Genomic DNA, 115,343 nt, shown 5'->3' with positions numbered 1-115,343 from the left:
CTGTCGCGCCCGCGGTGGGCGGGTGGTGGCGGTGGGGACCACCAGCGTGCGCTCCCTGGAAAGCGCCGCGCGCGATGGCGTGCTCAAGCCGTTCAGTGGCGACACCGATATCTTTATCTACCCGGGCCGGCCGTTTCATGTGGTCGATGCCCTGGTCACCAACTTTCATTTGCCTGAATCCACGCTGTTAATGCTGGTTTCGGCGTTCGCCGGTTATCCCGAAGCCATGGCCGCCTACAAGGCCGCCGTCGAGCATGGATACCGCTTTTTCAGCTACGGTGATGCGATGTTCATCACCCGTAACCCCGCGCCACGCGGACCCGAGGAAACAGTATGAGTCGCACCTGTCGCATGTCCTTCGAGTTGCTCGCCACCGATGGCAAGGCTCGTCGCGGTCGTCTGACCTTCCCCCGCGGTACCGTGGAAACCCCCGCGTTCATGCCGGTGGGCACCTACGGCACGGTCAAGGGCATGCTGCCGCGTGACATTGAGGCGATTGGCGCGGAAATCATCCTCGGTAATACCTTCCACCTGTGGCTGCGCCCGGGCATGGAAGTGATCAAGGCCCACGGCGACCTGCACGATTTCATGCAGTGGAAAGGCCCGATCCTGACCGACTCCGGCGGCTTCCAGGTGTTCAGCCTGGGCGCGATGCGCAAGATCAAGGAGGAGGGCGTGACCTTCGCTTCTCCGGTGGACGGTTCCAAGGTGTTCATGGGGCCGGAAGAGTCGATGCAGGTGCAACGCGACCTGGGCTCGGACATCGTGATGATCTTCGACGAATGCACGCCGTACCCGGCCGATGAAGACGTGGCACGGGTGTCCATGGAGTTGTCGTTGCGCTGGGCCCAGCGTTCGAAGAATGCCCATGGCGAGAACACGGCGGCGCTGTTCGGCATCGTCCAGGGCGGCATGCACCGCGACTTGCGCATGCGCTCCCTCGAAGGCCTGGACAAGATCGGCTTCGACGGCCTGGCGATTGGTGGCCTGTCGGTGGGTGAGCCGAAGCACGAGATGATCAAGGTGCTCGATTACCTGCCGGGCGAGATGCCCGCTGACAAACCTCGTTACCTTATGGGCGTTGGCAAACCGGAAGATCTGGTTGAGGGTGTGCGCCGCGGGGTGGACATGTTCGATTGCGTGATGCCAACCCGTAATGCCCGCAATGGGCATCTGTTCATCGACACCGGTGTGCTGAAGATCCGTAACGCGTTCCATCGCCATGATGATTCGCCGCTCGATCCGACGTGCGATTGCTATACCTGCCAGAACTTCTCCCGCGCTTATCTGCATCATTTGGACAAGTGCGGCGAAATGCTCGGCAGTATGCTCAATACCATCCACAATTTGCGCCATTATCAGGTGCTTATGGCTGGTTTGCGCGAGGCTATCCAACAGGGTACATTGGCCGCCTTTGTCGAGGCCTTCTATGCCAAGCGCGGGTTGCCTGTTCCGCCTTTGGACTGAGTTTTCCGATCCCTAGATTCAATACTTGCAACTGGAGTGCTAAATGAGCTTTTTTATCTCTAACGCCATGGCTGACGCGGCTGCACCGGCTGCCGGCCCTATGGGCGGTGGTTTCGAGTGGATTTTCCTGGTCGGCTTCCTGGTCATCTTCTACCTGATGATCTGGCGTCCACAGGCCAAGCGCGCCAAAGAGCAGAAGAACCTGCTCAGCAGCCTGCAAAAAGGTGATGAAGTGGTCACCACCGGCGGCATCGCTGGCAAGATCACTAAAGTGGCTGATGACTTCGTGGTACTGGAAGTGTCCGACACTGTTGAAATGAAGTTCCAGAAGGGCGCCATCGCGGCCACGCTGCCAAAAGGCACGCTGAAAGCGATCTAAGTAACCACTTCTTTTCAATCGACGGGGCGCGCAAGGCGCCCCGCGTCATAAGCGGGCGGCGTGATGCTGAACAAATACCCTCTGTGGAAATACCTACTGATCCTGGCGGTGCTGGCGGTCGGTGTGATTTATTCCGCTCCCAATCTATACCCGGATGACCCGGCCATTCAGGTCAGTGGCGCAAGCACTGCGCTGCAGGTCACCCAGGCCGATCTGGACCGTGCGAGCGCTGCGCTCAAGGCGTCCAATATCGATGTGAAGGCTGCGTCCATCGCCGAAAACGGCAAGGGCGGCCTGTTGCGCCTGGTCAAGGCTGAAGACCAACTGCCAGCCAAGGATGTGGTGCGCAAGGCGTTGGGCGACGATTATGTTGTAGCCCTGAACCTGGCCCAGACCACGCCGCCGTGGCTGCGCAAGCTTGGCGCCCACCCAATGAAGCTGGGCCTGGACTTGTCCGGTGGTGTGCACTTCCTGCTGGAAGTGGACATGGAAAAAGCCCTCGACGCACGCCTGAAAGTCTACGAAGGCGACGTCAAGAGCCTGCTGCGTAAAGAGCGCCTGCGTTATCGCAGCCTGCCGCAGTTCGAAGGTGCCATTCAGCTGGGCTTCAGCGATGAAGATGCCCGCGAACAGGCCCGTGCGCTGGTGCGCAAGAATTTCAACGATTTCGACATTGTGCCGGCCGACCTCAATGGCCAACCGGTGCTGCGTCTGGCGATGACCCCGGCCAAGCTGGCGGAAATCCGCGAGTACTCCATCAAGCAGAACTTGACCACGGTACGTAACCGCGTCAACGAGCTGGGTGTGGCCGAGCCGATCGTGCAGCGCCAGGGCGCCAACCGCATCGTGGTTGAGCTGCCGGGCGTGCAGGATACTGCCGAAGCCAAGCGTATCCTCGGCAAGACCGCCAACCTGGAATTCCGCCTAGCCGCTGAGCCGGGTGCGTCCAAGGCCACTTCCGAGAGCTTCGAGTTCCGTGAAGGCGGTCGTCCGGCGGCGCAGATCGAGCGTGGCTTGATCATCACCGGTGACCAGGTGACCGACGCCCAGGCGGGCTTCGACGAGCAGGGTCGTCCACAGGTGAACATTCGCCTGGACGGTCATGGCGGCGAACTGATGAGCCGCGCCACGCGCAGCAACGTCGGTCGCAGCATGGCGGTGATCTTCATCGAGCAGAAGCCGACCACCACCTACACCAAGCAAGTGGTCAACGGCGTCGAGAAAGACGTACCGGTCCAGACCTTCAAGGAAGAGAAGAAGATCATCAGCCTGGCGACCATCCAGTCGCCACTGGGCAGCCAGTTCCGCATCACCGGCCTGAACGGCCAGGGCGAATCCTCTGAACTGGCCCTGCTGCTGCGTGCCGGTGGCCTGGCCGCGCCGATGTACTTCGCTGAAGAACGCACCATCGGCCCGAGCCTGGGTGCCGACAACATCACCAAGGGCGTCGATGCATCCCTGTGGGGCATGCTGTTCGTGTCGCTGTTCATCATCGCCATCTACCGCTTCTTCGGCATCATCGCCACGGTTGCGCTGGCGGTGAACATGGTGCTGCTGCTGGCCCTGATGTCCTTGCTGGGCGCCACGCTGACCCTGCCGGGTATCGCCGGTATCGTGTTGACCATGGGCATGGCGGTGGACGCCAACGTGCTGATCTTCTCGCGGATACGTGAAGAGATCGCCGCGGGGATGTCGATCCAGCGGGCAATCAACGAAGGCTTCGGCCGCGCATTCACTGCGATTATCGACTCCAACCTGACCACGTTGCTGGTCGGCGGGATTCTCTTTGCCATGGGCACCGGCCCGGTCAAGGGCTTCGCAGTGACCATGTCCCTCGGGATCTTTACCTCGATGTTCACAGCCATCATGGTGACCCGTGCAATGGTCAACCTGATTTATGGTGGTCGTGACGTCAAGAAGTTGTGGATTTAAGGGGCTGCCATGTTACGTACAATCAACTTCATGGGCGTTCGCAACATTGCGTTCGGCGTCACATTGTTCCTTACGGCCCTGGCGTTGTTCAGTTGGGCCACCAAGGGCCTGAACTACGGCCTGGACTTCACCGGCGGTACGCTCATCGAGCTGACCTACGAGCGTCCGGCCGACGTCACCAAGGTGCGTGAGCAACTGGCGTCGTCGGGCTATGCCGATGCCATCGTGCAGAGCTTCGGCGCCACCACCGATTTGCTGGTGCGCATGCCGGGTGAAGACCCGCAACTGGGCCACCAGGTAGCCGAAGCCTTGCAGAAGGCCGGCGGCGACAACCCGGCCCAGGTCAAGCGCGTGGAGTTCGTCGGCCCGCAAGTGGGTGAAGAGCTGCGCGACCAGGGCGGCCTCGGCATGCTGTTGGCCCTGGGCGGCGTGATGCTCTACCTGGCGTTCCGCTTCCAGTGGAAGTTCGCGGTGGGCGCGATTGTTTCGCTGATCCACGACGTGATCGTGACCGTGGGCATCCTGTCGTTCTTCCAGATCACCTTCGACTTGACGGTGTTGGCGGCGGTGCTGGCGATCATCGGTTACTCGCTCAACGACACCATCGTGGTGTTCGACCGGGTGCGTGAGAACTTCCGTGTGCTGCGCAAGGCGTCCTTGGTCGAGAACATCAACATCTCGACCACCCAGACCCTGCTGCGGACCATGGCGACGTCGATCTCCACGTTGCTGGCGATTGTCGCGCTGCTGGTGTTTGGTGGCGACAACCTGTTCGGTTTCTCCATCGCGTTGTTCATCGGTGTGATGGCGGGTACTTACTCGTCGATCTACATCGCCAACGTGGTGTTGATCTGGCTGAACCTGAGCACTGAGGACCTGATTCCTCCAGCAGCCACTGACACCGAGGTGGACGACCGCCCGTAAGGCTCGGTTTTCCGTCTGTCACCGCTGAAAAGGCGCGAGTTGAACTCGCGCCTTTTTTTGTGCTCCAAGGCTGGGAGAAGCGCGGATTATTCCGCTTGTGATGGTCAGGAGGTTCAAGTGAACAAATCGATGCTGGTTGGTGCGGTATTGGGTGCTGTCGGTGTAACAGCCGGTGGTGCGGTCGCCACCTACAGCTTGGTAAAAAGTGGCCCTGAGTATGCGCAAGTATTGGCCGTGGAGCCGGTCAAGACCCAGATCAAGACCCCGCGTGAAGTGTGCAAGGACGTCACCGTGACTCGGCAGAAGCCCGTCCAGGACCAGCACCAGATCGCCGGCACCGTGCTCGGCGCTGTGGCCGGTGGCCTGTTGGGCAACCAGATCGGCGGCGGCAACGGCAAGAAGATCGCCACCGTGGCGGGTGCGGCCGGTGGTGGTTATGCCGGTAACAAGATCCAGGAAGGCATGCAGGAACGCGACACCTACACCACCACCCAGACTCGCTGCAACACGGTCAATGACATCAGCGACAAGGTTGTGGGCTACGACGTTCGCTACATGCTCGATGGCAAAGAAGGTAAGGTCCGCATGGACCGCGACCCGGGCAACCAGATCCCGGTGAGCAAGGAAGGCCAACTGATCCTGGGCCAGAACGAACCGGCCCAGTAATTGGAAGATGTACAAGAAGCACCCTTCGGGGTGCTTTTTTTACGCCCGCATTTTTCATGCTCACATCAATCCACTCTGGACACAAAACCTGTGCCTGCCCCAGTCCCCCTGTGGGAGCGAGCCTGCTCGCGATAGCGGTGGGTCAGCTTGCAAGGATGTTGAATGTGCCGGCCTCTTCGCGAGCAGGCTCGCTCCCACAGTGGGTCTGCGGCAGGCTTCGATTTCCCGGCTACCCAAGCCTCCTCTGTGGGAGCAAAGCTTGCTCGCGAAAGCGGTGGCTCAGCTTGCATCGATATTGAATGTGCCGGCCTCTTCGCGAGCAGGCTCGCTCCCACAGTGGGTCTGCGGCAGGCTTCGATTTCCCGGCTACCCAAACCTCCTCTGTGGGAGCAAAGCTTGCTCGCGATAGCGGTGGGTCAGCTTGCATCGATATTGAATGTGCCGGCCTCTTCGCGAGCAAGCCCGCTCCCACAGTGGGTCTGCGGCAGGCTTCGATTTCCCGGCTACCCAAACCTCCTCTGTGGGAGCAAAGCCTGCTCGCGATAGCGGTGGGTCAGCTTGCAATGATGTTGAATGTGCCGGCCTCTTCGCGAGCAGGCTCGCTCCCACACTGGATCTGCGGCAGGCTTCGATTTCCCGGCTACCCAAACCTCCTCTGTGGGAGCAAAGCTTGCTCGCGAAAGCGGTGGCTCAGCTTGCATCGATATTGAATGTGCCGGCCTCTTCGCGAGCAGGCTCGCTCCCACAGTGGGTCTGCGGCAGGCTTCGATTTCCCGGCTACCCAAGCCTCCTCTGTGGGAGCAAAGCTTGCTCGCGAAAGCGGTGGTTCAGCCTGCATCCATGTCCAAGGTGTAATCCATTGTGGCGAGGGAGCTTGCTCCCGCTGGGCTGCGCAGCAGACCCAAGATCTTGCGGTCGCTGCGCAACCGAGCGGGAGCAAGCTCCCTCGCCACAGTGGCCACACCTGACTGAGTGGTGAAGTCAGTAAGAAAAAGCCCACGCCTGTTCCTGCAGGGGTGGGCTTTTTTTTCACCTTCGTTCAGTTACTCGCGCCGCAAAACCGGCCACCGCCCCCAACGCTGGCGAAACCATCCGTAACCACTGACCAGCAAGATCCCGCCGAGCACCATCACCGCGCCAACGATAAAGTTCGGCTCCAGCGGCTCATCCAGCAACCAGACGCCAAATCCGACGCCGTACAGCGGCGTCATGAACGACAGTACCCCCAGTTGCGAAGCGACGTAACGGCGCAACAGGGAGAACCAGATCAGGAAGCTGGCGAAGGACACCAGCAACACCTGGAACGCCATGCTGGCCATCAGCTGTGGCGTGGGGTTGATCGTCGTTTGCCCCAGCGCCGCCGACATTCCGATCAACAGCACCCCGGCGCCCACTAATTGATAAAGCAGCGTCTGGCTGGCCGGCACGTCGGTCAGCCGCGAACAACGAACCGTCACCGTGGTTGCGCCCCACAGCGCACCCGCCAGCAAGCCCATGCCATCGCCAAGCAATGAGCTACCGTTCGCTGCACCCGAGCCGCCACTGAAGGCCACCACGACCCCGCCGAATGCAACGGCGATGCCCAACCATTGCGCCGGTTTGAGACGCTCGCTCGGCAGTTTCCAGTGCAAGCCGAGGGCGGCGAACATCGGTGCGGTGTAGAGGAAAATCACCATGTGCGAAGCCGTCGTATGCCGCAGGCCTTCGCCCACCAATACGAACTCCAAGGCAAACAACAACCCCACCAACAGGCCGGGGCGCCAACTGCCATCGGTCAGAGACAGACGCTCACCGCGGGCCAGCACCAACAGCCAGACCAGTACCGCGGCGATGGCCGAGCGCACGCCCAGTTGCAGCATCGGCGCCATGTCGGCGGCGCCGGCCTTGATCGCGACTTGCTGGAAACCCCAAATGGCACAGAGGCCGGTCATCAGGGCGCAGACCTGGCCATCCAGGGCGCGACGGGTGGTCATGGGAAAGGTCCTTTGGGCAGAAAATAATAAGATGAATGGATTGTCTGCCTGACACCTTTGCTGGATATAGTGATTACCCGACAAGCCATCCCGGTAATCCGCCACAGCGGTCGATATGCAGCCTCCAGCCCAACACCTGAAGATTCCTCCGTTCGACGCAGCCTTGCCCTCGCCGATCTTCTTTCGCAGCGCCTGCATGCCGGCCCATGCCACTTACCCGCGGCACCGGCATGCCTGGGGTGAGTTCGTTTACTCCTACAGTGGCGTGATGGAAATCGAGATCGCCCAGCACCATTACCTGGCGCCACCGCAGTACGGCATCTGGCTGCCACCGGACATGGAACACGTGGGGTTCAATCGGCATGAGGCCTGCCATTGTTCGTTGTACCTGGCGGCCGAACTGTGCGCTGCGCTGCCGGCCGTACCCTGCGCGCTGACGTTGAGCCCGCTGATCCGCGCGTTGCTGGAGGAGCTGCGCAGCGACCCGCCGAGCCAACCGCAGACGCCCGAACAGCAGCGCTTATTGCAGGTGCTGGTGGACAAGCTGACGCAGGCGCCCCATGTCGGCAGTTACTTGCCTTTCTCGGATGATCCACTGCTGGGCCCTGTGTTGCGGGCACTGGAAGCGAATCCCAGCGATCCGCGCTCCTTGCCGCAACTGGCCCGCGCCGCCAACACCACCGAGCGCACACTGATGCGCCGGGCCCAGCGCGATTTGGGCATGTCCTTGGTGGAATGGCGCCAGCGCCTGAAAGTCATCGAGGCCCTGGCCCTGCTCGAACGCGGCCAGAGCGTGGAAACCATCGGTCTGGACCTGGGCTACAGCAGCGCCTCGGCGTTCATCAGCATGTTTCGCAAAATGATGGGTACCACGCCGGATGAGTATCGGCGCAGGCACATGGCTGGATGATGTGGCGATGCTGGCATCGTCATCGCGAGCAAGCTCGCTCCCACAGGGAATTCCGGGTGTGCATGGGTTTTGTGTTCAGCGCAGGGCCCATTGTGGGAGCGGGCTTGCTCGCGAAGGCGGTGGGTCAGCTTGCATGGATGCTGGATGTGAAGGCCCCTTCGCGAGCAGGCTCGCTCCCACAGGGATCTTGGGTGGTCAGGGGTCTTGTGTTCAGCGCAGGTCCACTGTGGGAGCGAGCCTGCTCGCGAAAGCGGTGGGTCAGCTTGCATGGATGCTGGATGTGAAGGCCCCTTCGCGAGCAAGCCCGCTCCCACAGGGGATAGATGGTGTGCATGGGTTTTGTGTTCAACGCAGGGCCCATTGTGGGAGCGGGCTTGCTCGCGAAGGCGGTGGGTCAGCTTGCATGGATGCTGGATGTGAAGGCCCCTTCGCGAGCAGGCTCGCTCCCACAGGGATCTTGGGTGGTCAGGGGTCTTGTGTTCAGCGCAGGTCCACTGTGGGAGCGAGCCTGCTCGCGAAAGCGGTGGGTCAGCTTGCATGGATGCTGGATGTGAAGGCCCCTTCGCGAGCAAGCCCGCTCCCACAGGGGATAGATGGTGTGCATGGGTTTTGTGTTCAACGCAGGGCCCATTGTGGGAGCGGGCTTGCTCGCGAAGGCGGTGGGTCAGCTTGCATGGATGCTGGATGTGAAGGCCCCTTCGCGAGCAAGCCCGCTCCCACAGGGGATCTTGGGTGTGCTTGGGTTTTGTATTCACCGCAGGGCCCATTGTGGGAGCGGGCTTGCTCGCGAAGGCGGTGGGTCAGCTTGCATGGATGCTGGATGTGAAGGCCCCTTCGCGAGCAAGCCCGCTCCCACAGGGGATCTTGGGTGTGCTTGGGTTTTGTGTTCAGCGCAGGTCCATTGTGGGAGCGAGCTTGCTCGCGATAGCGCCAGTGGGTTTGACGTCGATTTCGGCATTGATCCCAAACCGCGATGCCATTTCCCGGCGACCACTGGCCGTCACTCCCAGCGCCCGGCTGTCCAAATCCTGGATCACCCATTTGCGCTTGATCGCCACTTGCAGCAACGCCGCCCCCAAGGCCCCGCCCAGGTGGGGGCGGCGCATGCTCCAATCCAGGCAGGGGCAGGCGAATCGGCGGCGTTGCGTGGCCAGGCGCTGGACATCGATACCCAATCCTTCAAACACCGCTTCGCCGGATTCACTCAGCCGATAACCCTCGCCCTCCACGTCCACCAACCACTCCATCTCGAGCATGCGATCGTGCAGGCGCACCGCCAAGGTGCCCGCCATGTGGTCGTAGCAGGTGCGGGCAAATTGCAGGCGATCCGGCGTGCGCGGGGTGAAGGTCGGCGCGGCGCTCTGGCCGATCACCATCAGCGCCTCCAGTGCCTGGGCCACGCGCGGGTCGGCCAAGCTGTAGTAACGGTGACGACCCTGCACATGCAGGCGCACCAGGGCCATCTGCTTGAGTTTCGCCAGATGGGCGCTGGCGGTCGAAGCGCTGACCTCGGCGATGCTCGCCAATTCGGTACTGGTGCGGGCATGGCCGTCCATCAACGCACAGAGCATCCGGGTGCGCGCCGGTTCGGCAATGGCCGCCGCCACTTGAGACACGCCCAAGTCATGCTGTTCTGCGTTCATATTTCGCTCCCTGACGAATCAAGCCATGCATCGACTGGAGATAGTAGCAACACTTTCTCCATCACGAACAAGGCCGCGCTTCATGGACCCGATCACCGCCGCGACGCATCCCGCCCCTTACCCTTTCTACGCCACCTTGCGCGCCGCTGGCGGGCTGGCCTTCGATCCCGAGCTGAACCTGTGGATCGCCAGCAGCGCCGAGGCCGTGTGTGCGGTCTTGCATCATCCCGATTGCCATGTGCGCCCGGCCCACGAGCCCGTGCCCAAGGCCATTGCCGAGGGCCCTGCCGGCCGCGTGTTCGGCCACCTGATGCGCATGAACGAAGGTGAATGCCAGCGGTGCCCGAGGGCGGCGATTGCGCCGGTGTTGCAGGACATCGACGCCCAGCAGGTCGAAGCACTGGTCAGGGCCCGCTTGCTGCAATACGGCGCCGAAGGCCTGCACCAGGCCCAGTTCATCGGGCCGGTCAGCGTGGTCGCGGCATTGCTGGGTTTCAACCCGACGGACAGTCACCTGATCAGCGAATTGACCGGAGACTTCGTCGCCTGCCTGTCGCCCCTGAGCCAGGCGCCGCAACTGGACGCGGCACACCGGGCCAGCGAGCAAATGACCAGGTTGTTCCAGGAACGGATCGAGGGGCAGGACAACCCTTTATTGGTACACATCGAGCAAGGCTTCGAAGGCACGGCGCCGGACAGCAAGATCGCCAACCTGATCGGCCTGCTCTCGCAAACCTACGAAGCCACGGCTGGCCTGATCGGCAACGCGCTGCTGGCGCTGATCGGTGATCCGGCGTTGCGCCAGGCACTGCGGGACGATCCGGCACAAACCGGCCCGTTGCTGGCCGAAGTCCAGCGTTTCGACCCGCCCGTGCAGAACACCCGCCGCTTCGTCGCCGCCCCTTGCGAAATCCTCGGCAGCGCATTGAACCCCGGCGAAACGGTCCTGGTGCTGCTGGCCTCGGCCAACCGCGACCCGCAGCTCAACCCACGACCGGACACGCTGTTGCTCGACCGAGCGAATCGCCGCAGTTTCAGCTTCGGCAGCGGGCGTCATGAATGTCCGGGCCAAACCCTGGCCATGGGCATTGCCCGCGCCACCCTGGCGGTACTTCTGGAAAGCGAACCGAGATTGGAGCAATTGACCTGGCGCTACCGCCCCTCGGTCAACGGACGTATCCCACTGTTCAGCGAGCGATCCTGACCCGCTCCACTCCCCTCAATCATCCCGGGTCAGGACTTCCAGCAACTCGATTTCGAAAATGAGGTTGGCGTTGGGCTTGATATGGGCGCCCATGGACCGCTCACCGTAGGCCAGGTGCGCCGGCACCAGCAGCTTGCGCTTGCCACCGACCTGCATGCCCATCAGGCCCAGGTCCCAGCCCTTGATGACACGACCGGTGCCGATCACGCATTGGAAGGGTTTGCCGCGACTGTAGGACGAATCGAATTCAGTGCCGTCTTCGAGGGTGCCGCGGTATTGGGTGGTGATCAGCGCACCTTTGACTACGCTTTTGCCGTCGCCCTGTTGCAGGTCGATGATTTGCAGTTCTTCATTCATGGCGTATCCCTCGTGTGATCCTGGCGCGGGGTTTTCGCAGAAATCAGGCCCCATGGCAAACGTTGTCTGCCATGGCCACGGAACCGCAACGGCCTCTTCGGTTCACATGGGTATCGACCCTGCATTTCAGATAAGGATTTTCTGATGATCGACTCTCCCCCGCTCCACGGCTTCATTCCGCCGTACATCCTCAATCGCATCATCGCCCACGGCTCCGAACAGCAACGTTCCCGCGCCCTCGGCACCTTGACCCACGTGCGCAGCCTGCGGCACAACCCTGGGCCGCCCAGCGCTCTACCGGCCACGGCGGCACTGCCCAAAACCGGCAAGGCCGGACAGCCGCAACGCAGTGTGCATGACGCCCAGAACAGCATGGAACTGCCCGGCCAGCCGGTACGCCTGGAAGGCCAGCCAGCCAGCGGCGACCCGGCTGTGGACGAAGCCTACGACGCCCTCGGCGCCACCTATGATTTTTTCTGGAAGGTCCTCGGACGCGACTCCATCGACAACAAAGGCTTCGCCCTGGTGGGCAGCGTGCATTATGGCCAGGGCTATGAAAACGCCTTCTGGAACGGCGCGCAGATGGTGTTCGGCGACGGCGATGGCGAAATCTTCCTGCGCTTCACCCGCTCCCTCGACGTGGTGGCCCACGAACTGGCCCATGGCGTCACCGAAAGCGAGGCCGGGTTGATCTACGCCAACCAGTCCGGTGCGCTGAACGAGTCCATCTCCGACGTGTTCGGTGTGCTGGTCAAGCAGTTCGTGCTCGAACAGACCGCCGACCAGGCCGACTGGCTGATCGGCGCCGACCTGCTCACCGACAAGATCAACGGCGACGGCCTGCGCAGCATGTCCAACCCCGGCACCGCCTACGACGACCCGTTGCTGGGCAAGGACCCACAACCGGCGCACATGCGCGAGTTCGTGATCACCCGTGAAGACAACGGTGGCGTGCACATCAACTCGGGCATTCCCAACCGGGCCTTTTATCTGGCGGCGACCACGCTGGGCGGATTTGCCTGGGAAAAGGCCGGCCGGATCTGGTATGAAACCTTGTGCGACCGCAGACTGGCCAATGACGCGTCCTTCAGCGCATTCGCCCGCCTCACCGTCGAGCACGCCCGCCAGCGCTTCGGCACGCGGGAAGTGCAAGCGGTGCAGAACGGCTGGGCCCAGGTCGGCGTCGACCTGACACAGGAGAGCTGATGAAAACCCTTCCAGACCTCGACGACAAGGCCGTGGTGCGGCTGTCGCGCCAGGGCGGCGTGGCCGCCATCCATGCACTGACCCGGCCACGGGAAATCGAGTTCGCCCAGTGCGACCTCGACCAGCGCACCCGCATCTGCTCGGTCCTGGAGGGCTGCCTGCCGCTGACCTCCTCCACGCCCGGGCGCGGCGACCAGCGGTTTTTCCAGATCGAGGTGCGTTATCGCGCCAACGATCAGGACGACGAGATGGTGCTGCAGGTGCCCGAGGACCGGGCACCTGGCGAGTTGGTGCATTTGTGGGACAAAGGCGAAGTGCTTTAACGGGTGGCCGGAACGATCTTGACGATGGCGCCGGACACAGTTTCGATCAGCAAGTACTTGTCGTCGATCTGCACCCATTGCTGGTCGTTTGTCGGCTGCTCGAGCTTCTTCTGTTTCCAGTCTTTCACCGCCCTGTCCGCACGTTGGTAGTCCGCCGGTACCCGGTCGTTCTCCACCAGCCTGCGGCCATTGCTCGGCGAATGCTCCAGGGCGTCACCGGTTTTCTCGACCGCTTGCGCGACAGGCCCAAAGACGGTGAGGCCGGCGATCAGGAACAGGCTGGCGATCAGGGTGGGTTGGCGCATAGAAAACTCCAAATTATTCAAAAGACTAGAATCTGGGACTGCGCGGGCGGCGAATCATTCCGTTTACTGTTGCTTCTGAAGGCCCCCTTCCCCTGTGGCGAGGGAGCTTGCTCCCGCTGGGTTGCGCAGCGACCCCAATCCAGGCAACGCGTTCATCCAGTGATACCGCATTCACCGGGTTTGCGACTGCTGCGCAGTCGAGCGGGAGCAAGCTCCCTCGCCACGGTTGTGCATGGCATAGTGGCAAGCCTGAACGACAACCCGCCGGACGGACCCACCATGAGCACCCCCACCTCTTCCCCTGCCCTCAAGGAAATCTTCAACAACGCCCGCCTGGAGCACATCGCTCACGAAATGCGCGCGGTGTATCCAGCCTTCGACGCCAAGGCGTTCTTGCACATGGCCAACGATGGGCTGGCCGATTTGTCGGTGATGCAGCGCATGGCCCGGGTCAGTGAGTGCCTGCACGCGGTGCTGCCCCTCGATTACGAGGCGTCGCTGGAGGTGCTACGCGCCCTGGCTCCGCGCCTGAACAGCATGTTCGTCAGCATGTTCCTGCCGCACTACGTGGCGTCTTATGGCCGGCAGCACTTCGACATGTCGTTGGACGCGCTCCAGTATTTCACCCGGTTCGGCTCGTCGGAGTTCGCCGTGCGCCACTTCCTGCGGGACGACCTGGAACGCACCCTCAAGGTCATGCATGACTGGGCGCTGGACGCCAACGAGCACGTGCGCCGCCTCGCCAGCGAAGGCAGCCGGCCCCGCCTGCCGTGGTCGTTTCACCTGGAGCCGATCCAGGCCAACCCCGACCTCGCCGCCGCGATCCTCGACACGCTCAAAGCCGACGACAGCCTGTATGTGCGCAAATCCGTGGCCAACCACCTCAACGATGTCACCAAGCAGCATCCCGACTGGGTGCTGGACCAGATCGAAGGCTGGCCATTGCAAGACCGCCACACGGCGTGGATCGCCCGGCATGCACTGCGTAGCCTGATTAAACAAGGCAACCCCAGGGCACTGGGCGTCATCGGCGCCGGCGGCAAGGCGCAGGTCCAGGTGCTGGATTTGCAGGTGACGCCGGCGGTGATTCGCCTGGGGGAACAGGTCACGCTGTCCTTCACCGTGCAATCAACTCTCGAACAGAGCCAACGCCTGGTGATCGACTATGCCGTCGACTACGTGAAGGCCTCTGGCGGCACTTCGGCCAAGGTGTTCAAACTCAAGACCTTCGATCTGCCCGCCCAGGGTCGCGTCAACCTCAGCCGCTCCCAATACATTCGCGAGCTGACCACCCGCAAACACTACGCGGGCCGGCATGCCGTGCACCTGCTGGTCAACGGCGAGCGACTGGGTAGCACGGCGTTCGATATCGTCCCCTGACGGCGCCTCAGGCCACCGCCACGCGTTTCGCCCGGCGAATCTCCTGCAAAAAACCCTCGGCCGGCAGTGGATGGCCCAGCAGATAACCCTGCAGTGAATCGCAGCCCAACTGGGTCAGGAAGTCTTGTTGCACATCGGTCTCCACGCCTTCGGCGACGATCCGCAGGCCCAGGGCCTGGCCGAGGGCGACGATGGCCGAGACGATCGCCGCGTCATCGCTGTCGTGCTCCAGGTCACGCACGAAGCCACGGTCGATCTTCAGCTCGTTGGCCGGCAGGCGCTTGAGGTACATCAGGCTCGAATAGCCGGTGCCGAAATCGTCGATGGACAAATCCACGCCCATGTCCGAGAGCTGTTGCAACACCGTCATGCTCGCGTCCGCATCGCTCATGGCAGTGGTTTCGGTGATTTCCAGGGTCAGGCTGTTGGCCGACAGCTTATGCGTCTCCAACGCCTTGGCCACGCTCTGCACCAGACCGGTGTGGCAGAACTGCAAAGCCGAGAGGTTCACCGCGATGCGCCAGTCGGTATAACCGAGCACGTACCATTCGCGCATCTGCCGACAGGCTTCGTTCAACACCCATTCGCCGATGGGGATGATCAAGCCGGTCTTTTCCGCCAGGTCGATGAACGTGTCGGGCATCAACAGGCCCTGGGTCGGATGGGTCCAGCGCAACAAGGCTTCGGCCCCGACCGGACGGCCGTTGGCCGCGTCGAACTTGGGCTGGTAATGCAGGCTGAACTGCCGCTGTTCGACCGCCGTGCGTAAATCTTGCAGCAGCTGCAATTGCTTGCGGGCGTTGCTGTTCATCGAAGCGTCGAAAAAACTGTAGCCGTTCTTGCCGGCGCCCTTGGCGTGGTACATCGCCGCGTCCGCGTTCATCAGCAGCTCTTCGGCGCTCTGGCCGTTGCCAGGAAAAAGGGCGATCCCGACGCTGGCGGAGATCTGCAAGTCATGCTCACTCACCCGGAACGTGCGCCCGATCAAGCCGACCTGACGTGCCGCCAGTCGCAGGGCATCGTCGGGCTCGGCCAGTTGCACCAGCAACACGAACTCATCACCGCCGATCCGCGCCAGGGTGTCCTGGCTGCGCAGGTCTTCGCGCAGGCGCAGGGCCACGTCCCGCAGCAACAGATCGCCCATGTGGTGACCAAAGGCGTCGTTGACCGGCTTGAAACCATCGAGGTCGATGAACATCAAGGCGAAGCAACCGCCCTGCGCTTGCACCCGATGCATGGCCTGGTCGATCCGATCGGCCAGCAGCACACGGTTGGGCAGTCCGGTAAGGGGGTCGTGCAGGGCCAACTGGGTCAGTTCCCGGTTGGCCCGGGTCAGGGACTGGGCCAGCTCGGCGGTGCGGGCTTCCAGGCGCGCATCGAGAATCGAGGTCAGCAGGGCAATGGCCAATACCGCCAGGGTGGTGATCAATACCAGATTGTCCAGGCCCTTGCCGCTCAAGCCGTCCAGCGAGCCGCAAAAGCTGCCCTCGCTGAAGCGCGCCCCGGCCATGCCGGTGTAGTGCATGCCAACGATGGCCATGCCCATGATCACCGCGGCGCCCGCGCGAGCCAGACGTACATGGGGGCTGTTCTGGCGCAGGCGAAAGGCAATCCACAACGCCGCCGCAGACGCGCCGACGGCAATCACCAAGGAAGCGCCGAACAGCGTCGGGTCGTAATCGATGCCCGGCTGCATCCGCAGCGCGGCCATGCCGGTGTAATGCATGGCGCTGATCCCGGCGCCCATGATCAGCGCACCGAAAGCCAGCTGCCACGCCGGCAATCGCGGCTGGCTGACCAACCACAAGGCAAACCCGCTGGAAAGAATCGCGGTGAGCAGCGACAGCGCGGTGATCGGTACGTCATAGCCAAGCTCGATCGGCAAGGTGAACGCCAGCATGCCGATGAAGTGCATGGACCAGATGCCCACCCCCATCGCCAGCGCGCCCCCGGTCATCCACAAATGCGCGGCGCGTCCCTGGGCGGTCGCGATCCGCCCGGCCAAATCCAGCGCGGTGTAGGAAGCCAGCACTGCAACAAACAACGAAATCGAAACAAGAGCGGGGGAATAACTACCAATGAGCATGGTTTTTCTCGTAAAGGAGAACCGGACGGCTTCCATGCCCGGTTGGAGGCCGGCGATTGTACTGAATCGTGGCAGGGACGTACGGACCAAATGTCAAAAAGCCATCAAACCTGGAATGTTTTCGACGAAAGACACTACCCCGAGCAGGGCGAATATTTTGTGTGAAAGTCATCAGTCATGTGCCCACCACAGATCCATTGTGGGAGCGAGCCTGCTCGCGAAGGCGGTGGATCAGCTTGCATAGATGTTGGATGGGCCGGCCTCTTCGCGAGCAAGCCCGCTCCCACAAGGTTAACCGGCTAGCTATCAGTCATGCGTCCACTGCAAATCCATTGTGGGAGCGAGCCTGCTCGCGAAGGCAGTGGGTCAGCTTGCATAGACGTGGGATGTGCCGGCCTCTTCGCGAGCAGGCTCGCTCCCACAGGTTAACCGGCTAGCTATCAGGCATGCGTTCATCGCAAATCCATTGTGGGAGCGGGCTTGCTCGCGAAGGCGGTGGATCAGATTGCATAGATGTGGAATGTGCCGGCCTCTTCGCGAGCAGGCTCGCTCCCACAGGTTAACCGGCTAGCTATCGGTCATGCGTTCATCGCAAATCCATTGTGGGAGCGGGCTTGCTCGCGAAGGCGGTGGATCAGCTTGCATAGACGTGGGATGTGCCGGCCTCTTCGCGAGCAAGCCCGCTCCCACAAGGTTAACCGGCTAGCTATCAGTCATGCGTCCACTGCAAATCCATTGTGGGAGCGAGCCTGCTCGCGAAGGCGGTGGATCAGATTGCATAGATGTGGAATGTGCCGGCCTCTTCGCGAGCAAGCCCTCTCCCACAAGGTTAACCGGCTAGCTATCAGTCATGCGTCGACCGCAAAGCCATTGTGGGAGCGAGCATCGATCTGGATGGCTCGTTGGCGGCGGCGATCCGGCGGATGCAGGAAGCGGGTGTGCAATTGATCGAGTCGAACGCGATAGACGGCCGGCCGGTTGCCTGATAGCTCATACTAGGTTCTTTTCCGGACAGTGAGCCTCCATGCCCCTCCTCGCCCGCACCCACCCGCGTCTTTCAAGCGCCACGGTCCTTGGCCTGGCGGTGGGAATCCTGGTTCCCGTGGACTCGATCATCAGCAAGGTCCTGATCGGCTGGAATACCGGGGTCTGGACCTACCTGGTGCTGATGTTCTGGCTGACCGTGCGGGCCAAGGCGCCCGATGTGAAACGCATCGCCGAAATCGAAGATGAAAATGCCGGGCTGGTGCTGCTGATGGTCTGCGTCGCGGCATTGGCCAGCCTGGCGACCATCACCTTCGAGCTGGCGGGCAGCCGCGACCTGCAAGCCGCCGGCAAGCTGTTGCATTACGGCTTCACGGCGATGACCGTGACTGGTTCATGGTTGCTGATCGGGGTGATTTTCAGCCTTCATTACGCACGGTTGTATTACACCTGGGAGGGCAAGGAGCCGGCGCTGCGATTTGCCGAAGGGCTGACCACGCCCAACTATTGGGACTTTCTGTATTTCTCTTTCACCATCGGCGTGGCGGTGCAGACCTCGGATGTGGGCGTTGCCACGCGGCAATTACGCAAGATCGTGCTCGCACAATCGTTGATCGGGTTTGTGTTCAACACGGCGATTTTGGGGTTTTCGATCAATATTGCGGCGGGGTTGTTTGGGTGAGGCGCATTTGGGGCCGCTTCGCGGCCCAGCGGGAGCAAGCTCCCTCGCCACAGGGTCAGCGTCGGGCATAGACAGCGCGGCGAACCTCAGGACGGAGTTGGCAGCCACAGCCGGAAGCGCGCCCCGCCCAGTGGCGAAGCCTCGACAGTCAACGTGCCGCCCTGGGCTTCCAGGGCCCGGCGGCTGATGGCCAGGCCGAGGCCAAAGCCGCCCGTGGCGCGGTCGCGGCTGCGGTCCAGGCGGTAGAACGGTTCGAACACGCGCTCGCGTTCGCTGTCGGGAATACCGATACCATCGTCGTCGACCCAGATCTCACAGCCTTGGTCCCCCACCAGCACACCGACCTGGATGCGCTTTTCGCAATACCGCATGGCATTGCGCAGCAGGTTCTGCAATGCCCGAGCGGTCAGGCGTGGATCCAGCACAAAACGCTCCAACGCCCCGTGCAACAACACATCGATGACCACGTCCGGCGCCGCCAGGTCCTCATCGACGCTGCCCAGGATGCTGTCGATGAATTCGTCCAGCGCCACGTCGACCCGTTCGGGCAGGCGTTGCGGATTCTGCAAGCGACTGTAGGACAGCAGTTCCAGCACCAGCTCATCCAACTCGCGGATATGCGCCACCAACCCTTGCAGGCGCTCACGGCTGGGCGCCGGCAGGTCATCGGACAGCGCCAGGGCCAGGCCGAAATCGAGCCGCGTCAGTGGCGTGCGCAGTTCGTGGGACACAGCGTTGAGCAGATCCCGCTGTTGGTTGAGCAGGTGCTCGATGTCCCCGGCCATGGTGTCGAACACATGGGCCAGGCTGCCGATGTTCGAACTGGAAGCGATGTGCGTACGCTCATCCAAATGACCTTTACCAAAACGTTCGGCGGTGCGCCTGAGGCGTTCCAGGTCGCGCCAGTGCGGCCGCAACCAGAGCAACAGGCAGGCCAACATCGTCGCGCCGATCAACACATTGATGCTCCAGTACAACCAGCTGACATCGGCCGGGTCCGGCGGCACGACCATCTTCACCGTCGTATGCTCGTCCAGCGGCGCCGCCGCCAGGGTTCGCCAGGCCCAGTCGCCGAGGCGTACCACGTTCTCGCCGCGCTTGAGACGCGCCTGCTCATCGGCGCTGAAGCCTTCGTCCTCGACAGCCGCCAGCTCGATACGCAGCGGCTCGAACTCCTTGTCCATCTGCGCCGCCAGCGCCGGCCACTGCTCGCTGGGCACGGCGCGGAACTGCTTGACCATCAAGGTTTGCAGGCCCCGGGAATAATCGAGGTTGTAGGTCAGGAAACGCTCCTGGAACAGGCGGATCACCAGCTCCGGCATCAGGTAGATCGCCGCGCTGTAGGAGACGATGGTGACCAGGTACAGACGAATCAGCAGCTTCCACATCGACTCAGTATTCCCACTCGGAACGACTGAACAGATAACCCTTGCCCCACACTGTCTTGATCTTGCGGGCTTCGTCGGCGTTGTCGTCGAACTTGCGCCGCAACTTGGAAATCGCCACGTCCACCGAACGGTCGGTGCCGTTGAATTCGATACCGCGCAGGCGTTGCAGGATCTGGTCGCGGCTCAGCACTTCGCCGGAATGCCGGGCCAGCACCACCAGCAGGTTGTATTCGCCACTGGACAACTCCACCGGCTGCCCGCGCCAGGTCACGGTGCGCTCGGACAGGTCGATGCACAGGTTGCCCATGAGGATGCGGTCGTTGGCTGTCTGCGGCTCGGTGAGGCTGCTGCGGCGCAATAAAGTACGGACTCGCGCCAGCAACACCCGGGGCTCGCAAGGTTTGGTGACGTAGTCGTCGGCACCCATTTCCAGGCCCAGGACCTGGTCGTGGCTGTCGTCCCGGGCGGTGAGCATCAGGATCGGCAAAGTCGCCGAGTCGGCCCGCAGCAGGCGGCAGACCTGCAAGCCGTCCAGCCCTGGCAACATCAGATCGAGGATCACCAGGTCCGGCGGGTCGACACGCGCCCGCTCACGCACATGATCGCCACGGCTGAGCACGCTGACCTGATAGCCGTTGCGTTCCAGGTAACTGGCGATCAGTTCGGAGAGTGCGGTGTCGTCTTCGACCAGGAGGATGTTGGGCATGGGTGTTTCCAGAAAAGTGCTGTGGCGCCTGAAATGACGCTATCGCGAGCAGGCTCGCTCCCACAGGGGCCTGAGTCGCACTAAAGACTCAATGTGGGAGCGAGCCCGCTCGCGATGAGGGCCTGCCAGGCGCAGAAAATCTCAAGCTGCCAAGGATATACGTCCGCGCTCATCCACGAGCAAAACCCTTACACAATTTCACACAGCCTCTACAAAACTTTACCGCTGGGCCCGCAGCAGATCCGCCGCACACGCAGCAATCCGCTGGCATGCATCCGCCAGTTTCAGTTGATCGACCACCAGCCCGATGCGGATATGCCCCGCCGCACTGGGCCCGAACGCCTCGCCGGCCAACACTGACACGCCGTAGTCGTCCAGCAGGCGCTCGGCAAACGCCTGGGCACCGAGGCCGGTCTGGCGCACATCGACCATCACGAACATGCCACCATCGGGCCGCACCGGCTTGAGCCCCAGGCTATCGTCGAGCATGGCGCAGACCAGGTCCCGGCGCTGGCGATACTCCTCGTGCATCTGCGCCACTTCCGGCAACTCCTGCTCCAGGGCAACCTGGGCGGCCCGTTGCACGAAGTCCGGCAGGCCGAACAACATGCACAAGGACAGGTTCGCCAGATGGTCGGCCAGGGATTCAGGGCCAACGACCCAGCCGATCCGCCAACCGGTCATGGCGTGGGATTTGGACAGGCTGTTGATCGTCGCGGTGCGTTCGGCCATGCCCGGCAGGCTGGCCGGACTGATGTGTTCGCCGTCGTAGAGCAGGTCGCTGTAGACCTCGTCACTGATCAGCCACAGGTCATGTTCGATGCACAACCGCGCCAATGCTTGCCAGGTGGACATCGGCAGGCTGGCGCCGGATGGGTTGTTCGGGCTGTTGAGCAGCATCGCCCGGGTACGCGGGCTCACAAGACGGGCAACGTCCGCCGGCTCGACCCGAAAGCCGTTCTCCGGGCTCACCGCCACCGGCAGTACTTTCGCCCCGCAGGCACCGAACACCGCTTCGTAGGTGACGTACATCGGTTCGGCGACGATGACTTCATCGCCAGGGTTGAGCAGGCATTGCGCGACCGCATACACCGCGCATTGCGCACCCGGCAGCACGACGACCTGTTCGGCCCCCACCGGCTGGCCGCAGCGCAAGCGATGCCGCCGGGCAATGCTGGTCCGCAAGGTGTGCAAGCCGCGGATGTCCGAATAATGGGTCTCACCGGCCCGCAGGCTGCCCACCGCGGCGTCGACAATGGCCCGCGGGGTGTCGAAGTCCGGATCGCCCACTGACAGCAACAACACATCCATGCCCTGTTCGCGCATGGCCAGCGCCCGATCGTGGATCTGCCAGGCGGCGGCACCTTCGCCGGTGATGCGTTGGGTCAAGACTGAGAAGCGCATGTATCTCTCCTGATTGCGCGATATCCAGCCTCAACCCTATCTCAAATCACACACCACGCCACCCTCGCAGCGCTTTTGTGGCGAGGGAGCTTGCTCCCGCTGGGGCGCGAAGCGGCCCTGAAACCATTCACTTCAATGCATCTGGTCGGCACTTCCATTTGGGGCCGCTTCGCAACCCAACGGGAGCAAGCTCCCTCGCCACAGGTTCACCCTACTCCTGGGCCAAGTGCCTATCGAGCTTACCGCGCGGCCACCCGCCAAAGCCGCGCGATGTCCCGGGCGCGCTCGCTCAGCAGGCGCGGGGCGTCGGTGCAGGCTTCTTGCAGGGTCATCGGCCCGCTGGCCAAGGCGAAGGCGGCGTCGATGCCATGTTCATACAGCGCCTGGTAGCCCTCCCCCAGCGTGCCGGCAATGACCACCACCGGTACGCCATGTTGGCGGGCGATGCGGGCCACGCCGAAAGGGGTTTTGCCGCGCAGGGTCTGGGCGTCGAAACAGCCTTCGCCGGTGATCACCAGGTCGGCGCCGCTGACCGCCTCGGCCAGCCCGGTCAACTGGGCGACGACATCCACCCCGGTACGAAACTGCGCCCCCAGAAACGCTTTGGCCGCGAAGCCCAGGCCACCGGCGGCGCCGCTGCCCGGCTCGTCGCGCACGTCCTTATGCAGTGCCTGGGCGCAGTGTTCGGCGAAATGCCCGAGGGCCTGGTCCAGTGTCTGCACTTGCTGCGCAGTGGCGCCCTTCTGCGGACCGAAGACCGCCGAAGCGCCGTGGGGCCCGCACAGGGGGTTGTCAACGTCGGCGGCAATCTCGAAATTGACGTGGGCCAGGCGTGGGTCGAGGTCGCTCAGGTCGATGCGTGCCAAGTTTGCCAAGGCCAGGCCGCCGGGTGGCAGAGGGTGGTCACGGTCGTCCAGCAGCGCTACACCCAAGGCCTGCATCGCACCGGCACCGCCGTCGTTGGTGGCGCTGCCGCCAATCGCCAGGATCACCCGGTCGGCGCCCTCATCGAGGGCCGCGCGAATCAGCTCGCCAGTGCCGTAGGTGCTGCTGGAACAGGCATCCCGCTGCCCCGGCGGCACCCATTGCAGACCACTGGCCTCGGCCATCTCGATGATCGCGGTGCGGCTTTCGGCCAACCAGCCCCAGCGCGCCTCGACGCCGACACCCAAGGGCCCGCGGACCCGGGTGTGACGCCACTGGCCGTTGCAGGCGGCCAGCACCGACGACGCCGTCCCCTCCCCGCCGTCCGCCATTGGGCACTTGATCAACTGCGCATCCGGCCAGACCTCGGCCAGCCCCTGGGCGATGGCATCGGCGACACCCTGGGCGCTGAGGCTGTCCTTGAACGAGTCGGGGGCGATGATTATTTTCATATTATTCTCCGGTTCCGATGCTCAGCATGCTGCCAGTTGACCGCAGCCGTGACGTCGGTCCGCCGCACAAAAGACATCGCGCATTATTGTTCAAATTTGCAAAGATTGGTTTTTCAGGGAAATTCAGGTTGAAGCTGGCGGCCTCATCGCGAGCAGGCTCGCTCCCACATGGGCCTGCGTAAACTCAGGATCTGCATACAACACAGCCCCCTGTGGGAGCAAGCTCGCTCCCACAATGGATTTTGGTGGGGTTGAGAAAACGGTTGGATCCACGCGGCGGTTCTGGTATTTGATTGAGCCTTTCCCCATGGATAAAAGGATCTTGTCATGAGCTACCGCACGCTAGGCCATTCCGGGTTGCAAGTCTCGACGTTGACCCTGGGCACGATGATGTTCGGCGAACAGACCAGCACCGAGGATTCGCTGCGGATCATCGACAAGGCCTGGGACCAGGGCATCAATTTCATCGACACCGCGGATGTCTACACCAACGGCCGTTCCGAAGAGATCGTCGGCGAGGCGATCGCCCGTCACCGCCAGGAATGGGTGTTGGCCACCAAGGTCGGCTTCGGCCCGGCGGATGGCGTGCCCAACCGCAGTGGCTTGAGCCGCAAGCACCTGTTCAATGGCATCGAGGCCAGCCTGACACGCCTGGGCACCGATTACCTGGACATCTATTACCTGCACCGCGAAGACCACAACACCCCGCTGCACGTGACCGTGTCGGCCATTGGCGACTTGATTCGCCAGGGCAAGATCCGCTACTGGGGCCTGTCGAACTATCGTGGCTGGCGCATCGCCGAAGTGATCAGGATCGCCGACAGCCTGGGCATCGACCGGCCGGTGATCAGCCAACCGCTGTACAACATCGTCAACCGCCAGGCGGAAACCGAGCAGATCACCGCGGCACAGAACTACGGCCTCGGCGTGGTGCCGTTCAGCCCCCTGGCCCGTGGCGTGCTCAGCGGCAAGTACGCGCCGGACGTGGCGCCGGACGCCAACAGCCGTGCCGGACGCCAGGATAAACGCATTCTGGAAACCGAATGGCGAGTCGAATCCCTGCGCATTGCCCAGCAAATCCTGCAGTACACCCAGGGCCGAGGCGTGGGCATCGTCGAGTTCGCCATCGCCTGGGTACTGAACAACAGCGCCGTGACCTCGGCCATCGTCGGGCCGCGCACCGAGGAACAGTGGGATTCGTACACCAAGGCACAGGCGGTGAAGATCAGCGCCGAAGATGAAGCCTTCATCGATTCGCTGGTGACGCCGGGGCATGCCTCGACGCCGGGGTTCAATGATGTGGGGCATTTCGTGCCGGGGCGAGTGCCTGTGGGAGCAAGGCTTGCCCGCGATGAACGATAACGCGGTTCATCTGTTGAACCGCGGCGTGGCTATCGCGGGCAAGCCTTGCTCCCACAGGCCTTGCTCCATATGTCTTGCTCCCACATGACTCGCTCCCACAATCAACACCCCCTGCCACAGGTAGGGTGTTGATTGATCGCCCTCAAGAGAATCATCGTGTCCAAAGGCATCGCTCTATCGGTCTCAGCCTCTGCGCTGTTCGCCGTCATGTACTACTACACCTCGTTGCTCGCACCGCTGACCGGCGTGGAGATCTTCGGCTGGCGCATGCTGCTGACGATGCCGTGCATGACCGTTTTCCTGCTGGTGACGCGGGACTGGCACCTGGTCACGGCGTTGATCCAGCGCCTGATCGCCACGCCACGGCTGTTGATCGCGGCGATCGCCTCTTCGGCCCTGATGGGCGCGCAACTGTGGCTGTTCATGTGGGCGCCGCTCAACGGCTACAGCCTGGACGTGTCGCTGGGGTACTTCCTGTTGCCGCTGTCGATGGTCCTCACCGGACGGCTCGTCTATGGCGAGCGCCTTTCCTACTTGCAGAAAGTCGCCGTGTTCTTCGCCACCCTTGGCGTGTTCAACGAGTTGTACCAAGTGGGTGGTTTTTCCTGGGCAACCTTGCTGGTGGTGATCGGCTACCCGATCTATTTCATCCTGCGCAAACGCATCAAGACCGACAACCTCGGCGGACTCTGGCTGGACATGACGCTGATGTTGCCCCTGGCACTGTGGTTCGTGCAAAGCGGCGAACAAGGTTTCGCCGTTTTCGATCAATACCCATGGCTATCGCTGCTGATCCCCTTGCTCGGGCTGATCAGCGTCAGCGCGCTCGTGTCCTACATCGTCGCCAGCCGGTTGCTGCCGTTCAGCCTGTTCGGCCTGTTGAGTTATGTCGAACCGGTGTTGCTGCTGGGCGTTGCGCTGCTGCTGGGCGAAAGCATCAAGGCCGGTGAATGGCTGACCTACATCCCCATCTGGATGGCGGTGGCGGTGCTGGTGTTCGAAGGGTTCAAGCACTTGGTACGGCAGCGACGCAGGACTTAAAGTCACCGCCAAACCCTGTGGGAGCGAGCCTGCTCGCGAAAGCGGCGTGTCAGGCGCCATTTATATCGACTGATACACCGCTTTCGCGAGCAAGCCCGCTCCCACATTCGGGACTGCATCGGCAACAAAAAAAGCCCGCCCGGCATCACTGCTGGGCGGGCTTTTTACTGCTTCAGGCCTTACTCGGTCGCGAGCACGCCACGACGCACCTGATCACGCTCGATAGATTCGAAGAGTGCCTTGAAGTTGCCTTCGCCAAAACCATCGTCGCCCTTGCGCTGGATGAATTCGAAGAACACCGGCCCCATCAACGTTTCGGAGAAGATCTGCAGCAGCAGGCGCTTGTCATCCGGGTTGGACGAGCCGTCCAGCAGAATGCCGCGCGCTTGCAGTTCATCCACCGGTTCGCCGTGGTTCGGCAGGCGGCCTTCGAGCATTTCGTAATAAGTGTCCGGCGGCGCGGTCATGAAGCGCATGCCGATGCTTTTCAGCTGGTCCCAAGTCTTGATCAGATCATCGGTGAGGAAGGCCACGTGCTGGATGCCTTCGCCATTGAACTGCATCAGGAACTCTTCGATCTGCCCGGCGCCCTTGGACGATTCTTCGTTCAACGGGATGCGGATCATGCCATCCGGGGCGGTCATGGCCTTGGAGGTCAGGCCGGTGTATTCGCCCTTGATGTCGAAGTAGCGGATCTCGCGGAAGTTGAACAGTTTCTCGTAGAAACCGGCCCAGTAGGCCATGCGCCCGCGATAGACGTTGTGGGTCAGGTGGTCGATGATTTTCAGGCCCGCGCCCACCGGGTTGCGGTCAACGCCCTCGAGGAACACAAAGTCGATGTCATAGATCGAGCTGCCTTCGCCAAAACGGTCGATCAGGTACAGCGGCGCGCCGCCGATGCCTTTGATCGCCGGCAGGTTCAGCTCCATCGGGCCGGTCTCGATGTGGATCGGCTGGGCGCCGAGTTCCAGCGCGCGCTTGTAGGCCAGTTGCGAATCCTTGACCCGGAACGCCATGCCGCATACCGACGGACCGTGCTCGGCGGCAAAGTACGATGCCACGCTATGGGGTTCGTTGTTGAGGATCAGGTTAATCGCGCCCTGGCGATACAGGTGCACATTTTTGGAGCGGTGGCTGGCCACTTTGGTGAAGCCCATGATCTCGAAGATCGGCTCCAGGGTGTTGGGGGTCGGGGATGCAAATTCGATGAATTCGAAGCCCATCAGGCCCATGGGGTTTTCGTATAGATCTGCCATGTCGGCGCCTCATCATGCTGGTCAATTAACAAAAAACGTTAGTTGCAGGCGGTGCTGAGGGCACGGGGCGGCGCGCAGGAAATGCCACGAACGCTGCGGGCGAGGAAATCGCCGTAGATCAGTTGAAACCCAAGTATCTTCATTGTCGACCCAAGGCTCTTGCGGGCGAGGCTTCTGCTGCCAGAAGACGTTATTCTTATATGCGTAACTCGATTCTACACAGCGTAACCGAATTTGTCCGCCTCCTGTATCAAATCGCCTTTTCCTTCGGCCGCGCAAGGGGTTTGTTGCACAGGAAGATGCCCAGCAGGATCACGCACCCGCCGACACACATCAACGCCGTGAGCCGTTCGTCCAGCAGCAGCGCACCCAGCAGCACCGCCGTCAGCGGATTGAGCGCGATGAATACACCGGAGCGGGTCGCGCCGATCCGACGAATGCCGTCGTACCAGGCGATATAAGCCAGGGCCGAGCCCAGCACGCCGAGGTACAACAGGCTCAGCCATTGCTCCACGTCCAGCCCGCGCAGGGTCTCGAGACGAATCTCCCCCGACACTGCGCAGGTCAGCCACAACATCAGCGTGCCCAGCAGAATCGACCAGGTCACGGTCTGCAACGGGCCAAGGCTGTCGTTGAGTTTTTTTGAAAATAGCGAATAGATGCCCCAGCCCAGCACACAGCCAAAAATCAGCAGGTCGCCGATCCAGGCCTGTGCTGCGCCTTGCAGCAAAGACGGATCACGACTGACGATCACTACCCCCGCCCCGCCGATGCACAGCACGATGCCCGCCACTTTCAAGCGGCTCAGCCGTTCCTTGAACAACCACCAGGACGCCAGCCCGATCACCGCCGGGTTCAAGGCCACGATCAGCGAAGCCCGGGACGCATTGATGTACTGCAAACCGTAGAAAAAGCAGAGGTTGTAGAAAAAGATGCCGAAGAACCCCAGCGCGGCCAACTGCAGCCCTTGCTTCACACTGGGCCTGGCCAGCGGAATCCCGGCCAACGCGAGAAACACCAGCAGCGCGATACTCGCCAGCAGGAACCGCAGGCTGGCGGCAAACATCGGCGCCAGGGCATCGGAAAGGATCCGGCCGGCCACAAAGGTTCCGCCCCAGATCATGGTGACCATGGCGAGCTTCAGATAGACCGGCAGGTCCGAGGGGATTGGGACAGCTTGTTCGAGGGTTTTCATGGTTTCACCACGGCACACTAATAAGGACAACGCAAAATCTGTGGCAAGTGGAATTAATTGTGGGAGCAAAGCTTGCTCGCGATGAAAGCGGCGCGATTCAGCAGGCAAACCGAGTCATCCCTCATCGCGAGCAAGCTTTGCTCCCACAGCTAAATACCCTCGCAGCAAGCTGTTGGATGCTTCATTATTCTGCTCATGCTCGATCATCGTAAAATGAGCAATTCCTCATGACCCTCACTCAACTCGAAATCTTCTCCCTGGTCGCCGAGCTGCGTGGTTTCACCGCTGCGGCCACGCGCTTGGGCATTGGTCAATCCGCGGTGTCCCACGCCATCAAATCCCTGGAACAAGAACTGGGCGTGGAATTGCTCAGGCGGCATCAGTCGGTGGTGGAGCTCAGCGATATTGGCCAGCAATTGCTGCTGCGGGCCCGGGCCATGCTCGGGCTGGCGAACACCTTGCGCCAGGAAGCCGCCGATGCCCGGGGCATGCGCCGGGGCACGTTGCGCATCGGCTCGTTCGGGCCGACCTCATCGATGAAACTGCTGCCCGGGATCCTGCGGCGCTACCGAGCCTTGCATCCCGGGATCGAAGTGCACATCGACGAAGGGCCCGACAGGCAGGTCATCCAATGGCTGGACGAACGGCGGATCGACGTCGGTTTCGTGGTGCTGCCTGAGGAGCGTTTCGACACGTTCATGCTGATGGAAGATCAGATGGTCGCCCTGCTGCCCACTGCACACCCCCTAGCCGCCCAGGCCAGCCTGAGCCTCAAAGACCTGTGCGACGACCCCTTCGTGCACACCGAGGCGGGATCGTCGGAGCTGGTCACGCGCCTGTTCAATGCCGCCCGGCTGACACCGAACGTGCGTTTCCGTTGCTCGCAATTGCTCAGCACCCTGGACGTCGTCCGGCGCGGCGAAGCGGTGAGCGTGGTGTCCGAGGGGTCGTTGCCGGATGACGAGAACCCGGGTTACGTCACCCGGCCCTTGTCGCCGCCGGTGCCGCGCCAGATCGGCCTGGCGGTATTGGACAGCCGCCAGGCCTCGCCCGCGACCCTGGCGTTTATCGAGCTGGCGCGACAGTCATGAGCCCGGCATTGAACCTGAGGGGGGAGCCTGGCATTGAAATCTGGGGGAGAGCCTGGCATTGAACCTGTGGGAGCAAAGCTTGCTCGCGATGAAGGCACCTCGGTTCCCCAGGTGGACCGCATGATCGTTCATCGCGGGCAAGCCTTGCTCCCACAGTCCTTGCTCCCACAAACCTCGCCCACAGTCACGCTGCGGTCAGCAAGCACTCGGCAAGCCATCTATCATGGTCGGCATCCGACGATTCCCCCACCCCTTCTCTTTTCAGGTTGTGCCGATGCCCTTGACCGCCGCCCGCTCGCACACCCGGCCCCGCCGCTTCCTGGTCACCCTGCTCTGCGGCCTGGTGCCGATACTGTCAGGGCTGGCCATTTTGTACATGCAGGCCGAAAGGACGCTGGCGCAACACACCCGGCAGACCGCCGAGGAACTGGTCCGGCAGATCGAGCTGATGCTCGACAACACCGCCTTGGCAGCCCGTGAATTATTGCCCCTGGCCAGCCAGCCCTGCGAAGCGGTGAAGCTGGCCTTACGCGAACAAGTGACGCGCCGGCCCTTTGTCCGTTCGACCAACCTGATCTGGGACGACAGCCTGTATTGCAGCTCGCTGTTCGGCGCCTTCGAGGAGCGGGTCAACCCGAGCGACTATTATCAGGGCTCGCTGTGGCTCATGGACGGCAACCCGGTCACCCCGGATACCGCGCTGTTGATCTACCGGCTCAATGAGGGCCGGCAAGGCGCCTTGGCCACACTTGACGGGTATCACTTGGCCAATGTCCTGCGCCTGATCGGCGGCCAGACCCGGCTGCGGCTGCAAGTCGGGCCGAATTGGCTGGCGGCGGACGGCAAGGTCCGGCCAGCGCCGTTGCCCGGGCTGCCGGTGGCCCAGAGCGAACTGGGTTCATCGCGCTACGCCTTTAATGTGGAAGCCGGATTCGAGGAAGGAGAAACCTGGCGCTACATGGCCAGGGAATATCCACCGTTGTTCAGCCTGTTGATCTTCTTTGGCGCTGTGGCAGGGATTCTCGGGCACTGGCTGCAAAAGCGCGCCTCATCGCCCAGCCGTGAACTGCAACGGGCGTTGGAAGCCGGCGAGTTCGTGCCCTACCTGCAACCGGTCGTGCACAGCGCCAGCAAACGCTGGGCCGGCGTCGAGGTGCTGATGCGCTGGAACCACCCCAAGGAAGGCCTGGTCCGTCCGGACCTGTTCATTCCCTTCGCCGAACACAGCGGCGTGATCGTGCCGATGACCCGCGCGCTGATGCGGCAAACCATGCGCCTGCTGGTGCCGCTCGCGCCGCAACTCGAAGCGCCGTTCCATGTGGGCATCAACATCACCGCCCGCCACTGCCAGGATCTGGCGCTGGTAGACGATTGTCGCGAGTTTCTCAACGCCTTCGCACCGGGGTCGATAACCCTGGTGCTGGAGTTGACCGAACGCGAGCTGATCGAACCGACGCCCGTGACCCGGCAACTGTTCGACCAACTGCGGGAACTGGGGGTCAAGATCGCCCTCGACGATTTCGGCACCGGTCATTCCAGCCTGACGTACCTGCGCCAATTCAATGTGGATTTCTTGAAGATCGACCAGAGTTTTGTCGCAATGATCGGCGCCGACGCCCTGTCGCGCCACCTCCTTGATAGCATCATCGAACTGTCGGGCAAGTTGGACTTGGACATGGTGGCCGAGGGTGTCGAAACCGTCGAACAAAGCGACTATCTGAGCGCAAATGGGGTGAACTTTCTGCAGGGTTATCTATTTGGTCGCCCCATTAGCGGGCAGGCATTCGCTGAGACGTTGACCACCACTAATGGCAGTTAACCGTCGCCGATCTATTGACGACGGCGCTCCAATTGATAAAACGCCTGCTGTTGTTACATAACGAAAAAGTTACGATTTACACTTTCCGGATTAACTACTACAATTTTTTCTACCTGTGCCACATAACAGGAGAGAGTCATTAACACCGAGTCGCTTCAAGGCGCTTGGCTTATAGCTTTGTTTGCGGTTGGTATCAGCCAAATATTTTGATTGGAGTAATCATTTTGTCCAGACTCGCTGAATTTCGTGCAGCCGAAAAGGCCCTTCAAGAACAGCTCAAGCAGCTGGAATCACTGAAGAACGATGCCGGGCTCAAGAAGGAAATCGAATTCGAGGAAAAGCTCCAGGGACTGATGAAAACCTACGGCAAGAGCCTGCGCGACATCGTCGCGATCCTCAACCCGAACCCGTCCAAGGCAAGCCTGCAGTCGACCAAGCCCACCAAGACCCGTCGCGCGCGCGTGGTGAAGGTTTACCAGAACCCGCACACCGGCGAGTTGATCGAGACCAAGGGCGGCAATCACCGCGGCCTGAAAGCCTGGAAAGAACAGTACGGTGCAGCAACTGTTGATTCTTGGTTGCGTGGTTGACAGTGCGTGGTTGACAGCCCGGCATGCAAAAAGCCCTGAATAGTCAGGGCTTTTTTATGGACTAAACTTTAGGGTTAATCCCTTTGGGGTATTACGCTGGAGGCGTTATAGTTTCAAACTGTTTCGCACCGACTGTACTTCATCCTGGCTTTCAACAAATGCCTGCGCCTGCCCGGCATAGGACAGCACATAAGCCTTGCCCTCATTTAGTGCCGCGACGAGTGCCTGAGACAATACATGTCGGCCGTTTTGCGTGATCGTGCAAGTGGTTTCCAAAGCAGTGACGCCACCCAACATGGAGGCATGCACCTTAGTGCATACACTTTGATAACCGCCCTGGAAAAAATCCTTCTGGATTGATTTGCGCATTTCCAGCAACACGCCTTGCAAGTTGACTTGGTGATCGGGCGCAACAGGGGTCGTGGTCAGTTCCATGACCATCACGGCATTGCCTGCCGGATCGCTCTTGGTTGCCCGTTGGCGCAGGGTTCCGGGGGCTGCCGATGTCGATGCCTGCGCCGGCAGCGGTTCGACGACCCAGCCCTGGGGCCAGGTAATTTGCGGTTCGGACGCCTGGACGCCGCCGACACTCACCAGCAGCAGGACAAACAGCGAAAGGAACGGTCGAATCATTGCGTGGCCACTCAAGGACGAATCGTGAAGTCTGAAGGCCGAGGCAGAACCAGGCAATAGCCACGCGTAGTTTGGCGCCGCCGCCTCCCTTGCGTATCATGGGCGCACCTGCAAGGAAGCCGCCTGACGCAAGCCCAGGAGCCGTCGCGACCACACTTGCGACGCCGTTTGCCCCACTTTTTTCCGGAGGGCCCATGAGCCTGCACGAACTCAATACTTTCCCTGGCGTCACCGCCCAACCTGACGCCGCCACGGCCCGATTCGTCTTCAACCACACCATGTTGCGGGTCAAGGACATCACCCAGTCCCTGGATTTCTACACCCGCGTACTGGGATTCTCGCTGGTGGAAAAGCGCGACTTCCCGGAAGCCGAATTCAGCCTGTATTTCCTGGCGTTGGTGGACAAGAACCAGATTCCGGCGGACGCGGCGGCGCGTACCGAATGGATGAAGTCGATCCCTGGCATCCTGGAACTGACCCACAACCACGGCACCGAAAGCGACCCGGCGTTCGCCTACCATAACGGCAACACCGACCCTCGCGGTTTCGGTCATATCTGCATCTCGGTACCGGACGTCGTCGCAGCCTGCGAGCGCTTCGAAGCATTGGGCTGCAACTTCCAGAAGCACCTGACCGATGGCCGCATGAAAAGCCTGGCGTTCATCAAGGACCCGGATGGCTACTGGGTCGAGATCATCCAGCCCGCGCCGTTGTAAACCTCACCACCGTCCATCGCGATAGCTCGATAGATGTTTACTTGTCGACAGTGATGCTGGATTTGAGGGCCTCTTCGCGAGCAAGCCCGCTCCCACACTGGATCGCGTCGTCCACAGGTTTTGCGTACGACAGCGATCCAGTGTGGGAGCGGGCTTGCTCGCGAAGGAGGCAACTCGATCTAGCAGGGTGAATACCACGCCTGCCACAGACAAGGCGCAGATAAAAACCCCATGAGCCAATGGCCCATGGGGTTTTGTGTTTTCCGCTATTGGTTGTTCAGGCCGGCGCGGAGGTGCGGATCAGGTGATCGAAGGCGCTCAGGGAAGCCTTGGCACCCTCTCCCACGGCGATCACGATCTGCTTGTACGGTACAGTGGTCACGTCACCGGCGGCGAACACGCCAGGGATCGAGGTTTCACCACGTGCATCGACGATGATCTCGCCCCGGGGCGACAGCTCGACGGTGCCTTTGAGCCAATCGGTATTGGGCAACAGGCCGATCTGCACGAAGATCCCTTCCAGCGCCACATCGCGCACTTCACCGCTCGGACGGTCCTTGTAGCGCAAGCCATTGACCTTCTGGCCATCACCCGTCACTTCGGTGGTTTGCGCGTTGGTGATCACCGTCACGTTCGGCAGGCTGTGCAGTTTGCGCTGCAACACCGCGTCGGCACGCAATTGCACATCGAACTCCAGCAAGGTGACGTGGGCGACGATACCGGCCAGGTCGATAGCCGCTTCGACGCCGGAGTTACCACCACCAATCACCGCCACGCGCTTGCCTTTGAACAGCGGACCATCGCAGTGCGGGCAGTACGCGACGCCCTTGTTGCGATATTGCTGCTCGCCCGGCACGTTCATTTCGCGCCAGCGGGCACCGGTCGCCAGGATCACGGTCTTGGCCTTGAGGCTCGCACCGCTGGCGAACTTGATTTCATGCAACTCGCCGTCTTTGCCGGGCACCAGGCCGTCGGCACGTTGCAGGTTCATGATGTCCACATCGTACTGCTTGACGTGTTCTTCCAAGGCGACGGCCAGTTTCGGCCCTTCGGTTTCCTGGACCGAGATGAAGTTCTCGATGGCCATGGTGTCGAGCACCTGGCCGCCGAAACGTTCTGCCGCCACGCCGGTGCGAATGCCTTTGCGGGCCGCGTAGATCGCCGCCGAAGCGCCGGCCGGGCCACCGCCGACCACCAGCACATCAAAAGCGTCCTTGGCGCTGATTTTCTCGGCCTGGCGCTCGATACCGCTGGTGTCGATCTTGGCGAGAATTTCTTCCAGGCCCATGCGGCCCTGGCCGAAGTTCACGCCGTTCAGGTAAATGCTTGGCACGGCCATGATCTGGCGTTCATCAACTTCGGCCTGGAACAGCGCGCCGTCGATGGCGACGTGGCGAATGTTCGGGTTCAGCACCGCCATCAGGTTCAGCGCCTGGACCACGTCCGGGCAGTTCTGGCACGACAGCGAGAAATACGTCTCGAAGTTGAACTCGCCCTTGAGCGAGCGGATCTGTTCAATGACTTCGACACTGGCCTTCGACGGGTGGCCACCGACTTGCAGCAGGGCCAGCACCAGCGAAGTGAATTCATGCCCCATGGGGATACCGGCGAAACGCAGGCTGATATCGGCTCCCGGGCGGTTCAACGAAAACGAAGGCTTGCGCGCATCGGTACCGTTGTCGAGCAAAGTAATCTGGTGGGAAAGACTGGCAACGTCTTGGAGTAACGCGAGCATTTCCTGGGATTTCGCACCGTCGTCGAGGGAAGCGACGATCTCGATCGGCTGGGTGACCCGTTCCAGGTATGACTTCAACTGAGCTTTAAGATTGGCGTCCAACATACGGGCGATTTCCATTTTTGAATTTCAGAAAAAACAACGCCCGAGCGAATCTCGCCCGGGCGTTTTTTGGGGCGAAGCGGCTTACTTGATTAAGAGCGGATCGCCCTCGGATGACTCACAGGTTTAGATCTTGCCGACCAGGTCCAGGGACGGAGCCAGGGTGGCCTCGCCTTCTTTCCACTTGGCTGGGCAGACTTCGCCTGGGTGAGCGGCGACGTACTGAGCGGCCTTGACCTTGCGCAGCAGCTCGGAAGCGTCACGGCCTACACCGCCGTCGTTGATTTCAACGATCTTGATCTGGCCTTCTGGGTTGATCACGAAAGTACCGCGGTCAGCCAGGCCGACTTCTTCGATCAGCACGTCGAAGTTGCGGGAGATGACGTGGGTCGGGTCGCCGATCATGGTGTACTGGATCTTGCCGATGGCTGGCGAAGTGTTGTGCCAGGCTGCGTGGGCAAAGTGAGTGTCGGTGGAAACGCTGTAGATCTCGACGCCCAGTTTCTGGAACTCGGCGTAGTTGTCGGCCAGGTCTTCCAGTTCGGTTGGGCAGACGAAGGTGAAGTCAGCCGGGTAGAAGAACACGACAGACCACTTGCCTTTCAGGTCGGCGTCGGACACTTCGACGAAAGCGCCGTTTTTGAAAGCGGTAGCGTTGAACGGTTTAACTTGGCTGTTGATGGTAGGCATCGATGTTTCTCCGTCAGGGGTTGAAAAGTTGATGGAGAGGATCTTACCCACTCATCCCCAGGCTGGCTCATTGGCAAACCTGATGTGAATGATTGGTTTTGGCTATCAGGAATCTATATAGATAGAAAAAATCTGTAGGAGCTGTGTAGGAGCTCCTACACAGCTTCTATGCAGCGCATATAGCTGCGTCAGGCGGCGGGGGTACGCATCGTCACGAATTCTTCGGCGGCAGTTGGGTGCACGCCGATGGTTTCGTCGAAGTCGCGCTTGGTGGCGCCGGCCTTGAGGGCGATGGCCAAGCCTTGGACGATTTCCCCGGCGTCCGGTCCGACCATGTGGCAGCCCAAGACTTTATCGGTGTTGGCATCGACGACCAGTTTCATCAAGGTGCGTTCCTGGCAGTCGGTGAGGGTCAGTTTCATCGGCCGGAAACGGCTTTCAAAAATCTGTACCTCATGCCCCTTCTCCCTGGCCTGCTCTTCCGTCAGGCCCACCGTGCCGATGTTCGGCAGGCTGAACACGGCGGTGGGGATCATCCGGTAATCCACCAGGCGATACTGCTCGGGCTTGAACAGCCGCCGCGCCACCGCCATGCCTTCGGCCAGGGCCACCGGGGTGAGCTGCACACGGCCGATCACGTCGCCAATGGCCAGGATCGATGGATCAGTGGTCTCGTACTTTTCGTTGACCTGCACGAAGCCTTTTTCGTCCAGCTTGACGCCCGTGTTTTCCAGCCCAAGGTTGTCCAGCATCGGCCGTCGGCCCGTGGCGTAGAACACACAATCGGTCGACAGCGTGCGACCGTCCTTGAGCTCTACCCTGAGGCTGCCATCGTCCAGTTTTTCGATGGACTTGATGTCAGCGTTGAATTGCAAGTCCAGGCCACGGCGAGTCAACTCTTCCGCCAGGTGCTTGCGCACCGCACCGTCAAAGCCGCGCAGGAACAGCTCACCGCGATAGAGCAAGGAGGCCTGCGCGCCCATGCCGTGGAAGATCCCGGCGAACTCCACCGCAATGTAGCCACCGCCCACCACAATGACGCGCTTAGGCAGGTCCTTGAGGAAAAACGCCTCGTTGGAGCTGATGGCGTGCTCGCGTCCCGGGATATCCGGGATCACCGGCCAGCCGCCGGTGGCAATCAGGATATGCTTCGCGGTGTGGCGCTGGCCGTTGATCTCGACCTCGTTGGGGCCGGTCAGCCTGGCATGCCCTTCGTGCAGCTCGACGCCACTGCTGACCAACAGGTTGCGGTAGATGCCGTTGAGGCGATTGATCTCCCGGTCCTTGTTGGCGATCAACGTGGCCCAGTCGAAACTCGCCTCGCCCGCCGTCCAGCCATAGGCCGATGCCTGCTCGAAGTCCTCGGCGTAATGCGCGCCGTAGACCAGCAGTTTTTTCGGCACGCAGCCCACGTTCACGCAGGTCCCGCCCAGGTAGCGGCTTTCCGCCACGGCCACCTTGGCCCCGAAACCGGCGGCGAACCGCGCAGCCCGCACACCACCGGAACCGGCGCCAATCACATACAAGTCAAAATCGTAGGCCATTTTCTATCTCCTTCGGCAGGTCATCAGCATACCTGCTGTTTTTCACCTGAGGCAGCGTTGCGATGGTTATGGGGGCGGAAAATGGAAAAGCCAGCTGGACTGGATCATGTCGAGCGGTCAAGCCCAAAACCTGTGGGAGCGGGCTTGCTCGCGAATGCAGTGTGTCAAACGACATCAATGTTGGTTGTGCCGCCCTCTTCGCGAGCAAGCCCGCTCCCACAAGGTGAATCCCTTGTATGGCTTGCGAGAGATTTTTTCCCAAGCCAAAAAAAACGCCCCGAACCAGTCGGGGCGTTTTTTATGGCGTGGCGCAGGCTTATCAGTAAGCCTTGCCCGTCTTGTAGAAGTTCTCGAAGCAGAAGTTGGTCGCGTCGATGTAGCCTTCGGCGCCACCGCAGTCGAAACGCTTGCCCTTGAACTTGTAGGCCATGACGCAGCCGTTCTGGGCCTGTTTCATCAGGGCGTCGGTGATCTGGATTTCGCCGCCCTTGCCTGGCTCGGTCTGTTCGATCAGGTCGAAGATGTCCGGGGTCAGGATGTAGCGACCGATGATCGCCAGGTTCGACGGCGCGTCTTCAGGCTTTGGTTTTTCAACCATGCTGTGGACGCGGTAGATGTCGTCGCGGATCATTTCGCCGGCAATCACGCCGTACTTGTTGGTTTCCTGCGGATCGACTTCCTGGATCGCCACGATGGAGCAGCGGAACTGCTTGTACAGCTTGACCATCTGGGTCAGGACGCCGTCGCCTTCGAGGTTGACGCACAGGTCGTCCGCCAGGACCACGGCGAACGGTTCGTCACCGATCAGTGGGCGACCGGTCAGGATCGCGTGGCCCAGGCCTTTCATTTCGGTCTGGCGGGTGTAGGAGAACGAGCACTCGTCCAGCAGCTTGCGGATGCCGACCAGGTACTTTTCCTTGTCGGTGCCTTTGATCTGGTTTTCCAGCTCGTAGCTGATGTCGAAATGGTCTTCCAGGGCGCGCTTGCCACGGCCAGTCACGATGGAGATTTCAGTCAGGCCCGCATCGAGGGCTTCTTCGACGCCGTACTGGATCAGTGGCTTGTTCACCACCGGCAGCATTTCTTTGGGCATGGCTTTAGTCGCTGGCAGGAAGCGAGTACCGTAACCGGCTGCTGGGAACAAGCATTTCTTGATCATATAAGTCCTTGAAAAGGCGGTGTGTACGAGTTTCGGCGCAGTCTAATCAGGCGACGGGCACCTTACAATGCCCGCACTGGCCAACCGGTGCCATCATAGAGAAATAAAAAACGGCGGATAGTTCAATCGCCTTTCGTTTCGATGGCTACAGCGGTCCACTGTACGCCAGTGAGCGCTGTTTGCGGGCATTTGACGTATCATGGCCGCCTTGATCACGCCAACGAGGCAGTTAGATGTCGGCAAGAAACGCAAACGGTTATTCGGTCAGCCAGGGCAAGGACGGCCAGTGGTGGATTATCAACTACCACGGCGAGCAGGTCGCCGGTCCCTTGCCCAGCAAGGCCATGGCAGTGGAAGTGGCTGCGGTATTCCAGGACGAACGCGCGGCTCCAGCGACGAAGGAACGCGAAAGCGCCCCCGCCCGCAGCCCCCGCCGCAAGAAATAAGCCGCAGGAAATAAACAGACGAGCCTCTAGTAAATGCCACCGGCGCATCGAACGAGGCTTGTTTAGCTGTACCGCAATGGCCATTCGCTATAACCTCGCCATTGCCCTTCCCTCCTCGATGACGATCCCATGAAGACACTTCTGGCGCTGTTTACAGTCCTGGCCCTGGCGGGCTGTGCCTCGGCCGAAAAAACCTATCTCGACAATGGCGAACAAGGCTTGGCGATCGACTGCTCGGGCGAGGCCAATTCCTGGGCGACGTGCTATGAAAAGGCCGATGCGTCCTGTGCCGGCACCGGCTACCGCATCGTCGGCACCGACGGCACGCCCCAGGCCAAGGACAGCGAGAAGACCCTGGGGGTCGACGTCGGCAACTTCAGCAGCCGCAGCGTCGTAGTGGTCTGCAAATAAGCTAGATGTGTATTTCGGCGAACTTGATGCCCAGCCCACGTATGGTCTCAACCAGGTCATCGAGTTGGCTGAAGGACTCGACTTCGTCCTGCTCATCCACCAGGAAAAAACTGCGCCCGGCGCTTTTCTTGAAGAACACGATCCATTCGCCCGGGCTCGCCGGGTTCTGGATCACGTGGGTGGCAAAAATAAGGCCTTCTGCATGGCGCTCGCGCACCTGCTCGCGTTTCATCGAGTGACTCCATGAATGACAATGCCGCCAACGTTGACCGTGGCGGCATTTTTTGTCGAGGGGAAGCAGTTTATCCGATGGCCGGTCCGCCCGTCAGGCGCTGACGTGTTCAGCCGGAAATACAGGCATTGGCCGCGTCCTGCACATCGCCCGGACGCACGGGCACGTTGGACATGCTTTCGTGCAGCTTGATGCTGCTGCCACTGGAACGCTCGTCAATGTCGAACACTGCCGCCGGCAGGGCCGACAGTTTGCCCGGGACGATCAGCCGCACGCCGTTCTTGTGCGGCTCCATTTGCAGCGAGCCACGGCTGCTGGCCAGCTTGTCGGCCACGCACTTGGCATATTCGTGGGGTTTCTTTCCGGAGATGACGCTCATGGTGGGGGGCGTCTGGTTGATGTCCGATACCGATGCACATCCACTCATGGCCAATGCCAACACCCACACGCTGCGCTTCATATGTTTCCTCCAATAAAGATGCTCCGACAGTGCAAACACCGTTTTGCTCCGGTGCCGCACCGCTTTTTTTTCCCGCTACCTGCGATAAATGAACAAAGCCTGGCGCGCGGGCCGGATATTAACACTCGGGGCTGATAAACTGCGCCTCATTGCCCCTTGCTATCGTTTTGATTTTGTAGAAAAAGCCCTTCTGGAGGCGCCCATGAAATTCATTCACCAGCGCGAGCACCTGAACGAAGACGACATTGTCGTCATCGAATGCTCGCAAATGTGCAACATCCGTTTGATGAACGACGCCAACTTCCGCAGCTTCAAGAATGGCGGCCGGCACACGTATCACGGTGGCGCGTTCGACACCTTCCCGGCCAGGATCACGGCGCCGAGCACCGGTTTCTGGAACATCACCATCGACACCGTCAACCGCCGTGCAATCAGCGTCACGCGCAAGCCGACCCTGACCCACAAGATCAAGATCATCCGGCGTTCCAGCTCGAAACTGAGCTGAGCATCGCCCTTTCAAGAAAGGCAAAACCGTGGCCCAGACGACCAAATACGTTATCAAGTACAAGCTCAACGACGAGCGCCGCTTCGAATTCGCGCAACTGGAAACCGGCACCGAGGAAGAAGCCCTGGCCGCGTTGCAAAAGCTGCACGGCGAGACCGATGTGATCAGCGACCTCAAGGTCAGCAAGGCGCTGTAATGGCTCATCCTGATTGATTTTTGTAGCCACTGGGTGGGCACGATGCTTTTGTGGCGAGGGAGCTTGCTCCCGCTCGGCTGCGCAGCAGTCGCAAAACCTGCTGGCGCGGTCTGCCTGCAAGAACACATCAGTCATTTTGGGTCGGCTTCGCCGCCCAGCGGGAGCAAGCTCCCTCGCCACAAGAGCATTGTGCTCAATGGTGCACCGCAAGAATCGGAGTGCCCGGCAACGCCGCACTGCGCAGACTGAACAGTCCTTTCCACCAAGGATTGCCATCATGCCCCCTACGCTTTCCCTGCCTCAACACCTCGTCAACCTGGACTGGCCCACCCTGGAGCACAGTCTCGACCAGGACGGCTGTGCAATCATTCGCAACCTGCTGCCGCCATCGCAATGCCGGCAACTGAGTGGTTTGTACGCCGATAGCGAGCTTTTCCGTTCGCGGGTGATCATGGCCCGCCATGGATTCGGGCGCGGCGAGTATCAGTATTTTCGCTATCCGCTACCGGACCTCATCCAACAGCTGCGTCAGTCGCTGTACCCCATGCTGGTGCCGCTGGCGAACCGCTGGAATGAATGCATGGGCCTGGAGCTGCGCTACCCCCACGAACACGCCGAATTCATCCAGCGCTGTCACGATGCCGGGCAAGCGCGCCCTACGCCGTTGTTGCTGCAATACGGTCCGCAGGACTACAACTGCCTGCACCAGGATCTGTACGGCGAACAGGTGTTCCCCTTGCAGGTCGCGATCCTGCTGTCGGAACCGGCCCAGGACTTTACCGGTGGCGAGTTTGTCCTCACCGAACAGCGCCCGCGCATGCAATCGCGGCCCCTGGTCATGGATCTGAAACAGGGCGATGCGCTGGTATTTGCCGTGCACCAACGGCCGGTCAAAGGCGTTCGCGGTTATTATCGGGTGAACATGCGCCATGGCGTCAGCCGCGTGCACAGTGGCAGACGGCACACCTTGGGAATCATTTTTCATGATGCGCAATAACGACACACCGATCACCTTGGACCTGTTCGCCGAGCAGGCGCCCACCACGCCCGGCCAGGTCGAACATATCGGCCAGCAGGCGTTCGTGCTGCGCGGCTTCGCCCTGCCCTGGCTCGAGCGTTTGCTGCCGGCGCTGGAAAGCGTCTTGCAAGCTGCACCGTTCCGGCAGATGGTCACGCCTGGTGGTTTTACCATGTCGGTGGCCTTGAGCAGTTGCGGCGCGCTGGGCTGGACCACCGACCGCAGCGGCTATCGCTACACCGCCCATGACCCGCAGACCGGCCACCCCTGGCCCGACATGCCGGTGGTGTTTCGCGAACTGGCCCAGGCTGCCGCCCGCCAGGCGGGGTTCGAGCAGTTCGAGCCCGACGCCTGCCTGATCAACCGCTACGTGCCCGGCGCGCGCATGTCGCTGCACCAGGATAAAAACGAACGCTCCCTCACCGCGCCCATCGTCTCGATCTCCCTGGGCCTGCCGGCGGTGTTCCAGTTCGGCGGCTTCGAGCGCAGCGACAAAGCCTTGCGCATCCCGTTGTTCCATGGCGACATCGTGGTCTGGGGCGGCGTGGATCGCTTGCGTTACCACGGCGTGCTGCCGCTCAAGGAAGGACAACACCCGCGCCTGGGCGCCCAGCGGATCAACCTGACGTTTCGCACCGCCGGATGAAGGTGCAGAATTCGACCGCAAGACCCGGAGTGTCGCCCTCTCGCAGGCTGGCTAATGTAGCCAAAACGGGCCAATGGAATAACGACCATGAACAGCACTTCAAACAATCTTGCCGCTGAACAGGATCCTCGCTGGGCCGCCGTGCTCGCCCGCGATCCGCGCGCCGACGGTACATTTGTCTATGGCGTGAAAACCACCGGCATCTACTGCCACCCCAGCAGCCTGTCGCGCTTGCCCAACCCGCGCAATGTCGAATTCTTCGACACGCCGGAACAGGCCCAGGCCGCCGGTTATCGGCCCAGCAAGCGCGTGGCCCGGGACCAGACCCAGATCGCCGCCCAACAAGCGGCCCGGGTCGCAGCGGCTTGCCGGCAGATCGAGGCCGCCGAGGCACTGCCCGGCCTGAATGAACTGGCAGACAGCGCCGGCTTGAGTCCCTTCCATTTTCATCGGGTCTTCAAGGCCGTCACCGGCCTGACGCCCAAGGGTTACGCCGCCGCCCACCGCTCACGCAAGGTGCGCGAACGCCTGGCCGATGGCGGCACCATCACCGAAGCGCTGTACGACGCCGGTTTCAATTCCAACAGCCGTTTCTATGAAGCGGCCGACAAGGTGTTGGGCATGAAGCCCGCCGACTACCGCGCCGCCGGGCAGAACACCGACATCCGTTTCGCCGTCGGCCAATGCTCCCTCGGGGCGATCCTGGTGGCACAAAGCGAGCGTGGCGTGTGCGCGATCCTGCTGGGGGACGATCCGGATGCGCTGGTGCGGGACCTGCAGGACAAATTCCGCCGGGCCAACCTCATCGGTGCCGACCGCGAGTTCGAGCAGTTGATCGCCCAGGTGGTGGGCTTCATCGAAGCGCCGGCCCTGGGCCTGGACCTGCCCTTGGACCTGCGCGGCACCGCCTTCCAGGAGCGGGTCTGGCAAGCGTTGCGGGACATTCCCGCCGGCAGCACCGCCAGCTACGCCGAGATCGCCCAGCGCATCGGCATGCCCAAGGCCGTGCGCGCCGTGGCCCAAGCCTGTGGCGCCAACAGCCTGGCAGTGGCTATCCCTTGCCACCGGGTGGTGCGCAGCGACGGCAACCTGTCGGGCTATCGCTGGGGCGTGGAGCGCAAGCGTCAGTTGCTGGCGCTGGAACGCTCGTCCGGGGATTGAATGCCGATGTAGATCGCCACCGATTCGGGGCCACTATAGACCTCGAAATCGGTGGTGAAACGGCGCAGCGTCTGCGGGTTATCGGCGAAGTACGCCCAGATCAAGCCCCAGGTCTGGATCACGCAATCGGGCATCGGCCCCTTGGCCGAAAACACCAGGTAGTCCCCGCCCTCGATGTCCACGGCGGGGTAGCCTGCGCTGGTCGCATCCACCTGCACCCCGGCTGTTACGTCGAAGTGGCCGGTGGCGTCGGACTCGTAATTGGAATAGACACCGTAGACGAACGACTCCGACTGCCGGGCCGGAATCGTGTCGAACAACCCTTCGGTGAAGAATCGTTGCCACATCGGGCCGATCCTCGCCGTGTCGGGATGCTGCTCGTCGGTGTTGCGGGTGCGCACCTGCAAACCGGCCACGGTGAAGGGTTCGACAGTCTTGAGTTTCACATCCATGGGTCAGGCTCCTTGATGTATGAAGCCCGCATGGTAACCCTCACGGCGTCGGGATCAAGCGGCAAGCACTCGATTGAAAAACTCGACTGGCCGTCGCCGGCCCACACCTGTTAAAAACGCTGTTTCCTTCTGCCCCGGAGACCCCGCACATGAGCCAGTGGCCAGACACGCGCATTCTTGACCTGCTCGGTATCGAGCTGCCCATCATTCAGGGGCCGCTGGCCGGGGTGACCGGGCCGGCCATGGTGGTCGCGACCTGCAATGCCGGCGGGTTGGGTTCGATGCCGGCGGCGATGCTCGATGTCGAACAACTGCGCCAGGCGTTGACGACCATCGGCGAGCAGACCGACAAGCCGTTCAATGTGAATTTCTTCTCTCACCAGCCGCCAGCCTTCGATGAACAGCGGGCCGAGGCCTGGAAGCAACGGCTCAAGCCGTACTACGAGGAACTGGGCGTCGACTTCGACGCACCGACCCCGGTGTCCAACCGCACGCCGTTCGATGATGCTGCCTGCCGGGTGTTGGAGGAAATGCGTCCCAAAGTGGTCAGTTTCCACTTCGGTCTGCCGGAGAAATCCCTGCTGGACCGGGTCAAGGCCACCGGGGCGAAAATCCTGTCTTCGGCCACCACCGTCGAGGAAGCCGTCTGGCTCGAACAGCATGGTTGCGACGCGATCATTGCCATGGGTTATGAAGCCGGTGGGCATCGCGGGATGTTCCTCAGCGACGACCTCAATACCCAGGTCGGGCTGTTTGCCTTGCTGCCGCAGGTGGTGGATGCGGTGAAGGTGCCGGTGATCGCCACCGGTGGCATTGGCGATGCGCGGGGGATTGTCGCGGCGTTCGCCTTGGGCGCCTCGGCGGTGCAATTGGGCAGCGCCTACCTGTTCACGCCCGAGGCGAAGATCAGCGCATCCCATCACCGGGCGTTGCGCACGGCCAAGGAGAGCCAGACCGCGGTCACCAACCTGTTCACTGGCCGTCCGGCCCGGGGCATCGTCAACCGGGTGATGCGCGAAGTGGGCCCGATGAGCCCGCTGGCCCCAGCGTTCCCCCTGGCCGGGGGCGCGTTGATGCCGCTGCGGGCCAAGGGCGAAGCGGACTTCAGCAACCTCTGGGCCGGCCAGGCCTTCCCTCTGGGCCGCGCGTTGCCGGCGGCCGAGTTGACGCGGCGGTTGGCCGAGGAGGCATTGGCCCGACTCCACAGGGCGAATGCCTGACCCACCGCTTTCGCGAGCAGGCTCGCTCCCACAGGGGGGAGTGCTGCAACCACGACATTAGGTGATGCCAATGTACCTGTGGGAGCGGGCTTGCTCGCGAAAGCGGTGGGTCAGTTGGCAAAGGGGTTGAATGTGCCGCCGTCTTCGCGAGCAAGCCCGCTCCCACAGGGGTTCTGTGGTGAACATGAATCTTGCTGCCACCTCTGGCCCCTTGTGGGAGCGAGCCTGCTCGCGATGGGGCCAGCCCTGGCACCCTCGCTCCCCAGGCAAAATGCCGCGTTCCGTTTGTCGGTCATTCGCTATATATTCCGGTATATAGCGAACCTGCCCCGGAGCCTCACCCATGCGCCTCACCCGCTTCGCGCCGTTGCTGTTGATCCCGTTCCTGACGATTGGCGCCGCCCAGGCCGCCGAGGTGCAGGTAGCGGTCGCGTCCAATTTCACCGCGTCGATCCAGGCCATCGCCGCCGATTTCGAAAAAGACACCGGGCACAAACTGGTAGCAGCGTACGGCGCCACCGGGCAGTTCTACACGCAGATCAAGAACGGCGCGCCGTTCGAAGTTTTCCTCGCCGCCGACGACACCACCCCGGCCCGGCTCGAAAACGAAGGCGACACCGTCAAGGGCTCGCGCTTCACCTACGCCGTCGGCACCCTGGCGCTGTGGTCGGCCAAGGCCGGTTATGTCGACAACCAGGGCCAGGTCCTCAAGCGCAACGATTTCCAACACCTGTCCATCGCCAACCCGAAAGCCGCGCCCTATGGCCTGGCCGCGACCCAGGTGCTGGACAAGCTCGGCCTGACCGCCCAGGTCAAAAGCAAGCTCGTCGAAGGCCAGAACATCACCCAGGCCTACCAATTCGTCTCCACCGGTAACGCTGAACTGGGCTTCGTCGCCTTGTCCCAGGTGTACAAGGACGGCAAGGTGACGGGCGGCTCGGCGTGGATCGTCCCGGCCGACCTGCACGACCCGATCAAACAAGACGCGGTGATCCTCGACAAAGGCCGGGACAACCCCGCCGCCGTGGCCCTGATGGATTACCTCAAGGGCCCGAAAGCCGCCGCCATCATCCAGACCTACGGTTACCAACGCTAAATGCCCCTGACCAGCGCCGATTACGCCGCCATCTGGCTGACCCTGAAACTGGCGTCCCTGACCACGGTGATCCTGCTGCTCATCGGCACGCCCATAGCCTTGTGGCTGTCGCGCACCCGCTCCTGGCTGCGCGGGCCGGTGGGTGCGGTGGTGGCGTTGCCATTGGTGCTGCCGCCCACGGTGATCGGCTTCTATTTATTGCTGGCGTTGGGACCGAACGGCTGGATCGGCCAGTTCACCCAAGCCCTCGGGTTGGGCACCCTCACCTTCAGTTTCACCGGGTTGGTGATCGGCTCGGTGATCTATTCCATGCCGTTCGTGGTGCAGCCGTTGCAGAACGCCTTCGCCGCCATCGGCAGTCGCCCCCTGGAAGTCGCCGCCACCCTGCGAGCCGGGCCCTGGGACACGTTTTTCAGCGTCATCCTGCCCCTGGCCCGCCCCGGTTTCATCACTGCGGCGATCCTCGGTTTCGCCCACACCGTTGGCGAATTCGGCGTGGTGCTGATGATCGGAGGCAACATCCCGGAGAAAACCCGGGTGGTGTCGGTGCAGATCTACGACCATGTCGAAGCCCTGGAATATGCCCAGGCCCACTGGCTGGCGGCGGCGATGCTGGTGTTTTCATTCCTCGTGCTGCTGGCGCTGTACTCCAGCCGCCGAGCCCGCGCCGGCTGGAGCTGATCGATGATTCACGCGCGTTTGCAACTCGACCATGGGGCGTTTTCCCTGGACCTGGATGTGCAACTGCCGGGCCGTGGCGTGACAGCCTTGTATGGGCCTTCCGGTTCCGGCAAGACCACCTGCTTGCGCTGCATTGCCGGATTGGAACGGCCGGCCCAGGGGTTTATCGAAGTCAATGGCCAGGTGTGGCAGGACACTGAGCACGGTGTGTTCGTGCCGCCCCACAAGCGTCCCGTGGGGTACGTGTTCCAGGAGGCGAGCCTGTTTGCCCATCTGTCGGTGCGGGCCAACCTGGCATTCGGCCTCAAGCGCATTGCACCGGCACAACGGCGGGTGGACATGGACCAGGCCACCGACCTGCTGGGCATCGGGCACTTGCTCGATCGGCAGCCGAACAACCTCTCCGGCGGCGAACGCCAACGGGTAGGCATCGCCCGCGCCGTGCTCACCAGCCCGCGTCTGTTGCTGATGGATGAGCCGCTGGCGGCCCTCGACACCCGACGTAAAAACGAGATCCTGCCTTATTTGCAACGGCTCCACGATGAGCTGGACATCCCGGTGCTGTACGTCAGCCATTCCCAGGACGAAGTGGCGCGCCTGGCCGATCACATCGTGCTGCTCGACGCTGGTCGCGCACAGGCCAGCGGCCCCATCGGTGAAACCCTGGCCCGGCTCGACCTGCCATTGGCCTTGGGGGATGACGCCGGGGTGGTGATCGAAGGCAAGGTCAGCGGCTATGACCCGGCGTATCAATTGCTGACCTTGAACCTGCCCGACAGCCAACTGAACGTCCGCGTGGCCCATACCTCATTGGCCCTCGGCCAATCGCTGCGCTTCAAGGTCCAGGCCCGGGATGTCAGCCTCAGCCTGGCGAACGATGCCCAGACCAGCATTCTCAACCGCCTGCCGGTCACCGTGATCAGCGAACAGGCCGCCGACAACGCCGCCCATGTGTTGATCCGCCTGGAAGTGGCCGGCACCCCGCTGCTGGCGCGCATTACTCGCTACTCCCGCGACCAGTTGAAGCTGCACCCGGGGCAGGTGTTGTGGGCGCAGATCAAGGCGGTGGCGGTGTTGGCGTAGGGTTCGTAGGCAGCGGATCACACTGTAGGGAACTTGTGGAGCAAGGATGTGGGAGCAAGGCTTGCCCGCGATGCAAGCACCTCGGTGTAGCTGATAGACCGAGGCGATGCTATCGCGGGCAAGCCTTGCTCCCACAGATTTGCTCCTGCAGATTTGCTCCTGCAGATTTGCTCCTGCAGGTTTGCTCCCACAGTTTGCTTCTACAGATTTTGCGGCAGCCTCAGAATCTTGGCACGACCGCAACGGGCTGCGGTCAATGAATTCACAGGCCACCGGATTCGTTGCCAAGGATTTTTTTCATGCCCGACACCCTGCCGCCGGATGCACTGCCGGCCGACCTGCATTATGTCGATGACACGGCCCCGGGGATCACCCGCAAGAAGCTCCGGGGCAAATTCTGTTATTTCGACCCGCAGGGCCAACGCATCACCGACGCCGCCGAGATCCAGCGCATCAACGCCCTGGCGGTGCCGCCGGCCTACACCGATGTCTGGATTTGCACCGACCCCCGTGGTCATCTCCAGGCCACCGGGCGCGATGCCCGCGGGCGCAAGCAGTATCGCTACCATGCGCGCTGGCGTGAGGTGCGCGACGCGGACAAGTATTCGCGAATGCTGGAGTTCGGACGCGCCCTGCCGCGCTTGCGCAAACGCCTGGAAGAAATCCTCGCCACGCCCGGCTTCAGCCGCGACAAAGTGCTGGCCACGGTCATCACCCTGCTGGACGTGACCTTGATCCGCGTCGGCAACCCCCAATACGCTCGCGCCAATCGCTCCTACGGCCTGACCACCCTGCGCAACAAACATGTCGAGGTCAACGGCAGCGCCATCGCCTTCCAGTTCCGTGGCAAGAGCGGCGTCGAGCACCAGATCACTGTGAAAGACCGGCGCCTGGCGCGGATCATCAAGCGCTGCCAGGAGATCCCCGGGCAGAACCTGTTCCAGTACCTGGACGAACATGGCGAGCGCCACTCCATCAGTTCTTCGGACATCAACGCCTACCTCAAGACGCTGACCGGCGCCGATTTCACCGCCAAGGACTACCGCACCTGGGCCGGCAGCGCAGCGGCGCTGGCCGGGCTGCGGGCGCTGCGCTGGGAAACCGAGACCGAAGCCAAGAAACACGTCACCGAGATGGTCAGGCAGGTCTCCCGACAACTGGGCAACACGCCGACCGTCTGTCGTAAATGCTACATCCATCCCGCCGTGGTGGAAGGTTTCCTGCTCGGCGCCCTGAAGGCCTTGCCCAAACCCCGGGCCCGCAAAGGCCTCAGCGAAGAAGAAGCCGGACTGGCGCTATTCTTGAAGCGTATGACCCAAACGGCCGAGGCCTGCGAACAGGCGCAATCGGGTTAACGCAATGGACCCGCGGCGAGTCAAGGCGGTGGAACATCGGCAGACCACCGGACTCCCAACTGTAGGGCACGACCACTGCGCAGGTATTCAAAAAGGGTGAAATCGACAGGAGTTACAGATGTCCGAACACATTGTCCATTTTCATTGCCAGATCGACCAGGGAACCACCGAACGCTTTCGCGACAACTGCCTGGAGGCCATCGAGCAAGGCGCCGACTCGCTGATGCTCAACCTCTCCACCGTCGGCGGCAGTACCAACTTCGGTTTTACGCTGTATACCTTCATCAAGTCCCTTCCGGTGCCGGTGCGTGCAGTCAATGCCGGCAACATCGAGTCGATGGGCATCGTCATGTTCCTGGCCGCTAGCGACCGCACCACCACCCCCCATTCGCGCTTCCTGATCCATCCGATGAACTGGTATTTCGGCCAGAAATCCGTGGACCACTCACGTTTGCGCGAGTACCTGTCCAGCCTGGACAACGACGTGGCGCGGTACGTGGAGATCTACGTCAAGGAAACCGCCGGCGCGGCGACCCAATTGGATATCTTCAAGTGCCTGTGCGCCGAGGAACGAGTGATTCCGGCCGAGAATTCCCTGGCCTTTGGCATCGCCCACCGGGTCGAGCAGGTCGTCTTCCCCGTGGAGGCCAAACATTGGAAAGTCAGCGGCGGTGAAGATTAAGAACGAAATCAATAAATAACATGCTCATTGGCTTTTCAATTAAACGTGGCAATCCTGTACAACTTTCAAGCGAAGCGGCTGTATAACTTTTTTCCTTGCGCTTTGTTAAGTGGATTACCGTTCGTCGCCAACGAAACGTTTTCTTTAAACTTCCCTCGGGAATTTTCTTTCACAGTTAGGCGAGGCAGTTTTTGCTCGCTTTAACCAAAATGAGGATTCTCAAAATGGCTAACACCGGAAACAAGAACCCAGGTAATTTCGCAAATGATCGTGAGAAAGCTTCGGAAGCCGGCAAGAAAGGCGGACACGCTTCGGGCGGCAACTTTGCAAATGACCGGGAAAAAGCCTCTGAAGCCGGCCGCAAAGGTGGCGAACGCAGCCATGGCGGCGGCAGGAAATCGTAACCTGGAAAACCGTCGGGGCGCAGTAATGCTGCGCCCTGGCGCTTAACCACACCGAGGCCGCCCATGAGCAAACAGGATCGATTCATCATCAGTTTCATCAGCAACAACCAACCTGACAATCGTGTGGTGCAGGCGAGCACCGAGACATTGAGTGCCGACGAAGCCGAAGCACTCTTGAGGGCGACGTTCAGTGAACTCAAGGATGTTGAACTCAGCGATGTCCAAGTTCAGAAAAAAACCCGGCCCAACGAAGAAGAACATGGTGTGCCGGGGCATTTCAAACAGCCGTAGTTCAAACTAACTGCGCGACGCCCTATCCCGCCTTATTACTTCGAACACTTCGTGGCGAGGGAGCTTGCTCCCGCCGGGCTGCAAAGCAGCCCCCCTCTATTGCTCAACTCGGTCAGTGATATGCCTGAGGGTTAATGGGGCTGCTGCGCAGCCCAGCGGGAGCAAGCTCCCTCGCCACAAAAGAGCGGAATTTCGACAACCTTTTAATGGGCATGATCCCCAGTCGGATCCTTGATCTGCCACACCTGCCCTTTCTGCCAGGCGTCCGCCCCGGGATCGATCGCCGGCGCTTCAATACCCGCTCGGGCCCGCTTTTTCGCTTCGCTGTCGATGCCCATCCGACCGTCCCGCTCGCGTACCAGCCGTGAGTTGATCTGCCCGTCGGCCGTGAAGCCCATCATCAACTGAGGCACTCCGTAAGGCAGTGCGTTGCCCTGTTCGGTGTGCCAGGTGTGCCAGGTCTTGCCATAGGTGCCGACCAGGTTTTCCATCAGCCGGGTTTCCGCGACCTGAGGGATCCCCGGTGCGATCAATTGCCCGGATTTCACCTCATGCACATGGCTGTGCCACAGCTGTTTTTCACTGGCTGGCAACCCTTCGAACAAACGCTTGCTGATGATGTACTCGACGCCCATCAGCTTGGCGCCGGAGGTGTTGCCGTCGAAGATCGCGCACTGAAAGACTTCCTCGTTCAGCGCCGTGCAGTAGTGATGCGCTTCCATCTGCCCGGACATCCGCCCGTTATAGAAATGAAAACCATCGAGGTAGGTGTCCAGGGCCCGCAACGGCGGTTTGTCCTGCATGAGCCGCGCCCCGGTTTCCAGCGTCGCAGTGGTCGGGGTCTTCGCCGCGCCCGGCGCATCGACGGGCGAGCCGCTCGTGCCGCCCGCGCAACCGGTCAATCCCAAAGCCGACGCCCAAAGCAGTGTCCAGGCGCCATAAACGCTTCGATCTGGCATGTCATCTCTCCTTTTCATGACTGTTCATGAGAAAGACAGTGCCGGGGGCGGGTTTGATTTTCCTTGCGACCTACCGACGAATGGCGCGCCTCGGCAACCTCTGCGATCAACCGGCGCTATGGATTTGCTTCACCGTCTCGATCCAGCTCGGGTCCAGGCGCGACTGTTCAGTGTCCAGGCCCAGCGCCTGCATCTTCGCCAGATGCGCGTCGGCCTCTCGCGCCAGGGCCCCCTGGGCGCTGGAGTTGGCGTCCAGCTGATGCATCTGCGCCAGCCCCAGGTGATAGAAGCGCAGCAGCTTCATGGCGGCCGGGTCCTCGGCCTGGACACCGGTCTTCACCTGATGCATCACGTTGGTGATTTTCATCAGGCTGCGCTTGAGTTGCCAGCCGTACACCGCGGCGGCCATCCACGGCTGCGACCAGAAATACTGGCGCATCAGCACCGCCATCGCCAACACGGCGACGATCACCCCGCCCAGATTGAAGCGAAAGTTATCGCCTCCGGGCGTACCGAACAACATCACGGCCAGGCTGGACAGCAGCATCGCCAGGGCCAGGAACACCACCGCGATGATGAGGGTGCTGCGGCGGGTCTGCTTGCGGTAGGTGTCACCATCCCACGGTTTGATCTCGAACATCGCGGTGCAATTTCCTTGTACGGCATCAAAAGAGTCACGCATTATCGCCTGCCCGGTCGATTTAGCTATGCTGGGGCTCATTTTGTATCGCTACCGACTCGCCAGGTTCGGATCGAAGTCCATGGCGACAGCGCAAGGATCGTGCGATCTTTCGGTGTGGACGTTTTTTTCAAGATGCCGTCGTTGTGTGCATGGCATCGTTTTCAAGGAAAGCTGAATGACTCAAAGACATGTAATCAACGCTTCGGTAAGCCCAAAAGGCAGCCTGGAAACCTTGTCCCAGCGCGAAGTCCAGCAACTGAGCGAAGCCGGTTCCGGCAGCATCTACGACCTCTTCCGCCAGTGCGCCCTGGCCATCCTCAATACCGGCGCCCATGTCGATAACGCCAAGACCATCCTGGAAGCCTACAAGGACTTCGAGATCCGCATTCACCAGCAGGACCGAGGCGTGCGCCTGGAGCTGCTGAACGCGCCAGCCGACGCCTTCGTCGACGGCGAGATGATCGCCAGCACCCGGGAAATGCTCTTCAGCGCCCTGCGCGACATCGTCTACACCGAGAACGAACTGGACAGCCAGCGCATCGACCTCAGCTCGTCCCAGGGCATCAGCGACTACGTGTTCCACCTGCTGCGCAACGCCCGCACCCTGCGCCCGGGTGTCGAGCCGAAAATCGTCGTGTGCTGGGGCGGTCACTCGATCAACACCGAAGAATACAAATACACCAAGAAAGTCGGCCACGAACTGGGCCTGCGCAGCCTGGACATCTGCACCGGCTGCGGCCCGGGCGTGATGAAAGGCCCGATGAAAGGCGCCACCATCGCCCACGCCAAGCAGCGCATCCATGGCGGGCGCTACCTGGGCCTGACGGAGCCGGGCATCATCGCCGCCGAGGCACCGAACCCGATCGTCAATGAGCTGGTGATCCTGCCGGACATCGAGAAACGCCTGGAAGCCTTCGTGCGGGTCGGCCACGGCATCATCATCTTCCCGGGCGGCGCCGGCACGGCGGAAGAATTCCTGTACCTGCTGGGCATCCTGATGCACCCGGCCAACCAGGACCTGCCCTTCCCAGTGGTGCTCACTGGGCCAAAAAGCGCCGCGCCGTACCTCGACCAGTTGCATGCGTTTGTCGGTGCGACCCTGGGCGAGGCGGCGCAGAAGCATTATCAGATCATCATCGACGATCCGGCCGAAGTGGCCCGGCAGATGACCCAGGGGCTCAAGGAGGTCAAGCAGTTCCGCCGCGAGCGCAACGACGCCTTCCACTTCAACTGGCTGCTGAAGATCGACGAGGGCTTCCAACGCCCGTTCGACCCGACCCACGCCAACATGGCCAGCCTGGGCCTGAGCCGCGACCTGCCGGCCCACGAACTGGCCGCCAACCTGCGCCGGGCGTTTTCGGGAATCGTGGCCGGTAACGTCAAGGACAAGGGCATCCGCCTGATCGAGGAACACGGCCCTTACGAAATCCACGGCGACCCCGCCATCATGGAACCCCTCGACCGCCTGCTCCAGGCATTCGTCGCCCAGCACCGCATGAAACTGCCGGGCGGCGCGGCATATGTGCCGTGCTATCGCGTGGTGACCTGACCTCCAGCCCCTACACCACTCCAATGTGGGAGCGAGCCTGCTCGCGATGGCGCCGGCACATCCAACATTGATGCAAGCTGACCCACCGCTTTCGCGAGCAGGCTCGCTCCCACAAGGGGTCAGCTGTGGTTACAGAATCCGCATCAGCCCTGCTTCATCCGCATCAGCCCGGCTTCATCCACTTCAAGGCCTAGCCCGAGGTAATCCTTGATCTGCGGATGAAGGGTCACCACTGGGTGCGTGTGCGTTGCCGTCACCACCAGGACGTCAGCCCCGGCGGCCTCGCCTGCCCGGATTCCGGCCTCGGCGTCTTCAAAGACCAGGCATTCCTGGGGCGTCACTTGCAGGCGCTCGGCGGCCAGGCGATAGCAGGCGGGGTTGGGCTTGCCGTCGCTGACGTCTTCGGCGGTAACCATCACGGCGGGACGGGGGATGCCCGCCGCTTCCATGCGACGCAAGGCCAACGCCATGGGCGCGGAGGTGACGATTGCCCAGCGCTCCGGCGGCAAGCTTTCCAGGAACGCCAGCGCACCGGGCACTTGCACCACCCCTTCGACATCTTCGATTTCCTCACGGGTAATCTGCTCGGCTTCCGCCTGGGCATCCACCCCTGGCAGGTGCTGTCGGGCAATGGTGTCGATAGCGCGCACGCCATGGATGGTCGGCAGGAACGTCGCCACATCCACGCCATGGCGCAGGGCCCAGCGTGTCCAGATCCGTTCGGCGGCGGCGATGGAATTGAGCAACGTGCCATCCATGTCGAACAGGAAGGCGCGGTAGGCGATGTTGGAGCGCAGAGTGACAGGCATCGGATCCTCGGTGGGCGGCGTGGCGGGTGATGGCCACTGTAACATCGCCAGGCACCACCCTCCCCTATGGGAGTGGACCCTGTGGGAGCAAGGCTTGCCCGCGATAAAGTTGACGCGGTCTCCCAGAAACCGAGGTGTCTGCATCGCGAGCAAGCTTTGCTCCCACAGGTTCGCCCAGGAATTGGTGTTGTGTTACAAAACGGCGATTCAAACGAGGCGCTCGATCGGCTGATGCTGCCACACCCGCTTGTAGTACAGCGTCTGCAACAGCAGCATGCTCAGGTAAGCCACCGGGAACGCCATCCACACCCCTTGCAGTCCGAAGCGGGCGTCCAGCAGATACGCCGCCGGCACTTGCACGGCGACGATGCAGAAGACCGAAATGGCGACCGGCGCCAGCACCGTGCCGCTGGCGCGCATGATGCCGCCGACGATCGCCTGGAAACCGAACACCAGCAAGCTCCAAAGCATGATATGCAGTAGGTGTTCGGCCTGGATCCGCGCCGCCGGGTCAGTGATGAACAGCCCCAACAGCCAGTGGGACAACAGATAACCCAGCAACACCAGCCCACCGGTGAGCCAGAGATTGATCAGCAGCCCCGTGCGCAGGATCGGCCCCAGGCGCTCCAGGCGTCCGGCACCAATGGCCTGGGCACCGAGGATCGAGGCGGTAATGGCAATCGACAGCGCTGGAAACTGCACGTAGTTGACGATCTGCGTCACCGCGCCGTAGGCCGCCGTGGCCTCGGAACCGTGGCGATTGACCAGCGCGAGGATCACCAACTCCGACAACGAGATCACCACCATCTGCAACCCTGTGGGCAGGCCAATACGCAGCACTTTGCCGAGGATGTCCTTGTCCAGGCGCATCGCCGCGAACAACGCACGGTCCGGCGCCAGGGCATGCTCGCGACGGTTCAGGCGCCACGCCAGCATCAGCATCGCCGACGTCGTCCCCACCAGCCCCGCCCATGCCGCGCTCTGGATGCCCATCTGCGGCAAACCCAGCCAGCCGCGAATCAACGCCGGCGTGAGCAGCAGCCCGACACTGGTGGACACCAGCAGCGCCAACATCGGTGACACCGTATCGCTTACCCCACGCAACAGTTGGGTGAACAGCACGAACACCAGCAACATCGGCAAGATCCACAGCATGACCCGGGCATAGGAAACAGCGTCCTCCAGCACATCGGCCGGCGTGCCGAGCCCCTGCAACGCCTCTCGCGCAAAGACACTGCCAAGCACCGCCGCCGCCAGGCCGATGATCGCCCCCAGCAACAAGGTCGCCCCGGCAATCGCCTTCACCGTGCCGGTTTCGCCGGCGCCGTAGGCCTGCCCGATCAACACCCCCGCCCCCGCGCCCAGGCCGATCACCAACGCGATAAAGAAAAACACGATGGGAAACATGCCCGACACCGCTGCCAACGCCTGGGTCCCCAGCATCTGGCCGATGTAGATGCTGTTGAGCGTGCCGGACATGGACTGCAGGAAGTTGGACAGGACCATGGGAAGCAGGAACAGAAGATAGGTTTTCCAGAGAGGCTCGGTGGGCATGGGGGCTCTGATGGCAGGTTTGAAAATCCGGGTGCCGGTAATTTAGCTCAATCCATACAACTCGTTTCAGAAGATTCGGCGCAGGCTGCTCTTGTGGCTCTTGGCTCTTGGCTCTTGTGACTCTGTGACTCTGTGGCTCTTGTGGCTCTGTGGCTCTTGTGGCTCTTGTGGCGAGGGAGCTTGCTCCCGCTGGGCTGCGCAGCGGCCCCGAAACCTGGACACGCCGTGTATCAGGCTAACCTCGCCAGCCGCTTTTGGGACCGCTTCGCGCTCCAGCGGGAGCAAGCTCCCTCGCCACAAAGGCCCCTCTGCGCGCACTTTCCGCCACGCGGCTTATACCTTCGTCGGGGCCATTCGACATTTCCCAGACTGCGTCTAGTCTGAAATAGCACAGTGCCACGTACTGGGTAGGCCAATGCCTACCGCAATACCGGAATCGGACAGCCGGTCTTAAAGTCCGAGTAAGGGTCGCAGATAACCAGTTATTCGCAAATAACCTGTTAGCAACACTGTTCAAGGACCGAACCATGACGTCGTATTCTCACGGTCATTCCCTTTCCCAACCACAACCGCGCATCCTCTGGAGTGCCGTGCTGGTGGCCATTGCCGCGAGCGTTGGCGTGCTCGCGCTCAATGGCGCGAGTGCATCGAACATCGGCTTGAGCGTGGCGATCCTGGCCTTGGGCGTGGTGACTGGCGTATGGGGAGCGCGCGCGCAACGCCAACAGCTCGACAACGCCCTCGCCGCCGCCATGGCCGACCACGACCTGCAAGGCAGCGAGCACCCGACTCATAAAACCCACGCACAATTCAACGAAGTCATCCTCGGTGCCATGCCGATCTGGGCCAAGCAAGTCGAAAGCTCCCGGCAGCAGACCGAAACCGCGATCGTCTCCCTGACCAGCCGTTTCACCGGCATTTCGTCACGCCTGGAAGACACCGTGCAAGCCTCGCAACTGGCCGCCGGTGAACTGGCCGGCAGCAGCAGTGGCGGCGCCGTGCAGGTGCTGGCCCAAAGCGAAGGCGAACTGGTCAAGGTCATCGATTCCCTGAAGGCCACCCAGGCCAGCCGCGACGAAACCCTGGCCCAAGTGCGCAACCTGACGGCTTATACCGGCGAACTGCGGACCATGGCCGCCGACGTCGCGGCGATTGCCGCGCAGACCAACCTGCTGGCCCTCAACGCCGCCATCGAGGCCGCCCGTGCCGGCGAGGCCGGACGTGGTTTTGCCGTGGTGGCCGACGCCGTGCGCAGCCTGTCGAGCAAGTCCAGCGAGACCGGCCAGCAGATGTCGGCCAAGGTCGACATCATCAACACCGCCATCACCCAACTGGTCCATGCCGCGTCCAGCGGTGCGGACCAGGACAGCCATTCCGTCAGCGCCTCCGAGCAGAGCATCCAGCAGGTGCTGGAGCGCTTCAAGAGTGTCACCGGCCGGCTGGCCGACTCGGCCGACATGCTGCAACGGGAAAGCTTCGGCATTCGCGATGAGCTCACCGAGGTGCTGGTCAGCCTGCAATTCCAGGATCGGGTCAGCCAGATCCTCAGCCACGTGCGCGACAACATCGAGGACCTGCATGTGCACCTGCAGCAGGCCAGCCAGTCGCCCGAACAGGCCGTCTCCATCGACGCCCGCCAATGGCTGGCGCGCATGGAAACCACTTACGCCACCGACGAGCAACGCCGCAATCACCACGGCGACTCGAGCGCGCAACAGACTTCACAGGAAATAACCTTCTTTTAGGAGAGCCGTTCATGGCTAAAAGTGTATTGGTTGTCGACGACTCCGCGAGCGTTCGGCAGGTGGTCGGCATCGCGTTGAAAAGTGCCGGCTATGACGTGATCGAAGCCAGCGATGGCAGGGACGCCCTGGGCAAGCTCAACGGCCAGAAAGTGCACCTGATCATCAGCGACGTGAACATGCCCAACATGGACGGCATCACCTTCGTCAAGGAGGTCAAGAAGCTGGCCAGCTACAAGTTCACGCCGATCATCATGCTCACCACCGAATCCCAGGAATCGAAGAAACAGGAAGGCCAGGCCGCTGGGGCCAAAGCCTGGGTGGTCAAGCCGTTCCAGCCGGCGCAGATGCTGGCGGCGGTCTCCAAGCTGATTCTTCCTTGATGGCCGGAGGCTTAGATGCCATTGCACTACGAAACAAGCGATGACACCGCCCAAGTGCACATCGACGGCGAACTGACGATCTACACCGCGGCCGAACTGGCCGCGCAATGGTTGCCGCACCTGGGCGCAACACCGCGGATGGCCCTGGATCTGTCGCAGATCACCGAGATGGACGGCGCCGGCCTGCAACTGCTGTTGATGGTGCAGCGCGAGGCCGCCAGGGCCGGGACTCAACTGAGCCTGACCGGCCAAAGCAAGGCCGTCACCGAAACACTTGCCCTGTGCAACCTGGTTGCCTAGAGGCCCGCAATACGTCGGACACGACAAAGGATATGAGCGTGAGCATCAATCTCGATCAGGCACAACAGACCTTCATCGTCGAGGCACGGGAACAGTTGCAAGCGATGGAAGAGTCGCTGCTGCAACTGGAAACCGACCCCGGCGACGATGACGCCATTGGCGCGATCTTCCGGGCGGCCCACACGATCAAGGGCTCGGCCGGGCTGTTCGGCCTGGAACCGATCGTCAGCTTCACCCACATCGTCGAAGACGTGCTCGATCGCCTGCGCAACGGCAGCGTCGAGGTGGACGCCGGCCTGATCGCGGTGCTGCTCAAGTCCAGCGATCACATGCTGGAACTGATCAACGTGGCCGCCAACCAGGGCGGAGCGCTGCCGCCGCCGGCCCTGCAACGAGAAGTGGAGCTGTGCCAGATCCTCCAGGAGTACCAAGCGCCCTCGCCCGCCGCGGCCCCGACGCCAGCCCCTGAAACCAGAACCAGTGAACCCGGCGAAACGCGCCTCTGGCACATCTCCCTGCGCTTCGGCCAGGACGTGTTCCGCAACGGCATGGACCCGCTGTCGTTCCTGCGCTATCTGCAAACCCTGGGTGAAATCGTCGACATCGCCACCCTGACCGACGCCCTGCCCGCCGCCGAAGCCTGGGACGCCGAGTCCTGCTACCTGGGCTTCGACATCGCATTTCGCTCGGCCGCCAGCCACGGCGCGATCAACGAAGTGTTCGACTTCGTCCGGGAAGACTGCGAAATCGAGATCGTTGCCATCGATGACGCCACCGCGCCACAGGGAAACACTGGCCTGGTCACGACCTCGCCGCAACAGCCCGAGGAAAACACCGCGTTGGTCGCCGCCGGCGAGTTGCTGGGCGACCAGCGCAAGACGCCGCGCATGCCCGCCCAGGTCGTCGCCGACAAACAGCCGGTGACCAGTGACAACAAGGGCAAGGACGGCACCTACGTGCGAGTCAATGCCGACAAGCTCGACGAACTGATCAACCTCGTGGGCGAACTGGTCATCGCCAGCGCCGGTGCAAGCCTGCTGGCCCGCACCTGCCACAATGACCCGTTGCAGGAAGCCACTTCGTCAGTCTCCGGGCTGGTGGAAGAAATCCTCGACGGCGCCCTGCGCCTGCGCATGATCCCCATCGGCGAAACCTTCAACCGCTTCCGTCGGGTGGTGCGCGATGTCAGCCAGGAGCTGGGCAAGGACATCGACCTGATCATCAGCGGCGCCGAGACCGAGCTGGACAAGACCGTGGTGGAAAAAATCGGCGACCCGCTCATGCACCTGTTGCGCAACGCCATGGACCACGGCATTGAAACCGCCGAGGCCCGCCTGGCCGCCGGCAAACCGGCCAAGGGGCACCTGCACCTCAATGCGTACCACGACTCCGGCAGCATCGTGCTGGAAATCGCCGACGACGGCGCCGGCCTGAACCGTGACCGGATCCTGGAAAAAGCCCAGGAACGTGGCCTGGTGCCGCCGGGGGCCAGCCCCACCGACCAGGAAATCTACAACCTGATTTTCGAACCCGGCTTTTCCACCGCCCAGGCCGTGACCAACCTTTCGGGGCGTGGCGTGGGCATGGACGTGGTCAAGCGCAACATCACCCTGCTGCGCGGCACCGTCGACCTCGACAGCCAAACCGGCAAGGGCACCGTGGTACGCATCCGCCTGCCGCTGACCCTGGCGATCATCAATGGATTCCTGGTGGGCATCGGTCAGTCGACCTATGTCATTCCGCTGGACATGGTCCAGGAATGCATCGAACTGAGCGAAGACGATGGGCTCGCCAGCCGCGAACAAGGCTACCTCGACCTGCGTGGCGAGGTGCTGCCCCTGGTCTACCTGCGCGATCACTTCAACCATGAAGGCCCGCCCGCACGTCGGCAGAACGTGGTGGTGGTGCGCTATGCCGAACTCAAGGCCGGGCTGGTGGTGGATGACTTGCTGGGTGAATTCCAGACCGTGATCAAGCCGCTGGGCAAACTGTTTGGCGCCCTTCGCGGCATCAGTGGCTCGACCATCCTGGGCAGTGGCGCCGTGGCGTTGATTCTCGACGTACCGGCGCTGCTCACCCAGATCGCCCAGACAGAAAACCGTTACACCCCGACTCAATTACAACAAGCCAACGCTCGCTGACGCTTTAGCAACTCCATGGAGAGGTACTTCCCAATGAAATGGTTCTACGACCTTAGAATCGCCACCAAACTGATCACTTCATTTCTTGTGGTGCTGGCGCTGACCGCCGTCATGGGGGTGTTCTCGATCATTCAACTGGGCCAGGTGAACCACACCGCCCTCGACATCCGTGAAAACTGGATGCCGTCCATGCGCGCCGCCTCCGGCATGCGTTTCTACGCGGCGAGCTATCGCCTCAAGGAAAACCGCCATATTGTCGCCGACTCCGAGCAAGAGCGAATCACCCTCGAGCAAGAAGCCGAGGAAGCCAGGAAGGCCTTCGACACGCGCCTGGACACTTACGAAAAACTGCTCTCCAGTGCTGAAGATCGGCAGGTATTCGACACCACCCGCAACGACTGGGCCGCCTATCTGGCGATCAGCAAAGACCTGCTCGCATTGTCGCGGCAGAACCTGACCGAGCAGGCCAATGCGATGCTCAAGGGCGAGTCCAAGCGTCGGTTCGACCTGGTGACCGGCGACCTGCAAAAACTGGTCGAGCTCAACGCGGCTGGCGCTGATGTCGCCAGTGCACACGGCACCAAGCTGTATGAAAACGCACGCCTGTCGATCATCGCCGTGCTGGCTGCCGCCCTGCTGGTGGGCCTGGGTCTGGCGCTGTTCATCTCGCGCATCATCTCCCGTCCGTTGAAACAGGCGGCGGTTGTCGCCGAACAATTGGCCGAAGGCAACCTGAACGCAAAAATCGAAGGCGGCTCCAAGGACGAAACCGGCATGGTGCTCAACGCCATGCAGAACATGGTCGGCAAGCTCTCGCACATCATCGGCGAAGTGCGCAACGCTGCGGACAACCTGGCCAGCGCCTCCGAAGAAGTCAGCGCCACCGCGCAGTCCATGAGCCAGGCCACCAGCGAACAGGCGGCCAGCGTCGAGGAAACCAGTGCCTCCATCGAACAGATGAGCGCCAGCATCAACCAGAACACCGAAAACGCCAAGGTCACCGACGGCATGGCCAGCAAGGCCGCCAAGGAAGCCACCGACGGCGGCGAGTCCGTGCAGCAGACCGTGGTGGCGATGAAGAAAATCGCCCAGCGCATCAGCATCATCGACGACATCGCCTACCAGACCAACCTGTTGGCGCTCAACGCCGCCATCGAAGCCGCCCGTGCCGGCGAGCATGGCAAAGGCTTCGCAGTGGTCGCCGCCGAAGTGCGCAAGCTGGCCGAACGCAGCCAAGTGGCCGCCCAGGAAATCGGCGAGCTGTCGTCCAGCAGCGTCGATATGGCCGAGAAGGCCGGGAACCTGCTCAACGAGATGGTCCCCTCCATCAATAAGACTTCGGACCTGGTGCAGGAAATCAGCGCCGCCTCCGAAGAACAGGCTGCCGGCGTGGCGCAGATCAACACTGCCATGACCCAGCTCAACCAAGTGACCCAGCAAAACGCCTCCAGCAGCGAAGAACTGGCCGCCACCGCCGAGGAAATGAGCAGCCAGGCCGAACAACTGCAACAGGCCATGAGTTTCTTCACCTTGGACACGCCGCCCAAGTCCACTGTGCAAGTTGCCAGGATTGATAACACCCCAGGCCCGTCCAGCCGCAAACCGGCACGGGCAGCGGCACCGGTAATGCCCAAGGCGTTTGCCTACAACATGGCCAGCGCGCCGGACGAATCGGAATTCACCCGGTTCTGACGGCCCGGTTCCACAGGCTTGCTTAAAGGAGAAAAGGCAATGGGCGCCATCGCGACCACACGTCAAACCGCCCTCGCGGTCGAGGAAGAAGCGCAATACCTGACGTTCATGCTGGGCACGGAGATGTTTGCCATCGGCATCCTGTGCATCAAGGAAATCATCGAGTACGGCAACCTCACCGTGGTGCCGATGATGCCGGCCTTCGTGCGCGGCGTGATCAACCTGCGCGGCGCGGTGGTGCCGGTGGTGGACCTGTCGGCCCGTTTCGGCCGGCCGAATTCGGCGATCAGCCGGCGTTCGTGCGTGGTGATCATCGAGGCGGCCAGCGCCGACGGCCTCGCCCAGGACATCGGCCTGCTGGTGGACACGGTGTCGGCGGTGCTGGAAATCCCGGCCTCGCAGATCGAGCCGCCACCGAGCTTCGGTGCGAAGATCCGTGCCGATTTCATCAGTGGCATGGCCAAGGTCGATGGCAAGTTCGTCATCGTGCTGGAGGTGGACCGCGTGCTGTCCATCGACGAAATGTCCCAACTCGCAGAAGCCAGCCCGAACGCGCTGGAAGTGGATGCTCAGTGAACGCCGACACCTGCAAGGAACGCACGCTGAACGCCCAGGCGCTCACTGACCGAGAGTTCGGCCAGTTCCAGTCCTGGCTGTACCAGGCCGCCGGCATCAGCCTGTCCGAGGCCAAGAAAGCCCTGGTGGCCGGGCGTTTGTTCAAGCGCCTCAAGCACTATGGGCTGGACAGCTACGGCGAGTATTTCAAGCTGATCATGAACGGCCAGCGCACCGATGAACTGCAGGTGGCGCTGGACCTGCTGACGACCAACGAGACCTATTTTTTCCGCGAGCCCAAGCATTTCGATTTCCTGCGCCAACACGTACTGCCCCACGCCACGCCCGGCAAGACCTTCCGCCTGTGGAGCGCGGCCAGCTCATCGGGGGAAGAACCCTACAGCCTGGCCATGACCCTCGCCGAAGGGCTCGGCACCACGCCTTGGGAAGTCATCGGTTCGGACATCAGCAGCCAGGTGCTGGCCAAGGCGCGCTCGGGACATTACCCGATGGAACGTGCCCGCACCCTGCCCCAGCCGTTGCTGGTGAAATACTGCCTCAAGGGCACCGGCAGCCAACAAGGCACGTTCCTCATCGACCGGGCGTTGCGCAGCCGAGTCAACTTCATCCAGGTCAACCTCAACGACACCTTGCCGGAGCTGGGGGAGTTCGACGTGATCTTCCTGCGCAACGTCATGATCTATTTCGACCAGCCCACCAAAAGCAAAGTGGTTGCCCGCCTGCTGCCGCGGCTCAAGCCCGGCGGCTACTTCATCGTCAGCCACTCGGAAAGCCTCAACGGCGTGTCCGATGCGTTGAAACTGGTGGCGCCCTCGATCTACCGCAAACCATGAGCGCCGCCATCAGGGACGTGGCCGAGGTGTACCTGGCGCCGGGGGAATTTCGCTTCGCCACCTGCCCGACCCGCCTGCGCACGATCCTCGGTTCTTGCGTGGCGATCACCCTGTGGCATCCGGAACGCAAAATCGGCGGCATGTGCCATTTCATGCTGCCCAGTCGGGTGCGCTGCTCTACCGCGCTGAATGGTATCTACGCCGACGAAGCCATCGAACTGTTCATCCGCCAGGCCAAGGCCCATCGCACCGACCCCGAGGACTACCAACTCAAGCTGTTCGGCGGCGGCGAGATGTTCCCCGAGCTGCAACGCCACGTGCCCTACGGCGATGTGGCGCGGCTCAACGTCAACGCCGCGCTGGAAATGGCCGCCCTCTATCGCCTCGACCTGATCGCCCAGGACATGGGCAGCACTGGCCATCGCAGCATCATCTTCGACCTGTGCAGCGGCGATGTGTGGGTCAGGCACCAACCCATAAGGACCCGGCACTGACCATGTCAAAAAAGATCAATGTACTGCTGGTGGATGACTCTGCCGTGGTTCGCCAGGTGTTGCTGGCGATCCTCAGCGACACGCCGGACATCCACGTCATGGGCGCGGCGTCCGACCCGATTTTCGCCATGGACAAACTGGCCAAGGAATGGCCCGACGTGATCGTGCTGGACGTGGAAATGCCGCGCATGGACGGCATCACCTTCCTGAAAAAAATCATGAGCGAGCGGCCCACGCCGGTGGTGATCTGCTCGTCCCTGACGCCCCGGGGTGCGGAAACCACCTTGCAAGCGATGGCGGCTGGCGCGGTGGAAATCATCACCAAGCCCACCACCGGGCTGAAGAACTTTCTGTTGGAGTCGGCGCCGGAACTGGTCTCGGCGATCCGCGCCGCCGCCCAGGTCAACGTGCGCAACCTGGGCAAGCGCCCGGCCCCGGCGGCGTTGACGCCAGCGACCAAACTCACGGCAGACGCCATGCTGCCCGCCGCCAACGGCCACGCCATGGCGCAGACCACCGAACGCATCGTCGCCCTCGGCACGTCCACCGGCGGCACCCAGGCCCTGGAAGCGGTGCTCACCGCCCTGCCGCGCGTGAGCCCGGGCATCGTCATCGTCCAGCACATGCCGGAAAAATTCACCGCTTCGTTCGCGGCCCGGCTCAACAGCCTGTGCCAGATCGAAGTGCGCGAAGCCCGCAACAACGACCGTATCCACCCGGGCCTGGCGCTCATCGCACCGGGCGGCAAACACATGATGGTGACTCGCAGCGGGGCGTTCTATCACGTGCAAGTGGTGGACGGCCCGCTGGTCAACCGCCATCGGCCTTCGGTGGATGTGCTGTTCCGCTCCGTGGCCAAGTTCGCCGGCCGCAACGCCACCGGCATCATCATGACCGGCATGGGCGACGACGGCGCCCGGGGCCTGAAGGAAATGCTCGACGCCGGCAGCACCACCGTGGCCCAGGACGAAGCCAGCTGCGTGGTCTTCGGCATGCCCAAGGAAGCGATCAAGCTCAATGCTGCGCAACGGGTGATGGGGTTGCAGGAGATTGCCCAGGTGATCTTGCATCGATAGCCAGGGATTGAATCATGCATGCCCGGCACGCGACGAACGCTGTGTGACCGGGCGAAGTGCCACCGAGTCGGGCAATGAAGCGACATGGACCATACGTGACGGGAAAGCAAACTGCGTGTCGAGCGCTGCAACCGCTTCCATTATCGCCAGGTTGATCCGTTGCTGGACGTCCATGTAGACGTTGTAACTGGCGTCCAGAACGATATACACCGTCTCGAATTCCAGGGCGCTCTCGCCAAAACTTCTGAAATGACACCGGTCGAACCGGGCTTTGTCTTCATTCCTGATGATCGCTTCAACCCGTTGCGTGATCTGCCTGATCTGTTCGGTGGAGCACTCATAAGTCAGGCGAAACTCGAAGACGATCCGACGCTCCTGCAGCCGCTTGTAGTTCTGGATGGTGCTGCCGATCATATCGGCGTTGGCCATGACGATTTGCTCGCCCCCCAGGCTTCGTATCCGGGTGGTTTTCAGGCCAACGTGCTCCACCGTACCGGCAAGCGAACCCACCACGATGAAGTCGCCCACCTCGAATGGCTTGTCAACGGCGATCGACAGCGAGGCGAACACATCGCCAAGAATATTCTGCACCGCCAGTGCCACGGCGATACCACCCACACCAAGGCTCGCCACGAAGGCCGTGATGTTAACGCCAACGTTCGAGAGCATCGCGAGTAGGATCACCGCCCACAGGAGCACCCTTGCGCCCCAGAGGCTCAGGGTCGCCAAGGCACTTGCCTGGAATGTCCCGTTCGCACCATGGACCGAGAAATAGCGATGCAGCAACAGCGCCAACGCTCGGTTCGTCCATAAGCCGACCTGCAACGCCGCCACCACGAACCAAAGGCTGCTGACGCGACTGAGCCAACGCTCAGGCAAATCAAGGATGCCTATCCCCACCAGAATCGACGCCAATAACAGCAGCGTGTTACTGGTCGCTGAGAGCACTTGACTGGCAATGTAGCTGAGATAACCATTGCCCGCCTTCGCCCTTGCCTGGATTCTCCTGAACACAAACCGGATCGCGGTTTTTGCAAGCACGTAGCTGAGCACAGCTGCACAACATGCAAAGATCCAGCTAGCCAGTGAAATACCTAGAATCATGTACCCCGTGAAAAACGCCTCGAAACCCTCAATCATCGCCCCACCCTTGAAATCCTGCGGCTGCGCATGAGTGATGGAGCCGCGCCAAGTCAAACGCCGCTTGATCCCTTGCGCAAATCAAGTGGCCTGTTGGGGATTAGTCGTTATGGGCACCGCAGTGTTCAATGAAATCGTCACGTCGTCGCCAGGAAAAAGCGCCAACCACCTTGCCTATACCGGCGAAATCGTCGCCAGTACGCCGATCAAAAGCGTCAGTGCCAAAAACCCACCTAAAAAAATCGCCATCTTTGCCATGAGCACTCCCGAATCAAGAAATTGCAGTACACGGGCCGTCCGATAGGCCAACGGGTGGTTATTCTGGGGTGGGGACTGGGCGCGTTACAGAGGCACCTGAGGCGGGAAAGTACGGATCAGACGAACGCCCCCAGGCCAGCACAGGGCTCGCTCAATGCAATTCACCCGGGACTGGGCCGCCGCGCACGACCGCAAACTCAAGCAGGTAAATCGCTAACGGTCCTCGATCACGGCTATGATTGCCGCTCGCCCTTCTGACAGGCGATGTCGCAGGCCACCCTCAAGGATCCAGGTATGACTTTTCTGCCGTCACGCACCACCCTCTTCGTCTCCAGCCTCCTGCTCAGCTCCCTGTGCTTTGCCGAAGGCGAGCCAACCGACGGCAGCCTCATCAAGGACTCGACCAAAGCCGCCGTTTCAACGTTCATTACCGCCGGCAAGAACCTGTTGGGCGGCGTTAGCGAAGGTGTGCTCGATGGCCGCGAATCGGCCCAAGGCACCGATGGCGCCGCGATCATTTCCTCCGGCGAACAAATGAAAGACCGCATCGCCGTTGAAGTGTTGAAGCTCGAACCCAGCGACGAAAACGTCAGCATTACCCTCGGTTTCAAGAACAGCACCGACACCCAGCTGCGCGTGGTCAACCTCGGCCAGACCGGCGTGCTGCTGGCAATCGACCAGGCGGGTTACTCCAACCGCCTCACCGGCCTGGACAACCCGGACGAAGTCACCATCCCGCCGAAGACCGCCGTGCGCCAGAAGTTCGTATTCGAAGGCATGAACGAGGCGGTCAGCACGGTGCGGATGTGGGGGGAGGATTACCCGGTCAAGAAGTAATGCCGCAGGGTGTCTGGCAAGCGTGCCTGGTTCTCGCCATGTGCACGCTTGCAGCTTGCGAGTACGGTTCAGAGCCGGACCCGCTAAAAACCGCCCTGCTCGACGCGCCACCTGAGCTCGTTTTCAAGGGCCCGCTTGCAGGGCAGTTGGCTCATCTGGTTGTTCACGATTGTGCGGTTTACAAGATCGAGGGCAAGTCTGCGAAAGACCTGACCTGGACCGTGGTGCTGGAAACGGAGCCCTACCCTTTTTTCACCAGTTGTTCGCGGCAGTCGCTGAGCAAGGGAGAGGATGGGGTTACGGTTGAGCTGGGGCGTATGGCGTTTGGGGCCGGTGGGTGCTGCGCCACTGGGGGAACCTACCGCACGACCGATGGACTAGGATGGAAAAAGTTGTAGCCATAACACACCCTGTGGCGAGGGAGCTTGCTCCCGCTGGGCTGCGCAGCAGCCCCAAAAACCGCGCAGCAGAACAAAGGATTCATTGATATACCCCAAGCTCAACCCGGGTCAGGTAATCCTCTACTACCTGAAAGCCCGGCGGGTTATCGATCAGCTCCAATGGCACTTGACCGTCCAGGTACGTGCAGGGCTTACTCAACCAGTCTTCAGCCAACTGCTGGCAGCCGAAAACATTGGCGGCGTGTTCCAAGGCCTTGGCGTATGGAGTTTCAGGCATCGATCTGTCCTCACGATATAAAACCAAGCTGAGCGCGCCGGATGCCGCGCTGAGCATTGGGTCAATCCAGATCGTAAGGCCGGTACTTCCGAAGGCCAACCCTAAAAAGTTGTCAGAGACCTCTGTGATTTATCCCAAAGCGGTCGCCTGTCTGTAGGACGGCGTTTCGTGATTCCCCACCCAACGTCATTGCCTACACCCACAACAGCATCATCCGACTTTTGCCCCACTCCCCGGCTCAAGCCTCAACGCCAACACGCTCATCAACACAATCACCGCCCCCACAATAACCATCATTGACGGGCGCTCAGCCAACATCAAAGAAGCCATCAACATCGCCATGGGCGGTATCAGGTAAAGCGCCATGGAAGCGCGGCTCACGTTGCTGTGCGCCAGCACGTAAGCCCAAGCAAGGTACGCCAACGCGCTGGGAAAAATACCGAGAACCAACACCGCCAGATTCACCGAAGCCGAAGCCTGCCGCGCCGCACTCAACATCCCCGGCGCGAACATGAACAACAGAATCGTGCCCGACCAAACGGTGTAGCAAACCACGGTCAAACCGTCATAACGATGGGCATGGCGCTTCTGCAAAGCGAAATACACACTCCAGGACAGCGCCGCCAACAGGATCAATAGCCCATGGGCGTCCATATCACCCAAGCCACGATCCCCCGCGACCACCACGCCTGCGCCAAGCAAGCCGCACAACACACACGCCCATTGCCAACCACTGACCCTGTCCTTGAAGACAAAATGCGCCAGCAACGTGCTGAACAACGGCGTGGACTGGGCCAGCACACTGGCCGCCCCGGCGCTGACGCCCCGCTGACCGTAATTGAGGGCGATGTGGTGCAAGCTGACGGCAAAGAAACCCAACACCGCCAGCAACGGCAAATCCCTGAGACGCGGCCAGGAAATACCCTTCACCATCGCAACGAAGCCCATGAACACGGAAGCGATGAGAAAACGCATCAACGCCAATTGACCCGGCTCATAAGCCTGCAAGCCAATGCGGATACCAATCGGCGAATAGGCCCAGCAAACAATCACCAACAGTGTCGCCAGAATGACCTTCACACCGGTTTTGCCGGAGGAACCTTCAACCAGCGCAAAACGCGTTTCCATCTAGAGTTCCTGCTCACTGGCCGATTTGCCTCGAAGTATCGAAACCACCCCGCCTCAGCACAAGTGACTTAAACTCGACCAACCATTCACTTTTGGTGAGCTATGGAACTGTCCCAACTGCGCATGCTCAAGACAGTCTGCGACACCGGCAGCATCGCCCGCGCCGCCGAAGTGCTGCACTGCGTGCCGTCCAACATCACCGCACGCCTCAAGTCCCTGGAACGGGAACTCGGCACGCCGCTGTTTTTCCGCGAAGGTCGCGGACTGCAAGTCAGCCCAGCAGGCGAAGTGTTTCTGGAGTACGCGACCAAAATACTGAGCCTGACGGAAGAAGCCCGCCGCGCAGTCGACCCCACCCGCGCCCCGAGTGGCCCACTGCGCATCGGCGCAATCGAGTCCAGCGCCACCGGGCGCCTGCCCCAACTGCTCGCCAAATACCACGCGCAGTATCCGCAAGTGTCGCTGGAACTGAGCACCGGCACCTGGGCGCAGTTGCTGGACGATATCCAGCATCACCGGCTCGACGGCGTGATCGTCGCGGTGGACATCGAACGGCCTGGACTCAAACGAGCGGTGATGTACCGCGAAGACCTAGTGCTCATCGCCTCCGAGTCCCACGGCCCGCTTCGCAGCGCCGCCGATTTGCAAGGCAAGGCGATCTTCATGTGGCCCACGGGCTGTCCGTATCGCTTGGCGCTGGAACAGTGGCTGCTGCGTCATGGTCAGGTGCAACCGATCACCAGCATCGCCAGTTATGGGGCTATTGTTGGGTGTGTCAGCGCGGGGGCAGGCGTATCGCTAGTGCCTCGGGGGATCTATGAGCAGTACCGCCAGGGGGCGGGTTGGACGGGGTATGAGTTTGCGGAGTTGGCGGGGATCGATAACCTTTTCTATTGGCATGAAAACGCAGGGAAGCATCCTGCCAGAGAGGCGTTTTTGACGATGCTGCAAACGGAGTTCGAAAGCTAGTTGCAGCACTGCCCCTTGTGGCGAGGGAGCTTGCTCCCGCTGGGCTGCGCAGCAGACCTAAAGCTAACACCTCGGTTTGTTGATGGTTTTGAATCAGCCGAGCCGTCCATGTCAGATCCCTCCCGCAAAAAACGATCGCAACTCCTACGTAGCTTTAGGAACCCATCACCTTCCCCACCCAATCCGACAAAATCTATAGTGATGTCCATCGCTCAATGGCGATCAGGTTTGGCGACCTGAGGATCGAGTGCAAAAGTACTGCGTTTTTTGCGAAGGCTTTGGCACACTTGCACGGCTGCCCGTTACGGCAGTTGTGCGTGGGAGGCCTTCGGGTCTGCCGGTTTCCGATCCCGGTTCGCCAACCTGCGTACAACTGCCACCCAATTGTTTGGCGACGATTGAGTGGTTAAAACCTCATTAGATCGGAGTTTTTAACATGGAAAGATACGTCCCCATTACTGGCATCGACTGCACTCCTGCTTCCCTCCTCATCGATACTCAAGCCCCGCTGGACGTCCTGCATGCAACCGCTGATTACCGCATCCGTGTGGTGACACAGGTACTGGAGAACATTGCGTTTCGCTCTGAAATCACCAGCGATACGGTGGTGCTTTCGGACTTTGCACAACTTTTGGTGATTCCGTTGCGCGATGGGTGTGATTTGCTGGAGGTGATTGGTCGGCGGCTTCAGGCGCAGGTCGAAAGCTGATGGAACGACGGGCGCCTGAAGGCGCCCGTTTTACGTAATTAGAAGTGGTATCTGTACCACGCCTCAAATCTGGCCACTTGTTTAAAGGTCATGCCGGCAGAGATCGGCCAAAAGCAACCCGTCAGGATCATGGCAAGCACTGCTGAATAGTTAAAGCGTCAGAGCTCACTGTCCGATTTATTCAGGGAAAATCTTTCCCGCCGTTCGGGTACCGACACCTGCAGATGCGGCCCACAGCCATGCGGCAGCCGTTTAGAACACCATACTGTTCGATGGCTTGTATCGCATAGTTTGAACAGGAAGGCTCAAATCGGCAGGCATCTCGCAATCGAGAGGGAGCAACTCGCTGATAGCAGCGAATTGCTGAGACGGCGCAAAGCTTGATCATTGGGGCTTGCGCAAAGAAATCACGTAATAGTGGTTCAGCACGTTTTTCTTCCCCATTAACGCGTCGAAGCATCCCGGTTTGACTGAAACGCCAATCGTGTCAATCCGATAGAACTCCCACCCATCCTCAGCATGAGTGTTGACCACATTTTGTAGATAAACAGCGGCCTCGTTCCCCCGGTGCTCCTTCGCACGAACTTCAATGTTTGGCGGCACTTACCATTTTGTAGATGTACATCCGTGATCACCTTATGAATGCTCGTATTCCCCTGAATACAAAGCGCATTCGCTTTATATCTGGTTCCGAGCCGGATGAACAACCCGAATCGCACGCTCCCGGATCGGCCAGAAAAGCAAGCTCTCGCCAGGGCGCCTTCGGGCCATCGGCTGCCAATCGTGGAAGGCAGCTTGCGGCCAGAAGCTGTCATTCCGATGCGTCTACGAAATTGGTGGCGATTCAGTTCAAGCCTTCTCTATGGCGAAAGGTCTCCGACACAAAGTCGATGAAGGCAACCGCGGACGCTACAGCAAGCCGAGCATGCCTCGGCTGAAGTCCGCGATGTTGACCGTCTCTCCCATGTCCTGTGCCGTATAGTCCACGCAACTGAGCAAGGTTGTTCGTGAGTTGGGTAAGATTCCGAAGAATCAAACGAATGTTATCCGCACCCTTCGTAGCATCCGTTATGCCCTCTGGGACGAGCTGCAGCTCCTTCGCGACTTTCTTTGTAAGATCGCCGAGATCATCGGATTTGGTAAACGGAATAGCCCGCTTTGTCAGAATGGATTTGCAGCATGTTTCAATGAGCTCTTTCGCTGTACCAATCGCTAAGGCAGGGTCACGATCAATAGAATGTTCCAGGCGCTCGATTTCCTTCGCCATCCAGCCTGCGTCGAGGGCCTCTGCGACTGTCTTAGCTCTAAGAACGGCTCGGGACGAGCTGCTGCGCTGCCGGAAGGAAAAGCGTGGTCGGCCGGCAATACGCTCCTCTTCATAGATCTCCCAACCAGCAGATCGAAGCTGATCGTTGAAATGGAGCACTAATTTAAGTGCCTCATCGCGATCTGGACGGACAATTGGATGCACGACCTCACAGAGAAACCGAAGAAACTGCTCCACCGGGCCGTCAATCAGCTGAAAGCGAGAATCTGTGTAGACCCAATCATTTTCCCAATCATCATTGTTATAACGATGCTGCCAGATATCACCTGCCGCATCCTTGAACCTACTGTCCGTAGACGGAAGTTGCTGAAGGTCGAACAGCCGACTCAAGAACTCGACGTCGTCGAGCTGACCATACCAAGCCACATTTTCCAAACGTAGGCCATCCAAGACATTAACGCGGACTTGCCGCGGGAGATCTGATGAATCAGATCGCCAGTCAGTACGTTGTTCTCTTGCCGGCACGATCTTGGCTGAGTACCAATCCTGTGTTTCAGGCTCAATAGCAGTCCTCAGTCGAGCTGTAATTTGCTCTTCTAATTGGCTGCGTTTCGCTCCTAGCCGGGCGTAATCCTGAGCGGGCAGCTTGAACTGCACATCAAAGATGTTTGTACCGCCATTCCAGTTATCGTAACCCGTCTGCTCGATATGCGCCGGATACTCCCGAACGATGGCAGCGGCTTCGCTCATACCCTCTGCGCGCAGGAGCGTGTGGACGGTTGCAAGTATCTGTTCTGTCTGGTCCATCGCCCCTGCTCCTATCCCTGCTGATAATCGCAAAATCTATGTATCCCAACATAGCGAAGTCCGAGCTTTGCCGGGAGTTGCCTCTGAATGAAAATACACTTTTAAGGTAATACCACTAAACTTCTACGCCTTCCCTCTCCAATGCAGGAAACTCTGTATCAAGAGCAGACGCTAAACCCATTCCAAACAGGCGAAACAATTCTATATCTTGCAGAATCTCTACTGGACCACTAGAGCGTCCGGCTTGGAGAGCGTGCGCCATATCGTTTCTTCGCTGAAAAAAAGCATCAAGCCGCAGTGTCACGATAGAAACCAACTCTGCTTTCTTAGGTACTCCAATCAACGCTTTGAGCTTTGGTTCATTACAAGATTTATTAATAATTTCAGCAATACCAATATCCTTAAACAACTCAGCCATTTGCGACGGCCTCATGTTATTAACGTTATGAGCGACCGTCTTTGAAACATCACAAGTCAGGTCTTTTCTCAACGTGAAATCAAGTACATTCCGGATGCTTTCTTCGACCTCACGAGCACGCTCCTCAACTCGTGAAAACTGAGTACGAGCCATGTTATCCAGTGCTTTTTTCCACACCTTTCCTGCCAGAGCTTTGGGGAATCCTGCGTGCCCATTGACTCTTGAACACTTTTCCTTGAATGCCGACATCACCTGCTGCCGAATATACTCTTCATAAATAGCGGCGAGCATCAGCGTAGCTGCATTACCAGCAGATATCCTAGCCCTCGGAGAAAGAGTACTCGATGCTCCTTCTGTTGGACCTGCCACCACCTCAGACAGAGCATCAAGCTCGCTGGCAAACTCATCAAAATTCAATGAGAACTCAGACATTAGATTAGCCCAGCCCCTTCTTTAATTATTTTCTCTAATAAACTTATCCTTTCTTTAACAGTTTTAGCAGTATTTCCCTGCCCAGTTAACACACCATCCTTATCACCAGACGCAAACTCTCGAGCCAAACGTTTTTTGATATTTTTATTATGTGCAAGCAGCTCAGGAAGATGATCAATCTGGCGGTACACTGCCACCATACTGGCATCATAAAGTGCAGAAGATATTCTGCGACGGCCCTTATCATCTGCTGGCAAAAGAAATGGTTTCGGCCCAAAAATTTCTACAGCAGCATTCAAAACCTGATTGAATTCCTCACCAAGTTCACCAGCAACTTCCTCTGTAATTTGCACTCTTGAAGCCATTGCTCTATCCAGCATAGCCTTCATGGAACCGCGGATATTTTCCTCATCTCGCAAAGCGAAATAACGCAACACCAACTGGCAATCACCCATTGATGCATAGAGTGTATTTTTTTGCCGATTGGGATTCTCATAGTAATCGCTGGGCTCAGACTCGGTATAAGGTGGGATACCAAATATTTCAGTAAACACATGCCCCCTTGCCAAATCAACTACCAGCTTGTTGAATTCCCCTGGGTATATAGCATTTCTGATTTCTTGAGCATTTAATTTAGTTCCGCCAGTATTCAAGCGATCGAACACAAAGCGACGCACATCTGTGATTGAAAATTTATTATCAGGTGACCGCTCACTGTCACTCTCAAGTAGCAGAACGATAGCCGAAACGGACGCTCTATCTAAAGCTCGTTTTATTCTAGGAGGAGCCTTGGAGTACCTCAGACCATTTAGCGGAGAGAGCACCTCTAAACCCGTAAGGTAAAACTCCCCCTCTTGAAATTCTTTGATAGCATTAAGACGTTGCTGACCATCCATCACTTCGTATCGAGCACCATCATTTTCGTACAGAAATACTGGAGGAATGGGTATATTAAGAAGAAGGGATTCGATTAAGCGAGATTTTTGAATATTTGACCAGCGCAGCCTGCGTTGGTATTCAGGGCGGAGATTAAGAACTTCTCCTTTTGAAACCAAGTCCCTAAGCTGCGGCAACAGAAAATTATTTGTCTGATAAACAACACGAAAGGCGTGTTTGGCAAAAAACTCATCCGGGGACACTGTATCAGAGGCAGTTGATGCTTCGTCATCCCCTTGCTCGTCCATGTCCAAGACTTCAATATCATCCTCTATTTCGAAATCTTTACGCACCATTATTTTCTCCAATTAATGTTTTTTGCACTGTAACGTATATTTTCTAACGAGTCAGCACAATGCCGACCTATCCGTGCTTCGACTCAGCGTAATAACCTTAACATGTATAAGCGAACCTTACAGCTCTGCCCAGCCCCCCCAAGTGCGTCAATCTATGCCAATCAACGGGGCAGATTTGTTGCTTAATTTTAAGCGTATGCGCCCCGACAAAGAGTGCATCTCATGAAAGGCTGCTTTTGGCCGAAAGGCGCCTGACACGAATGGCAGCAATCACCCGAAGCGGTCCTTAAAATTTGCTCGTGGCAAGAAGGCCTGCGCTTGGATGCTGCGCACTCGGTTGTGCACAGAAATGCTCGGACCAAAACTTTACTCTATTCAAGTATTTAGGCTGATCTCTTGGCTACTCCACGGGCATCAAAATTCGCGCTTCAATTCCAATCTCTTGGAGGAGAAAAAGCAGGCCCCCGCCCTCGATGAGCTCGATGGGCTTGTCCTTCGCGAACTCAAACGCGTCGGGGCCATAGCCGCTTGTCGTGACCAAAATTCCTTTATTGGCGCCTTCATTCATCATGGTCCCATAGAGGTCCCTGACTGCTGAAACGCCAACTGTGTGCTTGTAACGCTTTGCTTGGATAACTACCTTGCCGCCTAATACAGGACGAGGGTCATAAGCAATGCAATCGACTCCTCCGTCACGCGATGATCTGGTTAGTTTTGACTCTAACCCCATTTTTCCGAATAGATTTGCCACCAGCGCTTCAAATTCATAGGGGTTGAGATCCATTAAATTTGTTGCTGAACTGAGATTTGAGGCCAGATCCTGCTGATCCACGAAACGCTTGTCGACCATGTTGAATTCAATAATTGGTCTAACCGGTTGCGCTTCGCTTGGGGATCGGGAGACATGTGCGCCGAGGTTTCGCAGACAGACGGCACGATCCACGCGCGCAAGATCGATCTCCATGAATGTTTCACGCGTGGTGCGCACAGACACGAGATGAGGTTGCACCCCACGGCCAGTTGCGGGATCAATGGTGTTCACATAACCGTTGAAACAGCAGACCTCTAGGAACTCTCCTTGGTCTGCCTCGAAAAGCTCATGAAGACACCTGAGTGCGAGACTTGCGATGAGGTCGGCATATAAAGATTTGATCTCAGCAGGCTTGCGCTGTTTAGTGGAGACCTCGTCTTTCGATTTTATGTAACGATACTCGGCTACATCAGGAATGATATCCGAGGTGGGCAACTCGTATTCCACTACAAGCTGTTTCGATTCAGGCAGGAACGCCAAAGAGAAATTTTGCGGGAACCCTTCTGGATAATCGGACTTCTCTAGGACCATGCTGCAATAAGCGACAATTGATTCGGGGTCTCCTTCATAGTACGAGTAGCGGAAGGCATCGACTTCAGAGTCGCGGAGCGCCTTTTTCTCAAGGAACGCCGACACGCCGCGCTCATAGGTCTCTCGCGCATTTTTCAGCATTTCCAGACGCTGGACATCCTGGGCTTTATGCTCTTCCTCGCTTAATTGAAATCTTTCCTTAGCGGCTCTCAGCTGATCAGCATGCCTTACTTTGAACTTTGGTATCAGTGAAAGATACCAAGGCAAGGGGGCAACTTTGGAGCTAAAGAATTGCAGTGCTGGGCCTTCAATTACCGTTGTCAAAGATTTTGCTGGTGCGAATGGCGGCGGATTGTCAGTGATACGAAGTGAGTCGAACGTGACGGTGTCATCAACCATCAGCGTTGACGATAATATGGATTGTAAACCATCTATCCAAGATCGAATGGTTGCATTACCGTCACAAACCTCTTGCTCACGAAACTCTATGTAGTTTTGTTTAGCGGCTCGCTCAGATTGGCGGTCATATCGTGCTTGGTCACGCTCACGAATCGCCTGCGCTCTGAGCCGCTGACGTTCCGCGCGTTCAGAGGCACGCAGTGCAGCGCGACGTTCCGACTCGTTCAGCCGCTGCTGCTTGGCTGTCTCCCGAGCAATTGCTCGGATCACCTTTTCGAATCCACTCCGATTGGCCATGCTTGCCTCCTTTCTGATGGCGCGATGGTATCAAAAGAAGTGCGGCGGTGGACACGAGCGTTTCGAACTTAACGGCCAACGTGCGAGTTGAAGTGACCGCTTCTGGCCGATAGCTGACGCTAACGGTCGACATTTTATCTAGAGGCTGCCGTAGGGCGTGAGCTGCCTGAGCCGACCAGTACATCAATCGCGCCGACAGCACCGAAAAGAATGGCGGTACGTGGCTACACCGACAGCGGGTACAGCCGCTTACCAATCAGCACCATGGCGTGTACGCTGCAAGGCCCCATTTTACCGTCTAAAGAAACGCCATGTCCTTGGATTCCCTTGTTGATGCCCTCTTCGCCGATTCCGATGTGCAGCGCATGCTCGCACTCTCTACACACAGCGAACCACTTCAAATTTGTTACCCAAAAGAAGTGAACATCTCCCGATTTTTGGCTTGGCTGATTGACCCAACGCAAGGTCACGGGCTAGGAGACCAAGCGATCAAATCGATGCTGACCCGGGCCGGCTTGTCTGCCGAGAAGGTGAACCTTAGTCTTAATGACCGGCGGTTTCTTGCTGCGGCGAATATTCATACCTTGGCATTTTCATCCATCGTCGTCATTACGGAAGCCGAGCTAGGATTACCTGGAGAGAGGCGGTACGTAGACGTCCTAGCGGTCGACCCAGCTGCAAAGTTGTATGTTGCCATCGAAAACAAATTTGGCCATTTCGAAAGCAAGGACCAAACCAAAACTTATTACAAAGCGCTTCGCAAACTGTTCCCGAGCTTTCGTGGGATCCATCTTTACTTAGACAGTAATGACCATGAGCCAGAGGATGATCATTGGGTGCCGGTTAATTACACTTGGCTGACGGAGTTTATAACGCAGGTTGAGCAGCTGACTTGGGTCGCACCACATGTCAAAGCTACCATGGCGCAGTTTCGTTTTGCGATTCAGGAGGAAGATGACCTAGCCGAGGGCACCGCCGTAGGTACTATCGTGACAACGGTAGCGAGCCGGCATGGAGAAGTTTTGGACGCGCTGCACGAGATCCTGACGCCCAATGCACCCCGATCCCGAGCTAAGGACCTAGCCGCACTCCTCAATGGAGTGAGCTCGGGGAACGATGCCAAAGCAAATATCCGGCTGTTTCAACTTTATAGTCGGCGCCCTCAGGTCTGGGACAGATGTCTCAAAGAACGCAAGTTCGCCAAGTTCTATCATGTCTTGCGTGCCCAGTTCAGTCATCTAACTGCCGACCCTCGTCGAGTAGTTACATATTTCAGCCTCAAAGAGTTCGAGCGCTTACTAGACCCAGATCTAGGTACTTTTTGGGCTGCCGCGATCAGCGTCCGACAAGACGGTGAGCACTTTCGTGTCACGACGTTCTTATCGTTAAGCTGTGTGAAAGCAGAATATCGAACTCAGCTGCTGAATATAGCCAAGCTGGAGCGTGCTCGAAATTCCATTCGCCAACCTCGGCGAGACGATGGGAATATCACGATCCGAAAGGGCACAAGCCTCCCGCCCGTCAAAGCTGTTGAAGACGCCTCTGCACAACTCCAAGTCCTACGCGGCTTGCTCAAGGACATCTGACCCTTAGCCAACGGCAGCTATGGGTTGAAAGAGGACGGTCGACAGGGTTACCTACGCTCACCTTTTTCTCACGGTTGGGTTGATGCCCAAATACCCGAAGATTCAAGCGTAGTGCCATGTCACTGATAGAATGCCTCGCCCAAATTAGAGAAACGGAGAGTCGCATGAGCTTCGACATTATTATTTTGAGACCTACAGACCTGAGCATAAACGACTTGGCTGCCGTAGAGAGTGTGGAGGATATTGGGTCTCCAGCCTCTGTCAGCACTTCTGTGGATTTAGTCTTCCCCGGGGGGACTCAAGGTGCATTTGCCGCGGGTGATTGTTACTTCGTTGAATCAGCTCTGAGCGGAGATCCAGTGACTTCCATACATCTGACTCTCAGGTTTGGCAGTGACTGGTCTGAATCAGCCAACGGTGAGTTCTTAGCGTTGCTTTCCAGGCTATGCCAACGGCTCCAGTCGCAAGCCTATGCGGTGTCTGACAATTCACGGATCGCATCTTTTCTATAGGGATGGTCGCTCATGCCGATTCCTGTGGTGATCTAACGTCCGCTATTGGCCGATTCTGTTGAAAAAGTCGGCCATAGTTTCCACGGCAGAAAAGTATGCGCTTGAGATTGAAATCTTTACTTTGAGCAAAAGAATGCGGGCTCAGATTTCGCGTAGCTGCGCGCAAAAAAGGCGTTTTCAGCAGTCAGTACGCGGGTAGTCTGGAAGGACCGACTTTTTCAACACAATCGGCCGATAGCTGCCGGTCACGGCAGGCAGCTATTGGCCCACGAGTGGAAAATCACGAGTTTCTTGGGCTATCTACGAAACTAGGATCGACCCATCCGGCCACAACGCCCCGTAATAACGTATCTAGGGAAGGAGAGTTCGCAATTCGTTAACTGCCTTCGCCACTAACCGATCATGTACCTCCCGGCCATACCTCTTGGCTAGGAAAATGGTCTCTTCATCAAAAACCACCAAGCATTTCAGAGGCTCGCCTTCTAGAGGTTTGACTACACATGGGGCATCTATAATAGGGAACTGTATGTAGCCGTCCAACCTGGCGCGATATTTCTCAAGCACCCCAAACTCTACGTCTATACTTCTAGTTCGACATTGGAAGCCATATGGGTTATCAACAAGTGGATGAGGTTGGTCAAACTCTTCGGGCACTAAAGAGGCGATCAAAGAGAGCTCGTAACGAACTTCTCTTTCATCACTGCGAGCGTACTCGAAGGGTTTATACGGGGCACTTCCACTCCATGTGATCTCCACATCATCCCCTTTCACAACGACTCTTCCAGGGTTTCCATCCGCGTTCATGGAGCCTTGGGCAGAAATTTTGGCTAGGACCTCGCGCCCCAGGTATTGAAATTCAGCATACGTTTCAAACACTGTTGCGGGATACTCGCCGTCAATGGGCTTAGGTTGATCGTACTCAGTTGGTGCAAGGTATGCAGAGGTCATAAAAATCCTTAAGACTTTCTAACGGCTTCCCTAAAGACAGCCCAAGATTACAGGAGTCTATGTGATACCGTAGTAAGCTTGAAAACACAACCAAGTTGAATCATCCCTAGTTCCGTAGACGCCTCCTAACATCCAAACCGAGCTTCAGCAAATGCGCGCTTTTGGTCGTAATCCCTTGGTCGCGACAGGCAGCTATTGGCCGATTCTGTCGAAAAAGTCGGTTCTTCCAGACTGCCCGCATACTGATTGCTGAAAACGCCTTTTTGCGCGCCGCTATGCGAAATCTGAGCCCGGAATCCTCTGCTCGATGTAAAGATTTCAATCTCAAGTGCGTACTTTTCTACCGTGGAAACCATGGCCGACTTTTTCAACAGAATCGGCCGATTGCTGCCTCTCACTAAGGGCTGCAATCGGCCAAAGCCATCGACCAAGGAAATCCCCTATCCCCCACCAACCGACTGGCCTCTAACCGCTTTCATATTGCCCGGTATCCTCCCGACATCCAGTCCATGCGGAAGTCCAACAACGGCGCATAATCCCGGCTGAATTGCGTTGCGCTCTCGTAACTCACTTCAAAGGCAGCCGCCATGATGCTTTGGCATTCGCCACCATCAGGGTTCTGGCCTGGAGCAGGCGAACCCGCTTCTGGTACTGCAAGGGGCTCAGGTTGGTGACAGCCTTGAAGTGACAACGGAATCCCGAGACGCTCATTGAAGCGCATTGCGCCAATCACTCAACACCAATGGACTCGGCGAAGCTGCGCCGGCTCCATTGGATTGCCAGGTTGATTCGAGCCATCGCGGTATCCGGCGCGGCGATGTCCCGCAACATCTAGCCATGGGGGCCTCGGAGCACGCGGAAGATAATCTCTCACTCATAGACGAGACCCAAGGTCTTCAGAGAAGGGTTCGCCCTGAGCATCGCCAGGACCGTCATTACTGACCTCCAAGAATGATCAATCCCAAGGCGCACGACCCGACTACCAGCCCCCTTGGCCTCAAGCCTCCAATACGCGTTTTACCTCAAACGCTCTCTCCGTCACTGACATGAATACCAAGATCGCAACGACCAACTGCAAGATGCGGTTTCAGCGTCAACGCCGGAATTTCATAATCACCGTGATTCTGGCGCCGAAATGGCAAGGGTTGATCACTAAAAAGCGTATCCAAACGAGCGGCATAATCCGTGCAAATGGATTGGAACCGGGCGGCGTCCATCTTGCTGGTCTTATAGATTGGGAAGGCCGGCATGACCGTGAAGCCAGGATAGAAAAGCACCCCATGCTGGATGGGAAATAGCAGGTCATCCAACGCGCCGTTCACCCCTCGGCCACTGTAGTGGGATTCCCAACCGCCCATGGTGACCACCAACATGGCGCGCTTGCCTGTCATGCTGCCTTCGCCGTAGCGATCGCCCCAGTGGCTTTCGCTATGTTCGCCGACACCATAGGCAAACCCGTAAGCGTAGACGCGTTCGATCCAGCCCTTGAGAATCGCGGGCATCGAGAACCACCACAGCGGAAATTGAAAGATGACGGCATCGGCCCAGAGCAATTTGGCCTGCTCTGCCTGGATGTCCGCCGGTTGGCTGCCAGCGGCAAATACACGCTGGGATTCAAGCGCCGGGTTGAAAGGCATTTCTGCGTCATAGCCTGGGGCGTCGTCCGGATCGAGGGAGGCTTTCCACCCCATGCCGTAGAGATCTGAGACTTTGACCTCGTGGCCTGCTGTTTCCAGGTGAGTGATCGCAAAATCCTTGAGCGCGCCATTGAGCGAACGAGGTTCGGGGTGGGCGTAGATCAGCAGTATGTTCATGAGGGCTCCGCGTTGAGTTTGTCCCTCAGCGTAAGCATGCATCCGCTATGATAGAAATGAATTCCCGAAACACATGGTATTTGCATGCACAATAGCTTGCGTCGTCTGGATCTTAATTTGCTGGTCACATTGGATGCCTTGTTGGCCGAGCAAAATGTGACGCGGGCGGCGCGCTTGCTCAATCTCGCGCAACCGACCGTCAGCCTGCAACTGGGCAGGCTGAGAGATCTGCTTGATGATCCGCTTTTGCTGCCTGGCCCCCGAGGGATGTCGCCCACCGAGCGAGCTCGCGAATTGCAGGGGCCCCTGCGTGACGCGTTGGCCGCGCTGGAGAGCGCACTGAGTCCTGTTGCCGCTTTTGAACCCGGACGGTCCGATCAAACGTGGAAGATCGCTGCCAGTGATTATGCGACGACTGCCTTGGTCTGGCCGTCGCTCTCGCGGCTCAGGCGCTTGGCCCCGTATGCGCGGTTGGCGCTTATGAATAAACCGACTGGCGACTATGCCAAGGATCTGGAAAACGGCCTTATCGATCTGGCGCTGCACACTCGCGATGAAGCGCCGCCCAAGTTGCGTCAGCGCTCCTTGATTCACGAACGCTATGTGCTGGCGGCGCGGCGCGACCATCCCGCCCTGGCAACCAAGCTGTCGCTCAAAGCGTTCTGCGCCCTTGAACATGCCATCATGTCACCTGATGGCGCCGGCTTCGTTGGCAGCACCGATCATGCGCTGGCAACTGAAGGTCTGGAACGGCGAGTGGTATTGTCCGTGTCCAATTTCAACTCGCTGGTCTCAGCATTGGTGCACAGCGATTTGGTTGCGGTGGTGCCGGAAAGCCTGGTGAAACATGTGCCAGCGCTTCACGTCCAGCCACCTCCCCTCGCCATTCCCGGGTTTGAAATGCTGATGTTATGGCCCGAGCGACTGCATCGCGATCCTGCCCATATGTGGCTGCGCGAGCTTATTGCTTCGACGTTGGAAACAACCGGCGTGCAGAAATGAATGGACCGGGAGGCACACATTCAAACCATGCTATTCGGAGGGAACGATGGCCAGCCGCCCATGGCCAAAAGGCCGCGCTGCCCCGCAAGCGGCCTCTGGGTACGCCCTGGTCGGCGATGGCTTCTACGACCTCGGCCATGTCGGCCAAGATACGCCGAGCGCCGCGCAGGAACGTTTCAAAATATCAATGTGGCTGACTTCTGGTCACTTTGACGATAGAGTCAACCCGTAGAACTGAACATCGCAGGAGGTCGTGATGGCCAAAAAACCTAAGATAGCAGCCGCGAAAGCCCATACCGCCGAGCCGGTGAAAAATCTCGCCGCCAAACCAAAGACCGCTTCCAAAGCGAAGGCTCCCCGAGCAAAGGCCGCTGCTTCAAAGCGAATGCACAATTCTCATTCCGACGTGGCAGAACGAATGTTGCAGTTAGCTCAATTCCTTTCACAGGATCCTGAAGAAGCCAAGGTGTTTGCTAAAAAGACGGGGGTCTACACTAATTCTGGCGAACTTACGGCTGCGTATCGATAATGTATCAAAACCTCCCGTCATTTGTTTTGGGCTTTCATGGATGTGATCGAGATGTCGGTGAGGCAGTCCTTGCTGGCGAGTCTCTGACACCAAGCACGAACGATTATGACTGGTTAGGGCAAGGGATCTATTTCTGGGAAAACAGTCCAGAGCGCGCCCTGAGTTACGCCGAGAGCATCAAACGCTACAAGAAACGAGGCAAGGGAGCGATCAAGAACCCCTATGTCATTGGTGCAGTGCTTGATCTTGGGCTCTGCTTCAACTTGACCGAGGAAGGCGCCTTGTTGGAGCTTCAGGGTGCTTACGCACTATTGGAAGCAACGACAGCCGCCACCGGTAACCCTCTACCAATAAACAGCCCAGGGTTCGATGGTGACTTAGACTTGCTGAAACGTCATTTGGACTGCGCTGTATTTGAGAACATGCATGCAGCCCGTACAAAACTTGACGTTCCTTCCTATGAAACAGTGCGTTCACCATTTAACGAAGGATTAGAACTTTATCCGGGGACAAGCTTTCGGAAAAAAACTCATATACAAATCTGCATACGTGAAATCAGCTGCATCAAAGGTTACTTTCGGCCACTGAACGATGACGGCAGTCTGTTTCAAGTATAAAAAGCCAAAGCAAATAGACCCGTCCCCTTTTCTATACTGTTGGGGCTGTCATCGGATCGCCGGGTTAGGGCTTTATGAACGGCAGCAAGGCCCCGCCCAGTGGCGTTTGGCGGCGCTTCCTGGGGCTCACCGGACGTGTCCCGCAAGAGATAGACCGCATGGGTCTCATGGGCAGCGCACAAAGCGCGACTTGTGACCCGAAAGGATGAACACCATGCAGGAATTCAATATGAGCGGCGCAGAGCTGGAAGAGGTCCACGTCGAAATCGCTCAGTTGATGGCCGAGACGAAGAAGCTCAACACCGAAGCCGGGAAAATGACTCGCGAAACTTTCTGGTATCCAGTCGCGATCGCCACCGGCATGATCGGTACGGTGGCCACCGTCACCACGCTGCTGATCAAGTTCATCTAACCGGACAAGCCCCGCAGAAGCGGACCTTCTATCATCGAGTTTCATGAAAATCATAGAGCAGTACAGTCCGCTCCCCTTTTCCAGATTTGCGTTCTACACCCAGAAGTTATCAGCCACTCCGATCAATTGAACGGCCTCCTCCCCCAATGGCTCGGCAAAGACGACATCCAAATTACGATACCCGGAGTGATCCCCCACCAAGCTCAACTCGAATCGAGCCCCATCCGCGTTAGTTTCATAGCTCTTCAAATAAGTCAGGTTCTTGGCTTCATTAAAAACCACGTCCAACGTGCCGTCGTAACCATTTCCCAGCCGGGTAAAGCCCAAGGCGGACACATCGATCGTGTCTTCCCCCGCGGTATAGTCCATCAGGCGATCCGTGTGGTTTTCGGTGGCGGTACGGTAGCTGTCGCTCAGCAAGTCGAAGCGAAATACATCGTTGTTGCCGCCACCCACCAATTGGTCCCGGCCCTCTCCGCCCACCAGGACATCATTCCCTAACGCGCCATACAGGCGATCATCGCCCGCGCGCCCTTCGATGATTTCGCCTCGAGCGTTGCCTTGTAGATGATCGGCCCCTTCGGTGCCCGTCAACCTGGCTTGTTGAAACAGGATATTGGTTTCATTCAGCGCTTGGCCCAAGTTACCGTCGAAGACCAATTCGAAACGTTCGCCATCCGCATTGACCTCGAAACTTTTGAGGTAGGTCCGCGTCCCGCTTTCATTGACGCGTATTGCCAGGGTTCCGTCATGTCCATTGCCCAGCCCGAGGAAGCCCAGGGACGAGAGATCGATCGTGTCGGTGCTGGGGTCGACGTCGGTGATTCGGTCGCTATGGGCCGCGGTTGCGGTTCGGTAACTGTCGGTGACTGACTCATAACGGAACGTATCGGCCCCGGCACCGCCTGTTAGCAGGTCACGACCTTGCTGGCCATCGAGCAGATCGTTACCGGCCCCGCCAGAGATCGCATCGTCGAACGAGGCGGTACCGAGCAAGAAGTCGTCATTGCGGCCCCCGTCTAGGTGGTGATAACCGTCGTCGGGATTGCCAAAGCTGTGGTCCAGGCTGCCGTCGGGGTTCAACTGAACCAAGGCGGCCAGATAACCGTCCGCCCGCGTGCCCTGGCTTCCACCAATCAATAGCTTGCCGTCGGCCAGCACGATCATGTCGGCGACTGCGAAAGGGGCGCTTTCTGAGCCCCAACGTACCTGACCGCCATCACCGAATTGGGTGTCGAGTGAGCCGTCGATATTGAGTCGAATGACGGTCGCTACACCGCCCGAGGCGCCCGCCAGGAGGATTTTGCCGTCATCCTGGATGACGAGGGCGTTCGCGTGAACATCCAGGGCCAGGCTGCCGCCGTTTGCAAAGCTGCTGTCCAGAGTGCCGTCCGGGTTGAGGCGGGTCAGGGTCGCTTGCCCCGTGACCAAAACCTTCCCGTCTGCCTGCAGCGAAACGTCGAGCGTGCGGCTGGGGTGAATGCCGACGGACGCCGGCAGATGCAGGACCCCTGCCTCGCCGAAAGACGAGACCAAGGTCCCCGTCGCGTCGAAGCGGGCGATGTAGATCTCCCCAGAGGCATACCCAGCGCTTGCGAAAAAGCTGCCGTCGCGTTGCACGGAGAACGACGCTTGCTGGCCTAGATCTTCATTCCAGTAGAAAGGCACTGTCGCGGTGCCGCCGTTGCCGAAGCTCGTATCGAGGCTGCCGTCAGCCAAGTTACGACTGATGCCCGACACCCAGGCATCGCCTACTTTCACGTAGCGCGTCACCAGGTAGCCTCCTCCCGGCTGCACGGCCGCATTACCGCCGTCCTCGATATCGAGCGCCACCGGGAGAAGGGATTTACCGTCTCCACTGAAGTTGCGGTCCAGGCTGCCGTCGGCATTGAACCGGACCAGGCTACCGGTGAAGCCTGAATCCTCTTCACCGCCGAGCCCCAGGCGACTATAAGCGCCAAGCCAGAGAGTACCGTCCGGATCGACCGCGATACCGCCGATTTTGTCCGAGCCCCATAAAGTTGTGGCGACCATGCCCGTGTTCCGCACAGCTGAAGCGGCGGGCGAAATGATCTGAGTCATGTCGATGCCTCCGATAGCTATCTGTCGCCAGAGACAATAGACACGGCTCAGTCAGGTTGCCACCTTACAAGACGAAGGGAAGTTCTTGGACGACCTACTACTCTGCTATCGATGTCGTGGCCTCGGCCGACTTTCCGGCAATAGTGCCCAGATAAAGCGACAAGACGAACCCTGGTGACGTTCCCAGGGCAACGTCGACCGGAGCGCCAGCGTCATCCGGGATCAACTGTCCGCTCGTATCCTGTTCTTCGTTCAGCTCTTGTTCGACCCGCAGGCCATAACGGGTAAATTGGAGAAACCGAGGGTCGGTTATCGCGATGGCCGCCAACGGGTCCCAAAAATACAGATAAGCGCCGATACCAGGGGCTATGGTCGAGCTTTGCAGCACCTGCGTGAGGAATTGGGCAACCGGGTTGTGAATACTGGAGAGTGCTCGCAGGAAATCCCGATCAATGCGGATCTGGTTACAAGCGTTCAGCGCAACCAATTGCACTGGAATTCCGCTTTCAAAGACATATTGGGTAGCAAGCGGATCCAGGAAGACGTTCCACTCTGCGACCTTATTGGTGTAGTAGGGAGCGTCGCCCAGGGTGTCGATAATATTGCCGCCCGCGCCGGGCTGGACGTACTGCGGCAACAAATTGCCTCCCATCATCACGATGCGATCTATTTTGCTGCGCAACAAGTCTTGTAATGCGTGATCGGTTTGAGCCTGCTGAAACAAATGGCCCCAGGTCGTGCCGCCACCGATCATCAATACGGTAAATTTGTGATCAGCGTTTTTCAATGTATCCCTTAAGAACGCGATCGCATCGGTTCGCGTGGGGTTCAGGTTTGTCCGCGGAAACGACGCGTCGTAATGTCGATTCGCTGCCTGGCGTGTTTCGAAGGGAAAGGTATTGCTGTACACCATGGGCCGCTGAAAGCCAGCGACAACGGGGATGCGCTCGATCTCCGGATCGTCGAACACGGTGAGAAAGTTGCTGATATTTTCAACGCCGTGACTCAAGTGAACAGCGCCCACCCCTGTCACTGTGATGCCTTCGACCTTGACCGCAGGATGCTTCAGCAAATACGAGATGGCCATGTAGTCGTCGAAATCGACATCGGTATCGATAAGCAGGTGCGTGAGGGATTGTGCTGACATAGTGCTAGCCTCCTGGCCAATGAAGAATTCACGTCCGATATAGGTCTTCCGTCAGCGGTCGCCGCCCGCCGCAGGTAGCGATGTAACAGTAGCATCGCGAAAAATAAACGCCTGTTTAAAAGCCTCCAGTAAGCGATTTACCGCCGCCCGGTCACGCGGCTCCAGAGTGTGCCCGCGACAAGCCCCTGCGCATCGCCTACTCCAACCTCTACAAGCTTTATCCGTCAGATAAATCCTGCAATACTTAATGCGAATCACTCTCACAAGCATTGGTAACTCAGGACCTGCTCATGTCGACTCGCACCACCCCGCCGCGTCACTTCACCCCTGCCCGCAATCTTCTCGCCATGGCCATTTGCATGACCACCCTGGCCCCCGCCTACGCCGATGACAACAGCACCACCCCACCCGCCACCCTGGAACTGGACGCGACCGAAGTCTCCGGCAGCGGTCAACTGGGCAGCACCACGGAAGGCACCGAGTCCTACACCACCGGCGCGATGTCGACCGCGACCAAGCTCCCGCTGACCATGCGTGAAACCCCACAAGCCGTCACCGTCATTACGCGCCAGCGCATGGATGACCAGGCGATGACCGACATCAACGACGTGGTCAAGGCGACGCCTGGTTTGTTCCTGGACTTTTCCTCCGGTCCTGGCCGGCAGACTTACAAGGCGCGCGGTTTTGAGATCGACAACCTGATGTATGACGGCATCCCGAGTGGCTACGACGGCGTTAACGTCGGTTCCCAGCCTAACTTGGCGATGTTTGATCGGGTCGAGGTGGTGCGCGGTGCCACCGGCCTGGTGACGGGTGCAGGCAACCCTTCGGCCGCCATCAACCTGATCCGCAAGCGGCCATTGGCCGAGCAGAAACTCACCCTGACCGGTGCTGCCGGCAGCTGGGACGATTACCGTGGCGAGGTCGATGCCTCCAGCCCGCTCAACGACAGTGGCACGCTGCGCGGCCGGGTCGTGACCTCTTACCAGGACGCCAACAGCTTCATCGACAATGTCGAGGAGGATCATGGCCTGTTCTATGCGGTCACCGAAGCGGACTTGAGCGAGGACACCACCCTGACCCTGGGGTTTTCCCACCAGAAGGACAAGACCAATTACTTCTGGGGCTCTTCGATGATCGGCCAGGACGGCCATCACCTGGACCTCCCGCGCTCCTACAATCCAGGTACGGATTGGGAGAACAAGGATCAGGAGATCAACACCGTATTCGCCGAAGTCCGTCATCGCCTGGCCAATGACTGGAACCTTCAGGTCAACGCCAACTACGCCGAACAGAACGCGTTGTTCTCCGGTTCTTACCAATCGCGCTGGGTCAACAACACATTGGCGCGCACGGTTTACCAGGCCGACTTCGATGAAAACCAGGCCGGCGTGGATGCCTTTGCCAGTGGCCCCTTCGAGGCGTTCGGGCGCACCCATGAACTGGTGGTGGGCGCCAGCAAGCGCATCTACGACATGACCACCCACAACTACAGCCCGTACGACATGAACTGGCCGATCAATGGGGGTAAACCGAACTTCGTTCATACCAACAACCAGCGCGAAGTGACCACCCAGGACGGCGTCTACCTCACCACACGCCTGAGCCTGGCCGACCCGCTGAAACTGATCCTCGGCGGGCGCTTGGACTGGTATGACTACGATAACCGGGACGGCGACACCGATTACAAGGTCACCCGAAACGTCACCCGTTACGCTGGCTTGATCTACGACCTGGACGACCATCACTCGGCCTACGTCAGCTACAGCGACATCTTCACGCCGCAGCGCGAAAAGGACACCTCGGGGACCCCGGTCAAGCCGATCATTGGCAAGAACTACGAGGTCGGTATCAAGGGCGAATATTTTGGTGGCGCGCTGAATGCGAGCGTGGCGCTGTTTCGCGTCGACCAGGAAAACCGTGCGGTGCAACTGTTCACGGCAAACTGCCCACAGGCAAGCTGTTATGAGGCGTCCGGAGAGATTCGCAGCCAGGGTATCGACTTCGAACTTCAGGGCGCCTTGACCGAAAACTGGCAAGTCGGCGGTGGCTATACCTACGCGCGCACCCACACCGTCAAGGATGCGGCCAATCCACAGAATGTGAACAAGCAGTTCGACACCGATACACCGGAGCATCTGTTCAAGCTGACCACCAGCTACCAATTCCAGGGCCCGCTGGAAAAACTGCGCGTGGGTGGCAACGTCTCCTGGCAGAGCCGCATGTACAACGACATCCCATTGGCTAATGGCAGTGAATACCGGCTCAAACAAGGCAGCTACGCGGTTACGGACCTGATGGCCGGCTACCGGGTCAACGAGAACCTGGATTTGCAGGTCAACGCCAACAACATCTTTGACCGTCGGTACTATTCGACCATCGCCAACTCCGCAAGCTACGGCGGTGACGCCTACGGTAGCCCGCGCAATATGATGTTGACGGCCAAGTACAGTTTCTAGAAAACCCTTTCGGCCTAAGGGGACATTCTGCTGGCCTGGAAAGAGACCTATCCCTCCAATGCCAGTCAGTTAAGTGAATACCACGGGCAAGCATACAAACTGTGGCGAGGGAGCTTACTCCCTCACCACAGGATTATTGTTCTGCCTGATTCGCTTAATTGACTGGCATTAGCCTATCCCCACCATTTCACTACGACCCTATTATTTTCGTCGTTCAAGTCGCGCGGAGCCGTCTTTGCGACAATGGGCGAATCGGCGTCCGATGAAAGCTGCCGGGTGACCGCCCAAGTAATTGAGGCAAGTGGTGGGTACCGGCTATAAGTCCGCGCTCTTGGACTGCGGCTTTTTACGAAACCGCCATTCGATAGATTAGTACAGGGACTCAACATTCTATGGGAGAAACATCGCTTTCCAAGCAATACCGCATCGTTCAATTCAGCTTAGGTTAAATAGCAGCGAGAACAGCGGACTCAAACTCCACGGCTTGAGAACAAATTGCTTTGATTGCAGACCAATTACTCGTCACCTTGCTTGCATGTTGACGGTACTCACGTTCCTTCTTGCGGATTCGCTGATTCAACGACAATCCAGCGAGACTGGATTCGACTCTGATATTGCACTCTGCTCCGAGCAGCAGTGCATGACCGGCTGGAAGAGAGGCAGCCGCAAGCCAGGTTCCCGAAGCCTGCGCAGGTAGGCACAGTACTGTTTTACTTCCCCTGCTAGCTGGACGCAGCCAGCTATCCAACGTAGCCGTCAAGGGCGTGGCACTATTGATGACAGGGGGACAGGGTTGTGCACAAGGTAAAGCGCCCCAGTTCTTTTGCGCGGCCATGCTTTGAACCATGGCCCCCGCATTTGCGTACCTCTCGCTCGAAACATCCACATCCAGATGGATGATCAGCAAATCAAACTGCTCCAACGTAGGGTCGCTATCCAAGCATGCCGGGTGCCTTTGACCAGAGGCATCGCACCATTTCAATACACCGCTCCAGCCTTCACCCATCTTGGGCGTGGTCGCTTCTGGTTGAAGCTTCGTCAATGTGAAGGGTTTTTCGACAATGGCTTTGAGCGCCGCTTCTATAATTACCAGGTCGGTTATCCCTTCCACGACCAAGGCAATATGCAAATCAGACATTTGGCACCGCCCCCAGATGCCCCATCATCCACAATCTGGATAATGGATATTGCTCATTCATTTTCGTCAGCTTCGCAGACAACTCGATGCGTCGTACTACAGTGAGGCCATTGCTGTTTCGCTCAACCGCGAATAAGCGGACTTCGGGGTCTGACAGATCAAGCCCGTCCAACACCGCCGGGTTGTGTGCCGTAAACAGCAATTGGCGATCCGGATCGTTATACATAAGCCAATTGCTGAGGCGATCCGTCAACTTGGACAACAAGCGTGGATTCAAGGCCTGATCCAGGTTGTCGATAGCCAGAATTTTCGGTGCTTGCGGCAACAAACAGAGCGCAGCACAAAACAGAACATACAGCGCTCCTTCGCTGGCGTCATAAGCGGTCAGCTCATTGCGCGACTTGTTCATGAAACGGTCAGTGAATTTCAGCATGAGCTTGGTTCTTGGTACCTGACTGGATATCAGCGATGCGCCATGGCTAGTCGCCTGAATATCGGCCACCCAGTCGATCAACTCCAGCACTTGGTCCAGTACTTCCTCACCGGCGTCGCCCTGGCTTTCCAACTGTTTGCGCAAAGCTTCAAAGCCTTCCGCCAATTGCCCCCCGCTCAGCCCCACGGGTCGGCGTGTTTGAACGTCAGGCACGTTCCCGCGCAGCGACGGAGTATTGGGACAGTAGATTGCATACTCTTGCAGGCTTTGCATCAACTTCGCTGCCGGGTTGTCAGGGTCCAACTCGACTAATCGAAGTGCGGCCAAACCCGACTGTGGGTTCAAATTCTTTTTGTTGCGAACCCCGTCAGACAAAATCTCGTCGGCGCCATCCGACAAAAACTCGGTTTTGTAAGTCCAGGCTGGATCGGGCGCATCGAGTGGGTTTAGCAGAGAAACACGGTAAGCCTCATTGCGGTCCCCTACGATGCCTATTCCAATGTGCGCAGGTGTTCGCTCAGAAGCAAAAGAGCTTTTGTAAAGTCGTGGTAGACCTGCTCGAACCCCACGACGCAGCAAACTTTCATCGTCAACAATGCCATTCGCCGCAGCGCCGAGCACCCCTAGCGCCTCTAGAATATTGCTCTTCCCAACGCCATTGGCGCCAATAAAGCAGTTCACACGGCCAAGCTCGATACTTTGCTCGTGGACTGATTTGAAACCGTAAACACTCAACTTACGAAGCATTCTAATAGTCCCATTTTTGCAAGATGGGGCTCCATCAAGTCATGGTCCGTCACATTACCGGAAATTAGTCGAGTCACCCAGTGCGAGGCTGCCAGGCAATCGATGCTACGCGAAGCAATGAGACAAGGTCAGATCGTAAGCGGTGCGCTTGCGAAGGCCAACCCTAAAAAGTTGTCGGAGATTTCTCTGGTTTACTACAAAAGGATCATTTGCCGTAGGACGGTATTCCATGCTGCTCCGCGTAGCTACCACGTCCAACGTCTGCTATGCGCACCCAAGTCGGGCTCGCCCAGCTCCGCAGTTTTATCGCTCATACCGCCGCTGAATCCGCGCCAATTCCCCGGAACGCCGCAACTGCTCCAACGCCCTGGACCACGCCGCCACCACCTCATCGTCACTATCAGGACTGAAGGCGATGTACAGCGATGAGCGATACAGTTCGATAGGAATCCGGCGCAAGGTGCCCGGGGCGATGTTCAGTTGGCGGCTGTAGTAGGCCACGCCGGCATCAGTGTCGCCAACGATGATCTGCGTGCGTCCGGCAAGCAGCATGCGGTAAAGCAGCTTGCTCTCGGTGGCGCTTTTGTCCAGGTTGTTGAAGCCCAGTGACTGCAGCATCTGAGGTAGCAGGCCGGCGTGGCGGGTGGTGATCTGCGGGGCGCTGCGGAGTTGTTCCAGGGTGTCCACCGGGGGCGTATTGGCCAGTTGGTAGGGGTGGATGGACTCTTCCACGATCGGCCCGACCCATTTGAACTGCGATTCGCGTTCCGGCGTGCGAAACATGGAATACATGATGGTCTTGGGACGGTGCCTGAGTATCTGGCTGGCGCGCATGCTGGGCTGCAGCAACAGCTCGAAATCATCTCCGGTCAGCGCCATGATGGCCCGGACGATTTCGGTGGTCATGCCGGTGAGCCGGTTGTTTTCCTGATAATTGTACGGAGCCCATTCTTCGGTGACGATTTGATACTGCTCGGCCCTGGCAACCGTGCCGAGCAATAGGCAAAACAACGCTGCAGCCGGTATCGAATGTCTCACGCGTACTCCCTGTGGACCGTTCGGTGTTCGTGCATGGGTGGGCCTGATTCAAGAGGGTACGGTAAGCATAGACCCAAACACTTGCCCGGCAGTTGACGCAGTCCACATTCCGCCCCTTAGCAGCCACTGGCGCTTGGTGTAGGATCAGCGCGAACCCGATACGCGGCGCTCTCCTCTCGCCCTCCTCCTTGTGACCCAGCCCACATGAACCCAATCGATCCCCTGTCGTTGCAACGCATCATCAGCGCCCATGGCGATTTCGAAGGCGCGGCGTATTTCGATGTGGAGGAAAGCCTTGCCCATGAAGTGTTTCCCGACCGCATCGTGTTCCAGACCAACTACCTGGATTACCGCAGCTATGAGGTCGATCTCGCCGAAGGCAGCGTGCGTGTGCGCAAGACGCGGCTGGACAATTACCTGCGCGGCCATAAGGCCCAGGTGATCGAGGACGACATGGATGACGAGGATTGGGACGAGCTGGGCAGCCTGTGGCAGCGCTTGAGCCACGACCTGGACACCCAAGGGCAAGGGCCGCAGCCCGATCTGGCCGATACCCTCGCTGACCTGTTTGATAGCCTGTTCGACGAGGCTCAAGCACAGGTACTCATTCAGAACCTGCCGGCGCCTACCGGGCAGTGGGATTGGGCCTGGACGCAAGTCGAGTCAGCGCTCACCGAGGCCAATCAATTGGCCGGGTTCGAATGGAAGGCGTGGTCGTCCTGCGGCGTCGATGCGGTCAATGCCCTGGCCCCATTGCGGCAACTGGGCATTGAAATCCCGACGCCCGAGGGTAAAACCATCGAGGCGGTCAACCGCGCCGACGATTGGGAACGCGCGCTCCTGCACTACTTCAATAGGCAGCTGGAAACCCATGATTTGAAGTTGCTGGCCATCGGCACGCACTTCGATGAGTACCAGGCCTTTGCCTGCCTGTCCATGAATGGCTTGGGCCTGGTCAACGCCCTGGAGATCATGGGCAGGCTGGGCATCGTCTACAAATATTGAGCGACTGACGCCCGATGTTTTCGGCCGCTTCTACAAGCCCATAAAGGGCTGCCCTCCTCCTTTGAGCCTCGAAGTGACGACATGACAAACTGTGAACATTGCGGGTTCCTCCTCCTTGACGACACCGCTGTTTGCCCGCGATGTGCCGGGGAGATGACGTTCCCGGTGGAGCACCTCGCGCCGGGGGCTTCGTCGAAAGGGCTGAAGATTCTTAAATGGGTGCTTATCAGCATCGTGGTCGCGGTGCTGGCGGCCGTAGCGGTGGTCGTGTGGATCTTTAATTCGTTGGGGCCGATGCCTTCGTTTGGTTGAGGGCGTTTTCAGGGCGCTTGAACAATACATTGTGGCGAGGGAGCTTGCTCCCGCTCGGCGGCGCAGCCGTCGCACATCGGCCAATGAAATACACCTGGAAGACTCGCGTCGCTCCGTTTGGGGCGGCTTCGCCACCCAGCGGGAGCAAGCTCCCTCGCCACGAACGCCCCCAGCAACCGAAGCGCAACGCAGCTATCCGATTTTCCTATAGTTGCTATCGATGCCCGCGCCGTTCTCGTCATCGGCCTCTCTCTCTAATCTGCCCACCAACGCGATCGATGACGATCGCCGCAGATCAAACCGCCCTTATGGAGAGAGACACCATGAACACCTTCAATCGCACCCTGGCTGTCGCGACCCTGGCCTTGGCCACCCTCAGCGCCGAAGCAGCGTCGCCAGTACAGGCCGCTGCCAGCGCGTCTGCTGTCGGCAGCGTGGTCCAGTCCGCCAGCTACATCACCACCCAGGATGGCGTGCAGCTGTACTACAAGGACTGGGGCCCGCGCGATGGCCAGGTCGTGACGTTCAGCCACGGCTGGCCGCTGGACTCCGACAGCTGGGAAGGCCAGATGATGTTCCTCGCCTCGAAAGGCTATCGAGTGATTGCTCATGATCGTCGCGGTCACGGTCGCTCCAGCCAGCCTTGGGAAGGCAACGACATGGACCATTACGCCGACGACCTGGCGGCGGTGATTGAAGCGCTGGACCTCAAGAACGTGACGCTGGTGGGCTTCTCGACGGGGGGCGGTGAAGTGGCGCGGTATATCGGTCGCCACGGTACCGCCCGGGTGAAAAAAGCCGTGCTGGTTTCTTCGGTGCCACCGTTGATGCTCAAGACAGAAACCAACCCTGGTGGCTTGCCCATCGAAGTGTTCGACGGCCTGCGCAAGGCGTCCCTGCAGAACCGCTCGCAGCTGTACCTGGACATCGCCTCGGGCCCGTTCTACGGCTACAACCGCAAGGGCGCCAAGCCGTCCCAGGGACTGATCCAATCGTTCTGGGTGCAGGGAATGCAGGGTGGCAGCAAGAATACCTACGACTCGATCACGGCCTTCTCGGCGACAGATTTCCGCGGCGATTTGAAGAAGTTCGACGTGCCGACCCTGGTCATCCATGGCGATGACGATCAGATCGTGCCGATCGACGCAGCAGGCCGGGCCTCAGCGGCGCTGATCAAGGGCGCCCGACTGATCGTCTACCCTGGCGCACCGCACGGCTTGACCGAAACCCACAAGGACCGGTTGAACCAGGATCTGCTGACGTTCCTCAAGGAATAAAAGCGCAGATTCCTTGTGGGAGCGGGCTTGCTCGCGAAGGCGTCGGATCAGTCGGCATTGAAGTTGACTGACCTACCGCTTTCGCGAGCAAGCCCGCTCCCACAGGGGGTTGGTTGTGAATCCAGAGCTGGCGTACACCCAAGACCAAACTGTGGGAGCGGGCTTGCTCGCGAAGACGGCAGTACATCCAACGTCTTCATCGACTGACCTACCGCTATCGCGAGCAAGCCCGCTCCCACAGGGGGTTGGTTGTGAATCCAGCATTGAGCACACCACCGAGCAAACTGTGGGAGCGAGCCTGCTCGCGATAGCGGTGGAACACATTGCATCTATTCCTCAGACCGCCCCGTACCCTCACGATCCTGCTCATAACATCGGGTAAGCGCAAACGCCGGCAACCACGACTCACGGCGCACGGTCCAGCTTTCGTAGGTGGGCAGCAGTTGATCGGGGCTATCTAGAATCCCCAGGTGCACTTCGATCTCGTCGCCCGAGCGGGCAAACAGCGACGAGCCGCAGCGAGGACAGAAAAATCGCCCGGCATAATCCCGAGTTTCACCCTCGATCGTCACCGCCTCCTGGGGAAATACGGCAGCCGCGTAGAACAGTGCCCCGTGATGCTTGCGACAGTCGAGGCAATGACAAAGGCCGACGCGATACGGGTGCCCCGAGGCCTCGATACGAACGTTACCGCACAGGCAACCGCCGGTGAATCGGTCCATGGTGCATCTCCTCCGCCTTCGTGTGGTTAGGATGTTGACGACGAACGCCAGAAAGCGTCATGGGAATTGCCTCCGTTGTCAGCTGTAGACTTTACAGCGTCGAGAAAATTGTTTTGTCTGGTAGCAGGTGCGCAGCGCCAATGTGACTGCCGCGCCTTGAGGCGCGGCAGCTTGGAGCACTATTGCCAGTTGCTGGCAATCACAGCGTTCAACGAGGCTTGGTAGTTCTGCGGCAGTGAAGTCTCACCGGGAGCCGGTGGCGCGAAAGCGGCCATGGCGCCAACCAATTGATCGACCTGGTTGTCCAACAGGACCTTGCCATCGGCGGTACGGAACTGCTCGATGTTCTGGGCTTTCTCCCAGCTACCCGGCCCCCAGAACGACCATTTGGAGATCGTCACTTTATCGGTGGTGCCAATGACACTCACTTCCAGGTCCCAGCCGTTCTTAGTGAACCAGAGTTGATTGGCGGAAATACCGGCACCGAATTGCAACACATCGGTGTTGGCATCCGAGTCGAAATCGTCAATATCATCCTGACCATCCCCACGCTCGAATCGATACAGATCATTGCCGCGATCCCCACTCAACTGATCGTTGCCAGTTCCACCTGTCAGAGTGTCGGAGCCTGTACCACCAGACAACCGGTCATCACCCGCCCCACCCAGCAGGGTGTCGGAACCTGTATCACCAGACAACCAATCATCACCCGCCCCACCCAGCAAGGTGTCGGAGCCATCGCCACCGCTCAGTTCATCGGCCCCATTGCCACCCGACAGCGTGTCGTTACCACCCAACCCGTAAAGTTTGTCATCACCGTCAAGGCCATTTAATGAGTCAGCCAGCGCATCCTCACCGAACAGTGCATCGCTACCGGAAGTTGCCGTGCCCTTGGTCATGCTCCTGATGGTGTCGGCACTCCAGAGGGTTCCGTCGTCGAACTGGATCTGTTCGATCCGATTCGCGCTGTTCGAGAACCAGCTGGAAGCGGTCAGCTTGTCGGTCGTTCCTGCAATGCCCACGAAAAGGTCGTAGGTATCACGACTGAGCTGGATATCGGACGGCTTGAGGCCTGCCCCTATTTTGATCGTATCCAGGTTACCCGCCGAAGAGTCGTAGTCATTTATCCAATCCTGCCCGACCCCGCGGTAAAACTGGTAGGTATCGTTGCCGGCATCCCCATAAAGGGAATCATTGCCGGTGCCACCATCGAGCGTGTCCATGCCCGCGCCACCAAAGAGCTTGTCGCTGCCGGCACCGCCGTTCAGCGTGTCATTGCCCGACAATCCGTAGAGCGAGTCATCACCACCCAGTCCATTGAGGATATCGGCGCTGGACTCGTCGCCTTGCAGGACATCATTGCCTTCACTCGCCACGCCCTTGGACAGAGTCATCAGGGTTGCGGCGTCCCAGAGCGTGCCATCGGCGAACTGAACCTGTTCAACCTGCGAGTCCGTGGAAGAGAACCAATCCCTGACGGTCAGCTTGTCGGTGGTACCGAGGATCGTCAGTTCCAGGTTGTAGCCCATGCGAGCAACCTTGATGTCGCTTGGGCCGATTCCTTGGGCCAACTTGATCACGTCAAGATTGCCCCTTGTCCAGTCGCGATCGAAAATCACGTCCTGGCCACCACCACGCTGGAAGAGATAGGTGTCGTTGCCGGAACCGCCGTACAGCGAGTCATTGCCCGCCCCACCGTCGAGTGTATCCAGCCCTATCCCACCATCAAGCATATCCTGACCCGCTCCACCGTTGAGCACATCGTTGCCGGCCAGGCCAGACAATTTGTCATCACCGTCAAGCCCGTCCAACCGATCGTTGGCTTCGTCACCGATCAACGTATCGGCGCCATTGGTGGCGACCTCTACCGACAGGCGCTTGAGATCGCTGACGGACCAGACGGTGCCGTCTACGAACTCGACGCGTTCAACCTGATAGTTGGCGTCGGTGTAGCTGTAGATGGTCATCCGGTCAGTGGTGTTCTTGATGGCGAGGTAAACATCGCTCCCCTCACGCTTGACGATGACATCGCCGGGATTGATGTCGGCGGCAACTTTGATCGTATCGCTGTTTCCAGTCGTCGAGTCGAACTCGCTGATAGTGTCCTGGCCCATACCCCGATAAAACATATAGGTATCGTTGCCTGCGCCCCCCGACAATCGATCGTTACCGAGACCACCATCGAGACGGTCATTGCCGTAATCGCCACTCAGATAATCGTTACCCGCGCCACCATTGAGGGTGTCATTGCCATCCCCCCCGCCCAGCGAGTCGTTACCGGCGCCGCCTTCCAGTCGGTCGTCACCTGCCTCACCGTAGACCTTGTCATCCCCCTCAAGCCCATCGAGTACATCGGCCCCGATGTCGCCAAACAACGTATCGGCAGCGCTGCTGGCGACGCCTTTGGTCATTTGCTTGAGGGCGTCAACTCCCCAGACCGTTCCATCGGCGAACTCGACGCGCTCCACGATGTAATTCGAATTACTGAAGAAGGTCATCGACAACTTATCGGTCGTGCCTTTGATCGCCAGCGTGAGGTAAGTCTGGTCCCGGCTGACGATCACATCTGCCGGAGCAATATCGGCCGCGACCTTGATGGTGTCGACGTTGCCGACCGTCCAGTCAAAATCGGCGACGCTGTCCTGGCCCATGCCTCGGTAGAACCGATAGGTATCATTACCGAAATCGCCACGCAGGCTGTCATTGCCGGCGCCACCGTCCAAGGTATCGTTGCCGTCCCCACCGGAGATCCAGTCGGCGCCATCACCGCCGTTCAGCACATCGTTACCTTCCCGACCGTAAATCGAGTCATCGCCGCCCAGCCCGTTGATGACGTTGCCCGAGGCATCGCCGTTGAGGCTATCGGCAGCCGCAGTGCCGTTGGTGACGGCTTGGGCATTGACCACGATGTCGAACACGTCACTGGCCACGGCAGCAGACAGATCCACGGCTGAAACCTTGACCGAGACGGTTCCAGCCTGCGAAGGCGTGCCGCTGAAGGTTCGAGTGGCCGCATCGAATACCAGCCACGCAGGAAGCGCCGAACCGTTGGACAACGTCGCCTTGAAGTTCAGCCGATCCCCGGCATCGATATCGGCGAAGGTGCTTGCCGGCAACGCGAACGTCAAAGGCGCCCCTTCGACGACGGACTGGTCGGCAATGGCTTTCACCAGGACCGGTGCATCGTTGGTATTACTGACCTGGACTTCAAAGCTATCGCTGACAGACAGCCCCGCCTTGTCGGTGGCCGTGACCCGGATGGCCACGTTGCCCACCGCGTCATTGTTGGGCGTACCGCTGAACGTGCGCGTCTTGGCGTCGAAACTCAACCAGGCGGGTAACGGCTTGCCGTCGGCAAGGGTCGCATTCAGTTGGAGCGCATCGCCCGTGTCCGTATCGACAAAGGCATTGGCCGCGAGCGTCAGGACAAAAGCGCTGTCCTCGGTGGCCTTCTGGTCAGCAATCGCTGCCGATACGGTGGGCGCCCGATTGGCCTGGGTCGACAGCGTCGCAGTGTTCCAGACCGTCCCGTTGGCGAATTCGATACGCTCGACGCTGTGACCGCGAGCAGCCGTCCAGCCGGAGATGATTTGCTGGCCGTCATTCAGACGCAGCACCATACCCCGGGCCGAATGATCGACAGCGACATCGCTTTCCTTGATACCGGCTTCGAACACGATGGTGTCAATGCCGCCAGCCGCTTCCAGGTCTTCGCTGATGTGATCCTGGCCCTGGCCGACGCCGAATACGTAGCGGTCGTCGCCCCTGCCACCTTGCAGGAAGTCATCGCCCGCAGCCCCATACAAGCGGTTATTGCGCTCGTTGCCGATCAGTTCGTTGCTCAGCTCATTACCAGTGGCATTCAAGGCCGGACCGGACAAGGTCAATGCCTCGACATTGGCCGCCAAGGTGTAGTCGAGGGTGGAAATCACCGTGTCATTGCCACCGTTGAGGTCCTCCACGACGGCGTCACCGGCGTTATCCACGAAGTAGGTGTCGTTGCCCTGACCACCGATCATCCGGTCTGCGCCTTGGGCCCCGTCTAGACGGTTATCGGCGACGTTGCCACGCAGGACATTGTTGGCCGCGTTACCCGTGGCATTGATCGCCGCGGTACCGGTCAGGCTCAGGTTTTCCAAGTGGTTGGCGAGCGTAAAGGAGACCGAGGAATTGACAGTATCGGTGCCCGCGCCTTCGGATTCGACGATCCGGTCGGATCCGTCATCCACGCCATAAGTATCGTCACCCAGGCCGCCGATCATCACGTCGGAGCCGCCGCCGCCATTCAGAATGTTGTTGGCACTGTTGCCAACCAAACGGTTGGAGAGCTCATTGCCGGTCCCATTGATGGCGGCACTGCCCTGCAATTGCAAAGCCTCCACCTCACTGGCCAGGACATGGCTGACACTGGACTTGACCGCGTCATAGCCCCCGCCCACGACTTCCTTGATGACATCCCCTGCGTTATCGACGATGTAGGTATCGTCCCCCAACCGCCCTTCGAGGACATCGGCGCCGGCGCCACCGTCAAGCGTGTTGCCTCCGGCGTCGCCAACCAACAGATCATTTGCGCCTGTGCCGCTCAGCAGCACCTTGGGTTGTGTTACCGCTTGGCCGAAAATGAAATTGGCTGTCGAGAGCTGGCCGGCAGTGACGCCTTTAAGCGTGAGGTACTGGGTACCGCTGGCCATCGTGCCCAGCCAGACCCGCAGATAGACCTCGCCGTCGACGGTCACGTTGCTGAAGTTCAAGTCAGCAAAACTGTGTACCGCGCGAATCTGCGAAAGATCGATCTTCTCGTTGGCATTGGCCACTTCGAAGTCATCGATCAGGTTGCCCATGATCCCCTGCGAGGCGCTGGCCAGCAGGTCTTCGACCAGCACGAAACGGTCATTACCGACACCGCCCGCGACGGAGGCGCCGGTGTGCGTCGCGGCGCCACTGAGGTTGATGTTCGGGGACAGCACGGTGGTGAAGGCATGGTCCTCGATGGCCTGGTCACCTTCGAGGTAGAGGACATCGTTGCCGGCGTCCCCGCCCAGGTAATCCAGCCCGACATCGCCACGCAATACATCATCGCCAGCGCCACCACGGATGACATCGTAGCCTTCGCCTCCGCTGATAATGTCATTGCCGCCCACGGTCGAGGCCGTCGAGGACTCGCCAACCAACACATCGTCACCCTGGCCACCCATGATCGTATCGGCACCGGTGCCGCCAAATACGCGCTCGCCACCATCGTGAGCCCAATACAGGAAGCTACCGGTCACGTCCGGCAAATTGCGCTCGGTATTGGCACCGCTGAGCCCGAAACCGTAGCCAGAAGCCTGCTCCAACCGACTCAGGCGCACACCTTCCGGGATGTGAACGAAGTTCTTTAGCGTCAGGCCTTCGGACTGAACGTTCTTGAGTAGCAGGACTTGCCCATCCGCCAGGCTCAACCGAGTATCGGCGCCTTGCTGGGTAATGGTCGCCGCCGTATAGACCTCGTCATCAAAGCCGGACAGAACGATTCGGTCAGTACCGATCACAAAATCAGTGATGGTGTCGATGTCGCCCGCGGCCTTGTCGATCACGAAATAATCCGTGTCGGCGCCGCCGGTAAAGGTGTCATTGCCCTTGCCGCCGATGAGCGTATCGACCCCAGCCCCCCCCGACAGCCCATCATCACCGCGGCCACCTGAGAGATGGTTGTCCGCGGCGTTGCCGATCAACGTGTCAGCAAACTCACCCCCGATCAGGTGCTCGATTTGCGCGGCATTGGTGATCGCCAAGCGGGCACCGGCCAGGGTGGCCTCGCCTTTGGACAAATCGATCACGCTGGCACTGGAGATCGCCGCCGCGTTGATCGTGTCCTGGCCACCGTCGGTGTCGTTAAGCGCATTGCGACCGCCCGACCCAGCCAGTTGGGCATATTCATTGGTGTACACATATTGGTCATCAACGGTGTCGCCCTTGCCATAGACATTCAGGCTCCAGCTGTTGAGCGTCCCGGTGTCACCGGTCACGCTGTCGATCACTTGCAGCGTCCAGTTCCCTTGCACCGCTTCGCCACGCAGCAGGGCCGTGCCAAAGACGTAATTCAAGGTGTTGTGACCGTCAAAGTCGGCATTGCCACGATCAGTCGCCGCGCTGCCCGGGGCTTTGCCCGGGCGATTCATCAGGATCGATTCAGTGCCCGACGGCGAGATCAGCTTGAGGATCAGATCCCCTGGCCGCGCATGGCTCAGGTTGACCTTGACCTCGACATGCTCGGCCAAAATGTCGACCGCTCCCATCGTCAGCGAATGGCTGATGCCGGCGCCCTGTCCGTCGGTAATCGCGCGGTTGAGCACGCCGGACTCCAGCGGGTTCGTCAGGCGCAACTCATTACCCAACGTCTGCTGGATATTCCAGGTTTCCGCCAAACGCACCGCGGCCCGGGCATCGACTTCGCCATAACCGTAGTCGTGGCTGACGTGCATGCCGCCGCCGTTCCAGTTCTGACTATCGTTGGTCTGCCACGAGGTCGTGGGGTCGTTCACCTTGCGAGCCGAAATCGCCAGGATCTGCTGCACATCGCGATAACCCAGCTCCGGATTGGCTTCCAGCATCAAGGCCACGATGCCGGAGACGATGGGGGCTGCGAAGCTGGTGCCTTGGGAAACGCTGGTGTCCCCGCCGAACGTGGACCCGTTGTCGTTCTGCACCAAGCGTGAGGTCGACGTGACGTTCGAGCCTGGCGCGCTGACCAGGATGCTGGCGCCAGGACTGGAGAACGGTTTCCCGCCCAACTGCAACGCCCCCAGGTCGGTGGTGGCGTTGATCGCGCCAACCACGATGCTACTGCGGGTATTGGAGACGTTCGAGTAGTTGGTGTTGCCACCCTTCTCCCGATCGTTGCCACCGGCCGTGACGATCACTGTCCCCAACCCGTTGCGGCCTTCGTCGATGGCCTGGTAATAGGCCGTCGGCAATGTCCCCAGCTCGGCGGGGCTGAACTTCAGGTCGAAGTGATTGTTGCTGCCCCAGCTGTGGTTCACCACATCGTATTCATACATGTGGGACATGTTGCTGAAATCGTCTTTATTGACCCAGTAACCGGCCACCGTGGCGTCGTAGGCAACACCGACACTGCCCTCGCCATTGCGAGCGGCGACCATCACCCCGGCGACGAGGGTCGCGTGATCGCTGAACTTGCCACCGCTGCCCTCGCCCGCCATTTGCCCCGGGGTGGCATTGGCCAGCCAGTTCTGGTCGATGTTGTCCTTCAGGTCGGCGTGGCGGTAATCGAGGATTTCCTTGGTGGTGCCGAACGGACTGTTGGTCTCGATCTCGGCGATCCTGACACCCTTGCCGGTATAGTCCTTCCAGACCGGCAGGATGTTGGCCTGGGACAGGTACCACTGATCGGTCACCAGCGGATCGTCGGGCAGGTCCGATGTCTTCAGATACACCGCGGCACGCATCGTCGCGCTTTCGCCGGTGCCCATGTTGATGATCGTACTCGCCTCGTTGCCCTTGGCATCGGCGACGGTGTACTTGAAACCCATGAAGCCGGTGAAGGTCGCGTCCGGGGTAAACAGCACATCGCCCGCCTGGGTCACGACGGCGGTTCCGCCCACCACGTCGAACAGGCCCGTGATGTGCAGCGCGTCATGCTGCCAATCGATGTCGTTCTGCAGCAGTTGTTCTTTACCGATCAAGTGCGCGCTGGTGCGCTCGAACGCCACACCGTTCTTGTCCTTGCCCAGGACATCCTTGACCAACAGCGGGCTCTCGATCCCGTCACTGGTGGCCGTGGGAATTTCCACCAGTTTGAGGTTCTTGAAGTTGGCCTTTTCGACATTTTGCAAAAAGTCGGTGCCGTCGCGTCCTGATACTGTGTCACTGATCCACACGCCTTCGGCTGTTCGGGTAATGCGGTATTCGGAGAAATCACCGGATAATTCGATGACGTCGACGCCGTTGCCGCCATTGATCTTGTCATCGCCTGCGCCGCCAGTGAGGATGTCATTACCTACGCCGCCGTCCAGGTTGTCATCATCCTGACCGCCGTCGATCAAATCATCACCCGAACCACCCTGAATCTGGTCATTACCACGGTGACCGCGCAACACATCATTACCCGCGCCGCCCAGAATGGTGTCGTTGCCGTTTTCACCTGACAACGCATCGTTGGCCGATCCGCCGACGAGCAAATCGTCGCCGTCACCACCACGCATATAGACTGTGCTGCTTCCGCCGCCAAGGAATACGTCATTGCCACGACCGCCTTGGGCAATTTCCACGCTTGCCTCGGCCAGGTTCAGATAGACGCCTTTGTCGCCGAGTACCTGCACAATATCGGTGCCGTCGCCGCCGTGAATATTGGCGGACAGGTCGTCACCATCGATCAGCAGAACGTCATCACCCGCGCCGCCATTGAAGGTATCACTGCCTTGACCACCGGCAAGCCAGTTGGTCTGGGCATCGCCCTGCAACACATCATTACCGGAACCACCGGTAGCGTTATTGACGCCTTTCTGGGCGACATCGATAGTTTCGCCCGTAGCCGACGAAGAAACATAACCTTTCACGGCCGAGACTTCTCCCGAACCTTGGGTCGAAACCACTGTACCTGTGCCACTTGCGGTGAAAACATGGCCGTTGGGGTTAGCCAGGAAGTTCGCGGCGATGGCTTCCTTGCTGATACCGTTCTGCACGAAAGTACCGCGTGCCAGCACTTCATTGCCGTCACGCACTTCGCCACTTTGTATCTGATTATCCAGGTTGACCTGGGTAATCCCCAGATCTGCGAGGGATTTGAGTTCACTGGTTTCACCGGCATCGATCGCATCGTTACCGTTGAGATCGTTCCAGCTCTTGCCATCGTGATCGGCATCTACCCAGACCTTGACATTCGACCAGGCAGCATCCTGCTTGTCGAACACGCCATCGGCGTTGCTGTCCAGGCTGGCCAGCGCGGCAAAACCATTCGCGAAACGCTTTTGCCCGGCTTCGCCATTGGTACCCGCCGTCCCGCCAAAATACTCCGAAAGTGTCTCGCTGATATTGTCGATCTTGCCGTTGGTATTGGTGTCGACGACCACGATGCCATCCTCGGGGCTGACCCAACCGGTCTCTTCAAGACTACCGCCGTCGTTGTCGGCGTCGAAGAATACCGGCGACGCCAGGTAGTCGGTCAAACGTACGCCATCGCCATTGAGATCCAACACCAGCGGATCGGTGGGTAGTGTGACCCGCGCCCGTGCATCACCGGAGTTCAAGAGCGCACCCAAGGTGCTGCCATAGGAAAGGCCCTGGCTGGAATTACGCAGGCTGAAATCAAAGACTTCCTTGACGGTATTGACGTTGCCGGGACGATAACCGTCAGCCAGGATCTGAGTGGCTGCGGCGGTAAAGGTGTTGTTGATCCAGCCACCTTGGTATTGATTAAGGTTTAATTTATTTGAATCAAACCCTAACTTCCACCCCCCTCCACTAGCAATAAGCCCTTGCGAAATTTGATTAATATACTCATCGTGATCCGTTGGGTTTTTGTAGTTTAGACCCGCCTCACTATCAAAGCGGAGCGAAAAATCATTTCTAACGCTACCGGCTAAACTATTTATATAGTCGACCGTTGAATCCGCCCAAGAAAACACATCCGAAACACCTCCAGCTGCAAAATCCCATGCCTGACTGAAAACGAAACCAGCAACTTCAAGGTTTGCCACCTTTTCCATCCAAACCGCTGCCGACTGGCTTGAGCCTGGAGTTAAAAGTTTCACCTCCATAAACATCATCGTAAAATACGACAACTTTACCTCAGCTAGAGGATCACCCGCAGCCGCGAGCGTATCTTGCCAAAACGCCGCCCGCATATCTTCTGACATCATTAAGAACGGCGTGTTAAGGGTCCACGCATCAACCGTCAAGCCATGATCCAAGAAAACGTTCTTATGAAACTCCCAAGCCTCAGCGTGGTTTATATCCCGACTTACTAACCCGCCCCCCTTATCCGCTTGATCTTTAAGGGAGTTGATGTAATGTTGAGCCATGTCACGCCGCACAAACCTTACATCTGCCTCTGTCATCGGCCGCCCTTGATCAGAAGCTGTTTCTTTCATATAGCCAATGGCTGCCTCCCCAGCCAACGAATTGCCTTTGGCAACACCATTAGCCAGCTCTGCATACTTATAACCTCGCGCAGTTAGATAATCATACATCGCCGCTGGACCATTACCATCCAGCAAAGACTGAGCGTAATCCAAATCCGATCTTTTTAAAACATCTACCACACTCAAACTCCTTTTGATTTCGAGTTGCTTTTAATAAACCCAAGCACATCACTCGTGATTTTTTTCCAACTACCCAACCTATCAGACTTATATCTTACAGTTAGAGCGGCCTGCATATCAGGGATAAACAGAACTTGCTTACAGAGCTCAGCGTACTTATCTCTTATTGGGCCACAATAAATAAATGTAGAAATCAGACCACCCTCGCCCACCGTCCAATAGTAATCAGCCTCACGCCCCCGGGAATACTTATCCGCGCCTCTGAAATGGAATAACCCGAGATCCTCACGATATTCGTCCGCCTGAATTTGGCTTCCATCGTTAAGCGCGAGATACAATATAAGATCCCATTTATCTCGATTAATTACAGACTCAACGTTGATACTGATATGTTCGGGTCTTTGGTCTAAATCTATCGGCCGCTTACCTGCTGGCGACAATCCCGGCCAATAAGCCTCCAGCGGCATTGAGCTCAATTTCGCATCGCAACCAATGGGGGGCGGCCCCTGATTTTTATCCCAGTCGCTTCGCCCCTCATAAGTAGGCCAGAAGAAAAAATAGCTCTTGTCAACCTTAAGCTCATACCCCCCTAAACTACCGCACCTATAAGGTATATCCTCTTGTAACTTTAGCCACTCCGCCCAGGGACCATTGTTTTTTTGAACCCAACGCATTCTTAGCGACTCAGAAAACAGCCAAAGGCCATAACTCGCCAGCACGGCCGCCAGCATGAAGAACGCTATCAGCCAATATACTTTCTTCGTTCCGCGCACATCACACCCCTTAGAACAGAACGTTCAACCAATCACACCCTGGGCCATTTAAAACTTCCTCTTACTTAATGATCGTGTACACGCCCGGACGGGATAACAAATACAACCAGACCGCAAACCTGTGAAGAACCACGACCTCGTACAGGCCGTATGAGAACGCTTTGGCGTCGCTTATTGAGCTCCTCTTGTAGACCATCGTTTTACCGTTCACGCAAACTTTCATCGGCGTACTGCTGCAACGGACTCAAGAAATAATCGATGACTTTGCGCCGATCCGTCTTGACCTCAACCGTGACCGACATCCCCGGCGACAACGCCACCTTCTGATCGCCCACCATGATGAAGTCCTGCAACAGACGAACCCGGCTGCTGTAAATCAACCCACGCTTCTCGTCTTCAATCGCATCGTTGGAAACGCTGACAATTTCCCCCTCGACCGTCCCGTACTTGGTAAAGGTAAATGTCTCGACTTTCACCGTAGCCAGTTGCCCCTTCCGGACAAAACCAACGTCCTTGTTCTCTAGCATGGCCTCGACCTCCATCGGTTGGTCATTGGGCACGACCACCATCAACGGCTGGGCCGCCGTCACCACACCGCCCACGGTATGAATTGCCAGTTGCTGTACCGTGCCATCCACCGGCGCGGTCAGGCTCATCAGGTGGTCGCGTTGTTCGGCCTTCTTGAGTTCTTGTACCAGTGCAGCCGCTTTCTGTTCCGATTGCTGCTGCAAATCGAGCATTGCCCGGCGGGTCTGGGCGAGGATGCCCTGGCGCCGGCGCTCGGCTTCCTTGCGGCTGGCATTGAGTTCGATCACCCGCGCTTGCTGCACAGCCATGTCCCGCTCCTGGTCCAACAGGGCCTGCTGTTTTTCCAGGTAGGCGTGGCGAGGCACGTATTGCTGATCGAGCAACTCTCGATAGTCTTGGGCCAAGCGGCGGGTGATCGGCAGCGTTTGTTGCAGGGAGGCCACCATCGCCTTGGCCGATTGGATTTCCGCCGTGCGCTGCTCGACTTCCGCGTCGACCTGGTCCAGGGAACTGCGCAGCTCGAGATATTGCCCCTGAAGCCAGCGTTGTGCGGCCGTCACTTGGGGCGGATCCGCCTGAAGCAGGTACGTGGCAAGGGAACCGGGTTCCTTGCCACTTTGAATCGCCTCAAGCAACGCCGTGGCCCGGGCGCTATCGACCTCGGCCGCCAGCAGGTCACTCTTGAAGCGATTGACGTCGGCGCTGGTGGCACTGGTGTCCAATTCCACCAGCACATCCCCGGCCTTGACCCATTGCCCATCGTAGACCCGGATGGCTTTCACCACCGCCACCTCGCTCGGTTGGATGGTCTTGCTCTTGCCGCTTGCCACAACCTTGCCGCGCGCCGTGGCGACCACTTCGATTTCACCGACGCAGGCCCACAAAAGCGCCAGCGCGGCGAAGCCCATGATGGTCCATTGAATGTAGCGTGGCGCCGGGTGAGCCGGTTGATCCTGCAAGGCGAGCGCGGCCGGCAGGAACTGGACTTCGTGGGCAAGCCTATTCGGCGTGTCCAACTGTTTACGATGGCGCCATGCCTGGCGCCAGGCAGTCCGATAGCGTCGCAACAACGCGCGTGTTGCTGAGGGTTCGCTCATGCCAACTATCCTTGTTGCAAACGGTGCAAGCGAGAATAGTGTCCCGCTTGATGGGCCAGGAGCTCATGGTGAGTGCCCTGTTCGACGATCTGTCCGCGATCCATGACGACAATCCGGTTGGCATCGCGCACCGCCGAAAGCCGGTGGGCAATGATGATCACCGTTCGCCCTTTACAAATGGCCTGCATGTTCTGCTGGATGATCCGCTCCGACTCGTAGTCCAGTGCACTGGTCGCTTCATCGAAAATCAGGATTCGCGGATTGCCGATCAAGGCTCGGGCGATCGCCACGCGCTGACGTTGCCCGCCAGACAGCGAAGCGCCGTGCTCGCCGACCACCGTGTCGTAACCCTCGGGGAGTTCAAGAATGAAGTCATGGGCCCCGGCCATTTTCGCCGCTTGCATGACCGCCTCCAGGGGCGCCCCGGGATCGGTCAAGGCGATGTTCTCGCGGATGCTGCGGGCGAACAGCATGTTGTCCTGCAATACCACGCCGATCTGCCGGCGCAGTGAAGAAACGTCGGCCAGCGCCAGGTCCATGCCATCCACCAGCACGCGGCCGCGCTCCGGGACGAAGAGGCGCTGCAACAGGCGGGTCAGCGTGCTTTTGCCGGAGCCGGAACGTCCGACGATGCCGATCACCTCTCCGGCGCCGATTTCCAGGCTTACGCTGCGCAGCACCTCGGAGCCATCGGGGCGATAACGGAAATGCACCTGGTCGAATTCGATCCGACCCTTCAAGGCGGGCAACGCACTGCGAGTCGCCTGGGACATCTCGGTCCGCGTGTTGAGAATATCCCCCAGGCGCTGCACCGAAACACCGGTCTGCTGGAAATTGGTCCACAGTTGAGCCAGGCGCATGATCGGTTGGGCGACCCGGCCCGCAAGCATGTTGAAGGCGATCAACTGGCCCACCGACAGTTGCCCGTCGATCACCAGCCGGGCGCCTAGCCATAGTGTCGCAACAGTCACCAGCTTGCCGATCAGAGAGACGCTTTCATTGGCGATCGTCGACAAGGTCTGGGTCTTGAAACCGGCACTGACGTAGGCCGCCAGTTGGTTGTCCCATTTGCGAGTGATCTGGGGTTCGACCGCCATGGATTTCAACGTGTCGATGCCGTTGACCGTCTCCACCAGAAAGGCCTGGTTCTCGGCGCCACGGGCGAAGCTTTCGTTCAAACGGGCGCGGAGCACCGGCGTAATCAACAGGGAAACCACGACGTACAACGGCAGTGACAGCAATACCACCAGCGTCAACCAGCCGCTGTAGAAGAACATCACGGCGATGAACACCACCGAAAACAGCACATCCAGCACCAACGTAATGGTGTTGCCGGTAAGAAAGCTGCGGATATTTTCAAGCTCGCGGACCCGAGCGACGGAATCACCGACCCGCCGTGCCTGGAAATAGGACAACGGCAGCGTCACCAGATGGCGGAATAACCGGGAGCCCAATTCAACATCGATGCGACTGGCCGTGTGAGCGAACACATAACTGCGTAGCCCGCTCAAGACCGTTTCGAACAGCATGATGCCCAGCAGACCAATGGCAATCACATCCAGCGTGGTGAGCCCGTGGTGCACCAGTACCTTGTCCATGACGACTTGGAAAAAAAGCGGGGTCAACAACGAAAATATCTGCAGGACGAAAGAAACCAGCAGCACTTCACCCAGCAGTTTTCGATATTTGATGATGGCCGGGATAAACCAGGTGAAGTCAAACTTGGACAGCTCGCCCGCCAACGACGCCTGGGACCGTATGAGAATCAACTCACCGCCCCAGCGCTCCTGCAGCTGTTCGGCGCTGATCATTTCGGGGCGTTCGGACCTGGGGTCATGGATCAGGATTTTTTCCTGGACCACACGGGCAATGATGAAAAAACCGCCGTCGCCGGCACAGGCAATCGCCGGCAAGGGCGTTTGCCCGAGCCGTTCGAACGTGGTGCGGATGGCCTTGGCCTTGAGGTCCAGCTGACGCGTGGCCAGCAATATTTCGGCTTTGCCGAACAGCTGCCCTTCAGCCACGTATTCGTGGGTGAGCTGTTCTACAGAAACGGCAACGTTGTGAAAACGCGCCAACATGGCCAGACAGGCCAGCCCGGTGTCCAGCGCCGCCGATGGCCCTGGAGAAGTACCTTGTTCTTGCATAAACGCTTCCATGCGGAAAATTCATTAACGAGCCCCCATGACTTCCTTGGGTGGGGCAGGGTTCCGCTTGGCGCCAAGGCCAGAGTCAAGAACGATATCAAAACAACATTATTTGATTTTTGGGTCTCTGTCGATTCAGGAACCGACTTCTAACGCCTGTGCCAGAGCCCTACATCAGCTCAGGGGGAAGAAAATCACGCTGCGGCTCGTAGTCTGCCTTCAGGTACTCGGCAAGCTGTTGCAGGTCGTTGGCACTCAGCGTGCCGGCAGCCTGTTTCAAACGCAGATTATTGAGAATGTAGTCGTAACGCGCGTCGTTATAGTCACGCACGGACTTGAAGAGTTGACGCTGGGCATTGAGCACGTCGACCGTGTTGCGGGTCCCGATATCCGCGCCGACCTTGGACGCTTTCAAGGATTTCTGGCTCGACAGGATCGTCTGCCGCCGGGCTTTTATCTGCTGGATATCGGAGTTGACGGCGCGGAAATAGTTACGGGTATCCAGGACCACTTCCCGGCGCTGGCTTTCCCTCAATTCCTCGCTTTGCGTCAGCCGCTGATAAGCCTCGTGCGCCTGGGAGCTGACACGCCCCCCGCTGTAGAGCGGGACAGTCACTTCCACGGCGAGACTGCTCTGGGCAACATTTCCACGGTACCCATTGCGACCAAAGTCAGTCGGGTTGCTGTAGCCAAAACTGTCGTTATCGCCCTTGCGATAAGAAGCCACCGCGTCGACCGTTGGCGCATGCCCGGATTGACGCTGACGCACGCGTTCTTCAGCGGCCTCGACGGCATAGTTGCTCGCCAACAGCATCAGGTTCTGCTCGACGGCGCCTTCTACCCACGACTTCGTATCACTCGGAATCGGCGCCAACACCGGCATTTGATGTTGCATGCCCTCGATACTGGCGTATTCCTGATTGGTCAGATGCGCCAATTGCTCGAAAGCGTCTTCGACCTTGCGCTGCGCCAGTTGGCGATTGGCTTGGGCATTGTCGAAAGCAGACTCAGCATCCAGGACATCCGTGATGCTCGACAGGCCACCTTTCAAACGTGCTTGCGCCTGATCCATTTGCTGTTTGAGCGCGGTCTCCTCAGCTTCCGATGCTGCCAGCTCATCCGCAGCACGCAATGTTTCAAAATAGGCTTCCGCCGTTTGCAGAATGAGTGCTTGCTCTTTGGCCGACAGTTCCAGCGCCGCCTGCACAATGCTGGCCTTGGCCGCCTTGAATTCATACCAGAATGCTGCGTTGACCAAGGGTTGTTTCAGGTTGGCCTGAATCGTATTGCCGCTGCGCACTCGTTCAAGCCCTGGCTCGTCACGCGATAGGCGAGTGGCTTCAAACGTAGCGCCGGTGCTGATCATCGGTAATAGATTGGCCCGTGCCTGCGGCACCTGTTCTTGTTGCGCAGCATAATCGGCACGGGCTGCCGCCAGGTCGGAGTTATGCGAAACGGCCTGGCGATAGACCGCCATCAGCTCGGCCCGCTCAGCGGTCGGCGCGGAAAAAACGAACGAAGGGAACAGGCAGGCGAACAACAGAACGCGTTGAGCGCGACTCATGAACAAATCCTTTTGAATGAAGCGAAAGCCGCAAAAATCGGTGACCGCCCCGATGGGGCGCCGAAACTAAGGCAGTTTGGGGGAAGAGGTCAAGCGCTCAAGCACAACGTTGCGTTTTTCTACACGAGGCGGTTGCGAAGTCGTCGCCTTGGTTAATTGTGGCTGGTTTAACTCACTGAAAACCTGCCATCGGCACTGCGATCAATAATATCGCCGTCCCATGGGTCGCCGTCGACGCCACCACCCCATAACGCATGCGCACGAAGCCGCAGGCCACACCTTCAATCAACGTGGCAACGCGGTCTGGGACTTGGGCGTCAAGGCGAACCAGAAACCGAAAAGTGTGAGGCCCGGCAGCAGATACCGTACGTAGTCCAGCAGCACAGCGAATCCTTCGACGATCATTGCCCCCTACCCTTGGCAGCAACCGGCGCATGCTGCGCCATCAGCTCCACGACCCAATCGATGAACACCCGCAACTTGGCGCTGATATGCCGGTTCTGGGGATAGGCCAGGTAAAGCGGCATCGGCTCGAGCTGCCAGTCTTCGAACAGCGGCACCAATTCCCCTTGCGCCTGGTGACGGCGGGACATGTACTCGGGCAGCCAGAGCACGCCCAGCCCCGCCAGCCCGGCCGCGAGGTAGGCGTTGCCATCGTCAATGGCTAGCGCGTAGCGCCCTTTGACGTGAAGCAGTTCACCGTTACGGCGCATGGCGTAGGGCAAGGATTTGCCGGTGCGAGCCCACAGGAAACCGACGGTGCGATGATGCGAATCTTCCAGTTCGCGCGGGTGCGCGGGCGGGCCAAACCGTGCCAGGTAACTCGGGGCGGCGAAGACGCCAAGGGCCAGGTCGCCGACGCGTCGGGCGATCAGCGACTGATCCCGCAACTCACCGCCGCGCACCACGCAATCGACGTTTTCATCAAGCATGTCGACGATGCGATCGCTGACGCCCATGTCGATCTGGATGTCCGGGTATCGCGCGTAGAACGCCGGCAAGGCTGGTATCAAAATCATCGCCGCCAGCGGACTCGGCACGTCCACCCGCAGTCGCCCGCGGGGTAACGCCTGGGCGCCGGACACGCTGGTCTCGGCATCGTCCATGTCGGCCAGCAAGCGGATCACCCGCTCGTAATAAGCCGCGCCGTCGATGGTGACATTGACTTTGCGTGTGGTGCGGTTGAGCAACTTGACCCGCAACCGCGCCTCGAGCTGCTGCACCAGTTGGGTCACGGTGGTCTTGCTCATGTGCAGGGTGTCTGCCGCCTTGGTAAAGCTGCCCGCCTCCACCACTCGCACGAACGCTTGCATCGCATCAAAACGATCCATTGCTGCCCCGGTATGGTTCGATTGTTTGGGATTCACAAACAGTGAACACCAAGGTTGCTCGTTTATCGCCCGGAAACAAGCCCCTAGAGTGAGTTCATCGTTTGGAATCACTTATTGATGGAGGTATTCATGACCCAGCGTGATGTGGTTTTTCCGCCTGGACGCCAGGCACTGTATGAGCGCAATCGCTATTCACCGGCGATTCGTTCCAATGGTTTCCTGTTCGTCTCCGGGCAAGTCGGCAGCACCGCCGACGGTTCGCCAGAGCCCGACCTGGAGGCTCAGGTCCGGCTGGCGTTCAACAACCTGAAGGCGATCCTCGCCGCGGCCGATTGCAGTTTTGACGATGTGGTGGACGTGACAGTGTTCATGGTCGACCCCGAGTCGATCTTCGAACGGGTCTGGAGCGTCGTGCCCGAATTCTGGGGCAACGCACCGCATCCGACACTGACGGCGGTGGGGGTGACGTGGTTGTATGGTTTTCAGTTTGAGATCAAGGTGATTGCCAGGGTGCCTGAGGCCACCCTGTAGGGCAGCTTGCATGGGTGTTGGCTGTGCCGCCGTCATCGCGAGCAGGCTCGCTCCCACAAG

At 59.5% G+C, this 115,343-nt stretch carries 101 protein-coding genes and 5 pseudogenes (1 of these 106 only partly in view); 58 read left to right on the top strand and 48 right to left on the bottom strand.

The genetic code is table 11. The annotated features are described in order from the left end of the window. The 6 genes from queA to J3361_RS01570 all read left to right on the top strand — a co-directional run. Positions 1-337: the final stretch of a tRNA preQ1(34) S-adenosylmethionine ribosyltransferase-isomerase QueA gene (queA, locus tag J3361_RS01595; protein WP_025211994.1), read on the top strand. The gene continues 713 nt to the left of window position 1, outside the view; 337 of the gene's 1,050 nt are visible here — the last part of the coding sequence; its start codon lies beyond the left edge, outside the window; the stop codon is at positions 335-337. A gap of 14 nt (positions 338-351) precedes the next feature. Beyond that, on the top strand, positions 352-1,467 hold the full coding sequence (tgt, locus tag J3361_RS01590; protein ID WP_161951757.1) for a tRNA guanosine(34) transglycosylase Tgt: 1,116 nt from the start codon (positions 352-354) through the stop codon (positions 1,465-1,467). Positions 1,468-1,510: 43 nt separating this feature from the next. After that, the gene (gene yajC / locus J3361_RS01585) at positions 1,511-1,846 is read left to right on the top strand and encodes a preprotein translocase subunit YajC (RefSeq protein ID WP_007982729.1); all 336 of its coding nucleotides are present in this window, start codon (positions 1,511-1,513) and stop codon (positions 1,844-1,846) included. 63 nt (positions 1,847-1,909) lie between these two features. Beyond that, positions 1,910-3,778: a protein translocase subunit SecD gene (gene secD / locus J3361_RS01580; protein ID WP_186705394.1), complete on the top strand. Its 1,869-nt coding sequence runs from the start codon at positions 1,910-1,912 to the stop codon at positions 3,776-3,778. A gap of 9 nt (positions 3,779-3,787) precedes the next feature. Further along, a complete protein-coding gene (gene secF, locus J3361_RS01575) occupies positions 3,788-4,702 on the top strand; it encodes a protein translocase subunit SecF (protein WP_207961768.1) in 915 nt (304 codons plus the stop codon). A gap of 117 nt (positions 4,703-4,819) precedes the next feature. Then, on the top strand, positions 4,820-5,368 hold the full coding sequence (locus tag J3361_RS01570; protein ID WP_018607449.1) for a glycine zipper 2TM domain-containing protein: 549 nt from the start codon (positions 4,820-4,822) through the stop codon (positions 5,366-5,368). 1,043 nt (positions 5,369-6,411) lie between these two features. On the opposite strand, the gene J3361_RS01565 is transcribed toward J3361_RS01570, so the two are convergent. Next, positions 6,412-7,341 (bottom strand): DMT family transporter, encoded by a 930-nt coding sequence (locus tag J3361_RS01565; protein ID WP_207961766.1) that lies wholly within the window; start codon positions 7,339-7,341, stop codon positions 6,412-6,414. 115 nt (positions 7,342-7,456) lie between these two features. Between J3361_RS01565 and J3361_RS01560 the strand changes: the two genes are divergently transcribed. Continuing rightward, complete coding sequence (locus J3361_RS01560) at positions 7,457-8,251, top strand: helix-turn-helix transcriptional regulator (protein WP_186706150.1); 795 nt, start codon at positions 7,457-7,459, stop codon at positions 8,249-8,251. Between the two features lie 887 nt (positions 8,252-9,138). On the opposite strand, the gene J3361_RS01555 is transcribed toward J3361_RS01560, so the two are convergent. Next, positions 9,139-9,894: a metalloregulator ArsR/SmtB family transcription factor gene (locus J3361_RS01555; protein WP_207961764.1), complete on the bottom strand. Its 756-nt coding sequence runs from the start codon at positions 9,892-9,894 to the stop codon at positions 9,139-9,141. 82 nt (positions 9,895-9,976) lie between these two features. Between J3361_RS01555 and J3361_RS01550 the strand changes: the two genes are divergently transcribed. Continuing rightward, entirely contained in the window at positions 9,977-11,098 is a 1,122-nt protein-coding gene (locus J3361_RS01550; protein WP_207961762.1) for a cytochrome P450, read from the top strand. 15 nt (positions 11,099-11,113) lie between these two features. Here the strand turns inward: J3361_RS01550 and J3361_RS01545 are convergent, their stop codons facing one another. After that, positions 11,114-11,455 (bottom strand): FKBP-type peptidyl-prolyl cis-trans isomerase, encoded by a 342-nt coding sequence (locus J3361_RS01545; RefSeq protein ID WP_092254046.1) that lies wholly within the window; start codon positions 11,453-11,455, stop codon positions 11,114-11,116. Positions 11,456-11,599: 144 nt separating this feature from the next. Between J3361_RS01545 and J3361_RS01540 the strand changes: the two genes are divergently transcribed. Next, positions 11,600-12,661 (top strand): M4 family metallopeptidase, encoded by a 1,062-nt coding sequence (locus tag J3361_RS01540; RefSeq protein WP_207961759.1) that lies wholly within the window; start codon positions 11,600-11,602, stop codon positions 12,659-12,661. Beyond that, the gene (locus tag J3361_RS01535) at positions 12,661-12,984 is read left to right on the top strand and encodes a protealysin inhibitor emfourin (RefSeq protein ID WP_053122893.1); all 324 of its coding nucleotides are present in this window, start codon (positions 12,661-12,663) and stop codon (positions 12,982-12,984) included. Before J3361_RS01540 ends, J3361_RS01535 begins: the two co-directional genes overlap by 1 nt. Here the strand turns inward: J3361_RS01535 and J3361_RS01530 are convergent. Continuing rightward, positions 12,981-13,289 (bottom strand): RcnB family protein, encoded by a 309-nt coding sequence (locus tag J3361_RS01530; protein WP_207961757.1) that lies wholly within the window; start codon positions 13,287-13,289, stop codon positions 12,981-12,983. The two genes, J3361_RS01535 and J3361_RS01530, sit on opposite strands and share 4 nt — an antisense overlap. Before the next feature lie 279 nt (positions 13,290-13,568). On the opposite strand from J3361_RS01530, the gene J3361_RS01525 reads away from it, so the two are divergent. Then, positions 13,569-14,669: a DNA alkylation repair protein gene (locus J3361_RS01525; RefSeq protein ID WP_207961755.1), complete on the top strand. Its 1,101-nt coding sequence runs from the start codon at positions 13,569-13,571 to the stop codon at positions 14,667-14,669. A 7-nt stretch (positions 14,670-14,676) separates the two neighbouring features. On the opposite strand, the gene J3361_RS01520 is transcribed toward J3361_RS01525, so the two are convergent. After that, positions 14,677-16,755 carry an EAL domain-containing protein gene (locus J3361_RS01520; RefSeq protein WP_207961753.1) on the bottom strand — a complete coding sequence of 693 codons (2,079 nt, stop codon included), beginning with the start codon at positions 16,753-16,755 and terminating at the stop codon, positions 14,677-14,679. A 1,024-nt stretch (positions 16,756-17,779) separates the two neighbouring features. On the opposite strand from J3361_RS01520, the gene J3361_RS01515 reads away from it, so the two are divergent. Beyond that, positions 17,780-18,421: a DUF1345 domain-containing protein gene (locus tag J3361_RS01515; protein ID WP_207961751.1), complete on the top strand. Its 642-nt coding sequence runs from the start codon at positions 17,780-17,782 to the stop codon at positions 18,419-18,421. A gap of 86 nt (positions 18,422-18,507) precedes the next feature. On the opposite strand, the gene J3361_RS01510 is transcribed toward J3361_RS01515, so the two are convergent. From J3361_RS01510 to J3361_RS01495, 4 genes are all read right to left on the bottom strand, one after another. Continuing rightward, positions 18,508-19,809, bottom strand: coding sequence for an ATP-binding protein (locus tag J3361_RS01510; RefSeq protein WP_207961750.1), 1,302 nt, complete (start codon positions 19,807-19,809; stop codon positions 18,508-18,510). Positions 19,810-19,813: 4 nt separating this feature from the next. Then, positions 19,814-20,515 carry a response regulator transcription factor gene (locus J3361_RS01505; protein WP_207961748.1) on the bottom strand — a complete coding sequence of 234 codons (702 nt, stop codon included), beginning with the start codon at positions 20,513-20,515 and terminating at the stop codon, positions 19,814-19,816. Positions 20,516-20,734: 219 nt separating this feature from the next. Further along, positions 20,735-21,919, bottom strand: a complete 1,185-nt coding sequence (locus tag J3361_RS01500; RefSeq protein WP_207961745.1) for a pyridoxal phosphate-dependent aminotransferase — start codon at positions 21,917-21,919, stop codon at positions 20,735-20,737. Between the two features lie 239 nt (positions 21,920-22,158). Beyond that, positions 22,159-23,295: a glycerate kinase gene (locus J3361_RS01495; protein ID WP_207961743.1), complete on the bottom strand. Its 1,137-nt coding sequence runs from the start codon at positions 23,293-23,295 to the stop codon at positions 22,159-22,161. Between the two features lie 327 nt (positions 23,296-23,622). On the opposite strand from J3361_RS01495, the gene J3361_RS01490 reads away from it, so the two are divergent. Together J3361_RS01490 and rarD are read left to right on the top strand one after the other, a co-directional pair. After that, a complete protein-coding gene (locus tag J3361_RS01490; protein WP_207961741.1) occupies positions 23,623-24,657 on the top strand; it encodes an aldo/keto reductase in 1,035 nt (344 codons plus the stop codon). A gap of 156 nt (positions 24,658-24,813) precedes the next feature. Then, positions 24,814-25,698: an EamA family transporter RarD gene (gene rarD / locus J3361_RS01485; RefSeq protein WP_207961730.1), complete on the top strand. Its 885-nt coding sequence runs from the start codon at positions 24,814-24,816 to the stop codon at positions 25,696-25,698. Positions 25,699-25,877: 179 nt separating this feature from the next. On the opposite strand, the gene hppD is transcribed toward rarD, so the two are convergent. Continuing rightward, positions 25,878-26,954: a 4-hydroxyphenylpyruvate dioxygenase gene (gene hppD, locus J3361_RS01480; RefSeq protein WP_207961722.1), complete on the bottom strand. Its 1,077-nt coding sequence runs from the start codon at positions 26,952-26,954 to the stop codon at positions 25,878-25,880. Between the two features lie 250 nt (positions 26,955-27,204). After that, complete coding sequence (locus J3361_RS01475; RefSeq protein WP_207961720.1) at positions 27,205-28,149, bottom strand: DMT family transporter; 945 nt, start codon at positions 28,147-28,149, stop codon at positions 27,205-27,207. Between the two features lie 227 nt (positions 28,150-28,376). Between J3361_RS01475 and J3361_RS01470 the strand changes: the two genes are divergently transcribed. The 3 genes from J3361_RS01470 to J3361_RS01460 all read left to right on the top strand — a co-directional run bounded on the left by J3361_RS01470 (position 28,377) and on the right by J3361_RS01460 (position 31,649). Beyond that, positions 28,377-29,240: a LysR family transcriptional regulator gene (locus J3361_RS01470; RefSeq protein WP_207961718.1), complete on the top strand. Its 864-nt coding sequence runs from the start codon at positions 28,377-28,379 to the stop codon at positions 29,238-29,240. Positions 29,241-29,514: 274 nt separating this feature from the next. After that, on the top strand, positions 29,515-31,059 hold the full coding sequence (locus J3361_RS01465) for an EAL domain-containing protein (RefSeq protein ID WP_207961715.1): 1,545 nt from the start codon (positions 29,515-29,517) through the stop codon (positions 31,057-31,059). Between the two features lie 224 nt (positions 31,060-31,283). Further along, positions 31,284-31,649 carry a histone-like nucleoid-structuring protein, MvaT/MvaU family gene (locus J3361_RS01460; protein WP_207961839.1) on the top strand — a complete coding sequence of 122 codons (366 nt, stop codon included), beginning with the start codon at positions 31,284-31,286 and terminating at the stop codon, positions 31,647-31,649. 105 nt (positions 31,650-31,754) lie between these two features. Here the strand turns inward: J3361_RS01460 and J3361_RS01455 are convergent, their stop codons facing one another. Next, positions 31,755-32,282 (bottom strand): DUF4946 domain-containing protein, encoded by a 528-nt coding sequence (locus tag J3361_RS01455; protein ID WP_207961713.1) that lies wholly within the window; start codon positions 32,280-32,282, stop codon positions 31,755-31,757. A 194-nt stretch (positions 32,283-32,476) separates the two neighbouring features. Here J3361_RS01455 and gloA point away from each other — a divergent pair, with 194 nt between their 5' ends. Then, positions 32,477-32,998, top strand: coding sequence for a lactoylglutathione lyase (gene gloA / locus J3361_RS01450; protein WP_207961711.1), 522 nt, complete (start codon positions 32,477-32,479; stop codon positions 32,996-32,998). Between the two features lie 277 nt (positions 32,999-33,275). On the opposite strand, the gene ahpF is transcribed toward gloA, so the two are convergent. The 4 genes from ahpF to galU form a co-directional block, all read right to left on the bottom strand. Then, positions 33,276-34,838, bottom strand: a complete 1,563-nt coding sequence (gene ahpF, locus J3361_RS01445; protein WP_207961709.1) for an alkyl hydroperoxide reductase subunit F — start codon at positions 34,836-34,838, stop codon at positions 33,276-33,278. A gap of 123 nt (positions 34,839-34,961) precedes the next feature. Further along, on the bottom strand, positions 34,962-35,525 hold the full coding sequence (gene ahpC / locus J3361_RS01440; RefSeq protein ID WP_207961708.1) for an alkyl hydroperoxide reductase subunit C: 564 nt from the start codon (positions 35,523-35,525) through the stop codon (positions 34,962-34,964). 188 nt (positions 35,526-35,713) lie between these two features. Then, on the bottom strand, positions 35,714-37,069 hold the full coding sequence (gene gorA, locus J3361_RS01435) for a glutathione-disulfide reductase (RefSeq protein WP_207961706.1): 1,356 nt from the start codon (positions 37,067-37,069) through the stop codon (positions 35,714-35,716). 319 nt (positions 37,070-37,388) lie between these two features. Beyond that, complete coding sequence (gene galU / locus J3361_RS01430; protein WP_003182953.1) at positions 37,389-38,228, bottom strand: UTP--glucose-1-phosphate uridylyltransferase GalU; 840 nt, start codon at positions 38,226-38,228, stop codon at positions 37,389-37,391. A 233-nt stretch (positions 38,229-38,461) separates the two neighbouring features. On the opposite strand from galU, the gene J3361_RS01425 reads away from it, so the two are divergent. Then, the gene (locus tag J3361_RS01425; RefSeq protein WP_060741669.1) at positions 38,462-38,674 is read left to right on the top strand and encodes a hypothetical protein; all 213 of its coding nucleotides are present in this window, start codon (positions 38,462-38,464) and stop codon (positions 38,672-38,674) included. Between the two features lie 129 nt (positions 38,675-38,803). Next, positions 38,804-39,085 carry a hypothetical protein gene (locus J3361_RS01420; RefSeq protein ID WP_186709309.1) on the top strand — a complete coding sequence of 94 codons (282 nt, stop codon included), beginning with the start codon at positions 38,804-38,806 and terminating at the stop codon, positions 39,083-39,085. A 1-nt stretch (position 39,086) separates the two neighbouring features. Here J3361_RS01420 and J3361_RS01415 read toward each other — a convergent pair whose 3' ends face one another. Continuing rightward, a complete protein-coding gene (locus J3361_RS01415) occupies positions 39,087-39,317 on the bottom strand; it encodes a hypothetical protein (protein WP_186709307.1) in 231 nt (76 codons plus the stop codon). 109 nt (positions 39,318-39,426) lie between these two features. Continuing rightward, positions 39,427-39,777 (bottom strand): hypothetical protein, encoded by a 351-nt coding sequence (locus J3361_RS01410; protein ID WP_186709305.1) that lies wholly within the window; start codon positions 39,775-39,777, stop codon positions 39,427-39,429. 202 nt (positions 39,778-39,979) lie between these two features. Between J3361_RS01410 and J3361_RS01405 the strand changes: the two genes are divergently transcribed. From J3361_RS01405 to ada, 5 genes are all read left to right on the top strand, one after another. Continuing rightward, positions 39,980-40,282, top strand: coding sequence for a DUF1883 domain-containing protein (locus J3361_RS01405; RefSeq protein ID WP_003182962.1), 303 nt, complete (start codon positions 39,980-39,982; stop codon positions 40,280-40,282). 28 nt (positions 40,283-40,310) lie between these two features. Next, on the top strand, positions 40,311-40,478 hold the full coding sequence (locus J3361_RS01400; RefSeq protein WP_207961703.1) for a hypothetical protein: 168 nt from the start codon (positions 40,311-40,313) through the stop codon (positions 40,476-40,478). A 277-nt stretch (positions 40,479-40,755) separates the two neighbouring features. Next, positions 40,756-41,475, top strand: a complete 720-nt coding sequence (locus J3361_RS01395) for a 2OG-Fe(II) oxygenase (RefSeq protein WP_207961701.1) — start codon at positions 40,756-40,758, stop codon at positions 41,473-41,475. Beyond that, positions 41,462-42,142 carry a DNA oxidative demethylase AlkB gene (alkB, locus tag J3361_RS01390; RefSeq protein WP_207961699.1) on the top strand — a complete coding sequence of 227 codons (681 nt, stop codon included), beginning with the start codon at positions 41,462-41,464 and terminating at the stop codon, positions 42,140-42,142. The genes J3361_RS01395 and alkB overlap by 14 nt, the downstream gene beginning before the upstream one ends. A gap of 87 nt (positions 42,143-42,229) precedes the next feature. Beyond that, positions 42,230-43,303 carry a bifunctional DNA-binding transcriptional regulator/O6-methylguanine-DNA methyltransferase Ada gene (gene ada, locus J3361_RS01385; RefSeq protein WP_207961697.1) on the top strand — a complete coding sequence of 358 codons (1,074 nt, stop codon included), beginning with the start codon at positions 42,230-42,232 and terminating at the stop codon, positions 43,301-43,303. On the opposite strand, the gene J3361_RS01380 is transcribed toward ada, so the two are convergent. Beyond that, positions 43,267-43,755 carry a GyrI-like domain-containing protein gene (locus J3361_RS01380; RefSeq protein ID WP_207961695.1) on the bottom strand — a complete coding sequence of 163 codons (489 nt, stop codon included), beginning with the start codon at positions 43,753-43,755 and terminating at the stop codon, positions 43,267-43,269. The genes ada and J3361_RS01380 overlap by 37 nt on opposite strands. Before the next feature lie 149 nt (positions 43,756-43,904). Between J3361_RS01380 and J3361_RS01375 the strand changes: the two genes are divergently transcribed. From J3361_RS01375 to J3361_RS01340, 8 genes and pseudogenes are all read left to right on the top strand, one after another. Then, entirely contained in the window at positions 43,905-44,975 is a 1,071-nt protein-coding gene (locus J3361_RS01375) for a nitronate monooxygenase family protein (protein ID WP_207961693.1), read from the top strand. 343 nt (positions 44,976-45,318) lie between these two features. Continuing rightward, positions 45,319-46,071 carry a molybdate ABC transporter substrate-binding protein gene (gene modA / locus J3361_RS01370; protein WP_207961691.1) on the top strand — a complete coding sequence of 251 codons (753 nt, stop codon included), beginning with the start codon at positions 45,319-45,321 and terminating at the stop codon, positions 46,069-46,071. Next, a complete protein-coding gene (gene modB, locus J3361_RS01365; protein ID WP_186729699.1) occupies positions 46,072-46,752 on the top strand; it encodes a molybdate ABC transporter permease subunit in 681 nt (226 codons plus the stop codon). Positions 46,753-46,755: 3 nt separating this feature from the next. Beyond that, positions 46,756-47,835, top strand: coding sequence for a molybdenum ABC transporter ATP-binding protein (gene modC / locus J3361_RS01360; protein ID WP_207961688.1), 1,080 nt, complete (start codon positions 46,756-46,758; stop codon positions 47,833-47,835). 299 nt (positions 47,836-48,134) lie between these two features. Then, positions 48,135-49,190 (top strand): DNA topoisomerase IB, encoded by a 1,056-nt coding sequence (locus J3361_RS01355; protein WP_207961686.1) that lies wholly within the window; start codon positions 48,135-48,137, stop codon positions 49,188-49,190. 118 nt (positions 49,191-49,308) lie between these two features. After that, entirely contained in the window at positions 49,309-49,872 is a 564-nt protein-coding gene (locus tag J3361_RS01350) for an ATP-dependent Clp protease proteolytic subunit (RefSeq protein ID WP_207961684.1), read from the top strand. A gap of 242 nt (positions 49,873-50,114) precedes the next feature. Further along, positions 50,115-50,276 (top strand): annotated as a pseudogene (locus J3361_RS01345) (general stress protein); the annotation flags it as partial. Positions 50,277-50,339: 63 nt separating this feature from the next. Further along, complete coding sequence (locus J3361_RS01340; protein ID WP_207961682.1) at positions 50,340-50,567, top strand: hypothetical protein; 228 nt, start codon at positions 50,340-50,342, stop codon at positions 50,565-50,567. A gap of 203 nt (positions 50,568-50,770) precedes the next feature. Here J3361_RS01340 and J3361_RS01335 read toward each other — a convergent pair whose 3' ends face one another. Then, positions 50,771-51,526 carry an OBAP family protein gene (locus tag J3361_RS01335; protein WP_207961680.1) on the bottom strand — a complete coding sequence of 252 codons (756 nt, stop codon included), beginning with the start codon at positions 51,524-51,526 and terminating at the stop codon, positions 50,771-50,773. A 106-nt stretch (positions 51,527-51,632) separates the two neighbouring features. Then, complete coding sequence (locus tag J3361_RS01330; RefSeq protein WP_207961678.1) at positions 51,633-52,166, bottom strand: DUF3087 family protein; 534 nt, start codon at positions 52,164-52,166, stop codon at positions 51,633-51,635. A gap of 217 nt (positions 52,167-52,383) precedes the next feature. Between J3361_RS01330 and ppnN the strand changes: the two genes are divergently transcribed. After that, the gene (gene ppnN, locus J3361_RS01325) at positions 52,384-53,757 is read left to right on the top strand and encodes a nucleotide 5'-monophosphate nucleosidase PpnN (RefSeq protein ID WP_053122984.1); all 1,374 of its coding nucleotides are present in this window, start codon (positions 52,384-52,386) and stop codon (positions 53,755-53,757) included. A 143-nt stretch (positions 53,758-53,900) separates the two neighbouring features. Here the strand turns inward: ppnN and J3361_RS01320 are convergent, their stop codons facing one another. Further along, positions 53,901-54,566, bottom strand: coding sequence for an HAD family hydrolase (locus J3361_RS01320; protein ID WP_207961676.1), 666 nt, complete (start codon positions 54,564-54,566; stop codon positions 53,901-53,903). Positions 54,567-54,773: 207 nt separating this feature from the next. Then, positions 54,774-56,120 (bottom strand): MATE family efflux transporter, encoded by a 1,347-nt coding sequence (locus J3361_RS01315; RefSeq protein ID WP_207961674.1) that lies wholly within the window; start codon positions 56,118-56,120, stop codon positions 54,774-54,776. Positions 56,121-56,647: 527 nt separating this feature from the next. Between J3361_RS01315 and J3361_RS01310 the strand changes: the two genes are divergently transcribed. From J3361_RS01310 to J3361_RS01270, 9 genes are read left to right on the top strand one after another with little or no spacing between them, the layout of a single operon-like run. Continuing rightward, entirely contained in the window at positions 56,648-57,865 is a 1,218-nt protein-coding gene (locus J3361_RS01310) for a methyl-accepting chemotaxis protein (protein ID WP_207961672.1), read from the top strand. Between the two features lie 11 nt (positions 57,866-57,876). Continuing rightward, the gene (locus tag J3361_RS01305) at positions 57,877-58,245 is read left to right on the top strand and encodes a response regulator (protein ID WP_186709275.1); all 369 of its coding nucleotides are present in this window, start codon (positions 57,877-57,879) and stop codon (positions 58,243-58,245) included. A gap of 15 nt (positions 58,246-58,260) precedes the next feature. Continuing rightward, entirely contained in the window at positions 58,261-58,545 is a 285-nt protein-coding gene (locus J3361_RS01300) for an STAS domain-containing protein (protein WP_207961670.1), read from the top strand. A 38-nt stretch (positions 58,546-58,583) separates the two neighbouring features. Then, positions 58,584-60,686: a chemotaxis protein CheA gene (locus tag J3361_RS01295; RefSeq protein WP_207961668.1), complete on the top strand. Its 2,103-nt coding sequence runs from the start codon at positions 58,584-58,586 to the stop codon at positions 60,684-60,686. A gap of 33 nt (positions 60,687-60,719) precedes the next feature. Further along, positions 60,720-62,378 carry a methyl-accepting chemotaxis protein gene (locus tag J3361_RS01290; RefSeq protein ID WP_207961666.1) on the top strand — a complete coding sequence of 553 codons (1,659 nt, stop codon included), beginning with the start codon at positions 60,720-60,722 and terminating at the stop codon, positions 62,376-62,378. A 39-nt stretch (positions 62,379-62,417) separates the two neighbouring features. Continuing rightward, a complete protein-coding gene (locus tag J3361_RS01285; RefSeq protein WP_207961664.1) occupies positions 62,418-62,954 on the top strand; it encodes a chemotaxis protein CheW in 537 nt (178 codons plus the stop codon). Continuing rightward, positions 62,951-63,787, top strand: a complete 837-nt coding sequence (locus J3361_RS01280; RefSeq protein ID WP_186729691.1) for a protein-glutamate O-methyltransferase CheR — start codon at positions 62,951-62,953, stop codon at positions 63,785-63,787. The genes J3361_RS01285 and J3361_RS01280 overlap by 4 nt, the downstream gene beginning before the upstream one ends. Further along, positions 63,784-64,281 carry a chemoreceptor glutamine deamidase CheD gene (cheD, locus tag J3361_RS01275; protein WP_207961662.1) on the top strand — a complete coding sequence of 166 codons (498 nt, stop codon included), beginning with the start codon at positions 63,784-63,786 and terminating at the stop codon, positions 64,279-64,281. Before J3361_RS01280 ends, cheD begins: the two co-directional genes overlap by 4 nt. 2 nt (positions 64,282-64,283) lie before the next feature. Then, the gene (locus J3361_RS01270; RefSeq protein ID WP_207961660.1) at positions 64,284-65,357 is read left to right on the top strand and encodes a chemotaxis response regulator protein-glutamate methylesterase; all 1,074 of its coding nucleotides are present in this window, start codon (positions 64,284-64,286) and stop codon (positions 65,355-65,357) included. Positions 65,358-65,369: 12 nt separating this feature from the next. Here the strand turns inward: J3361_RS01270 and J3361_RS01265 are convergent, their stop codons facing one another. Continuing rightward, positions 65,370-66,497 (bottom strand): mechanosensitive ion channel family protein, encoded by a 1,128-nt coding sequence (locus tag J3361_RS01265; RefSeq protein WP_207961838.1) that lies wholly within the window; start codon positions 66,495-66,497, stop codon positions 65,370-65,372. Positions 66,498-66,606: 109 nt separating this feature from the next. Here J3361_RS01265 and J3361_RS01260 point away from each other — a divergent pair, with 109 nt between their 5' ends. The 3 genes from J3361_RS01260 (at position 66,607) to J3361_RS01250 (ending at position 67,990) form a co-directional block, all read left to right on the top strand. Next, complete coding sequence (locus J3361_RS01260; protein ID WP_186709262.1) at positions 66,607-66,801, top strand: hypothetical protein; 195 nt, start codon at positions 66,607-66,609, stop codon at positions 66,799-66,801. A 248-nt stretch (positions 66,802-67,049) separates the two neighbouring features. Beyond that, a complete protein-coding gene (locus J3361_RS01255) occupies positions 67,050-67,592 on the top strand; it encodes a hypothetical protein (RefSeq protein ID WP_186729690.1) in 543 nt (180 codons plus the stop codon). After that, the gene (locus J3361_RS01250) at positions 67,592-67,990 is read left to right on the top strand and encodes a hypothetical protein (RefSeq protein ID WP_207961658.1); all 399 of its coding nucleotides are present in this window, start codon (positions 67,592-67,594) and stop codon (positions 67,988-67,990) included. Before J3361_RS01255 ends, J3361_RS01250 begins: the two co-directional genes overlap by 1 nt. A gap of 82 nt (positions 67,991-68,072) precedes the next feature. On the opposite strand, the pseudogene J3361_RS01245 reads toward J3361_RS01250, so the two are convergent. Together J3361_RS01245 and J3361_RS01240 are read right to left on the bottom strand one after the other, a co-directional pair. After that, positions 68,073-68,255, bottom strand: a pseudogene (locus J3361_RS01245) (MbcA/ParS/Xre antitoxin family protein); the annotation flags it as partial. Between the two features lie 225 nt (positions 68,256-68,480). After that, positions 68,481-69,398 carry a DMT family transporter gene (locus J3361_RS01240; RefSeq protein ID WP_207961654.1) on the bottom strand — a complete coding sequence of 306 codons (918 nt, stop codon included), beginning with the start codon at positions 69,396-69,398 and terminating at the stop codon, positions 68,481-68,483. A gap of 102 nt (positions 69,399-69,500) precedes the next feature. Here J3361_RS01240 and J3361_RS01235 point away from each other — a divergent pair, with 102 nt between their 5' ends. Both J3361_RS01235 and J3361_RS01230 read left to right on the top strand, forming a co-directional pair. Then, entirely contained in the window at positions 69,501-70,367 is an 867-nt protein-coding gene (locus J3361_RS01235; RefSeq protein WP_207961652.1) for a LysR substrate-binding domain-containing protein, read from the top strand. A gap of 436 nt (positions 70,368-70,803) precedes the next feature. Continuing rightward, positions 70,804-71,076 (top strand): hypothetical protein, encoded by a 273-nt coding sequence (locus tag J3361_RS01230; protein ID WP_025569626.1) that lies wholly within the window; start codon positions 70,804-70,806, stop codon positions 71,074-71,076. Between the two features lie 181 nt (positions 71,077-71,257). Here the strand turns inward: J3361_RS01230 and yidD are convergent, their stop codons facing one another. From yidD to J3361_RS01205, 5 genes are all read right to left on the bottom strand, one after another. Next, positions 71,258-71,464, bottom strand: coding sequence for a membrane protein insertion efficiency factor YidD (yidD, locus tag J3361_RS01225; RefSeq protein ID WP_207961837.1), 207 nt, complete (start codon positions 71,462-71,464; stop codon positions 71,258-71,260). A gap of 456 nt (positions 71,465-71,920) precedes the next feature. Beyond that, positions 71,921-73,150, bottom strand: a complete 1,230-nt coding sequence (locus tag J3361_RS01220; protein ID WP_207961650.1) for an abortive infection family protein — start codon at positions 73,148-73,150, stop codon at positions 71,921-71,923. A 115-nt stretch (positions 73,151-73,265) separates the two neighbouring features. Then, positions 73,266-74,000 carry a HEPN domain-containing protein gene (locus tag J3361_RS01215; RefSeq protein WP_207961648.1) on the bottom strand — a complete coding sequence of 245 codons (735 nt, stop codon included), beginning with the start codon at positions 73,998-74,000 and terminating at the stop codon, positions 73,266-73,268. Next, positions 74,000-75,232, bottom strand: a complete 1,233-nt coding sequence (locus tag J3361_RS01210; protein ID WP_207961646.1) for a DUF262 domain-containing protein — start codon at positions 75,230-75,232, stop codon at positions 74,000-74,002. Before J3361_RS01210 ends, J3361_RS01215 begins: the two co-directional genes overlap by 1 nt. Positions 75,233-75,632: 400 nt before the next feature. After that, a complete protein-coding gene (locus J3361_RS01205; protein WP_207961644.1) occupies positions 75,633-77,270 on the bottom strand; it encodes a restriction endonuclease in 1,638 nt (545 codons plus the stop codon). Between the two features lie 311 nt (positions 77,271-77,581). Here J3361_RS01205 and J3361_RS01200 point away from each other — a divergent pair, with 311 nt between their 5' ends. Then, positions 77,582-78,856 carry a PD-(D/E)XK nuclease family protein gene (locus tag J3361_RS01200; protein WP_207961642.1) on the top strand — a complete coding sequence of 425 codons (1,275 nt, stop codon included), beginning with the start codon at positions 77,582-77,584 and terminating at the stop codon, positions 78,854-78,856. An 863-nt stretch (positions 78,857-79,719) separates the two neighbouring features. Here the strand turns inward: J3361_RS01200 and J3361_RS01195 are convergent. From J3361_RS01195 to J3361_RS01190, 3 genes and pseudogenes are all read right to left on the bottom strand, one after another. After that, entirely contained in the window at positions 79,720-80,316 is a 597-nt protein-coding gene (locus tag J3361_RS01195) for a hypothetical protein (RefSeq protein ID WP_207961640.1), read from the bottom strand. A 440-nt stretch (positions 80,317-80,756) separates the two neighbouring features. Then, positions 80,757-81,198: pseudogene (locus J3361_RS29395) on the bottom strand (AraC family transcriptional regulator); the annotation flags it as partial. Between the two features lie 140 nt (positions 81,199-81,338). After that, positions 81,339-82,130 (bottom strand): NAD(P)H-dependent oxidoreductase, encoded by a 792-nt coding sequence (locus J3361_RS01190; RefSeq protein ID WP_207961638.1) that lies wholly within the window; start codon positions 82,128-82,130, stop codon positions 81,339-81,341. An 84-nt stretch (positions 82,131-82,214) separates the two neighbouring features. Here J3361_RS01190 and J3361_RS01185 point away from each other — a divergent pair, with 84 nt between their 5' ends. Continuing rightward, positions 82,215-83,132 carry a LysR family transcriptional regulator gene (locus tag J3361_RS01185; RefSeq protein ID WP_207961637.1) on the top strand — a complete coding sequence of 306 codons (918 nt, stop codon included), beginning with the start codon at positions 82,215-82,217 and terminating at the stop codon, positions 83,130-83,132. Between the two features lie 70 nt (positions 83,133-83,202). On the opposite strand, the pseudogene J3361_RS01180 reads toward J3361_RS01185, so the two are convergent. Then, a pseudogene (locus J3361_RS01180) lies at positions 83,203-83,310 on the bottom strand (LysR family transcriptional regulator); the annotation flags it as partial. Between the two features lie 78 nt (positions 83,311-83,388). Here J3361_RS01180 and J3361_RS01175 point away from each other — a divergent pair. The 3 genes from J3361_RS01175 to J3361_RS01165 all read left to right on the top strand — a co-directional run bounded on the left by J3361_RS01175 (position 83,389) and on the right by J3361_RS01165 (position 84,690). Continuing rightward, positions 83,389-83,661 (top strand): hypothetical protein, encoded by a 273-nt coding sequence (locus J3361_RS01175; RefSeq protein WP_207961842.1) that lies wholly within the window; start codon positions 83,389-83,391, stop codon positions 83,659-83,661. Then, positions 83,661-84,278 (top strand): hypothetical protein, encoded by a 618-nt coding sequence (locus J3361_RS01170; protein WP_207961636.1) that lies wholly within the window; start codon positions 83,661-83,663, stop codon positions 84,276-84,278. The genes J3361_RS01175 and J3361_RS01170 overlap by 1 nt, the downstream gene beginning before the upstream one ends. A gap of 229 nt (positions 84,279-84,507) precedes the next feature. Next, entirely contained in the window at positions 84,508-84,690 is a 183-nt protein-coding gene (locus J3361_RS01165; RefSeq protein ID WP_207961836.1) for a hypothetical protein, read from the top strand. Between the two features lie 93 nt (positions 84,691-84,783). Here J3361_RS01165 and J3361_RS01160 read toward each other — a convergent pair whose 3' ends face one another. Both J3361_RS01160 and J3361_RS01155 read right to left on the bottom strand, forming a co-directional pair. Next, positions 84,784-86,772, bottom strand: coding sequence for a M10 family metallopeptidase C-terminal domain-containing protein (locus J3361_RS01160; protein ID WP_207961635.1), 1,989 nt, complete (start codon positions 86,770-86,772; stop codon positions 84,784-84,786). 97 nt (positions 86,773-86,869) lie between these two features. Then, entirely contained in the window at positions 86,870-87,919 is a 1,050-nt protein-coding gene (locus tag J3361_RS01155) for a nucleoside hydrolase (protein WP_207961634.1), read from the bottom strand. A 290-nt stretch (positions 87,920-88,209) separates the two neighbouring features. Here J3361_RS01155 and J3361_RS01150 point away from each other — a divergent pair, with 290 nt between their 5' ends. Then, on the top strand, positions 88,210-90,378 hold the full coding sequence (locus J3361_RS01150; protein WP_207961633.1) for a TonB-dependent siderophore receptor: 2,169 nt from the start codon (positions 88,210-88,212) through the stop codon (positions 90,376-90,378). A gap of 445 nt (positions 90,379-90,823) precedes the next feature. On the opposite strand, the gene J3361_RS01145 is transcribed toward J3361_RS01150, so the two are convergent. From J3361_RS01145 to J3361_RS01135, 3 genes are all read right to left on the bottom strand, one after another. Continuing rightward, positions 90,824-91,516 carry a hypothetical protein gene (locus tag J3361_RS01145; RefSeq protein WP_207961632.1) on the bottom strand — a complete coding sequence of 231 codons (693 nt, stop codon included), beginning with the start codon at positions 91,514-91,516 and terminating at the stop codon, positions 90,824-90,826. Beyond that, positions 91,509-92,696 (bottom strand): ATP-binding protein, encoded by a 1,188-nt coding sequence (locus J3361_RS01140; RefSeq protein WP_207961631.1) that lies wholly within the window; start codon positions 92,694-92,696, stop codon positions 91,509-91,511. The genes J3361_RS01145 and J3361_RS01140 overlap by 8 nt, the downstream gene beginning before the upstream one ends. Before the next feature lie 303 nt (positions 92,697-92,999). Then, positions 93,000-93,734 (bottom strand): transporter substrate-binding domain-containing protein, encoded by a 735-nt coding sequence (locus J3361_RS01135; RefSeq protein ID WP_207961630.1) that lies wholly within the window; start codon positions 93,732-93,734, stop codon positions 93,000-93,002. A 204-nt stretch (positions 93,735-93,938) separates the two neighbouring features. On the opposite strand from J3361_RS01135, the gene J3361_RS01130 reads away from it, so the two are divergent. From J3361_RS01130 to J3361_RS01120, 3 genes are all read left to right on the top strand, one after another. Further along, positions 93,939-94,739, top strand: a complete 801-nt coding sequence (locus J3361_RS01130; protein WP_207961629.1) for a hypothetical protein — start codon at positions 93,939-93,941, stop codon at positions 94,737-94,739. A 153-nt stretch (positions 94,740-94,892) separates the two neighbouring features. Then, positions 94,893-95,051 (top strand): hypothetical protein, encoded by a 159-nt coding sequence (locus tag J3361_RS01125; RefSeq protein ID WP_207961627.1) that lies wholly within the window; start codon positions 94,893-94,895, stop codon positions 95,049-95,051. Positions 95,052-95,374: 323 nt separating this feature from the next. Then, on the top strand, positions 95,375-96,328 hold the full coding sequence (locus J3361_RS01120; RefSeq protein WP_207961625.1) for an alpha/beta hydrolase: 954 nt from the start codon (positions 95,375-95,377) through the stop codon (positions 96,326-96,328). Positions 96,329-96,657: 329 nt separating this feature from the next. Here J3361_RS01120 and J3361_RS01115 read toward each other — a convergent pair whose 3' ends face one another. The 8 genes and pseudogenes from J3361_RS01115 to J3361_RS01085 all read right to left on the bottom strand — a co-directional run bounded on the left by J3361_RS01115 (position 96,658) and on the right by J3361_RS01085 (position 114,752). Continuing rightward, positions 96,658-97,050, bottom strand: coding sequence for a GFA family protein (locus J3361_RS01115; protein ID WP_207961617.1), 393 nt, complete (start codon positions 97,048-97,050; stop codon positions 96,658-96,660). Positions 97,051-97,229: 179 nt separating this feature from the next. Further along, a complete protein-coding gene (locus J3361_RS29690) occupies positions 97,230-106,310 on the bottom strand; it encodes a calcium-binding protein (RefSeq protein WP_207961616.1) in 9,081 nt (3,026 codons plus the stop codon). Between the two features lie 1,004 nt (positions 106,311-107,314). Further along, positions 107,315-108,085 (bottom strand): hypothetical protein, encoded by a 771-nt coding sequence (locus tag J3361_RS01105; protein WP_207961614.1) that lies wholly within the window; start codon positions 108,083-108,085, stop codon positions 107,315-107,317. Positions 108,086-108,285: 200 nt separating this feature from the next. Continuing rightward, entirely contained in the window at positions 108,286-109,710 is a 1,425-nt protein-coding gene (locus J3361_RS01100) for an HlyD family type I secretion periplasmic adaptor subunit (RefSeq protein WP_207961612.1), read from the bottom strand. Positions 109,711-109,715: 5 nt separating this feature from the next. After that, complete coding sequence (locus J3361_RS01095) at positions 109,716-111,857, bottom strand: type I secretion system permease/ATPase (RefSeq protein ID WP_207961610.1); 2,142 nt, start codon at positions 111,855-111,857, stop codon at positions 109,716-109,718. 169 nt (positions 111,858-112,026) lie between these two features. Then, positions 112,027-113,397, bottom strand: a complete 1,371-nt coding sequence (locus J3361_RS01090; RefSeq protein WP_243458691.1) for a TolC family outer membrane protein — start codon at positions 113,395-113,397, stop codon at positions 112,027-112,029. Positions 113,398-113,593: 196 nt separating this feature from the next. Continuing rightward, positions 113,594-113,719: pseudogene (locus J3361_RS29375) on the bottom strand (CPBP family intramembrane glutamate endopeptidase); the annotation flags it as partial. Between the two features lie 103 nt (positions 113,720-113,822). Continuing rightward, on the bottom strand, positions 113,823-114,752 hold the full coding sequence (locus J3361_RS01085) for a LysR family transcriptional regulator (protein ID WP_207961606.1): 930 nt from the start codon (positions 114,750-114,752) through the stop codon (positions 113,823-113,825). Positions 114,753-114,881: 129 nt separating this feature from the next. Between J3361_RS01085 and J3361_RS01080 the strand changes: the two genes are divergently transcribed. Then, positions 114,882-115,283, top strand: a complete 402-nt coding sequence (locus J3361_RS01080; RefSeq protein WP_207961599.1) for a RidA family protein — start codon at positions 114,882-114,884, stop codon at positions 115,281-115,283. Positions 115,284-115,343 lie beyond the last annotated feature (60 nt).

The organism is Pseudomonas sp. OA65 (genome assembly GCF_017498305.1).
GTDB classification, from domain to species: domain Bacteria; phylum Pseudomonadota; class Gammaproteobacteria; order Pseudomonadales; family Pseudomonadaceae; genus Aquipseudomonas; species Aquipseudomonas zanjanensis.
This window is presented reverse-complemented; position numbering and strand designations above follow the sequence as displayed.

Coding starts and splice junctions, on each gene's coding strand:
- ahpF (WP_207961709.1), bottom strand. CDS start 34,838: ATGTTGGACGCCAATCTTAAAGCTCAGTTGAAGTCATACCTGGAACGG.
- J3361_RS01140 (WP_207961631.1), bottom strand. CDS start 92,696: ATGCTTCGTAAGTTGAGTGTTTACGGTTTCAAATCAGTCCACGAGCAA.
- J3361_RS01505 (WP_207961748.1), bottom strand. CDS start 20,515: ATGCCCAACATCCTCCTGGTCGAAGACGACACCGCACTCTCCGAACTG.
- J3361_RS01565 (WP_207961766.1), bottom strand. CDS start 7,341: ATGACCACCCGTCGCGCCCTGGATGGCCAGGTCTGCGCCCTGATGACC.
- J3361_RS01520 (WP_207961753.1), bottom strand. CDS start 16,755: ATGCTCATTGGTAGTTATTCCCCCGCTCTTGTTTCGATTTCGTTGTTT.
- J3361_RS01175 (WP_207961842.1), top strand. CDS start 83,389: ATGGCCAAAAAACCTAAGATAGCAGCCGCGAAAGCCCATACCGCCGAG.
- J3361_RS01215 (WP_207961648.1), bottom strand. CDS start 74,000: ATGTCTGAGTTCTCATTGAATTTTGATGAGTTTGCCAGCGAGCTTGAT.
- modB (WP_186729699.1), top strand. CDS start 46,072: ATGCCCCTGACCAGCGCCGATTACGCCGCCATCTGGCTGACCCTGAAA.
- J3361_RS01240 (WP_207961654.1), bottom strand. CDS start 69,398: ATGGAAACGCGTTTTGCGCTGGTTGAAGGTTCCTCCGGCAAAACCGGT.
- J3361_RS01200 (WP_207961642.1), top strand. CDS start 77,582: ATGTCCTTGGATTCCCTTGTTGATGCCCTCTTCGCCGATTCCGATGTG.
- J3361_RS01515 (WP_207961751.1), top strand. CDS start 17,780: ATGCCCCTCCTCGCCCGCACCCACCCGCGTCTTTCAAGCGCCACGGTC.
- J3361_RS01320 (WP_207961676.1), bottom strand. CDS start 54,566: ATGCCTGTCACTCTGCGCTCCAACATCGCCTACCGCGCCTTCCTGTTC.
- J3361_RS01350 (WP_207961684.1), top strand. CDS start 49,309: ATGTCCGAACACATTGTCCATTTTCATTGCCAGATCGACCAGGGAACC.
- J3361_RS01235 (WP_207961652.1), top strand. CDS start 69,501: ATGGAACTGTCCCAACTGCGCATGCTCAAGACAGTCTGCGACACCGGC.
- J3361_RS01470 (WP_207961718.1), top strand. CDS start 28,377: ATGACCCTCACTCAACTCGAAATCTTCTCCCTGGTCGCCGAGCTGCGT.
- J3361_RS01210 (WP_207961646.1), bottom strand. CDS start 75,232: ATGGTGCGTAAAGATTTCGAAATAGAGGATGATATTGAAGTCTTGGAC.
- J3361_RS01540 (WP_207961759.1), top strand. CDS start 11,600: ATGATCGACTCTCCCCCGCTCCACGGCTTCATTCCGCCGTACATCCTC.
- J3361_RS01380 (WP_207961695.1), bottom strand. CDS start 43,755: ATGGATGTGAAACTCAAGACTGTCGAACCCTTCACCGTGGCCGGTTTG.
- J3361_RS01190 (WP_207961638.1), bottom strand. CDS start 82,130: ATGAACATACTGCTGATCTACGCCCACCCCGAACCTCGTTCGCTCAAT.
- J3361_RS01265 (WP_207961838.1), bottom strand. CDS start 66,497: ATGATTGAGGGTTTCGAGGCGTTTTTCACGGGGTACATGATTCTAGGT.
- J3361_RS01285 (WP_207961664.1), top strand. CDS start 62,418: ATGGGCGCCATCGCGACCACACGTCAAACCGCCCTCGCGGTCGAGGAA.
- J3361_RS01100 (WP_207961612.1), bottom strand. CDS start 109,710: ATGAGCGAACCCTCAGCAACACGCGCGTTGTTGCGACGCTATCGGACT.
- J3361_RS01455 (WP_207961713.1), bottom strand. CDS start 32,282: ATGATTCGACCGTTCCTTTCGCTGTTTGTCCTGCTGCTGGTGAGTGTC.
- J3361_RS01525 (WP_207961755.1), top strand. CDS start 13,569: ATGAGCACCCCCACCTCTTCCCCTGCCCTCAAGGAAATCTTCAACAAC.
- J3361_RS01255 (WP_186729690.1), top strand. CDS start 67,050: ATGACTTTTCTGCCGTCACGCACCACCCTCTTCGTCTCCAGCCTCCTG.
- J3361_RS01220 (WP_207961650.1), bottom strand. CDS start 73,150: ATGGACCAGACAGAACAGATACTTGCAACCGTCCACACGCTCCTGCGC.
- modA (WP_207961691.1), top strand. CDS start 45,319: ATGCGCCTCACCCGCTTCGCGCCGTTGCTGTTGATCCCGTTCCTGACG.
- J3361_RS01130 (WP_207961629.1), top strand. CDS start 93,939: ATGAACCCAATCGATCCCCTGTCGTTGCAACGCATCATCAGCGCCCAT.
- J3361_RS01270 (WP_207961660.1), top strand. CDS start 64,284: ATGTCAAAAAAGATCAATGTACTGCTGGTGGATGACTCTGCCGTGGTT.
- yajC (WP_007982729.1), top strand. CDS start 1,511: ATGAGCTTTTTTATCTCTAACGCCATGGCTGACGCGGCTGCACCGGCT.
- J3361_RS01205 (WP_207961644.1), bottom strand. CDS start 77,270: ATGGCCAATCGGAGTGGATTCGAAAAGGTGATCCGAGCAATTGCTCGG.
- ada (WP_207961697.1), top strand. CDS start 42,230: ATGAACAGCACTTCAAACAATCTTGCCGCTGAACAGGATCCTCGCTGG.
- J3361_RS01395 (WP_207961701.1), top strand. CDS start 40,756: ATGCCCCCTACGCTTTCCCTGCCTCAACACCTCGTCAACCTGGACTGG.
- J3361_RS01150 (WP_207961633.1), top strand. CDS start 88,210: ATGTCGACTCGCACCACCCCGCCGCGTCACTTCACCCCTGCCCGCAAT.
- ahpC (WP_207961708.1), bottom strand. CDS start 35,525: ATGCCTACCATCAACAGCCAAGTTAAACCGTTCAACGCTACCGCTTTC.
- secF (WP_207961768.1), top strand. CDS start 3,788: ATGTTACGTACAATCAACTTCATGGGCGTTCGCAACATTGCGTTCGGC.
- J3361_RS01095 (WP_207961610.1), bottom strand. CDS start 111,857: ATGCAAGAACAAGGTACTTCTCCAGGGCCATCGGCGGCGCTGGACACC.
- J3361_RS01545 (WP_092254046.1), bottom strand. CDS start 11,455: ATGAATGAAGAACTGCAAATCATCGACCTGCAACAGGGCGACGGCAAA.
- J3361_RS01375 (WP_207961693.1), top strand. CDS start 43,905: ATGAGCCAGTGGCCAGACACGCGCATTCTTGACCTGCTCGGTATCGAG.
- alkB (WP_207961699.1), top strand. CDS start 41,462: ATGATGCGCAATAACGACACACCGATCACCTTGGACCTGTTCGCCGAG.
- J3361_RS01305 (WP_186709275.1), top strand. CDS start 57,877: ATGGCTAAAAGTGTATTGGTTGTCGACGACTCCGCGAGCGTTCGGCAG.
- J3361_RS01120 (WP_207961625.1), top strand. CDS start 95,375: ATGAACACCTTCAATCGCACCCTGGCTGTCGCGACCCTGGCCTTGGCC.
- J3361_RS01335 (WP_207961680.1), bottom strand. CDS start 51,526: ATGCCAGATCGAAGCGTTTATGGCGCCTGGACACTGCTTTGGGCGTCG.
- J3361_RS01465 (WP_207961715.1), top strand. CDS start 29,515: ATGCCCTTGACCGCCGCCCGCTCGCACACCCGGCCCCGCCGCTTCCTG.
- J3361_RS01530 (WP_207961757.1), bottom strand. CDS start 13,289: ATGCGCCAACCCACCCTGATCGCCAGCCTGTTCCTGATCGCCGGCCTC.
- J3361_RS01340 (WP_207961682.1), top strand. CDS start 50,340: ATGAGCAAACAGGATCGATTCATCATCAGTTTCATCAGCAACAACCAA.
- J3361_RS01160 (WP_207961635.1), bottom strand. CDS start 86,772: ATGACTCAGATCATTTCGCCCGCCGCTTCAGCTGTGCGGAACACGGGC.
- J3361_RS01155 (WP_207961634.1), bottom strand. CDS start 87,919: ATGTCAGCACAATCCCTCACGCACCTGCTTATCGATACCGATGTCGAT.
- J3361_RS01475 (WP_207961720.1), bottom strand. CDS start 28,149: ATGAAAACCCTCGAACAAGCTGTCCCAATCCCCTCGGACCTGCCGGTC.
- J3361_RS01490 (WP_207961741.1), top strand. CDS start 23,623: ATGAGCTACCGCACGCTAGGCCATTCCGGGTTGCAAGTCTCGACGTTG.
- J3361_RS01550 (WP_207961762.1), top strand. CDS start 9,977: ATGGACCCGATCACCGCCGCGACGCATCCCGCCCCTTACCCTTTCTAC.
- J3361_RS01250 (WP_207961658.1), top strand. CDS start 67,592: ATGCCGCAGGGTGTCTGGCAAGCGTGCCTGGTTCTCGCCATGTGCACG.
- gorA (WP_207961706.1), bottom strand. CDS start 37,069: ATGGCCTACGATTTTGACTTGTATGTGATTGGCGCCGGTTCCGGTGGT.
- J3361_RS01080 (WP_207961599.1), top strand. CDS start 114,882: ATGACCCAGCGTGATGTGGTTTTTCCGCCTGGACGCCAGGCACTGTAT.
- J3361_RS01115 (WP_207961617.1), bottom strand. CDS start 97,050: ATGGACCGATTCACCGGCGGTTGCCTGTGCGGTAACGTTCGTATCGAG.
- cheD (WP_207961662.1), top strand. CDS start 63,784: ATGAGCGCCGCCATCAGGGACGTGGCCGAGGTGTACCTGGCGCCGGGG.
- J3361_RS01185 (WP_207961637.1), top strand. CDS start 82,215: ATGCACAATAGCTTGCGTCGTCTGGATCTTAATTTGCTGGTCACATTG.
- ppnN (WP_053122984.1), top strand. CDS start 52,384: ATGACTCAAAGACATGTAATCAACGCTTCGGTAAGCCCAAAAGGCAGC.
- J3361_RS01495 (WP_207961743.1), bottom strand. CDS start 23,295: ATGAAAATAATCATCGCCCCCGACTCGTTCAAGGACAGCCTCAGCGCC.
- J3361_RS01500 (WP_207961745.1), bottom strand. CDS start 21,919: ATGCGCTTCTCAGTCTTGACCCAACGCATCACCGGCGAAGGTGCCGCC.
- J3361_RS01425 (WP_060741669.1), top strand. CDS start 38,462: ATGTCGGCAAGAAACGCAAACGGTTATTCGGTCAGCCAGGGCAAGGAC.
- gloA (WP_207961711.1), top strand. CDS start 32,477: ATGAGCCTGCACGAACTCAATACTTTCCCTGGCGTCACCGCCCAACCT.
- J3361_RS01420 (WP_186709309.1), top strand. CDS start 38,804: ATGAAGACACTTCTGGCGCTGTTTACAGTCCTGGCCCTGGCGGGCTGT.
- hppD (WP_207961722.1), bottom strand. CDS start 26,954: ATGGCAGATCTATACGAAAACCCCATGGGCCTGATGGGCTTCGAATTC.
- J3361_RS01170 (WP_207961636.1), top strand. CDS start 83,661: ATGTATCAAAACCTCCCGTCATTTGTTTTGGGCTTTCATGGATGTGAT.
- J3361_RS01415 (WP_186709307.1), bottom strand. CDS start 39,317: ATGAAACGCGAGCAGGTGCGCGAGCGCCATGCAGAAGGCCTTATTTTT.
- modC (WP_207961688.1), top strand. CDS start 46,756: ATGATTCACGCGCGTTTGCAACTCGACCATGGGGCGTTTTCCCTGGAC.
- J3361_RS01355 (WP_207961686.1), top strand. CDS start 48,135: ATGCCCGACACCCTGCCGCCGGATGCACTGCCGGCCGACCTGCATTAT.
- J3361_RS01165 (WP_207961836.1), top strand. CDS start 84,508: ATGAGCGGCGCAGAGCTGGAAGAGGTCCACGTCGAAATCGCTCAGTTG.
- J3361_RS01145 (WP_207961632.1), bottom strand. CDS start 91,516: ATGTCTGATTTGCATATTGCCTTGGTCGTGGAAGGGATAACCGACCTG.
- J3361_RS01125 (WP_207961627.1), top strand. CDS start 94,893: ATGACGTTCCCGGTGGAGCACCTCGCGCCGGGGGCTTCGTCGAAAGGG.
- J3361_RS01290 (WP_207961666.1), top strand. CDS start 60,720: ATGAAATGGTTCTACGACCTTAGAATCGCCACCAAACTGATCACTTCA.
- J3361_RS01405 (WP_003182962.1), top strand. CDS start 39,980: ATGAAATTCATTCACCAGCGCGAGCACCTGAACGAAGACGACATTGTC.
- J3361_RS01555 (WP_207961764.1), bottom strand. CDS start 9,894: ATGAACGCAGAACAGCATGACTTGGGCGTGTCTCAAGTGGCGGCGGCC.
- J3361_RS01300 (WP_207961670.1), top strand. CDS start 58,261: ATGCCATTGCACTACGAAACAAGCGATGACACCGCCCAAGTGCACATC.
- J3361_RS01260 (WP_186709262.1), top strand. CDS start 66,607: ATGGGCACCGCAGTGTTCAATGAAATCGTCACGTCGTCGCCAGGAAAA.
- J3361_RS01410 (WP_186709305.1), bottom strand. CDS start 39,777: ATGAAGCGCAGCGTGTGGGTGTTGGCATTGGCCATGAGTGGATGTGCA.
- galU (WP_003182953.1), bottom strand. CDS start 38,228: ATGATCAAGAAATGCTTGTTCCCAGCAGCCGGTTACGGTACTCGCTTC.
- J3361_RS01510 (WP_207961750.1), bottom strand. CDS start 19,809: ATGTGGAAGCTGCTGATTCGTCTGTACCTGGTCACCATCGTCTCCTAC.
- J3361_RS01310 (WP_207961672.1), top strand. CDS start 56,648: ATGACGTCGTATTCTCACGGTCATTCCCTTTCCCAACCACAACCGCGC.
- J3361_RS01560 (WP_186706150.1), top strand. CDS start 7,457: ATGCAGCCTCCAGCCCAACACCTGAAGATTCCTCCGTTCGACGCAGCC.
- J3361_RS01535 (WP_053122893.1), top strand. CDS start 12,661: ATGAAAACCCTTCCAGACCTCGACGACAAGGCCGTGGTGCGGCTGTCG.
- J3361_RS01085 (WP_207961606.1), bottom strand. CDS start 114,752: ATGGATCGTTTTGATGCGATGCAAGCGTTCGTGCGAGTGGTGGAGGCG.
- yidD (WP_207961837.1), bottom strand. CDS start 71,464: ATGATCAAGCTTTGCGCCGTCTCAGCAATTCGCTGCTATCAGCGAGTT.
- secD (WP_186705394.1), top strand. CDS start 1,910: ATGCTGAACAAATACCCTCTGTGGAAATACCTACTGATCCTGGCGGTG.
- J3361_RS01315 (WP_207961674.1), bottom strand. CDS start 56,120: ATGCCCACCGAGCCTCTCTGGAAAACCTATCTTCTGTTCCTGCTTCCC.
- J3361_RS01230 (WP_025569626.1), top strand. CDS start 70,804: ATGGAAAGATACGTCCCCATTACTGGCATCGACTGCACTCCTGCTTCC.
- tgt (WP_161951757.1), top strand. CDS start 352: ATGTCCTTCGAGTTGCTCGCCACCGATGGCAAGGCTCGTCGCGGTCGT.
- J3361_RS01195 (WP_207961640.1), bottom strand. CDS start 80,316: ATGACCTCTGCATACCTTGCACCAACTGAGTACGATCAACCTAAGCCC.
- J3361_RS01330 (WP_207961678.1), bottom strand. CDS start 52,166: ATGTTCGAGATCAAACCGTGGGATGGTGACACCTACCGCAAGCAGACC.